The 115,343-nt window shown below is 54.1% G+C and carries 107 protein-coding genes and 1 other RNA gene (1 of these 108 running past the window's edge); 81 read left to right on the top strand and 27 right to left on the bottom strand.

All coding sequences use genetic code 11. The annotated features are described in order from the left end of the window. From C173_RS12765 to C173_RS12715, 11 genes are all read left to right on the top strand, one after another. Window positions 1-563, top strand: partial view of a radical SAM protein gene (locus tag C173_RS12765; protein WP_036725319.1) — the 3' end only. Its footprint begins 616 nt before the window's first position; the window shows 563 of its 1,179 coding nt (coding positions 617-1,179); its start codon lies beyond the left edge, outside the window; it ends in the stop codon at window positions 561-563. 29 nt (window positions 564-592) lie between these two features. After that, the gene (locus C173_RS12760) at window positions 593-1,450 is read left to right on the top strand and encodes a hypothetical protein (RefSeq protein WP_155991421.1); all 858 of its coding nucleotides are present in this window, start codon (window positions 593-595) and stop codon (window positions 1,448-1,450) included. Between the two features lie 2 nt (window positions 1,451-1,452). Then, the gene (locus tag C173_RS12755) at window positions 1,453-2,364 is read left to right on the top strand and encodes an FkbM family methyltransferase (protein WP_036725316.1); all 912 of its coding nucleotides are present in this window, start codon (window positions 1,453-1,455) and stop codon (window positions 2,362-2,364) included. A gap of 10 nt (window positions 2,365-2,374) precedes the next feature. Continuing rightward, window positions 2,375-3,358, top strand: coding sequence for an ABC transporter ATP-binding protein (locus C173_RS12750; RefSeq protein WP_036725315.1), 984 nt, complete (start codon window positions 2,375-2,377; stop codon window positions 3,356-3,358). After that, window positions 3,355-4,158: an ABC transporter permease gene (locus C173_RS12745; protein ID WP_036725314.1), complete on the top strand. Its 804-nt coding sequence runs from the start codon at window positions 3,355-3,357 to the stop codon at window positions 4,156-4,158. Before C173_RS12750 ends, C173_RS12745 begins: the two co-directional genes overlap by 4 nt. A gap of 9 nt (window positions 4,159-4,167) precedes the next feature. Then, window positions 4,168-4,971: an ABC transporter permease gene (locus C173_RS12740; protein ID WP_036725313.1), complete on the top strand. Its 804-nt coding sequence runs from the start codon at window positions 4,168-4,170 to the stop codon at window positions 4,969-4,971. A 27-nt stretch (window positions 4,972-4,998) separates the two neighbouring features. After that, window positions 4,999-6,057, top strand: coding sequence for a Gfo/Idh/MocA family protein (locus C173_RS12735; protein ID WP_051478012.1), 1,059 nt, complete (start codon window positions 4,999-5,001; stop codon window positions 6,055-6,057). Beyond that, window positions 6,050-6,301, top strand: coding sequence for an acyl carrier protein (locus C173_RS12730; protein ID WP_036725312.1), 252 nt, complete (start codon window positions 6,050-6,052; stop codon window positions 6,299-6,301). The genes C173_RS12735 and C173_RS12730 overlap by 8 nt, the downstream gene beginning before the upstream one ends. Then, entirely contained in the window at window positions 6,295-7,806 is a 1,512-nt protein-coding gene (locus C173_RS12725; RefSeq protein ID WP_036725310.1) for a discoidin domain-containing protein, read from the top strand. Before C173_RS12730 ends, C173_RS12725 begins: the two co-directional genes overlap by 7 nt. A gap of 96 nt (window positions 7,807-7,902) precedes the next feature. Continuing rightward, window positions 7,903-10,347, top strand: coding sequence for a glycoside hydrolase (locus tag C173_RS12720; RefSeq protein ID WP_036725308.1), 2,445 nt, complete (start codon window positions 7,903-7,905; stop codon window positions 10,345-10,347). Window positions 10,348-10,521: 174 nt separating this feature from the next. Beyond that, complete coding sequence (locus C173_RS12715) at window positions 10,522-12,075, top strand: response regulator transcription factor (protein WP_036725307.1); 1,554 nt, start codon at window positions 10,522-10,524, stop codon at window positions 12,073-12,075. A gap of 371 nt (window positions 12,076-12,446) precedes the next feature. Here the strand turns inward: C173_RS12715 and C173_RS12710 are convergent, their stop codons facing one another. From C173_RS12710 to C173_RS12700, 3 genes are all read right to left on the bottom strand, one after another. Next, window positions 12,447-13,400 (bottom strand): ROK family protein, encoded by a 954-nt coding sequence (locus C173_RS12710; RefSeq protein ID WP_051478011.1) that lies wholly within the window; start codon window positions 13,398-13,400, stop codon window positions 12,447-12,449. Then, window positions 13,390-15,216, bottom strand: coding sequence for a class I mannose-6-phosphate isomerase (locus C173_RS12705; RefSeq protein ID WP_036725306.1), 1,827 nt, complete (start codon window positions 15,214-15,216; stop codon window positions 13,390-13,392). The genes C173_RS12710 and C173_RS12705 overlap by 11 nt, the downstream gene beginning before the upstream one ends. A 108-nt stretch (window positions 15,217-15,324) precedes the next feature. After that, window positions 15,325-16,224 (bottom strand): AraC family transcriptional regulator, encoded by a 900-nt coding sequence (locus C173_RS12700; protein WP_036725305.1) that lies wholly within the window; start codon window positions 16,222-16,224, stop codon window positions 15,325-15,327. 81 nt (window positions 16,225-16,305) lie between these two features. Between C173_RS12700 and C173_RS12695 the strand changes: the two genes are divergently transcribed. The 7 genes from C173_RS12695 to C173_RS12665 all read left to right on the top strand — a co-directional run bounded on the left by C173_RS12695 (window position 16,306) and on the right by C173_RS12665 (window position 27,069). Then, on the top strand, window positions 16,306-17,838 hold the full coding sequence (locus C173_RS12695) for a helix-turn-helix domain-containing protein (protein WP_036725303.1): 1,533 nt from the start codon (window positions 16,306-16,308) through the stop codon (window positions 17,836-17,838). Between the two features lie 156 nt (window positions 17,839-17,994). Further along, on the top strand, window positions 17,995-19,692 hold the full coding sequence (locus C173_RS12690) for an extracellular solute-binding protein (protein WP_036725301.1): 1,698 nt from the start codon (window positions 17,995-17,997) through the stop codon (window positions 19,690-19,692). After that, window positions 19,689-20,579 carry an ABC transporter permease gene (locus C173_RS12685; RefSeq protein ID WP_036725300.1) on the top strand — a complete coding sequence of 297 codons (891 nt, stop codon included), beginning with the start codon at window positions 19,689-19,691 and terminating at the stop codon, window positions 20,577-20,579. Before C173_RS12690 ends, C173_RS12685 begins: the two co-directional genes overlap by 4 nt. A 15-nt stretch (window positions 20,580-20,594) precedes the next feature. Further along, window positions 20,595-21,476, top strand: coding sequence for a carbohydrate ABC transporter permease (locus tag C173_RS12680; RefSeq protein WP_036725298.1), 882 nt, complete (start codon window positions 20,595-20,597; stop codon window positions 21,474-21,476). Window positions 21,477-21,600: 124 nt separating this feature from the next. After that, entirely contained in the window at window positions 21,601-23,325 is a 1,725-nt protein-coding gene (locus C173_RS12675) for a sensor histidine kinase (RefSeq protein ID WP_162174690.1), read from the top strand. Between the two features lie 85 nt (window positions 23,326-23,410). Further along, window positions 23,411-26,527 (top strand): PAS domain S-box protein, encoded by a 3,117-nt coding sequence (locus C173_RS12670; protein WP_063830908.1) that lies wholly within the window; start codon window positions 23,411-23,413, stop codon window positions 26,525-26,527. Window positions 26,528-26,673: 146 nt separating this feature from the next. After that, complete coding sequence (locus C173_RS12665; RefSeq protein ID WP_036725293.1) at window positions 26,674-27,069, top strand: NusG domain II-containing protein; 396 nt, start codon at window positions 26,674-26,676, stop codon at window positions 27,067-27,069. On the opposite strand, the gene C173_RS12660 is transcribed toward C173_RS12665, so the two are convergent. Genes C173_RS12660 through C173_RS12650 form a run of 3 tightly spaced genes read right to left on the bottom strand, consistent with a single transcriptional unit; the run spans window position 27,070 to window position 30,026 of the window. Further along, window positions 27,070-27,927 carry a TIGR03943 family putative permease subunit gene (locus tag C173_RS12660; protein ID WP_036725291.1) on the bottom strand — a complete coding sequence of 286 codons (858 nt, stop codon included), beginning with the start codon at window positions 27,925-27,927 and terminating at the stop codon, window positions 27,070-27,072. Window positions 27,928-27,964: 37 nt separating this feature from the next. Continuing rightward, the gene (locus tag C173_RS12655; protein ID WP_036725289.1) at window positions 27,965-28,954 is read right to left on the bottom strand and encodes a permease; all 990 of its coding nucleotides are present in this window, start codon (window positions 28,952-28,954) and stop codon (window positions 27,965-27,967) included. Between the two features lie 31 nt (window positions 28,955-28,985). Then, the gene (locus C173_RS12650; RefSeq protein ID WP_036725288.1) at window positions 28,986-30,026 is read right to left on the bottom strand and encodes a CobW family GTP-binding protein; all 1,041 of its coding nucleotides are present in this window, start codon (window positions 30,024-30,026) and stop codon (window positions 28,986-28,988) included. Between the two features lie 215 nt (window positions 30,027-30,241). Between C173_RS12650 and rpmG the strand changes: the two genes are divergently transcribed. The 7 genes from rpmG to C173_RS12615 all read left to right on the top strand — a co-directional run bounded on the left by rpmG (window position 30,242) and on the right by C173_RS12615 (window position 36,259). Continuing rightward, a complete protein-coding gene (rpmG, locus tag C173_RS12645) occupies window positions 30,242-30,391 on the top strand; it encodes a 50S ribosomal protein L33 (RefSeq protein ID WP_036725285.1) in 150 nt (49 codons plus the stop codon). A 352-nt stretch (window positions 30,392-30,743) separates the two neighbouring features. Further along, window positions 30,744-31,952, top strand: coding sequence for a GTP-binding protein (locus tag C173_RS12640; protein ID WP_036725284.1), 1,209 nt, complete (start codon window positions 30,744-30,746; stop codon window positions 31,950-31,952). Window positions 31,953-32,453: 501 nt separating this feature from the next. Then, window positions 32,454-33,161: a metal ABC transporter ATP-binding protein gene (locus tag C173_RS12635; protein ID WP_036725282.1), complete on the top strand. Its 708-nt coding sequence runs from the start codon at window positions 32,454-32,456 to the stop codon at window positions 33,159-33,161. After that, window positions 33,107-33,970, top strand: coding sequence for a metal ABC transporter permease (locus tag C173_RS12630; protein ID WP_036725281.1), 864 nt, complete (start codon window positions 33,107-33,109; stop codon window positions 33,968-33,970). The genes C173_RS12635 and C173_RS12630 overlap by 55 nt, the downstream gene beginning before the upstream one ends. Then, entirely contained in the window at window positions 33,964-35,175 is a 1,212-nt protein-coding gene (locus C173_RS12625) for a metal ABC transporter substrate-binding protein (protein ID WP_081751143.1), read from the top strand. Before C173_RS12630 ends, C173_RS12625 begins: the two co-directional genes overlap by 7 nt. A gap of 20 nt (window positions 35,176-35,195) precedes the next feature. Continuing rightward, complete coding sequence (gene rpsN, locus C173_RS12620) at window positions 35,196-35,465, top strand: 30S ribosomal protein S14 (protein ID WP_036725280.1); 270 nt, start codon at window positions 35,196-35,198, stop codon at window positions 35,463-35,465. Window positions 35,466-35,635: 170 nt separating this feature from the next. Beyond that, complete coding sequence (locus C173_RS12615) at window positions 35,636-36,259, top strand: class I SAM-dependent methyltransferase (protein ID WP_036725278.1); 624 nt, start codon at window positions 35,636-35,638, stop codon at window positions 36,257-36,259. A gap of 116 nt (window positions 36,260-36,375) precedes the next feature. On the opposite strand, the gene C173_RS12610 is transcribed toward C173_RS12615, so the two are convergent. Further along, window positions 36,376-36,960: a helix-turn-helix domain-containing protein gene (locus C173_RS12610; RefSeq protein ID WP_036702276.1), complete on the bottom strand. Its 585-nt coding sequence runs from the start codon at window positions 36,958-36,960 to the stop codon at window positions 36,376-36,378. A 199-nt stretch (window positions 36,961-37,159) separates the two neighbouring features. Here C173_RS12610 and C173_RS12605 point away from each other — a divergent pair, with 199 nt between their 5' ends. The 17 genes from C173_RS12605 to C173_RS12525 all read left to right on the top strand — a co-directional run bounded on the left by C173_RS12605 (window position 37,160) and on the right by C173_RS12525 (window position 55,082). Further along, complete coding sequence (locus C173_RS12605; protein WP_036702274.1) at window positions 37,160-37,447, top strand: Dabb family protein; 288 nt, start codon at window positions 37,160-37,162, stop codon at window positions 37,445-37,447. Window positions 37,448-37,665: 218 nt separating this feature from the next. After that, window positions 37,666-38,106, top strand: coding sequence for a DUF86 domain-containing protein (locus C173_RS12600; RefSeq protein ID WP_036725274.1), 441 nt, complete (start codon window positions 37,666-37,668; stop codon window positions 38,104-38,106). Window positions 38,107-38,149: 43 nt separating this feature from the next. Further along, on the top strand, window positions 38,150-38,815 hold the full coding sequence (locus C173_RS12595; protein WP_036725272.1) for a helix-turn-helix transcriptional regulator: 666 nt from the start codon (window positions 38,150-38,152) through the stop codon (window positions 38,813-38,815). 101 nt (window positions 38,816-38,916) lie between these two features. Then, on the top strand, window positions 38,917-39,393 hold the full coding sequence (locus C173_RS32855) for a YtxH domain-containing protein (protein ID WP_051478008.1): 477 nt from the start codon (window positions 38,917-38,919) through the stop codon (window positions 39,391-39,393). 225 nt (window positions 39,394-39,618) lie between these two features. Then, complete coding sequence (racE, locus tag C173_RS12585) at window positions 39,619-40,425, top strand: glutamate racemase (protein ID WP_036725271.1); 807 nt, start codon at window positions 39,619-39,621, stop codon at window positions 40,423-40,425. Between the two features lie 168 nt (window positions 40,426-40,593). Continuing rightward, entirely contained in the window at window positions 40,594-41,802 is a 1,209-nt protein-coding gene (locus C173_RS12580) for a M14 family metallopeptidase (RefSeq protein ID WP_036725269.1), read from the top strand. A 474-nt stretch (window positions 41,803-42,276) separates the two neighbouring features. Then, window positions 42,277-43,653, top strand: coding sequence for an FAD-dependent oxidoreductase (locus C173_RS12575; RefSeq protein WP_036725266.1), 1,377 nt, complete (start codon window positions 42,277-42,279; stop codon window positions 43,651-43,653). Beyond that, window positions 43,650-44,588: a carbohydrate ABC transporter permease gene (locus C173_RS12570; RefSeq protein ID WP_036725265.1), complete on the top strand. Its 939-nt coding sequence runs from the start codon at window positions 43,650-43,652 to the stop codon at window positions 44,586-44,588. The genes C173_RS12575 and C173_RS12570 overlap by 4 nt, the downstream gene beginning before the upstream one ends. 25 nt (window positions 44,589-44,613) lie before the next feature. Continuing rightward, on the top strand, window positions 44,614-45,450 hold the full coding sequence (locus C173_RS12565) for a carbohydrate ABC transporter permease (RefSeq protein ID WP_036702263.1): 837 nt from the start codon (window positions 44,614-44,616) through the stop codon (window positions 45,448-45,450). A gap of 102 nt (window positions 45,451-45,552) precedes the next feature. Beyond that, window positions 45,553-46,917 (top strand): ABC transporter substrate-binding protein, encoded by a 1,365-nt coding sequence (locus C173_RS12560; protein WP_162174689.1) that lies wholly within the window; start codon window positions 45,553-45,555, stop codon window positions 46,915-46,917. Between the two features lie 82 nt (window positions 46,918-46,999). Then, complete coding sequence (locus C173_RS12555; protein WP_162174688.1) at window positions 47,000-48,754, top strand: sensor histidine kinase; 1,755 nt, start codon at window positions 47,000-47,002, stop codon at window positions 48,752-48,754. After that, window positions 48,729-50,351 (top strand): response regulator transcription factor, encoded by a 1,623-nt coding sequence (locus C173_RS12550; RefSeq protein ID WP_036725263.1) that lies wholly within the window; start codon window positions 48,729-48,731, stop codon window positions 50,349-50,351. The genes C173_RS12555 and C173_RS12550 overlap by 26 nt, the downstream gene beginning before the upstream one ends. Window positions 50,352-50,457: 106 nt before the next feature. Next, complete coding sequence (locus C173_RS12545; protein ID WP_036725260.1) at window positions 50,458-51,810, top strand: FAD-dependent oxidoreductase; 1,353 nt, start codon at window positions 50,458-50,460, stop codon at window positions 51,808-51,810. 23 nt (window positions 51,811-51,833) lie between these two features. After that, a complete protein-coding gene (locus C173_RS12540) occupies window positions 51,834-53,954 on the top strand; it encodes a family 16 glycoside hydrolase (protein ID WP_051478006.1) in 2,121 nt (706 codons plus the stop codon). A gap of 166 nt (window positions 53,955-54,120) precedes the next feature. Further along, window positions 54,121-54,372, top strand: a complete 252-nt coding sequence (locus C173_RS12535; protein WP_036725259.1) for a hypothetical protein — start codon at window positions 54,121-54,123, stop codon at window positions 54,370-54,372. Window positions 54,373-54,497: 125 nt separating this feature from the next. Next, window positions 54,498-54,800, top strand: a complete 303-nt coding sequence (locus C173_RS12530; protein WP_036702251.1) for a HesB/IscA family protein — start codon at window positions 54,498-54,500, stop codon at window positions 54,798-54,800. A gap of 42 nt (window positions 54,801-54,842) precedes the next feature. Then, entirely contained in the window at window positions 54,843-55,082 is a 240-nt protein-coding gene (locus C173_RS12525; RefSeq protein ID WP_036725257.1) for a DUF1450 domain-containing protein, read from the top strand. A 360-nt stretch (window positions 55,083-55,442) separates the two neighbouring features. Here the strand turns inward: C173_RS12525 and C173_RS12520 are convergent, their stop codons facing one another. Further along, a complete protein-coding gene (locus C173_RS12520; protein ID WP_036725255.1) occupies window positions 55,443-56,576 on the bottom strand; it encodes a THUMP domain-containing class I SAM-dependent RNA methyltransferase in 1,134 nt (377 codons plus the stop codon). A 170-nt stretch (window positions 56,577-56,746) separates the two neighbouring features. Between C173_RS12520 and C173_RS12515 the strand changes: the two genes are divergently transcribed. After that, window positions 56,747-57,376, top strand: a complete 630-nt coding sequence (locus C173_RS12515; protein ID WP_036725254.1) for an O-methyltransferase — start codon at window positions 56,747-56,749, stop codon at window positions 57,374-57,376. 52 nt (window positions 57,377-57,428) lie between these two features. Here C173_RS12515 and C173_RS12510 read toward each other — a convergent pair whose 3' ends face one another. Further along, entirely contained in the window at window positions 57,429-58,649 is a 1,221-nt protein-coding gene (locus C173_RS12510) for an MFS transporter (RefSeq protein WP_036725253.1), read from the bottom strand. 229 nt (window positions 58,650-58,878) lie between these two features. Between C173_RS12510 and hemE the strand changes: the two genes are divergently transcribed. The 10 genes from hemE to C173_RS12460 all read left to right on the top strand — a co-directional run bounded on the left by hemE (window position 58,879) and on the right by C173_RS12460 (window position 69,444). After that, window positions 58,879-59,940: a uroporphyrinogen decarboxylase gene (gene hemE, locus C173_RS12505; protein ID WP_036725252.1), complete on the top strand. Its 1,062-nt coding sequence runs from the start codon at window positions 58,879-58,881 to the stop codon at window positions 59,938-59,940. 88 nt (window positions 59,941-60,028) lie between these two features. Further along, window positions 60,029-60,973 carry a ferrochelatase gene (hemH, locus tag C173_RS12500; protein ID WP_036725250.1) on the top strand — a complete coding sequence of 315 codons (945 nt, stop codon included), beginning with the start codon at window positions 60,029-60,031 and terminating at the stop codon, window positions 60,971-60,973. Further along, window positions 60,970-62,430 (top strand): protoporphyrinogen oxidase, encoded by a 1,461-nt coding sequence (gene hemG, locus C173_RS12495; RefSeq protein ID WP_036725247.1) that lies wholly within the window; start codon window positions 60,970-60,972, stop codon window positions 62,428-62,430. The genes hemH and hemG overlap by 4 nt, the downstream gene beginning before the upstream one ends. 130 nt (window positions 62,431-62,560) lie before the next feature. Continuing rightward, on the top strand, window positions 62,561-63,961 hold the full coding sequence (locus C173_RS12490) for a CapA family protein (protein WP_036725244.1): 1,401 nt from the start codon (window positions 62,561-62,563) through the stop codon (window positions 63,959-63,961). 19 nt (window positions 63,962-63,980) lie between these two features. Further along, entirely contained in the window at window positions 63,981-64,712 is a 732-nt protein-coding gene (locus tag C173_RS12485) for a glycerophosphodiester phosphodiesterase (RefSeq protein WP_036725489.1), read from the top strand. Window positions 64,713-64,772: 60 nt separating this feature from the next. Then, the gene (locus tag C173_RS12480) at window positions 64,773-65,396 is read left to right on the top strand and encodes a fumarylacetoacetate hydrolase family protein (RefSeq protein ID WP_036725242.1); all 624 of its coding nucleotides are present in this window, start codon (window positions 64,773-64,775) and stop codon (window positions 65,394-65,396) included. Between the two features lie 25 nt (window positions 65,397-65,421). Continuing rightward, window positions 65,422-66,234: a DUF92 domain-containing protein gene (locus C173_RS12475; RefSeq protein ID WP_036725488.1), complete on the top strand. Its 813-nt coding sequence runs from the start codon at window positions 65,422-65,424 to the stop codon at window positions 66,232-66,234. Between the two features lie 76 nt (window positions 66,235-66,310). After that, window positions 66,311-66,922 carry a TetR/AcrR family transcriptional regulator gene (locus C173_RS12470; RefSeq protein ID WP_036725240.1) on the top strand — a complete coding sequence of 204 codons (612 nt, stop codon included), beginning with the start codon at window positions 66,311-66,313 and terminating at the stop codon, window positions 66,920-66,922. Between the two features lie 52 nt (window positions 66,923-66,974). Then, window positions 66,975-68,924: an ABC-F family ATP-binding cassette domain-containing protein gene (locus tag C173_RS12465; protein ID WP_036725238.1), complete on the top strand. Its 1,950-nt coding sequence runs from the start codon at window positions 66,975-66,977 to the stop codon at window positions 68,922-68,924. A 31-nt stretch (window positions 68,925-68,955) separates the two neighbouring features. Beyond that, a complete protein-coding gene (locus tag C173_RS12460; protein WP_036725487.1) occupies window positions 68,956-69,444 on the top strand; it encodes a tetratricopeptide repeat protein in 489 nt (162 codons plus the stop codon). A 402-nt stretch (window positions 69,445-69,846) separates the two neighbouring features. On the opposite strand, the gene C173_RS12455 is transcribed toward C173_RS12460, so the two are convergent. From C173_RS12455 to C173_RS12435, 5 genes are all read right to left on the bottom strand, one after another. After that, on the bottom strand, window positions 69,847-70,890 hold the full coding sequence (locus tag C173_RS12455; RefSeq protein WP_036725236.1) for a M42 family metallopeptidase: 1,044 nt from the start codon (window positions 70,888-70,890) through the stop codon (window positions 69,847-69,849). Between the two features lie 27 nt (window positions 70,891-70,917). Next, window positions 70,918-71,241 (bottom strand): LapA family protein, encoded by a 324-nt coding sequence (locus C173_RS12450; RefSeq protein WP_036725233.1) that lies wholly within the window; start codon window positions 71,239-71,241, stop codon window positions 70,918-70,920. A gap of 85 nt (window positions 71,242-71,326) precedes the next feature. Then, window positions 71,327-73,117, bottom strand: a complete 1,791-nt coding sequence (gene pepF / locus C173_RS12445) for an oligoendopeptidase F (RefSeq protein ID WP_036725485.1) — start codon at window positions 73,115-73,117, stop codon at window positions 71,327-71,329. A gap of 206 nt (window positions 73,118-73,323) precedes the next feature. Continuing rightward, complete coding sequence (locus tag C173_RS34660) at window positions 73,324-73,494, bottom strand: hypothetical protein (RefSeq protein WP_036725231.1); 171 nt, start codon at window positions 73,492-73,494, stop codon at window positions 73,324-73,326. A gap of 6 nt (window positions 73,495-73,500) precedes the next feature. Beyond that, window positions 73,501-73,734, bottom strand: coding sequence for a hypothetical protein (locus tag C173_RS12435; protein WP_036702226.1), 234 nt, complete (start codon window positions 73,732-73,734; stop codon window positions 73,501-73,503). A 172-nt stretch (window positions 73,735-73,906) separates the two neighbouring features. Here C173_RS12435 and C173_RS12430 point away from each other — a divergent pair, with 172 nt between their 5' ends. Both C173_RS12430 and C173_RS12425 read left to right on the top strand, forming a co-directional pair. Beyond that, window positions 73,907-74,104 carry a cold shock domain-containing protein gene (locus C173_RS12430; protein WP_036725228.1) on the top strand — a complete coding sequence of 66 codons (198 nt, stop codon included), beginning with the start codon at window positions 73,907-73,909 and terminating at the stop codon, window positions 74,102-74,104. Between the two features lie 212 nt (window positions 74,105-74,316). Beyond that, a complete protein-coding gene (locus C173_RS12425; RefSeq protein WP_036725226.1) occupies window positions 74,317-74,559 on the top strand; it encodes a hypothetical protein in 243 nt (80 codons plus the stop codon). 4 nt (window positions 74,560-74,563) lie between these two features. Here the strand turns inward: C173_RS12425 and C173_RS12420 are convergent, their stop codons facing one another. Then, on the bottom strand, window positions 74,564-75,802 hold the full coding sequence (locus tag C173_RS12420) for an MFS transporter (protein WP_051478005.1): 1,239 nt from the start codon (window positions 75,800-75,802) through the stop codon (window positions 74,564-74,566). 193 nt (window positions 75,803-75,995) lie between these two features. Here C173_RS12420 and C173_RS12415 point away from each other — a divergent pair, with 193 nt between their 5' ends. The 4 genes from C173_RS12415 (at window position 75,996) to C173_RS12400 (ending at window position 81,025) form a co-directional block, all read left to right on the top strand. Beyond that, window positions 75,996-77,078, top strand: a complete 1,083-nt coding sequence (locus C173_RS12415) for a tetraprenyl-beta-curcumene synthase family protein (protein ID WP_036725225.1) — start codon at window positions 75,996-75,998, stop codon at window positions 77,076-77,078. A 64-nt stretch (window positions 77,079-77,142) separates the two neighbouring features. Further along, entirely contained in the window at window positions 77,143-78,114 is a 972-nt protein-coding gene (pfkA, locus tag C173_RS12410; RefSeq protein ID WP_036725223.1) for a 6-phosphofructokinase, read from the top strand. 147 nt (window positions 78,115-78,261) lie between these two features. Continuing rightward, window positions 78,262-80,748, top strand: coding sequence for a CoA-disulfide reductase (locus C173_RS12405; protein WP_036725221.1), 2,487 nt, complete (start codon window positions 78,262-78,264; stop codon window positions 80,746-80,748). 16 nt (window positions 80,749-80,764) lie between these two features. Further along, on the top strand, window positions 80,765-81,025 hold the full coding sequence (locus C173_RS12400; RefSeq protein ID WP_036725219.1) for a metal-sensitive transcriptional regulator: 261 nt from the start codon (window positions 80,765-80,767) through the stop codon (window positions 81,023-81,025). Between the two features lie 95 nt (window positions 81,026-81,120). Here C173_RS12400 and C173_RS12395 read toward each other — a convergent pair whose 3' ends face one another. From C173_RS12395 to C173_RS12380, 4 genes are all read right to left on the bottom strand, one after another. Next, a complete protein-coding gene (locus C173_RS12395; RefSeq protein ID WP_036725483.1) occupies window positions 81,121-82,476 on the bottom strand; it encodes an MATE family efflux transporter in 1,356 nt (451 codons plus the stop codon). A 133-nt stretch (window positions 82,477-82,609) separates the two neighbouring features. Continuing rightward, window positions 82,610-83,839, bottom strand: a complete 1,230-nt coding sequence (locus C173_RS12390; protein ID WP_036725218.1) for a putative glycoside hydrolase — start codon at window positions 83,837-83,839, stop codon at window positions 82,610-82,612. 241 nt (window positions 83,840-84,080) lie between these two features. Next, window positions 84,081-84,269: a hypothetical protein gene (locus tag C173_RS12385; protein WP_171718441.1), complete on the bottom strand. Its 189-nt coding sequence runs from the start codon at window positions 84,267-84,269 to the stop codon at window positions 84,081-84,083. A 175-nt stretch (window positions 84,270-84,444) separates the two neighbouring features. Next, window positions 84,445-85,272, bottom strand: a complete 828-nt coding sequence (locus C173_RS12380) for a YitT family protein (RefSeq protein ID WP_036725214.1) — start codon at window positions 85,270-85,272, stop codon at window positions 84,445-84,447. 326 nt (window positions 85,273-85,598) lie between these two features. Between C173_RS12380 and C173_RS12375 the strand changes: the two genes are divergently transcribed. Next, window positions 85,599-87,266: a DEAD/DEAH box helicase gene (locus tag C173_RS12375; protein WP_036725212.1), complete on the top strand. Its 1,668-nt coding sequence runs from the start codon at window positions 85,599-85,601 to the stop codon at window positions 87,264-87,266. A gap of 74 nt (window positions 87,267-87,340) precedes the next feature. On the opposite strand, the gene C173_RS12370 is transcribed toward C173_RS12375, so the two are convergent. Beyond that, a complete protein-coding gene (locus C173_RS12370; protein WP_036702210.1) occupies window positions 87,341-87,436 on the bottom strand; it encodes a hypothetical protein in 96 nt (31 codons plus the stop codon). A gap of 179 nt (window positions 87,437-87,615) precedes the next feature. Here C173_RS12370 and C173_RS12365 point away from each other — a divergent pair, with 179 nt between their 5' ends. The 3 genes from C173_RS12365 (at window position 87,616) to C173_RS12360 (ending at window position 89,290) form a co-directional block, all read left to right on the top strand. Further along, window positions 87,616-88,455, top strand: a complete 840-nt coding sequence (locus C173_RS12365; protein ID WP_036725211.1) for a YesL family protein — start codon at window positions 87,616-87,618, stop codon at window positions 88,453-88,455. A 104-nt stretch (window positions 88,456-88,559) separates the two neighbouring features. Next, window positions 88,560-88,751: non-coding RNA, 6S RNA (ssrS, locus tag C173_RS33360), on the top strand. Between the two features lie 149 nt (window positions 88,752-88,900). Beyond that, the gene (locus tag C173_RS12360; protein ID WP_036725209.1) at window positions 88,901-89,290 is read left to right on the top strand and encodes a DUF1499 domain-containing protein; all 390 of its coding nucleotides are present in this window, start codon (window positions 88,901-88,903) and stop codon (window positions 89,288-89,290) included. A 195-nt stretch (window positions 89,291-89,485) separates the two neighbouring features. Here the strand turns inward: C173_RS12360 and tpx are convergent, their stop codons facing one another. After that, window positions 89,486-90,004 carry a thiol peroxidase gene (gene tpx / locus C173_RS12355; RefSeq protein WP_036725207.1) on the bottom strand — a complete coding sequence of 173 codons (519 nt, stop codon included), beginning with the start codon at window positions 90,002-90,004 and terminating at the stop codon, window positions 89,486-89,488. Between the two features lie 112 nt (window positions 90,005-90,116). On the opposite strand from tpx, the gene C173_RS12350 reads away from it, so the two are divergent. Both C173_RS12350 and C173_RS12345 read left to right on the top strand, forming a co-directional pair. Further along, on the top strand, window positions 90,117-90,743 hold the full coding sequence (locus C173_RS12350) for a rhomboid family intramembrane serine protease (RefSeq protein WP_036725206.1): 627 nt from the start codon (window positions 90,117-90,119) through the stop codon (window positions 90,741-90,743). A gap of 14 nt (window positions 90,744-90,757) precedes the next feature. Continuing rightward, window positions 90,758-91,675: a LysR family transcriptional regulator gene (locus C173_RS12345; RefSeq protein WP_036725203.1), complete on the top strand. Its 918-nt coding sequence runs from the start codon at window positions 90,758-90,760 to the stop codon at window positions 91,673-91,675. 35 nt (window positions 91,676-91,710) lie between these two features. Here the strand turns inward: C173_RS12345 and C173_RS12340 are convergent, their stop codons facing one another. Together C173_RS12340 and C173_RS12335 are read right to left on the bottom strand one after the other, a co-directional pair. After that, on the bottom strand, window positions 91,711-92,388 hold the full coding sequence (locus tag C173_RS12340; RefSeq protein WP_425355115.1) for a zinc metallopeptidase: 678 nt from the start codon (window positions 92,386-92,388) through the stop codon (window positions 91,711-91,713). Window positions 92,389-92,422: 34 nt separating this feature from the next. Then, a complete protein-coding gene (locus C173_RS12335; protein WP_036725200.1) occupies window positions 92,423-92,854 on the bottom strand; it encodes a MerR family transcriptional regulator in 432 nt (143 codons plus the stop codon). Between the two features lie 562 nt (window positions 92,855-93,416). Here C173_RS12335 and C173_RS12330 point away from each other — a divergent pair. The 4 genes from C173_RS12330 to C173_RS12315 all read left to right on the top strand — a co-directional run bounded on the left by C173_RS12330 (window position 93,417) and on the right by C173_RS12315 (window position 97,607). Further along, on the top strand, window positions 93,417-94,811 hold the full coding sequence (locus tag C173_RS12330; RefSeq protein WP_036725199.1) for an ammonium transporter: 1,395 nt from the start codon (window positions 93,417-93,419) through the stop codon (window positions 94,809-94,811). Between the two features lie 39 nt (window positions 94,812-94,850). Further along, window positions 94,851-95,924 carry a DUF294 nucleotidyltransferase-like domain-containing protein gene (locus C173_RS12325; protein WP_036725480.1) on the top strand — a complete coding sequence of 358 codons (1,074 nt, stop codon included), beginning with the start codon at window positions 94,851-94,853 and terminating at the stop codon, window positions 95,922-95,924. Next, window positions 95,921-96,670 carry an exonuclease domain-containing protein gene (locus C173_RS12320; RefSeq protein ID WP_036725197.1) on the top strand — a complete coding sequence of 250 codons (750 nt, stop codon included), beginning with the start codon at window positions 95,921-95,923 and terminating at the stop codon, window positions 96,668-96,670. The genes C173_RS12325 and C173_RS12320 overlap by 4 nt, the downstream gene beginning before the upstream one ends. A 376-nt stretch (window positions 96,671-97,046) precedes the next feature. Further along, window positions 97,047-97,607, top strand: a complete 561-nt coding sequence (locus C173_RS12315) for a TlpA family protein disulfide reductase (RefSeq protein ID WP_036725194.1) — start codon at window positions 97,047-97,049, stop codon at window positions 97,605-97,607. 95 nt (window positions 97,608-97,702) lie between these two features. Here C173_RS12315 and cimA read toward each other — a convergent pair whose 3' ends face one another. Further along, on the bottom strand, window positions 97,703-99,322 hold the full coding sequence (gene cimA / locus C173_RS12310; RefSeq protein ID WP_036725192.1) for a citramalate synthase: 1,620 nt from the start codon (window positions 99,320-99,322) through the stop codon (window positions 97,703-97,705). A gap of 195 nt (window positions 99,323-99,517) precedes the next feature. Between cimA and C173_RS12305 the strand changes: the two genes are divergently transcribed. The 3 genes from C173_RS12305 (at window position 99,518) to C173_RS12295 (ending at window position 102,778) form a co-directional block, all read left to right on the top strand. After that, complete coding sequence (locus tag C173_RS12305; RefSeq protein WP_036725190.1) at window positions 99,518-100,810, top strand: DNA polymerase IV; 1,293 nt, start codon at window positions 99,518-99,520, stop codon at window positions 100,808-100,810. 160 nt (window positions 100,811-100,970) lie between these two features. Further along, window positions 100,971-101,213 (top strand): ferredoxin, encoded by a 243-nt coding sequence (locus tag C173_RS12300; protein WP_036702186.1) that lies wholly within the window; start codon window positions 100,971-100,973, stop codon window positions 101,211-101,213. A 137-nt stretch (window positions 101,214-101,350) separates the two neighbouring features. Further along, a complete protein-coding gene (locus C173_RS12295) occupies window positions 101,351-102,778 on the top strand; it encodes a L,D-transpeptidase family protein (protein WP_036725188.1) in 1,428 nt (475 codons plus the stop codon). Here C173_RS12295 and C173_RS34655 read toward each other — a convergent pair. Further along, window positions 102,775-102,912 carry a hypothetical protein gene (locus C173_RS34655; RefSeq protein WP_200869536.1) on the bottom strand — a complete coding sequence of 46 codons (138 nt, stop codon included), beginning with the start codon at window positions 102,910-102,912 and terminating at the stop codon, window positions 102,775-102,777. The two genes, C173_RS12295 and C173_RS34655, sit on opposite strands and share 4 nt — an antisense overlap. Window positions 102,913-103,381: 469 nt before the next feature. On the opposite strand from C173_RS34655, the gene C173_RS12285 reads away from it, so the two are divergent. The 6 genes from C173_RS12285 (at window position 103,382) to C173_RS12260 (ending at window position 109,358) form a co-directional block, all read left to right on the top strand. Then, a complete protein-coding gene (locus tag C173_RS12285) occupies window positions 103,382-104,476 on the top strand; it encodes a quinone-dependent dihydroorotate dehydrogenase (protein WP_036725185.1) in 1,095 nt (364 codons plus the stop codon). A gap of 27 nt (window positions 104,477-104,503) precedes the next feature. Next, window positions 104,504-105,316: a GTP pyrophosphokinase gene (locus C173_RS12280; protein ID WP_036725183.1), complete on the top strand. Its 813-nt coding sequence runs from the start codon at window positions 104,504-104,506 to the stop codon at window positions 105,314-105,316. Next, a complete protein-coding gene (locus C173_RS12275) occupies window positions 105,282-105,770 on the top strand; it encodes a DUF309 domain-containing protein (RefSeq protein WP_327196449.1) in 489 nt (162 codons plus the stop codon). The genes C173_RS12280 and C173_RS12275 overlap by 35 nt, the downstream gene beginning before the upstream one ends. A 68-nt stretch (window positions 105,771-105,838) precedes the next feature. Beyond that, entirely contained in the window at window positions 105,839-107,455 is a 1,617-nt protein-coding gene (locus C173_RS12270; RefSeq protein ID WP_036725178.1) for an RsmB/NOP family class I SAM-dependent RNA methyltransferase, read from the top strand. 3 nt (window positions 107,456-107,458) lie between these two features. Further along, complete coding sequence (locus tag C173_RS12265; RefSeq protein ID WP_036725177.1) at window positions 107,459-108,208, top strand: pseudouridine synthase; 750 nt, start codon at window positions 107,459-107,461, stop codon at window positions 108,206-108,208. Window positions 108,209-108,560: 352 nt separating this feature from the next. Further along, the gene (locus C173_RS12260; RefSeq protein ID WP_036725175.1) at window positions 108,561-109,358 is read left to right on the top strand and encodes a Cof-type HAD-IIB family hydrolase; all 798 of its coding nucleotides are present in this window, start codon (window positions 108,561-108,563) and stop codon (window positions 109,356-109,358) included. A gap of 400 nt (window positions 109,359-109,758) precedes the next feature. Here C173_RS12260 and C173_RS34215 read toward each other — a convergent pair whose 3' ends face one another. Both C173_RS34215 and C173_RS12255 read right to left on the bottom strand, forming a co-directional pair. Continuing rightward, entirely contained in the window at window positions 109,759-109,848 is a 90-nt protein-coding gene (locus C173_RS34215) for a sporulation protein YjcZ (protein ID WP_143803672.1), read from the bottom strand. A gap of 118 nt (window positions 109,849-109,966) precedes the next feature. Next, window positions 109,967-111,373 (bottom strand): RsmB/NOP family class I SAM-dependent RNA methyltransferase, encoded by a 1,407-nt coding sequence (locus C173_RS12255; RefSeq protein ID WP_036725173.1) that lies wholly within the window; start codon window positions 111,371-111,373, stop codon window positions 109,967-109,969. A 210-nt stretch (window positions 111,374-111,583) separates the two neighbouring features. Here C173_RS12255 and C173_RS12250 point away from each other — a divergent pair, with 210 nt between their 5' ends. The 3 genes from C173_RS12250 to C173_RS12240 form a co-directional block, all read left to right on the top strand. Then, entirely contained in the window at window positions 111,584-112,720 is a 1,137-nt protein-coding gene (locus C173_RS12250; RefSeq protein ID WP_036725171.1) for a glycosyltransferase family 4 protein, read from the top strand. A gap of 4 nt (window positions 112,721-112,724) precedes the next feature. Continuing rightward, window positions 112,725-114,116: a metallophosphoesterase family protein gene (locus C173_RS12245; protein ID WP_051478003.1), complete on the top strand. Its 1,392-nt coding sequence runs from the start codon at window positions 112,725-112,727 to the stop codon at window positions 114,114-114,116. Further along, window positions 114,113-115,343 (top strand): AAA family ATPase (locus C173_RS12240; protein ID WP_036725169.1); only part of this gene is annotated, 1,231 nt, incomplete at its 3' end. The genes C173_RS12245 and C173_RS12240, both read left to right, overlap by 4 nt.

The following is a 115,343-nucleotide window of genomic DNA, read 5'->3' as shown; positions in this document are numbered from 1 at the left end:
TGATCGATAAGCTGTATGATTTTGTGGAGTTTTTTGAGAATAAGGGGATTGACTCGGTGTATATTACCTTCCCGTGGTATTTGCCGGATGAGGTATCGAATAATATGGACCGTTATTTCAACGAGCATTTCAAGTGGCTGGCGGATGATCTGGAGGAAGGGCACCGCAACAGCTGGCATTCGTTTAAATATAAAATTTCGCCCGACAGGATCGATCCGTTGCTTGCGCAGATGGAGAGAATTAACCAGCGAACCTGGAATTTAAGAACACGGTATCAGCCCGCGCTCGAACTGGATGAAGTACGGGACTTTGTACTCGGTTCAGAGAAGCCTGCCCAGAATAAAACGCAATGCTTGTCGATCCGCACCAGACTGGATGTGCTGGCTGACGGTGAAGTCAGTGCGTGCAAATTATTTCCGGAGTTCTCCCTGGGGAATCTGGCCGATCAGGATCTCAAAGAGATATGGGATGGCGACAATTTTGAAAGGGTCCGGGAAACCCTGCAATGCGGCCTGATGCCGGTATGCTCCAAATGCATTCTGCTGTATCTTCACGGAAAATAAGGATGGAAGCTATCACGAAGAATTCCGCTGTGAGCCGAAAACTGACGGATTGGACAGTTCCCTTTGGCCCTTATGATTGTTTGTTGAATGCGGTTACATTGTGGCTGTCTGTCCATCATGCCGATCCGAATCCGCTGTACAGGTATAATTTCTCCATTAATTATTATGCTGGCTATGACTGGTTCGACAGTTCGGTGCCGGTGAATGAGCTGTTTAGCTTCATCCTTCGTGCTTATGGGGTTGAATGCAAGCCTTGCCGTTTAGAATCGTTGGATAAGGGACGCACGTATCTGCTTCCGGTAGACGCTTTTTATGTGCCCTACATGAAGGAATTTTACGGGAAGGACCATATGCTGCATTATGTGCTTGCGGAAGCGGCAGACGACCAGAGCCTGAGAATAACAGATCCTTATTTTGCAACAAGCCTATTGGCCGACAGAACTTGCGTGGAGCAGGCCTGGCGCACCTTCAGTGAACCGGTTATCGAAATCAGCCCGCCTCTCAGCCTGAGGCCTGACCTGAACGCTATCCGGCCTTACTTAACTGCACAGCCCTATGAAGAGCTGCTCCCCCGCACCTTTGCCCGGATTTCGGAACGGATCATGGATGTTGGAGCCTATAGGCAGCCGGAGAATTTAATGGATGACCCTGTGTTCAAGCAACAGTTTGGCTGCATCCGCACGATTGCCCTATCGCGGTTAAGGCATTTCGGCACCTGCAGCACCATGGATGTTGCTCACCACGGCTCAGCCTGGAGGAAGCTTGAAGTGAGCTTTATGAAGATGACCCTGAATATGGACAGAGGGTTAACCGCTACCGTGAAGCAATTGAAGCAGATTGCGGAGGATGAGCTGGTTTATTTACATTCCTATGCAACAGGAGGATGATGATGCCGGAAGAAACCAGGTATGAGCAGATCCAACGGATGTTCTGGGAGAAGCGGGTGGAGGCGGTCCAATTGCTTAGACGGGCGCTTAAAGAGCAGGTGGAGCAGATTGAGATTCATAAGGATGAGACCCGGATCAGGCTTACAGATGGGAGACGGTTTCATTGGGATCTCGGACATGTGAACAGTCTCGGATTCCTGATGCGGGATGGATATGTCGAGCGGGAAGAGAGCCGGTTATTGTCTATTCTGATCCGTGAAGGATTTGAAGTATTGGATATCGGGGCGAATTATGGATGGTATTCCACGTTATTCGCACAAGCGGTGGGGCCGGGGGGCAGAGTTCATAGCTTTGAGCCGGTAAGCCCTACCTTCTCTGAACTGGCAAGAAACATCCAATTAAATAAGCTGCAGAATGTAGTGTTGAATCAGCTTGCGCTGTCGGACTATAACGGGGAAGCTGAGATCTATCTGCCTGTACAAAGCGGATCTGAGGATGCTGCGTTAATCATTGACCCGGCCTTGCAGCATGAAACCTACCATTGCCGGGTACAAACTCTGGATACGTACATTGAGCAGCAGCATATCAGCCATATTGACCTGGTCAAAATCGATATTGAAGGCGGCGAATTAAAAGCATTAAAGGGAATGGAACAGTATTTACAGCGGCATCATGAGAAGCCCCTGCTCATGCTGGAAGCGACGGAGGTTCTGGCTTTGCGGTTCGGGAATTCGATAAGTGATGTATTCCGGTTTTTGAAGCAGTATCAGTATCAGCTCTTTCAACTGTCCGCAGAGGAGCTTGTTGAGCTGGATAGCGCTGCGGAAGTGCAGGTACAGAATATATTTTGTCTGCAGCCGGAGCATATCCGGAGGTACAGCCCGTTCATCAGATTGATAACCATTGCAAAGTAGGGATGCCGGTATGGTCATTCATGTGGATCAATTGAGCAAGTCCTTTGACTACTACAAAAAAGAAACGGGAATCAGAAACTCCGTCAAGAATCTATTCCACAGGGAGAAATTAACCAAGGATGCTGTGAATAAGGTCTCGTTCGATATTAACGAAGGTGAGATGGTTGCATTTCTGGGTCCGAACGGAGCAGGCAAAACCACCACTTTGAAAATGCTCTCCGGCATCTTGTATCCGACTGGAGGCAGTGCGGAGGTGCTGGGCTACACGCCCTGGGAGAGGAAAAATGACTTCAAGAAGCAATTTTCCATAGTCATGGGCCAAAAAAACCAGCTATGGCTGGATCTGCCGGCAAGCGATTCCCTGTATTTGAACAAATGCATTTATGAAATCGGAGATCAGAAGTATAAGGAGACACTTGATGAATTAGTCACACTGATGGATGTGAAGCACCTGCTGCATGTACAGGTCCGAAGACTGTCCCTGGGTGAGCGGATGAAGATGGAGCTGATCGCTGCTTTGCTGCACCGGCCGAGAATTATTTTTCTAGATGAGCCGACGATAGGCCTGGATCTGGTCTCTCAGAAGAACATCCGCGAGTTCCTCAAGGCCTACAATCATGAATTCCGCACGACTCTGCTGCTTACGAGCCACTATATGAAGGATATTGAAGACCTCTGTAAGCGGACCATCGTAATCAATCAGGGCAAGCTGGTGTATGACGGGGAGATCCGCAAGATCAATGAGGTCATGAATGAGAAAAAACGAATGAAGCTGACGTTCTCGGCCATCGTCGAGCGGAAGGATCTGGCCGTTATGGGTTCTATCAAAGAATATAGCGGCTATGACGTCATTCTGGAAGTGGAGCGAGCGAAGTTCAAGGAGTATTCCAGAATGGCCATGGATCACTTTCCCGTCATTGATCTGAATCTGGAGGACATTCCTCTGGAGGAAGCCATTGCACGTTTATATGAACAGCCGGAGCCGCGCGGATGAACAATAAATTTGCCGTCAGCTTTTCGCTGGGAATCCAGAACTCCATGGAATACCGCTTTAACTTTTTTATGGGTTTTGCCAGTCTCTTCTTCCCGATCTTCATCCAGCTCTTCCTGTGGAAGGCGGTCTATAGCCATGCCTCTAATATGAACTTGTATGGCTATACTTACCAGCAGATGATCGTCTACACCATCGTAGCTGCCCTGATCTCGCGGCTGGTGGCTACGGGTCTGGAATATGACATTAACCATGATATCAAGAGCGGGGGGCTCAATAAATATCTGGTGCGGCCGATCGGTTATTTTCCTTATAAAATCTGTGTCTACCTTGGCGGGAAGGTCCTTTCGTTTGCCATTACGTTAATCCTGCTGCTGGGCGTGGTGCTGTTCATGGTTTATTACTTCAAAGCGCCAATCAGCGTATCGCGTATCCTGGTTTTTGGTGTCGTGCTTATGCTGGCGGTTGTGCTTAATTTCATGATCTCCTTCTCGGTCAGTGCGATTGCCTTCTGGTTAACCGATGTTTCTTATTTTTTTCATGTTACAGCGTTATTGATTCAGATTTTTAGCGGCGGGATTTTCCCGCTCGATATTTTTGGGGCGACATGGCTGGCCGTCTTCGACTACCTGCCGTTCAAGTATACGATCTACATGCCGGTGAATGTAATCAATGGCAAGCTGACCCTGCTCCAGGCGCTGCATGTGTTAGAGCTGCAACTGCTATGGATTGGACTCCTTCTGTTGCTTACGCGCTATATCTGGAAAGTGGCGATCAAGAAATATATTGCCGTAGGGGGTTAAGGGAACCCGATGCTTAGATCACTCCGGAAGTACGGTTTCATATACACCTTGTTCATCAAAAATTCCCTGATGTCCCAAATGGAATATAGAGTGAATTTCCTGATGGGCCTGCTGGTGGAGACCTCCTATCTGTTCGCCAAATTCCTGTATGTGATTATTGTCTATGAGGCGGGATTAACGCTGGATGGCGTGCCCATTGATGCGATATTGCTGTTTATTGGCACCTATACCTTGATGACGGGGCTATATTGGGGACTATTTGCCATCAACTTCGTGCAGATCCCGGAGCATGTAAGAACCGGGTCACTTGATATTTTGCTAACCAAGCCGATTTCCCTGCAATTTATGATGACCTTACGGAATGTTGACTTTGGGCTGGCGATTCCGAATGTGCTGGGCGGAGTGACCATGGTTGTGGTGGGCTGGAGAAGACTGGGGCTTCCGGCCGATGCCGCTTCAATAGGCGGATTCATCTTCTTCCTCGTGCTGGGACTGTTCGTAACCTACACCTTGTTCCTGATCCCGCAGTTATTATCGTTCTGGTTCATTCAGATTGCTGCTGTCAATGACATCTCAAACGGCCTGTTCGAGCTGAATAACATGCCAATGATGATCTACTCCAAATGGATTCAGCGTATAGGGATATTTATTATTCCGGTTCTATTGATTACTAACTTCTCACCCTTATTCGTGCTGGACCGGTTACATCCGGGCCTCTTCCTCTGGGCCATTCTGTCTCCCATCCTGTTGCTGGGAATCACGAGATGGATCTGGTCCAAAGCGATTCGTAATTACAACAGCTCAGGCGGCTAGATATCCGGAATCACAGGAGGTAAGGATATGAATATTCAGAAGCCATATCGTATTGGAATTTTGGGCTGCTCCACAATCGCTCCATTCTCGATCATTAACCCGGTCAGGGAGCTTGATCAATTTGTAACGTATGGTGTGGCGTCGCGTGATTTGGACCGGTCTACAGCCTATGCGCTGAAGCATCAGATTCCGCATGTGTTTGAAAGCTACGATAAGCTGCTGGCGTCGGCGGACATTGATGTGGTCTATATTCCGTTATCCAATTTCCTGCATAAGGAATGGACGCTGAGGGCGATTGAGGCTGGCAAGCATGTCTTGATTGAGAAACCGATGGCCTTGCATGCCGATGAGGTGCTGCTCATCAATGAACGGGCGAAGGAGCAGGGCGTGCATGTCCTTGAAGCGCTAATGGTCCAGCATCATTCCTGGCAGCAGGATATAACAGACATGATAGCAGCAGAAACCTATGGCAAACTGACAAAAATCAAAACCCGGATCTCCTTTGAAATTCTGCAAAGCAACTACAGCGCGGATAATTACCGGTTCAAGCCGGAGTACGGCGGCGGCTGCTTCATCGACGAATGCTCGTACTGGCTGCAGTTTATTCAAAAGGTCATCGGCTTGAAGCCGCAGACACTGGACGGATTCTCGACCTTCTCCGGTGTCAATCAATGTGATTGGACCTTTCATGCATCGTTGCAATATGAGGGGGGCGTCGAGGCAGAGTTCCTGGGTTCCTTTGAAATGCCGAACAATGCCACCCACTGGCTGGAGTTTGAGCGGGCCAGGGTAAGGATCAGCGGCTTTTTCAAGCCTTGCTATGGGGATTACAAGATCATCATTCAGGTTGAACATACGGAAGAGGGAACAACTGACAAGCTTGTATACTCTCCGCAGAATTACTATGTGAACCAGCTTAAGTTTTTGGCTGAGGTGCTTGGAGGCACTAGAGAGAATATCCCCTTATCCGAATCCTATGAACGAGTGGCAACCATGAACGCCATCTATGAGATTGCGAGGAACAAGCATGCTGGGCAGCCTACCCTGGAAGATAGACCGGACGGGGAGGCTGTGAATTATGGATGACCGGGAACAGGAGATTCGTAAGCTACTCGCTCAATTGCCCGGCGGTTCTCCCCGTCTGAAGAATGCAGGTATGGACGCGGATTTGCGAAGCTATGGCATGGATTCTTTGTTGTTTATTCATTTTGCGGTGGTCCTGGAAGAGCATTTCTCAATAGAGGTAAGCCCGGAATTTCTCGATATAGATAAACTATACAGTCTTCAGAAATGGAGAGAATATATTGATTCACAGGATCTCGTATGTTAGTAGCCCTGGAGATGGACTATTACAGCGAGGGCTACCGGACCATGCACTCCAATTGCGTGGATTTGCCCATGGCGGGTGCTGCAGGCTTTCATCAGTATGAGAATTATTTCTACTATACCTTCCTGTATGCCGTCATGATGAATTGGGGAGAGGCAGCGGACGGGGACTGGGTGGCCTCCAGACGCAGCATTCTTAACAAGCTCGGCTTGACCCTTAAGGTGACTGAGGTCCTGGATGCTGCTGGGCTGCTGTCTGCGATTCGCATGAACATTGATCAGCAGTGCCCGGTCGTGATGATTGCCAACTACAACGATCTGTTTTTTTTGAGCCAATACAGGACGGTCGTTGACGATCATGCCGTGTTAATCACGGAATATGATTCAGCCAGACGACTGATCGTGATCCGGGAGAATCAGCTGAACAAGGAGGTAACCCTGAATGTGATGAAGGGGGAGCCTTTTTTCAAGCTGCAGCTGACCGAGGAATTGATAGCGGATATCTGGAATAAATCCAATGCTTCTTTTAAGGAAATCAGGAATTATTGTTATAACAAGCTGTTCAGTGTAGCGAAAATAGGCGAACCGGAGGTTCACAGCTATCTGGAGCTGGTTGAGGATTTCGTGGAGTCCAATAAAAATCGTTCCAGTCATTTGATCGAAGCCGTGGAACGGTTCAATGATAATGTCTCTCTTATGGAGGGGCTTAATGACGCAAATGCCATTGCGGTTGAATTTGAAACCATGCGCAGGAGTTATCACGGCTCGGCTATCATCATGTTTGATATCTTCGAGAAGGCGTTGCCCTGGTTATCCTCTCATGAAGAATGGGGGCAGATATTCGGCGGGTTCCGGGACCGGTATATCAAATTCAGATACCATCTGATCTCTAGTTTCCATGCGGATACGCTGAGACGGAAGCTGCTGCCGCCGGATCGAATTCTTCAGCTTACAGTGGAGATTAGCCAACTGGATACGGAGCTGTTCTCTCTGCTCCGTAAGCTGCTCACCCATCACCATAAGGAGCGGGAATCTCACAATGCCGCACAGGCCTGGACGAATTATGCAGCTTGCGCTGAGGTGTCTGCGGACAGTGAGTATAGCCTTGACCCGGAGACTGTCTGTCAAGCCAGCCAGGCGGTGAACGGCAGATGGGAGAATTGGGTCACGGATTCCTGGCATTCGGACACCGCCCGGCCCGTCCATTGGTTGCTGCTGGATCTGCTGAAGCAGAGAGATATTCTGAGAGTTGTGATCAGGCATTCTCCTGCCCCCGGCTATATCACGATGGATTATGAGCTTCAGGGAAGCAACGACACAGAGCAGTGGGAGCAGATAGCGGCTGTACGGAATAATGAGTCTGTCTTAACCGTGCATGAGGCTGACGGCTGTTCATTCAGATACATCAGACTATATATTACTTATCCGGCCCAGAATGATTTTCAGGCGCGGATCTATGAGCTTGAAGTGTGGGGACTGCCTGATATCACTCAAGCCTCAAAAATCTGATATGATTCAAAAAAAAGTAGGATATCCTTCCATTTGGCCTGCTGGATATAATAAAAATGTAAAAAATAAAATGCCATATTGATTGGAGAATCAAACATGAACAACAAGAAAAAATGGACGATTTATGTGATTCATCATTCCCATACGGATATTGGCTACACCGAGCGGCAAGAGAAGATCGAGCAATATCACGTGGACTTTATCAGGCAGGCCATTGCGATCTGCGAGGCGGCTCAGACGGAAGACCGTAAGGAATGGGCGGGATTTAAATGGACCTGCGAAACCTTCTGGGCCGTGGAGAAATTCCTGGAGGAAGCCACGGAACAGGAAAAGGAACAATTTGCAGCCGCGCTCAGACGCGGGGATATTGAGCTGTCGGGCACCTACTTGAATATGACGGAACTGATCAATTTCGAGCTGCTCAGCAGTATGCTTGCAAGGGCGGGGAACTTCGCCCGGCCGCTGGGGCTTCAGGTGAAGTCGGCCATGACCGCGGATATTAACGGATACAGCTGGGGTTATGCACAGGCTCTGGCAGATGCAGGAGTCGAGAATTTGCTGTCCAGTATCCACACGCATCACGGGATGTTTGCCATCGGGCGCAAGCAATTCCCCTTTTATTGGGAGACACCCAAAGGCAACCGCCTGCTGGTATGGAGCGGCGAGCATTACATGATGGGGAATGATCTGGGGATCAATCCTGATGGGGCATTGTCTTATACCATCAAAGACGAAGACCCGGTATGGGGGATCTCTAAAGATCACTGGAAGCTGGCCGAGACCCGGATTGCCCGCTATCTGGATCAGCTGGAGAAGGAGCAGTATCCCTACGATTTTGTATTGGTGAATGTCATGGGGCTGCTGCGGGATAACTCGGCGCCGAACCCCGGAATCATAACCTTCATCAAGGAATGGAATGAGAAGCACGGGGACCGTGTTGAGCTTGAAATGACAACGCTTAACCGGTACTTCGACCTGTTGCGGCAGCAGGAGGCCGAGATTCCTGTCTATAGCGGGGACTGGCCGGACTGGTGGTCCGATGGCGTGGCATCAACCGCGATGCACACCCAGATCTTCAGGAATGCCCAGCGGACCCTGGACGTCGTCAAGCGGCTGGACCCGGAGCGCAAGCTGGCGGCGTCAAGCGATATTGCCCAGGCAGAGCAGCAATTAATAATGTATGCCGAGCATACCTGGGGATATCACTCCTCCATCTCGGAGCCCTGGCACATCATGGTGCAGGAGCTGGCCGTCCGCAAAGAGGCGTATGCCGCCAATGCCAGCAGACTGGTTCATACCTCGCTGGATGCGGTACTGAAGGCGCGGGGCGATGTGCTGCTGCGGGCTGACCGGGCATTCACCTATAAAGTAATCAATTCCTTCGATTCCCCCGTTGAGGATCTGGCTCATTTCTATCTCGAGGAGCAGTGGGAAGCGGATTATTTCCGGCAGGGGCTCGAGGTGGTCGATGAGCAGAGTGGAGAAGTGGTCCACCATCAGCAGGAGAAGGTAAGCAGAGGATACCAGATTGCGGTCATGGTCAAGCTGGGCGCAAAGGAAGAGAAGCGGTTCCGTATCCGGGAAGCCTCGAAGACCGTCCCGGTGACGACGAGCAGCACCCGCTTGCGGGGAGCCGACCGGATTCATGATATCCGGGATATCTTCCCTCCTGTGCAGGAGGAGACCCCCCGGCTGTTCATCACGGAGAATCATATTGAATCGCCTTACGTACGTATTGCGTGGAGAGCCGGAGAAGGCATCGTCTCCTGGATCGATAAGCAAACCGGCCGGGAATTCATTGATCCCCGTCAGGCTCACGGAGCCTTCACTCCGGTGTATGAAGTGACCCCCGGCGGCGGTGACGACCAGATGACCGTGCGTAGAATCATGGGCAGGAACCGCAAAGGTATGAATGTTCAGCGGTCGGAGGGGCTCCTCTCAGGCGTGAAGGAAATAACGAATGGCCCGGTGTATGGCATCATTGAATTGAAATATCAGGTTCAAGGGATGAGCCACTATTCATTATTCCTGAAGGTGTTCAAGGACCGGAAGAGAGTCGATGTCTCTGTCCGCATCCACAAGGATAGTGTGTGGGACCCGGAGAATGTGTACGTCGCCCTCCCCTTTAGTGCAGGCGGCAGCAGTGAGCTGTGGTTCGAGAAGGCCGGGGCTGTCCTAAGGCCGGGAGTAGATCAGATCCCAGGCACCTGTACGGATTTCTATTGTATTCAGGAAGGGCTTGCGGTTATATCCCCTCAAGGCGGGCTGTCCATTGCGGCCCCGGATACGCCGCTGATGCAGACCGGGCCTTTGGAATACGGCCCAAGACTCGTGCAGGGCCAACAGGAAGAGAACGGCCATACCTCGTTATACGCCTGGGTGCTGACCAATTACTGGGAGACGAACTTCAAGGCGACCCTCGGGGGATTCTACGAATTCCGGTATATGCTGCAATGGGGAAGCGAAGCGGATACGGCAGAACAAGCTATTCAGTTGTGCCACAGTGCCAATGCAGGCACGGTTGCATTCAGAACCACATAAATTCCGGCGGGCTTAAGAAGGGCTGAATCTTTTATAGAGAAGCCCTTTTTTTGGAATATAAGAAATTATATGTTTCACACCATAACTTATCCTTCTATTTCTGGCTGAAACGGTGCCGTCCCTAATAGGACGGCATAGCTGTTTCCACTTGTGTAAAAAAGGGAGGCGTGCGCTGTGTACCGTATTCTGATTGTGGATGACGAACGCATAGAGAGAGAGGGCATTCAGCAATTGATACAGGATCACCATCTGGAGCTGGAGACACTCCTTGCGGCGAATGGCGAGATTGCGCTGGAGATCCTCGGGAAGCACAGGATTGATATTCTGATTACAGATATCAAGATGCCTTTTATGGATGGACTGGAGTTGTCGGAGAAGGTTAGCAGCCTGGGTCTGGATATTGAAATGATCATCTTCAGCGCTTACCATGAGTTTGAATACGCGAGAAGAGCCTTGCGGACCAACATATCGAATTATTTGCTCAAGCCGGTTCATATCCCGGAGTTTCTCAGTGTGATTAACGAGGCGATCAGGGCCTGTGAAGACAAAGCGGCAGAGAAATTGCGGAACGAACAACTGGTGGAGGGATATAACCGGGGGCTGCTGTATGAGAAGGAGAAAATGCTGCTGGACTCCCTAAACGGTGTGAAAATCAATACAGAGGCCTGGATGTCCCCGGAACTGCTGGAATATGTCCAGCACAAGCATTGGCTGCATATGATTCTGGTGGATTGCCGCCGGAAGTTTTTTGATATTCACAATGATGAATTCATTAGGCTGTTACATGATAACCTCAGCTACGCCTTCGATTATGTGAACTTGAGCGAGCATCAAAGTATGCTGTTCGTCAAGCACCCCCGCCCCATCCCCAAAGAGACGCTGAGGCTGCTTGGAGATCAGATTATCCGCGCCGCCGCCGGGAGCCTGGAGCTGAATGTGGGTCTGGTGATCGGGAGAGCGGTGAATCAGCCGGAACAGTTGTATGATGCCTATACCGAGATGGAGCAGATGCTGGAATTCAAATTTTTCATGGATGAGTATACCCTTCTATTTGCCGATGAACCCTTTGAGCAAGCGGGCTTTGACGAGATCGAATTGAATCCGATTCTGGATAAGGTCTACCAGTGTCTGGAGTATAACGATTTTACCGGTGCGAAATACAGTATAGAGCTGCTGTTCACCTACCTGAGAACCAAAGGGCAATTCTCGTCCCTGTACACCAAGTTCATCTGTTCGGAAATTATGAAAAAGGTGGTGACGAGAGAGAAAAACCATGAGCCTGTGGAAATGAATCATTACTTGGACCAGATTCATAAGACCGTTTCCCTTCAGGATCTGAAGGATCACATGTTTGCGATCCTGTCCCTCATGGAAACCGTCAGCGGAGCGAGCCCCAAGAAGGCCGCCAATCTTAAGCTGATCCGGACCATTACAGATGTAATCGACAAGGAGTACGATCAGGATCTCTCTTTGGAGGGCATCGCGGAGAGGGTCTATTTGACCCCCAGTTATCTGAGTTATTTGTTCAAGAAGGAGACGGGTCAAAGTCTCATCCGGTACATCACGCAGGTGAGAATGGACAAAGCCGTCGAGCTGCTGAGTACAACGAATATGAAGATCGTCGATATTTATAAGAAGCTGGGCTACAGAAGCTCGACCTATTTTATCCAGACGTTTCGTAATTACCATGGAGTCACTCCGGCCAAGTTCAGGGAAGGCTCTCCGTAGGGTAGCGCCCTCACCATGATCCAACTATTTCTCGCTGGCACGATACCGGAAATAGTTGGATTTTGTACACTTACTGATGGACGATGGGAACCTGCGGCGGCAACAGTTGTATAAACAGCACTTAAATTCTCCGATTTCACCCCAAGCAGCGAAAACGCACAATAGCAGATGTAGTTTATCCACTTGCTTCCGTCCATCCCTCGGAAATGGTCAATTTAAGTTACGTATTTCCACTTGTGATCCTAAGCTGGACGGGTGCAACGACGAAGCGCATGGCGAAGCTAGCCGCGAAGCACACGGCAAAAGCACATGGTCAAGCTTGCGGCGAAGCTCGCCGCGAAGCTCATGACGAAGCAATGACGATGCCCCGCCTATCCCTCACTGAACATCCGGGCAATGCCCCGGAAGGTATACGCGAGTACATGCTCCGCCGTGCGGACCGTCAAGGCGGGGGAGCATGACCTCTGCAAGCGGTTCAGCAAGGCAGGGCCTAACAGATCATGGCTTTTGGAGATTTGCCCGCCCAGCATGATGAAGTCCGGCCGGTAACCGTCCACGTAAGGCTGGAGCAGCTCCCCGAGCCGGGCTCCGAATTCGGCGAATACCCCGCGCGCGGCAGCATTCCCCTCTCTGGCTTCATGGGCAAGCTCCTTCACATCCATGTTCGCTCCCGGAAGCCCAGCCTCCCCAATCCCCGCTTCACGGGCCAGCTTCAGGATGCCTCTCCTGGAGAACCAATCATCCGCCCTGCCGTCAAGATAAGGCTGGTCATACAGCCAGCCGTTCGGCGGGATGCCCGGCCCTGATTCCATGATCCGGGAGTTGTCGATGAAGGCGGAACCGAGGCCGGTTCCTAGCGTCAAGGCCATGAACCGCTTACGCGGGAATTCGGCGCTGACTCCCAGCGCAAACAGGCGGGCGTCATTCTCGAAGCGGATATCCATGTCCGGCAGCGTGCCGGCCTCCCGGGAGCTGCCAGCGTGCCAGCGTGCGCGTAAGGCTTGGCCCAGATTCAGCCCGTAGATCGCCTCGAATTTGCCAAGCCCCCGGATCAGACAGACGCCCTGCCTGTAATCGAACGGGCCGGGAAAAGCCATCCCGATATGATAGCGGCAGTCCGTTACAGCGTCCGGGTACCTATGCTGATACAGGTTGTACTGGGCCTGAAAGATAGACATGAAATGGTCAAGGATCGTTTCCCGGTCCAGGTCAGCCAGGGCGGGGAATTCCATGTCACTGCCTTGCAGCGGAAGGCCGTCCTCCAGCACGCAGGTCTTAATAAAGGTTCCGCCCACATCCAGCGCAAGTACGATATCACGGCTCAAGGAGACTCACATCCCATGCTGCGGAGACACCGGCCTTGATCAGCTTGCAGGGGCCGGAACCGGTATTGACGATGGTGTATTCCCCTAGTACAGCCGGGAGAATATACGATTCCGCATAATGCAGCTCCACAAATACCGCCTCGTCCGCAGCAGACACAATCCGCACAGACTCTCCTTCAACGAGGTTATACATGGTCATTTCGCCGCGCGTATCGTCTTTCCAGGTATCCTTCAGATGAACACGGTGGACATAGAACAGCAGATCGCTGCGCTGTCCCAGCACATACTCTTCATTCTCCCCTTGCTGCTGCAGAAGCACCGGCGAAGGCATGAGCTGCTCTTCAACCCGGGCGGTCTTCTGCGTGAAGTCAATATTGTCGAAGGCGAAGTCGATATTGATCGGCCGGGGTTTGCCGTCCAGGTCCTTGCGCAGAAAATCATAGATTTTGAAGGTGAACCACCAGGTGGTAGAGGAGATTTCCAGCACCAGATTGTCTTTGCCTGCGGAATGGACGGTTCCGGGCGGAATCAGGAACAGCTCGCCCTTCCGGGACTCATAACGGTTGACATAATCGGTCAGCGGCAGCGGGATGCCCGTCTCCTGAGCCTTCTGCACCTCATGGCGGAACTGCTCAGGTAGGCAGTCTTCAGTCAGTCCCAGATAGACCCCGGAATCCCCCTGCTGCTCCATGATGTAATACGATTCCTGCTGGGCCATGAATTCATTGAATTGGCTGCGGATATAGTCCTGGGTGGGGTGGACCTGGCAGGACAGATTGTCTCCGTCCATCGTGTCCAGATAGTTGAAGCGGATCGGGAAATAATCCCCGAATAAGCCGGTCAGACGTTCTCCCAGTATCGCTGGATGCTCCTGCTGCATGACCAGAAGAAACGGAATTTCCATCTCTTTGCCTTCGTACCCTACAAGGATGGAATTCTCCGGGGCAATCGGCTCGAAGCTCCAGGCGCAGTTCACCCAATCCTCCGGCAGATCAGCCAGCTGTTTGAGGAATTGTCCGCCCCACACCCCCGGTGCATAAAAAGGCTTCACCCGCAGCGGCGACCCGGCAATATCCGAGATCATCCGGCGCAGGGACGGCACGGCAGTCATGACCGGCTGCTTCGGCTGATTCAGGTCGAGGTAGTAGTCCATATGATCCAGGATTTGTTTGCGGTAGGTTTCGAGAATAGGCCATTCGACGAACAGGGCGATTTTATATTTCTCCACCGCATCCCGGTTCCAGTTGAGGCCGAAACTCAGCAGCTCCTGCCGGTGGCCGGCCTGCTGGTATTCACGCGAGACATCCAGATAGAAGGAAAGATCGAACCGCCCCTCTCCAAGCCAGTAAGCTCCCGGGCCAAAAACGATACAGAATGCAGCCAAGTCCGCACCCGGCTCCGCTTCATCCAGCCTGCGGGCGGCTTCTTCCCTGGCCCCGTCCCGGAAATAATCCTCTATACTTCCGTCAGTGAAATAGCCGAAGGCGCGGTTATCCGTAATATTGGCGGCAAAAAACTCCCGCAGCTCTTCGCCTGACTTGAGATAGCTGCCCGAGCCGATGAGGGACACTGAATGACCCGCTTGCTCAAGCGCATCCACTGCCCGCTGCAGAACGGTTTGAAACGGGGCGCCGTGGGTTCCGTCAAAAGCAACATACAGATTGCCGCTTCCCTTCTCACTGGCGAGCTGAAGCAGGGAAGCGGCAATCGCTGAATAGCCTTCCCGGAGCACTGCGGGAGGAGCAGCCAAGGGGATGTCGTCCTGCGGAACAGGAATGGGGCTGCGTACAAGGTTGACTGGTCGTTTAACAAACATGGGGAACTCACTCCTTCTAAGGGTCTACAACCATTGTAAGGAGTCCTTGCGGGATTATCTTTGAATACGGCGTCTGATTTTTTGTACAATCCGGACATTTGGTGATGATTAGCTCAGGTTCTGTCTTCCGTCTGTAAACTGCGATCTGCGGAACCGGGCGGGGGAGACACCAAGCTGCTTGGTGAATACGCGGGTGAAATAGTGCACAGACTCGAAGCCGCAGCGCTCGGCGATATCTTTGATAGGGTAGTCGGTGTGCAGCAGCCAATCCTTGGCTTGTTGGATTCTTCGTTCCTGAATATAATGGACGAAAGTCTGGCCCAGGCATGCCTGGAAGATCCTCGACAGATGGCGTGGAGAGATATCCAGTTCCAGGGCCACTTGGGCCATGTGCAGCGGGGAGGACAGATTGTCGCGGATATAGCGCTTGGCCCGTTCCAAATGGCGGTGTTCCCCGCTGTCCTCCTTCATTGCCCCGGCCTGCAGATGGGGTTCGGGGGAGAACGCCTGCGGGAACGAATGCAGCAGAGCAAGCGCCAGATGATTCATCGGCAGCCTGGACACCCCCGCTTCGCTCTCGGCCAGGCTGAAGAGGGTCCGCCAGATTCGGGCAGAGAGTGCGGCAGCTTCATGCGGGGCTATGGCCTGCCCTCCGGCGGCGAGTTCCTGAAACGGCTTGCGGCCGTCCGCAGAGCTTAAGGCTTCGTCGACTTCAAAGGCAATGAAGAACAGGACCAGCCCCTGCTCACTGCGGATCTGGTGCCAGATGCCCGGACGTGAGCAGAACAGGGTTCCCGGCTCCAGGGGGAAGAGCGCATCGTCATCCTGGTAGGAGCCGATGCCTTGCTGAACATAACAGACTTCAAAAAAAGAATGGCGGTGCAGGGAATTATTATAATGATTCGGCATGAAGCCCCAGTAATGAATATGAAATGAGGTTTGTCCGTCACTGATATTTGAGATATGCTGATTCAAAAGTGCATTGGCTTTGCGGTACGCCAGGCGCATGGCGGGACCTCCTCATGGTGTAGGCTTCAATGAAATGATAACGTTTGCTTATGATTCTATCAGACATCAGGAGGGAACTCTATGTTTACCATATTGATCGTGGATGATGAGAAAATTGAACGGGACGGCATCCGGGGGCTGATCGCTAACATGAATTACGAGCTGCGGGTTATCGAAGCGGAGAACGGGGAGAAGGCGCTGGAGTATGTTCGTCTGAACCCGGTGGACATCCTGCTGACAGATATTAAAATGCCCTTCATGGGCGGTCTGGAGCTGGCGGAGCAGGCAAGCCTGGCGCAGCCCTCCCTGGAAATTATTATCTACAGTGCTTACGGGGAATTTGACTATGCCCGCCGGGCGCTCTATACCAATGCTTCCAGCTATCTGCTGAAGCCGATTGATATTGAGGAGTTCGCCGGGGTGATGTCAGGCGTGATACAGAAATGCGCGGATAAGGCCACCCAGCAGCGCCGCACTGCCGAGATGATGCAGGGGTATCAAAAGGGCCTGGAGTATGAAAGGGAGAAGTGGCTGACCGATGTGCTGAACGGGGTTCAGGTGATCGCGGATGATGCCGCTCTGCCGTTTGGAGGGCAGCCGGCCGCTCTGCTGCTGATTGATTTCAAGGAGCGTTTCTTTGACCGCAGCTACGAGGCATTTGAACAAGCGGCAGAGCAGCTTACAGCCGGTGAATATGAGCTGCTGAACCTGAATGAATATCAAAGTGTGCTTATGGTCCCTTGCCCAGGCAGCGGCGGACAGAAGAGGATCAGGGAGATGAGTGAAGCGCTGGCGGATCGGATCGCGGATCGCTTTTACCGGCATTGCTGCATCGTATTCAGCCCCATGATCTCCGATTGGCAGGAGGTTTCAGCGTGTTATGAGCAGATGGAGCAGACGCTGGACTACAAATTCTTTTTTGAGGATACGGTGGTGCTGTTTGCTGGAGATGATCTGGCGGGCCGTGTCCCGGAATTCGTCAGCACCGAGACGCTGATGGCGGATATCAACCAATTCATTAACCATGGGGAATATGCAGGCGCAGCCAAAAGCATTGAGCTTCTGTTCAGCCACTTGAGCCGGAACGGCGGATCTTCTGCAATCTATGTCAAGTATCTCTGTTCGGACCTGGTGCGGAATGCGTTTGAACAATCAGCCCGCAGGCAGAAGGCGGATTTCCAGCAAACGGTAGAGCGTATCTTCAAAAGCGATTCGATTCTCGGGGTGAAGCAAGTGCTGCTGCAGGCGCTCTCGGAAATAGAACCGGACAACGGCGCTCCCGATGAGAGCAAACGCCATATTGTCCAGCAGGTCATCCGGATTGTGGAGAAGGATTTCAGGGAGGATATCAGTCTGGAGGTCATCGCCGGGCGCGTATCGCTTAATCCCAGCTACCTGAGCCATTTATTCAAGAAAGAAACCGGACAGAGCCTGATCAAATTCATTACTCAGCAGCGTCTGGAACAGGCACGGCATCTACTGGATAGCACCAATATGAAAATCGTCGATATCGCTGAACATGCCGGCTACTGGAGCTCCTCCTACTTCTGCCAGACCTTTAAAAAATATTACGGCATCAGTCCGCAAAAATATCGTGAAATACTGGACGAATAATAGTACGAATTATTGGAGAGCACCTGCGGGTGCTTTTTACTTCCAAATTAATTGACGCGTATCCAAAGAATTTGGGATTTCGCTACCTTCCAGGCTAATTTACAATTTAACTGTAAGCATGAAAGCGTTTTATAACAAAGTTTGGGAGGGGCATCTATGAGATTGAAGAAAATTCGTGTTATGGCCTTGCTGCTGTCCATGGTAATGGTGCTGGGAGTGCTGGCGGCCTGCGGCAGCAGTCCAAAGGAGGAGAAGGTTGCTGCGCCCGCCGGCAGTGAGTCCACGAATGCCGGAGGCAATGAACCATCCGCCACCGCCAAGGAGGACGATGGACCCTTCAGCAAATATGAAGAACCCGTTACCGTGTCTCTGGGGAGACAGGGCGTATCGGGGAATAACCTGCCGGCAGGAGATACGCTGGAGAATAACAAGTATCTGAAATATGTCGAGGACCGCCTGAATGTAAAGGTGAAATACGATTTCTCGGTAGAAGACCAGGATGCGTATAACCAGAAGGTTACCCTGGCGATCTCGAGCAATTCCCTGCCGGACATTCTGGTGGTGGATGAGCAGCAGTTCAAGAGAATGGCCAAAGCGGGTATGCTGGCCGATCTGACCGAGTTATACGATCAATATGCCTCGCCGCTGATTAAAGATTATTACAATTCCTACACAGGAGACCGGGTGCTGAACACCGGAAGAATCGACGGCAAGCTGATGGCGCTGCCCAATACCAACATCGACGGCAATTATCAGCTCCTGTGGATACGCCAGGACTGGCTGAACAAGCTGAAGCTTGAGACGCCCCGTACCATGGATGAAGTTAAGACTGTGATTAAGGCGTTCAAGGAGCAGGACCCTGACGGTAACGGGAAAGCGGATACCGTTGGTCTGCTTGGCGATAAAAGTGTGGTTGCAGACGGCGGCTTCTTCACCTTCGATCCGATCTTCAATGCCAATCATGCCTATCCGAAGAATTGGTTCAAGGATGAGGGAGGAAACATCATCTACGGCTCCACAACGCCAGAGACCAAGCAGGCGCTATCGGAGCTGAGAGAGATGTATGCGGACGGGTTGATTGACAAAGAGTTCTTGACCCGGAAATACGAGGATAATGCCGGGCTGGTATCAGGCGGCCGGGCCGGTATCCTGTTTGCCCCCTGGTTCGGAGGCTGGGCGTTGTCTGATGCGGTGAAGGCCAACCCGGAAGCGGATTGGGTGCCGCTGGCTGTGCCGCTGGACGGAGACGGCAAACGGAATATCGTACCATCCACTCCGTCGGGAACCTTCATGGTGGTGAACAAGAAGGCGGAGCACCCCGAAGCTGCCTTGAAAATGCTCAGCGTGGAGTATGAAGGCATCCGCCTGATTGATCCGGTTGCACAGGAGCTGTATAAGGATCTGGGTGTAGGCTGGCTAAATTATCCGATTAATGTGCAGCTGGATTATCAGGATTCCCTGGCACGCGATGTTCCTATCTATGAGAAGGTGATTAAGGATAAGAAGCTGGACGATCTGCCGGCCCGCATCCTGCCGAGAGTCAAGGCGGTCTTGAAGAATAATGAAAATCCGAAAAAGGATATTCCGGCTTATGCCGATTCACTGGCCTTCTATACTGCCGCCTCCATCACCGGAGCGAAAGAAATTGTGAAGGTGGAGCCTGTGTTCTACGGCAAGACGGAAGCGATGCTTAAAAAGGGAGCCAATCTGGAAAAACTCGAAAACGAGACCTTTTTGAAAATCATTACCGGCACTTCTCCCCTTGAAGAATTCGACAAGTTCGTGGAGACCTGGAAGAGCATCGGAGGGGAAGAAATCACCAAAGAGGTTGCTGAGGCAGTTGAGTCACCATGAGAAGCAGAGCTTCTATCTGGAATTACCACCTGATGCTGCTCCCCGGCATATTGCTGCTCATAGCATTCAGTGTAGTTCCGATGTTCGGAATCGTGATTGCCTTTCAGGACTTTCAGCCTACGCTGGGCATCTTCCACTCGGAATGGGTGGGCTGGGAGAATTTTGAGTATATGTTCAGCCTGCCGGACAGCAGGCTGATTCTCGGAAACACCCTGAGCATTGCACTGATGAAAATCATTGCCGGATTGACCGTTCCCTTTGTATTTGCACTGCTGTTCCATGAAGTGGCGAATATTAAATTCAAGCGTACCATCCAAACGATTGTGTACCTGCCCCATTTCATGTCCTGGGTCATTCTCTCAGGGGTGCTGATTAACCTGCTCAGTCTGGACGGCATTATCAATCAGATGATCCAGTGGTTCGGCGGCGATCCGATTATGTTCCTTCAGAGCAATCACTGGTTCCGCTTTGTGATCGTATCGAGCGATGTTTGGAAGGAATTCGGCTTCAATACGATCATCTATATCGCTGCCCTGACTTCCATTAACACCAATCTGTATGAAGCAGCCGCCATTGACGGAGCAAACCGGTTCCAGCGCTTAACCAATATTACGATTCCGGGTCTGATGACCACGGTGATTCTGCTGGCGACCTTAAGCCTCGGCAATGTGCTGAATGCGGGCTTCGAGCAGATTCTCAACCTGTATAATCCGATTGTCTATGAGTCGGGGGATATCATTGATACTTATGTATACCGTTCAGGATTGCTTGAAATCCAGTATGGACTGGCAACAGCGGTAGGCCTGCTCAAATCGGTCGTAAGCTTTGTGCTGATTGCCGCTTCCTATGGTCTGGCTGCCCGGTTTGCCAACTACCGTATTTTCTGACAGAGGTGATTTGCTGTGATCCGTGGAACCAGCCGGACTGTTGATATTGTGATTTATTGTATTCTAACCGTGATTGCTTTTCTCTCCTTGGCCCCCGTACTGAATACCTTGGCTATTTCGTTCAGCGGCAAGGTGGCGGCCATGTCGGGTCAGGTCTTCTTCTGGCCGGTTGATTTCAATCTGGAGGCCTATAAGTCGGTCATCAGTGACCGGAGCTTCTTCACTTCCTTTGGCGTATCTGTGAAAAGGGTGCTGCTCGGAGGAGTCATCAATCTGCTGGTTACGGTGCTGATGGCCTATCCTTTATCGAAATCGAACAAACATTTTCCGGGCAGAAATATCTATATGTGGTTCGTTATCTTCTGTATGCTGTTCAACGGTGGGCTGATCCCGTGGTATATGACGATCAATACGTACGGGCTGCTCGATTCCATCTGGGCGCTTGTGCTGCCTACCGCCGTTCCGGTATTTAATGTGATTCTGCTGATGAACTTCTTCAAGGGCGTTCCGAAGGAACTGGAGGAGGCTGCCGGGATGGACGGGGCGGGGGCGTGGAGAACGCTGGTGACGATTTATATCCCCATCTCCCTGCCCTCACTGGCGACAGTCACCCTGTTCTCGGTCGTCGGCCACTGGAATGCGTTTTTTGACGGGATGATCCTGATGAACCACAAGGAGAATTGGCCGCTGCAAACGTATATCCAGCAATTGATTATCAGCGTGAATTCGATCATGAACACCACCGATCCGGAAGAGATCAAGCGTCTGTCGAATATGTCGAGCCAACTGCTCAATGCGGCCAAGGTGATGGTCTCGATGATTCCAATCATGCTGATCTATCCGTTTCTGCAGCGGTATTTCGTCAGTGGAATCGTGCTCGGTGCCGTCAAAGAGTAAGCGTAAACTGCATGTAAGCGGGTGTCCCGTAAGCCGGAAACGGCTGGGGACACCCCTTTGTTGTTTCGGGGCAGGGCTCATGCGGCGGGCCGCCGCTTTTACAGATTGTTATTTGCCGGGGGCAATGCTACGTTATAAGGACAAGAGGCTTAAGACAGGAGGGGTAGATCTGGAGCGCCGAGGCCGGTTCATCAGGAATTTAAGAATTAAGCATAAGCTGTTTGTCTCTTATTTACTCGTTATCATTATTCCGCTCAGTGTGCTTGGCTGGTATTCGTATGATCAATCCAGGAGTCTGCTCGTTCAGCAGGCCCGGCTGACCTTAACCGACAATGTGTCGGAGATCGCCGCCAATCTGGATTATAAGTTCAGCAAGCTCAATGCCGCGCTGGACTCGTTCACCTTTAACTCCAGTGTAGTGTCCGTCTTCAACAATGATTACTCGGACAATTATTACTATATGTACAATGATCTGAACACCATCGTGGAGCCGCTGTTCAATACGCTTCTGTTCCTGAACGAAGAGATCCGCCAGCTGACGGTGTATACAGGGAACAACATCACGGAACGGAAGAATACGATTCTGCCGATTAGCACCGTATCCGGGAAGCCATGGTATGAAGCGGCGATGGCCAGCGGCCAGACGCATTGGATCAAGGAGGGTACTGCCTTGTCCGCAGTGCGTAGGATGGTGGGCGGCTCGGGAACGCAGTATGACAACCTGATCTACTTAGGCTTTGACAGCAAGGATATGTTTGCGGGTCTGACCAATGTGGTCTCCGGTGAGTACGGCGTCCTGGTCGAGAATGGAGCGGGGGAGCCTGTGTATGACTATCACAACGGGTTGCCGTCCTTTGAATCGGCTAAGGCAGCGGAAGAGCGCGCGAGCGATTTCATCGTCATCTCCCAGACGCTGGGCGTGACGGGCTGGAAGCTTGTCTTTTATATGCCCAAGAACTCGATCGGTGTCGATGCCAAGACGATTCTCCGCGCCACCATGCTCACGGTCGGGATTTGCCTGCTGATTCTGGTGCCTGCGGTCTGGCTGTTGTCGAATGCATTCGTGAGAAGGATCTACCGTCTGAACCGCACGATGAAAAGGGTGACCCGTGGGGACCTGCATGTGGATATTGTGGTCGATTCCAATGACGAGATCGGCGAGCTGACCTCGCGGTTCAAGGATATGCTGCAAAGTCTGAATGAGCTGTTCAATGAAGTCTACCGCAGCAAGGTTGTGCAGAAGGACGCGGAGCTGAAAGCGCTTCAGGCCCAGATCAATCCGCATTTCCTCTATAACTCCCTGTCGCTGATCAACTGGAAGGCTATAAGCATTAAAGCGTATGATATCAGTAAAATCACCACAACCCTCTCCAAATTTTACCGGACGACTCTGAACAGGGGGCAGGATGTCATTTGCGTTCATGATGAACTGGAGAATACGAAATCTTATATTGATCTGCAGCTGATTATGCATGACCACAGCTTCGATGTAGTCTACGAGGTGGACCCGGAGGTGCTGGGCTATCACATGATTAAGCTGATTATGCAGCCTATTGTAGAGAATGCGATTGAGCACGGCGTGGACAACAAGCGGGAGGGGCGCGGCAGAATCAGCCTGCGGGCTTGCTTCGAGGAAGATACGATTGTGTTTGGCATTGAAGACAACGGTCCGGGAATGACTCAGGAGACGATGGATACGGTATTAAGCAGGCAATCCAAATCGTATGGACTGTTCAACGCCCAGGAGAGAATCCGGATTTATTTTGGCGAGGCGTACGGGATCACGATCCACAGCGAAATCGGCCAGGGTACGACCGTGACGGTGAGAATTCCCAAGAGGACCACGTGAGAAGCGCTTGCCCTGTGTATCTTCATTAGCGGGACTTTAGGTCTGGAGCATAAATTCCGAAAAAAAGGTATAATGTTACTAAATTATGTCCCCCATTTTCTCAGAGGAGGCTCTAGCTTTGTCCGACACTCTATTTAAGCACTTGTACTTGCGGTCCTCAATAGGATATGCGGCAGTAGCCATTACGGATGGTACTATGCTCATGGCCAACCCTGCGCTTTGCGGGATGTTTGGATACACCGAGACCGAACTCAAGGAGCTGCGTTACCAGGATATCGTCTTTCCGGATGAAGGGTATACCCTGGATCACGGGCAGATTATGAATGCTTTAATAAACAGTCCTGATATGGCTGTAGATACCGACAAGCGGTTCGTACATAAGAATGGTGAGATGCTCTGGGTTGCCCTGCATCTTTTTCTGATCATTGATGAACAGACTGGAAGTCCCTCCCATTTGCTTGCGGAGATGACGGATATTACCGCGCGCAAGCTGGCGGAGAAGAAGATAGAGGAGGATCGCCAGCTCTTCGAGCTGATTACGGAGCACACCCCGGACATGATCTCATTCGCCGATCCCGATGGAACGCTGCGCTACGTCTCCCCGTCAGTCGAAACGCTGCTCGGCTACCCGGCAAGTGACATGATCGGCCGCAACAAAACGGATTATTACCATGAAGCGGATGCGCTGGAAATGACCGAGCCGGGGAAGCTCTACTCTGACAGTGACACCTTTACACGCAGGGTCAGGCATAAGGACGGCCATTACCTTTGGACCCAGAGCTCCTTTCAGGTGGTACGGAATCGTGAAGGCGAAGTGCGGCAAATCCTGACGATTGCCCATGACATCACCGAGCGGAAAAAGGTTGAAGATATGCTGGCTGCTGCGCAGGAGTTAGGACAAATGGGCTCCTGGGAGTGGAATTCTGTATATGAGCAGCTGATCGTCTCCAGCCAGCTGATGGCTATCTTTGAATTAGGCGGGAATTGCGGAAATCATACCGTGGTTCATTATACTCAGCTGTTTGACTGTGTAGTGCCGGAGGACCTGGACAGATTGCGCGAAGAGCTGCATTATACGCTGAAGTCTGGGGCTAAGGGCGAGGCGATTTTCAGGGTGAAGGGGAGTGAGGAACGTAAGTCTATCTACGCGCACTGGGAGGTGATCCTGGATGCCTCCGGTAAGGTTCAGCTGATCCGCGGTATGGTGCAGGATGTGACCGAGCGTGAGCGGATGGAGGAGCAGCTGCGTGAGAGCGAGAACCGGTATAAGTCGCTTTTCGAATATAACCCGTCTGCTATCAGTGCCATGGATCTGCAGGGATACATACAGTCAATGAATGCCAGTCTGGAGCAGCTGACAGGATACAGCAGGGAGACCCTGATGCATTCCAGTTACTGTGAGATTATTGAAGAGGATGAGCTGGAGCATGTGAATATGCGGTTTCTGGCGGCAGCCGGAGGCATGGCCCAGACCTTCGATACCCGGGTGATCCGTCACGACGGCGAGAGGGTGGAGGTAGGGATGATTTATGTCCCTATGCTCATTGATTCTGAAGTGGTCGGCGTATTCGCCATTACCAGTGATATTACAGAGCCTAAGCGGTATCTGGAGCAGATTGAGAAGCTTAGTTACGAGCATGCGCTGATCCTGAACTCTGTATCTGAGGGGATTTTTGGCATGAATCTGGAGGGGGAGACCGTATTTATCAATCCCGCTGCGTCGGTCATGCTCGGATATAACCCTGGGGAGCTGGCCGGCAATATCAAGCTGCATACGATAGCGCAGACCTGGATGGACGGCGAGCTGTATCCCGGAGGACACCGGACGCTGGCGGAGCTGCTGAAGACCAACCTCTCTTATGAGCAGGAGCAGGAAGGGATCTTCTGGCGTCAGGACGGCTCCAGCTTCCTGGTCAAATACCGGATGACGGCATTATATGATAACGGAGAGCACAAGGGGGCGGTGGTTGTTTTCCGGGATATTACCGAGGAGAAGGCTGTGGAGCGTGCCAAGGAATCTGCGGAGAAGGCTGACCGGGCCAAGTCTGAGTTCCTGGCGATTATGAGCCACGAGCTGCGTACGCCGATGAATGGAATTATCGGGATGGCTGATCTCCTGTCGGGAACAGAGCTTACGGAGGAACAGCAGTATTACACCCAGATTATCAATAAAAGCGGTGCCGCGCTGGTACATATTCTCAACGAGGTGCTGGATTTCAGCAAAATTGAATCCGGCATGATGACGCTGGATCTGCAGCCGGTCGATATCCGGCAGGTCGTTCAGAACGTCTGTGAGCTATTCTATCCGCGTATCCAGGAGAAAGGGCTGGTTCTGCGCAGCCATATTGAGCCCGATCTTCCGGCTGTTGTCATCACCGACGAAACCAGGCTGAGGCAGGTGCTGGTGAACCTCGTCGGCAATGCGGTCAAGTTCACGGAAGAAGGCGAGGTTAGCGTCTGTGTGAAGCTGGAGGCTGCCGGGGAGCCAGGCTCGCTGATTCTGAGGTTCTCGGTAACCGATACCGGTATAGGCATTCCGCAGGGCAGCCGGAACCTGTTATTCCAGTCCTTTTCCCAGCTGGACCCATCAATCAACCGCAAGTACGGCGGGACGGGACTGGGTCTGGCGATCAGCAAGAAGCTGGTGGAGCTGCTGGATGGCGCCATCGGTGTGAACAGCGTCGAAGGAGAAGGCTCGGAGTTCTACTTCACCATCGGCGTGATGTATTCGGTGGAGGAGCAGGGCCAAGCGCTGCTGGCAGGAGTTGCTGCCACTCAGGAGTATAAGGGTGGTGTTTTCAATCTGGATTATCCCGAAAGTCAATACGGGCCGTTGTCCATTCTTATCGCGGAGGATCATCCGGTGAATCAGCAGATCCTGCAGACTTTTCTCAAAAAGCGCGGCTACACCTCTGACCTGGCAGTGAACGGGGAACAGGCGGTAGAAGCTGTACGGTCCCGGCATTATGATCTGGTGTTCATGGATATTCAGATGCCGGGCATGGACGGGATTGAAGCCACCCGGCAGATCCGCGAGGCGATGGGGCTGTCCCCGGTGATTATTGCTGCCACTGCCTTTGCCCGTAAGGAAGATGAAGAGATGTGCCTCCGGGCAGGAATGCAGGACTTTATTCCCAAGCCGATCCGTGGAGATGAGCTGGACAGAGTGCTGAGGGAATGGTCCGGCAGCATCCGCAGATAGTTCTGTAATGTGAAAAGCCGGATAACCGGCAGGCAAAGCAAGCGCTATTCACGTTGACAGCTTTCCCTTGTCTGCATTACTATTATATAAATCGTAAATATTACGAATAAATAATGGCAAGCGAAAGGGTCAATAGAGTGAAAACGATGAAGCGCGGAGATTTCCTGCTGATTCTCATTGTATTGCTGGCCGCCGGTTCCATCTACGGCTACAAGTGGTTCTCTAACCACAATCATCCGTATAAGCAAGGGGAGCTGGAGGCTGTTATCACCGTGAACGGCAAAGCCTACAAGACTGTACAGCTGACCAAGGAAGAGCAGATTATTGATATCCGCACCCGATATGGCCATAACACGCTGAAGGTATACGATTATGGTATTCAGATGACCTATTCGGATGCTCCGCTGACCATTGCGCTGGACATGGGATTCATCTCCCGGCCGAAGCAGCAGATTATCTGCATTCCGGCCCGTCTCCTGGTGGAAATCTCGAACCCTGAGTCTTCGCTGGAGGATGACGACGCGCTGGATGCGGTCATCTAGTCAAGGCTGGAGCTCTGTCCATGCCGCTGCGGCATCGGCGTTCGTGTACACATAAGGTGTGGACGGTGCTGCCACTGCGGTTATGCTCTGCGGAGCGATCTGCAGAGTCTCCACTCCCTCATGGAGCGTCACATGAAGCTTGCCCCGAACCTCAATCCAGGTATCGGCGGGCAGGCTTATTTGTGTACCCGGCGCAAGAAGAATGCCGAAGGGGGTGGCATCTGCCGTACAGCATTGGACCAGGAAGCGGCTGACCGCGTAGCCGGATTGGCCGGACCCCTGCGGCTCACGGTACAGGAAGCCTGATACAGAGATCTCCTTACCCTCGAACTGCGATTTGTACAGATTAAGGGCGCCCAGCGTTTCCGAGAAAATCTCAGGGAATACAGGGATGACGGGCTGCCTGTAGAGCTGTCCTGCCAGCTCTGCAAATTCGGCCTCATAGGGGTTGGCCGGTGTGAAGCTAGCACCGCTGCCGGGCTCAATGGCAGTGTAAGACAGCGTAAGGCCCTTCTTGGCCGCTGCGGCACTGCCGAGTGCCCGGTCGGGCAGCAGGAACCCGAGCAGCAGCGGGAGCAGGAACAGGCTGTACAGCGCGGAGCTGCCCAGGAATGAACGGGGCAGGCGGTGCTCGCAGTCGCAGAGGGCGGAGCTTCGGCCAAGCACAGCCTGGAGCCCGAGGCTGAGCGCCATCAGGGAGAGCGGAACCGGGCATAACCGGATCCAGCGGGCCAGCTTAGGAGCAACATAATAATGGAGGGCGTCCTGCTGGACCAGATGTCCGATATAGAGGGCGAAGGCGAGCAGAATAACTGCCCTGAGTACATAGTGAAACCGGATGCTTCCGGAGCTATTCATACAGATCCTCCTTCAGATATTCGGAAATTCAGGGCAGCTACAGCCAGAATGAAGCCAGCACGGAGCTGGTGAAGACGGCCGTGGCAATGAGGAAGAACAGGTACAGGGCAAATCTGGTTTTGAACAGCGAGAGCAGCATCAGGGCGTTCTTGAAATCGAGCATCGGTCCCAGCACCATGAAGGCGAGCAGCGCCCCGGCCGGGAAGGTATGCAGGAAGGTGGACGCAACGAAGGCGTCGGAGGTGGAGCAGAGCGAGAGTGCGAAGGCCAGTCCCATCATGAACACGTAGGAGCCGAGCGGACGGTCTCCAATGGCGGACAGGCTGCTCTGATTCATGAAGGTCTGGATGCCCGCAGTCAGCAGACAGCCGATGATCAGGAATTTGCCCATCTCAAAAAAATCATCCGCCGTATGCACCAGGACCGCCGCCGCCCGGCCCCCGCGTAGTGTACCATGCGGCTCTTCGCTTCCCTCCCGGCGGATGGACAGGCGTAGCGGCGATCTGCGGACGGTGCCGTAGATGATCAGACCAATGCATGCCGCTACGGCAAAAGCCAGTCCCATCCGGGTGTAGGCCAGCTCCGGATGGGAGCGGAAGGCCGTCAGGGTCGCCCCGTAGACGACTGGATTGAGGATCGGGCCGGACAGAATGAAGACGATGGCCACGTAGAGCGGCATACCCTTGTGCATGAGGCGGCGGACCAGCGGAATCATCCCGCATTCACAGACGGGGAAGAGTATCCCGAGCAGGCAGCCGAAGAGAATAGCCGGAACTGCGCGGCGCGGTATCCAGCGTGAGATCAGCTCGTCCGGCACGAAGACGCGGAGCAGAGAGGAGAGCAGTGCGCCCAGCAGGACAAACGGCAAGGCCTCCAGCAGAATGCCGAGGAATGCGGTTTTGAACGTGTCGACATAGCCGTTGTCCAGCAGGCTTAGATGCCCGGGCAGCCACAGGCTGCCCGCTGTGAGCAGAAAAGCGGCGGAAAAGAGCAGCGGCAATATTTTAAACGGTGTAAGGGTTGTCAAGGGTGCATCGGCTCCTTCCCGCACAGGGTTCTTAGCTGAATAACGCTGACCAGCTGCGGCTGATTGCCTTCTCGTCCAGATTCAGACCGATGCAGACGATATAAGGCTGGCCCGGGTAGCTTGAAGCCTCCCAGGAGATACGGTTACCTGCAAGCTGCACCAGCTGCACGGAATCCCGGCCTGCAAGCCGCACATGGCCCTTGGCCCGGAGCAGACTGTAGCCCCATTGCCGCAAAAAATGCTCCAGCTCCTCCTGGCGGAGGCTTCCGGCCCATGCCGGGGGAACGGTTAACGTCACTGCTGCCACTTGGGAAAAAGAGCCGTCCGCCTCGGATTCAGGCTCATGTACTGCCGTTGCGCTGCCGCCGCTGCTGCTACTTCCCGTGCTCATCCGCTGGAGGACGTTGCCGCTGATATTGCCGGGGCCGCGCCGGGGAGCAGAGCCCTTAAATCCGCGGGCGGCGATGCCTGTCAGCAGCGGGGCGAGATTAATCTGGCTGTAGTGGGTGAAGACAATCTCTGATTCCGAATTTTGCTTGTAGACCATCTTTTCAATCTTCCAGAGGGTCTCCGGTTCTACCAGATCGCTTTTGTTGACGATGATGAGATCAGCGGTAGTGATCTGCTTGCGCAGGGTGCGGACGAGCTGCTTGTCGGACGAGAAGCGGCTGCTGTACTCCAGCACATTCTCGGCATCCAGCAGCGTAATGGCGTGGTGCAGCTGCAGCCGGTCTGCAAGCGCCGGCGCCAGCAGCGACTTCGCGATCTCGTCCGGATCAGCTACCCCTGTAAGCTCGATGTAGATGATATCCGGGCGGCGTACCAGCAGGGCGGTCAGGCTGCGCGGCAGCTCCTCCTTGCGGCTGCAGCAGATGCAGCCGTCCAGCAGCTTTTCCACACTTGTGCCGGTACTCTCCTGCAGGATATAGCCGTCCACATCTTTTGCGCCCAGCTCATTCATGATAACCCCCGGGTTCAGCCCTCTGCACTGGCTCTCCTTCAGCAGACTCAGCAGCAGGGTTGTCTTTCCGCTCCCCAGAAATCCGCTCAGTATAATCACAGGTATCTTCATGGCTCACTCTCCCGCTCCAATAGTACCGTCCCCATAAGAAGGCGGCCAAGCCGCTTCCGCTTGTAATTCCATCTATACGTCAAGCTTATTCAGGAAAGAACACTAATCTAAGAGAGCCCAAATGTTCCTGGACAGCTGTTGACAGCGGAGGGCGGGAGCGTGTAGAATGTGTAAATCGTAATAATTACGATTAAATAGAAGGGAGCTTGATTGAAATGAGAGTAATCGTTACTTTGGCCTGTACGGAGACGGGCGACCGCAACTATACCACCACGAAGAATAAGAGAACGACACCGGAACGCTTGGAGATGAGAAAATATTGCCCGCGCCTGAAGCGTGTCACACTGCACCGGGAGACCCGCTAAGCTGTGGAATGTCTTAGTAGCCCATCGGATTTCAATTCGCGAAAATCACTTCTAATCGCTGGCTGTGAGTTTGCCGCGCCCCGATTAGAGTGTAAGGGCTAGGCTTAATTGTAATCCGTACAACTAAATCGCCGGATGTGCCGCCGAATCTCTGTTTAACTGTAGTTCGTGCAATTAAAATGCCTCTATACCTGGATTTTCGCCCATTTGGGCTAATCTAGTTGTACAGAATACAGTTAGAAGAGGAAAGCCTTCCGTTTCACTGTTTTTAGTTGCACAGAATACACTTATCTCTGGTGGTTCGCTATGAACAGAATGCCTTTTTGAAAATATAATCTACAAGGAGAATACAATGGATAAAATTCCTGTAACAGTGCTAAGCGGATATCTTGGCTCCGGCAAGACTACACTGCTCAATCATATTCTGCATAATCGTGAGGGCCTGAAGGTGGCCGTGATCGTCAATGATATGAGTGAAGTGAATGTGGATGCGAATCTGGTGAAATCCGGCAGCAGCCTCTCCCGCACCGAGGAGAAGCTGGTCGAGATGTCCAATGGCTGCATCTGCTGCACCCTCCGCGATGACCTGCTGCGTGAAGTGAATCATCTTGCCTCGGAGGGGCGCTTCGATTACATTCTGATCGAATCCTCCGGGATCAGCGAGCCGGTCCCGGTGGCCCAGACCTTCACTTACCCGAACCCGGAGCTGGATATCGATCTAACGGAGCTGGCCCGGCTGGACACGATGGTTACGGTGGTCGATGCCAACCGCTTCTGGCAGGATTTCGCCTCGGGCGACAGTCTGCTGGACCGCAATATGACGGCGGGCGAAGATGACTTCCGGGATATCGTCGATCTGCTGATCGATCAGATCGAGACCTGTGATGTGCTGCTGCTCAACAAGTGCGATCTGGTGGAGGAGACGGAGCTGAACAAGCTGGAGGCCGTTCTGCGCAGACTTCAGCCGCGGGCGAAGATTATCCGTACGGTAAATGCACAAGTGGAGCTATCCGAGATTCTCAATACGGGATTATTCGATTTCGAACAGACCAGCCAGTCGTCCGGCTGGATCGCTGAGCTTGCCAAGGAGGAGCACACCCCGGAGACTGAGGAATACGGCATCACCTCCTTCGTCTACCGCCGGAGAACGCCGTTCCATCCGCAGCGGCTGAGCTTCTTCTTCAGTAACTGGCCATCCGAGGTCGTCCGGGCGAAGGGATTAGTCTGGCTGGCGGCCAGTGGTGATCTGGCAGCGACCATCAGCCAGGCAGGGCCGTCGATCCAGTTCGGTCCTGCCGGTTATTGGCTGGCTACCCTGCCGGAGGAGCAGCAGCAGGAGGTGCTGGCTGCGGAACCGGATGTGCTGGCGAAGTGGGACGAGCAGTGGGGAGACCGGCTGAATGAGATCGTCTTCATCGGAGTTCAGATGAACCGAGAGGATATCGAAGCCCGCCTGGACCGCTGCCTGCTGACCGCAGAGGAGATGAACCAGGACTGGACGGCATTCAACAACCCGCTTCCTTGGCATGTAGAGGAGCTGCTTGCGGCGGGGCAGGAATAACTTCTTCTGTAAATGATAGTCTGGAAAGCCGGAATCCTTTGTGTGGATTCCGGCTTTGTGCTGTATAACAGCTAGGTGCCTTGAGGGTATGTGGGGCAAATGTGAATGTATGCGGAAAACCGAACACATTGCACTGTTGCGAGGGGCGCGGGCCAAATGTAATCAAAAAACCGGACACATTATGTGGTCGCGGAGCCGCAGGGGCCATTTGCCTGGATTAGGCGAGGTTAATCAGTGTGATTACGATTAATTTGTTGTTTTGGGTTTACAAATCGTAATGATTACGATAATATCAATGAAGTCGAAACATAATCGTAAATATTACGAATAATAATCAATACTTAGTTTGTTTAATCCATGGAACATACTTGAGCCAACTCAACAAGTGCCCAACAGCAGACGCGGCAGTAACTACGGCAGCAGCCGTAGGACCCAGCACGGAATCAAGCACGGGAGCGTGATGGCAGCGTCACGGGGGGCCGAAAGAAAGGGGGAGGAACGATGATTTTGTCATCCATCAGGGATGTGGTGTTCGGTTACGGGGATGAGCCGGTGATTGACCGCTTGTCGCTGGATCTGGAGGCTGGACAGTTCATTGGAATTACCGGACCGAACGGGGCAGCGAAGACCACGCTGCTGAAGCTGATGTTGGGCCTGCTGAAGCCCTGGAGCGGAACGGTTACTCTGAACCGGGAAATTACCGGAGGGGGCAGGCTTACGGTCGGGTATGTGCCGCAGCAGGTAGCCTCCTTCAATGCCGGATTTCCGAGCAAGGTGATTGAGCTGGTCCGTTCCGGCTGTTATTCAGGGCTGGGATTGTTCCGCCGCTTCACTAAGGAACAGGAGGCGCTCGTCGAGAGCAGCCTGCGGCAGGTGGAGATGTGGGAGTACCGTAACCGGAGAATCGGTGAGCTGTCCGGCGGGCAGAAGCAGCGGATCTGCATCGCCCGCGCGCTGGCCCAGCAGCCGCAGGTGCTGGTACTGGATGAGCCGGTAACGGGGATGGATGCTGCCAGCCGCACCGGGTTCTATGAGCTGATGCGGCATTATGTCAGCCGGCATGGCCGGACCGTCATCATGGTTACACACGGCCTGGAAGAGACGAGTTCCTATCTGGATACCGTGATTACGCTGGAACGCAAGGAGCAGGAGGGCTGGACATGCTTGGTTACGAATTCATGCAACGCGCATTTTGGGCAGGAGGCCTGATCGGGCTGATCGGACCCTTGCTGGGAGTCTATCTGATGCTCCGCAGGCAGGTGCTGATGGCCGATACGCTGTCTCATGTCTCCCTTGCCGGAGTAGCACTGGGTTCCGTACTGGGATGGAATCCTGCTCTAAGCGGCTTCGCTGTAGCTATAGCAGGAGGGCTGATTATTGAACAGCTGCGCCGCTCTTACCGTACCTACAGCGAGCTTCCGGTTGCTATTATTATGACCTCCGGCCTGGCGCTGGCCGTCGTGCTGATGAGCCTGAAGCAGAATCTGACCAAGAGCTTCAGCTCCTATCTGTTCGGCTCCATTGTTGCCGTAAGTGATACTCAGCTTAAACTGATCGCCGTGGTGGCTGCAGCCGGTCTTCTCTATTTCATTATTCTGCGCCGCCCATTGTACAGCCTAACCTTCGACGAAGAGACGGCCGCTATCAGCGGTGTCCGTACCGGGTGGTTGTCCTTCTCGTTCGCCGTCCTAACCGGTATGACCGTTGCCGCAGCTATGCCGGTGGTGGGTGTGCTGCTCGTATCCGCTCTGATTGTGCTGCCCGCTTCTATAGCGCTGCGGATTGCATCGGGCTTCACGGCAGCCATAATGATCTCCGTCAGTGTGGGGCTGACCGGTGTGTTCAGCGGGCTTACAGCCTCCTACTATATCAACACGCCTCCAGGAGGCACGATTGCACTCATTCTGCTGGTATTTTTGCTGATAGCCATTGCAGTACAGAAGCTGATCAGGCTGCGCAGCCGCAGCCAGTATTCATCTCAAGCCAATGAAGAAAAGGGGGCTCACAACATATGTTGAAATTCAAATCCATAGCAATATCCAATTCAAGCGCACAGTCCACATTCACATTCAGAATCCGTCAGCTTGCCGCCTTGTCCCTGACCGCCATGCTGGTGATCTCCGGCTGCGGCAACAACACTGCGACGAAAGCCGCTTCAACCAGCAGTCCGGCGGCTTCACCATCGGCTGCGGCCGAAGCTTCATCTGTACCCGCAGCGGATAAATTGAACATTAAGGTTAGCTTTTACCCGATGTACGAATTCACGAAAAGCATTACCGGCGACCTTGCCAATGTGGAGGTGCTGGTCCCGCCCGGAGTCGAGCCGCATGACTGGGAACCGACTGCTAAGGATATGGCTGATATTTCGGATGCAGATGTGCTTGTCTATAATGGCGCAGGCATGGAGGGCTGGGCGCAGCAGATTGTGGACGGTGCTGCCGGAAGTGATCTGATTACGATAGAGGCGAGTAAAGGACTCCAGATTAATGAAGGGACAGAGCACGAACACGAACATGAACACGAACATGAACACGAACATGAACACGAACACAGCCATGAAGAGGAAGCTGCGGCTGAAGCAGACCACGATCACGGCCATGACCATCAACATGATGAGTCCGCAACTGAAGGAAGCGGTCACGACCATTCCCATAATGATACAGCTGTCAGTGAAGCAGACCATGACCACGACCACGGCGGGCTTGATCCTCATGTATGGCTGGACCCGGTGATGGCTATCCGGGAGGTTAAGACCATTGAAGCAGCACTCTCCGCAGCATTTCCCGGAAATGCTGCTGCCTTCCACGCTAACAGCGATGCTTATATCGCCAAGCTGGAGAAGCTGGATCAGGATTTCAGAGCCGGGCTTCAGAACACGAAGCGTAAGGACTTTATTACCCAGCATGCCGCCTTTGGTTATCTAGCAAAGCAATATGGCTTGACTCAGGTGCCGATTGCCGGATTGTCGCCGGAGCAGGAGCCGTCTGCTGCACAGATGGCCAAGATTGTGGAGTTCGCTAAGGCGAATAAGGTGACTACGATCTTTTTCGAGACCTTGGTCTCCTCCAGTGTCGCTGATACTATTGCCCAGGAAATAGGAGCCAAGACTGCCGTGCTGAATCCAATCGAAGGATTAACAGAGGAAGACGCTGCCCATAATCTGGATTACCTGAGTCTGATGCAGCAGAATCTTGAAGCGCTGATCCAGGCGCTGAACGAATAAGAACGAAGGAGTGATCTATAGTGGCCAAGAAATCTAAGGTTGTGAAGGAACAGAAACGGCAGGTGCTGGTGGCGAAGTACGCTGACAAGCGCAGAGAGCTGAAGGCGGCGGGCGATGTGATGGCACTGCAGAAGCTGCCCCGGGATTCCTCAGCCACCCGCCAAAAGAACAGATGCAGCGTGTCCGGCAGACCGCGTGGCTATCTGAGTACATTCAAGATATCCCGGATCGTTTTCCGCGAGCTGGCGCATAAGGGACAAATTCCGGGCGTTACCAAGTCCAGCTGGTAGGCTGTTAACTTCATAGATGCTATAACGGCAAGACGGCTGATCTCTCTGTGTTACAGGAGCCAGCCGTTTTGCTGTGTCCATAGACTTTGCCGGATCTGGCAGAGTGGACTATGATAGAGAAGAGGGACAGCTATATAGATACATAATCTCAACAGGAAAGAAGGAGCTGCATGACTGAGTATTGGAGTAAAAGATTTGCGCAGGAGGGGATGATCTGGGGGAGTGAGCCAAGCCCGTCGGCAGAATGGGCGAAGCGGAAATTCCAGGAGGCAGGTGTCTCCTCCGTTCTTGTTCCGGGTGCCGGGTATGGGCGGAATACCAAAGTATTCTCTGCTGATTTTAAAGTATACGGCATAGAATTAAGTGAACCGGCGCTTGAGCTGGCCGCAGCATGGGACCCGGGAACTAGCTTTATTGCAGGCTCGGCGCTGGAGCCGCAGCTTAGGCAGTCTGTAGATGCCGTATACTGCTATGATGTTCTGCATTTATTCCTCGCCGGGGACCGCCGCAGGCTGATTGAAGCGAGTCTCCGTCAGGTCAGGACTGGAGGACTGCTCTACTTCACCAGCTTCTCCGACGAAGATCCCCATAACGGCTGCGGGAGAGAGCTGGAGCCGGGCACCTTTGAATATAAAGAGGATAAATATGCCCACTTCTTCAGCGATGCCGATTTGCGGGAGCATTTTGCCGGGACCGAGATTCTGGAGACAGGTTCATTTACCGAGTCGTTGCAGAACCCGCAGGGCGGGACTCATGAATACATACTAAGAACGATCCTTGCGCTCAAACGGTAACTGCCATCTGCGAAAGTAACGTCAACATGGCCCCTCCCTGCGGCGAGAAGGACCCTACTGTGAACCTGATGCTGTGCGTGCTCCTACTTCTTCCTGCGGCTTCCTATTAATGAAGGTTAATGCAGCTCGCAGTCGGCGAACAGGATATGCCGCGGAATGCGGAAGAAATTCTCGGCCTTCTCCTGCAGGGCCAGGGTAGGCAGATGGCAGTGGTGCAGCCACTTGCGGAAGGTGCCGGGATGGACGCCGATCCAGATGCTGACATCGGTTACCGAGAAATCATATACCATGCAGAGTCCGGTCAGAATCGCGTTGTGCTGCGGTGAATGGGCGAGCGTTCTTTTCATGAAACGGGATGGGGTCGGCTGGCACACAATCGGACTTTGCCGCAGAAGAGCTTCATTGAACAGGATATGGGGCGGATAGCCTAAATGGCGGCAGACCTTGTCCAGATTGGTTCTGGAGGGAATGCGTCCTTCATATACCCATGCGCTTACGCTGCGTGAGGAGACGGAGAGCTCTTCTGCGAGACGGGAGAGCTTCATGTCCTTGGCCATCAGGATGGCCAGCAGAACGCGGTTGCGGATCTGGCTGCGTTTGGGGCGGCGAAATCTTTTGACCCGTACGCCTTGTCCAAGATATTTGCGGTTGATCAGAGACCAGGCCTGAATTTTATGTGTTTCTTGCTGATTTTTAGCCATAATACCTCCGGGTGTACTGATTTAATGAAGTGACGGATCATCTAGTTTAGCTGTTATGACTTTACCATTTCATCACGGCATTCGTCCAGAGTGCAAAGCTCCTGTTTTGGTCATGAACCAAGATTGTTTCAGTAATGCTGCAGTTTATGATATATTTTGAGTAATCAATTTCACATTAATCAGACTGGGAGCGGGATAGATGATCAAGCATATTGTTTTCTTCAAATTAAAGGACCGGTCCCCGGACAAGGTCGCAGAGACTGTTGCAGTCCTCCGTAATATGGAAGGAAGAATTCCCCAGCTGCTGTCCATTGAAGTCGGGGCCGATTTGATTCACTCGGAGCGTTCGTTCGATATCGCCCTGGTCACGGTTGTTGCCTCGATGGAGGATCTGCAGGCGTATCAGGTGCATCCGGCTCACAAGGAAGTCATTGCCCATATCAACGAGGTCAAGGAGCTGTCGGTAGCGGTCGATTACGAGATCTGAGACTGCACGACTTGTAAGGCTGGAACCCATTAAGCACGGAAAGCGGTGAGCGGAATGCGTGAGCTTGAGTATCCGATGGAAGCATTGACGTATCTGATTGTTTTTATGGCGGCGTGTGTCGTGATGGTGTTCTGGCTGAAGCGCCGGGGCAGGCGGGGGAAATAACGGCAGTTCATGTTAAGGAAGGTCACTAAATACCGCAGGGTGGAGGGTCAGCTGTGTATTATGTCAACCGGAAGCAAATAGAAGTTATTCTTGAACAGATCCCTGATCTTAATGAAGGTCTAGCACATGCAGCTTCTTCCTGGGACGGCAGTACGCTGCTGGGTCTGGTGCAGGAACGGTGCTTACATCTGGCCGTTGAAGTCGTGACGGATGTGGGCAGCTGTCTGATTGACGGGTTCATTATGCGTGATGCCGGAAGCTACGAGGATATTATATCTATTATCCATGAGGAAAAGGTGCTGGGAGACAGCGGGATCTACGAGGATCTGACTTCGCTTGTAGCCTTGCGTAAGCCGCTGGTTCAGGATTATTTCGTATGGGAACGCAGAGAGCTGCACCCCATGACCCGGACGCTGCCGGATATTCTGGAGAAGTTCGCCTGCGAGGTGCGCAGGTATCTGGATCAGGAGCTGGGCAGCGGGGTCACGGGTTAGCTGAGCCGGGGCTGTGTGCATACAGACAGAAAGGAGGTCCTTTATGGCGAAGAAGGGTCAGGAGAGCGGTTCAACCCGGCGGATGATTATGACGCTGCTGAAGATGAGAGGTCCACTGACGATCAGCGCTCTTGCCGAGGAATTGGGAATTACCGAGATGGGTGTCCGCCGTCATGTGCTTCAGCTGGAGCAGGAGTCGCTTGCCAAGACCAAGGTTGTGCGCCAGGCCATGGGACGTCCGATGCATGTATATTCGCTTACCGAGCGGGCGGAGGATCATTTTCCCAAAAGCTATCACAATCTGGCGCTGGAGCTGCTGCGGGAGCTGGACCACGGGAGCGGGGCGGATGCGGTCAATATACTGTTTGAAGGCCGCAAGCGGCGGATGCTTGCCCAGTACAGTTCGATGATGAAGAGCCGTGATCTGGAGGAGCGGGTGGCGGAGCTGTCAACCATTCAGAATGCCGGGGGCTATATGGCGGAGTGGAGCAAGGAAGAGGACGGCTCATACACACTGAGGGAGTATAATTGTCCCATTCGTCAGGTGGCTACCCAGTACCGCAAGGCCTGCCAGTGCGAGCAGCATTTGTTCGAGGAGCTGCTGGAGGCGAAGGTGACACGCAGTGAATGTATGGCGGAGGGCGGCCAATGCTGCCGGTATGCTATCACGCCGAACCCCGAGCAGAAAACTTCCGAAATCAGGGGCTGAACAGTCACAGGACATCCTCTCTATGCTTATGATATAGCAGAAATAGGCGATCGCCCGGGTGGCCGGGCAGAGGCACTTAGAATCCAAAGGAGAGATTGATGATGAAAAAAGATAACAAAAGCTTGCTCTGGGGCGTACTCGCCGGCAGTATTGTGGGATCGGTGACAGCGCTGCTGTTCGCCCCTAAGCCGGGTAAGGAGCTGCGCAAGGATATTGCCGAAGGCACAACGGAAGCTGTGGATAAGGTCCAGGTTATTGCCGGCCAGGCCGGCGAGAAGACCACTGAGATCTACGGTAAGGCCAAAGAAGCTGTAGTCTCGGTGGTAAGCGAAGTCAAGGAATGGAGCAAATCCGTCAAGGATGCGGTGGAAGAAGCAGATGTAGCTACTGTAAGCGGCATTGCGGAGCAGGCTGTGGAAGTTACCGATGCAGTGGAAGCCGTGCGTGACGAGGTGGCTGCATATGAGGCTGCTGAAGAAGCGGCAGTGGTGGAGGCTGAGATCGAAGCTGTCACCGGTACAGATGCTGCTGTAGCGGAAGCTATCGAGGATGGCAAAACCGCAGGGAAGCTGTCCTAAGCTTGATATAAAAGGTATGGAGCCGTTTTCCGCTGCACAGGCGGGAGACGGCTTTTGCGTGTGGCGGTATGCTTCGGGTGGGTCTGCATTATGGCTCCGCTATCTTCCCTACTTGAACTGAACCGGCAAATGGGGTAATATCTGCAATTGGGGCTGAAATCCTGGTACACATTATTCCAGCCTTACATAAGCTACACAAAACGAGTTAAAGGATGCGGTGTGTTCGTGCAGCAGGCAATAGCAATATTAGACTCAGGCGTAGGAGGATTGACCGTAGTCAAGGAAGTGATGCGACAGCTCCCTCGGGAGAAAATCATCTATTTCGGCGACACGGCAAGAGCCCCGTACGGACCCCGTTCCACTGAGGAAGTGAAATTGTTCACTGAACAAATCGTGGACTATTTAATTCAATTTAATCCTAAAATGATCGTCATTGCTTGCAATACAGCAACGGCAGCAGCGCTTGATTATATCTCCGCCAAGGTAGCCATTCCTGTGATCGGAGTCATTCACCCCGGTGCCCGCGCCGCCATCAGCGCATCCAAGAGCGGACAGGTCGGCGTGATCGGCACCATCGGCACGATTACAAGCGGTGCCTATACGGCGGCGCTGAAGCAGTTGTCTCCCTTTGTTCAGGTGGTCAGCCAAGCCTGCCCGGCGCTTGTGCCCTACGTAGAGCAGGGGTTATTCCGCTCGGAGGAGAGCCATCTGGCGGTGGCCGAATCACTGAACGGCATCAAGTACGAGCCGATCGATACGCTGATTCTCGGCTGCACCCATTATCCGTTCCTGGTGGAGCCAATCGGCAGGGTGATGGGACCCGGCGTCAAGCTGATCAGCTCGGCGGATGAGACGGCGCGGGAGATCAGCACCATCCTCTACGATAAAGGCCAGCTGGCGCGCGGGGATGAGAGTCCGATTCACCAGTTCTTCTGCAGCGGAGATGCGGAAATCTTCCAGCGGATTGCCCGGGACTGGCTGGGAGAGCAGATCAGCCGGACGCCGGTAGTATGGCAAGTATCAACTCTGTAGGATGAGAGCATTGCAGCGGCGAACTGAATAGGGACAAACCCCCGAGTTGCTACATTTCCACATGACCCGCTGCTGCTGCTCATATACTAGGCATGAGGGCCGGGTCCCGCATGTCATCACGGAGGATGTTAGGGACGCCGGCACAAGAGGGCCGGGAGGATGAGACCTATGCAGCAATACATTGCCCGCAGGGGAGATACCGTAAGCCGTATCGCCGCAAGACACGGATTGACACCGGAGCATGTCATACAGGGGAATCCATGGGCTGGCAGCCAGCCGTATTTATATCCGGGGCAGGTGCTGTTCCTGCCGTCTGCCCCGCGCAAGCGGTATGCAGTGCAGGCGGGGGACGATGCGCAGAGCATCGCGTCCTTGTTCGGGGTTGGCATAGATGAGCTGGAGATGCTGAATCCCGGGGTAAGCTCGGGACGTATCTGCCTGCCGGGCAAGGTGCTGGTGATTCCGGCGGCCACCCGGGGGACAGAGGTTTATCTGCACGGGGAATACGGACCGGCTGAGATTGAGGCGGATGCTGCAAGACTTGCGGACCGCTATCCTTTTGTCAGCAGCGAGGTTATAGGCCACAGTGTGCTCGGCAAGCCGCTCCGTCTGCTGCGGATCGGCAGCGGCCCGCGCCACCTGCATGTGAATGCCGCGCTGCATGCCAACGAATGGTTGACGTCCCCGTGTCTGATGAGCTTTCTTGAAGAATATGCGGCTGCTTATGAATCAGGTGCGGACTGGCACGGGCGTCAGCCTGTGGACTGGCACCGGGACTGGACACTCTGGGCCGTGCCGATGGCGAATCCCGACGGTGTCGAGCTGGTGCAGGAAGGGGCGATGCCGGACCATCCTCATTATGCAGAGCTGATGAGGTGGAACTGCGGCAGGCGCAGCTTCCGGCACTGGAAGGCGAACATCCGCGGTGTCGATCTTGGAGACCAGTTCCCCGCACACTGGGAGGAGGAACGCGACCGGCGGCAGGTGCCCGGCCCGGCGCCGCGCGATTACAGCGGCCCGGCGCCGCTCAGTGAGCCGGAGGCGGCGGCACTGGCGGCGCTGGCCGAGCGGGTTCCGGGCGATGCCGCCGTATCCCTGCACAGCCAGGGGGCAGAGATCTACTGGAACTACCGGGGCTATGAGCCGCCAGAGAGTAAGCAGTGGGCAGCGGCGCTTGCGGCGGTGAGCGGCTACAGGGCGGTGGAGCTGACCGGCAGCGATGCCGGCTACAAGGACTGGTTCATCGAGCGCTTCCGCAAGCCGGGCTTCACCGTAGAGCTGGGAGTGGGCAAGAATCCGCTGCCCGTGGCTGATTTTGAGGATATGGCCCTGGACACCGGCCTGATTCTAAGTGCGATTCTGTCGAATTTGAAATAAAAATGAAACAATCTCTGCAAATTTGCGTAAGATAACAGCAAAGGGCACGGCCGCAATCCTGACTAAATGATGCTTTGCGGCTGTATCCTTTTTTTGCGTGGGGATGAAGAGCATAAGTGCCCCTGATTTCAGCAAAAGTTGGCTGGGTGAGCCAATGAGGTGCAAAAGTGCCCCTGATTCGCGGGATGCTGCCACTGCCACCAGTCACCACATACCTGACCTAAGAAACTGTTCTTTCATAGAGTTGGAGGGAGACCTCCTACTTCTGTAAGAACGGTTTCTTTAGTATGCTAACGCCTATCTGCGCTTGTTAGCGCAGGCGCTTAGGGCTAAAAATGAGAGTCAAAATAATACACATTAACGCGTATGAAAGCTATACCGTATCCGCCAAAGTCTCTTGCTAAAATTAGCGTATAGAAGAGCGGCGGAGGGCTTCACGGAAAGAGGACTACCCGCCGGGAAAGTGAGAGCCAAATGGAGAACGTTACGTATACGCTGAAAAGTAAACCAATCCCACTGAACGCCTCCTACGACGTAATTGTAGTCGGAGGCGGGCCGGCGGGCTGCACCGCCGCAGCGGCGGCGGCCAGGGAAGGGGCGCGGACACTACTGGTCGAAGCGACCGGGAGCCTTGGAGGAATGGGAACCTCCGGCCTGGTACCGGCCTGGTGCCCATTCTCGGACAAAGAGAAGATGGTCTACCGTGGTCTCGCGGCCAAGGTGTTCAATACCTTAAAGGCTCAAATGCCGCATGTGCCGGAGGATGCGATGGACTGGGTGCCGATCGAACCGGAGAAGCTCAAGCGGGTCTATGACGATCTCGTAACGGAGTCGGGTGCCCACATCCTGTTCCTGACCTCGCTTGCGGATGTGGATAGAGACGACCACGGCAACATCACCACACTCCTCCTTCTCAATAAAAGCGGCCTGCAGGCCTTCCGGGCAGCCGTGTATATCGATTGCACAGGAGATGGCGATGTTGCTGCATGGGCAGGTGCCGAGTACCAAATGGGGGACGAAGCGACCGGCGAGCTTCAGCCCGCGACCCATTGCTTCATACTGGGCAACGTGGATGATTATGCTTATGTGAATGGGCCGAAGCTCCATGCGGAGAACCCGCACAGCCCGATCCATGAGGTGGTCCGCTCAGGAGAATATCCGGGCATTCCGGATACGCATCTGTGCAACAATATGGTAGCTCCGCGTGCCGTAGGCTTCAATGCCGGACATCTCTGGGGAATTGACAACACGAATGCCTTCTCCGTATCCGGGGCGCTGGTAGAGGGACGCAAGATGGCGGCCGCCTACCGGGACATGCTTGCCGCTGTACACCCTGCGGCCTTCGGCAATGCGGTAGTGATGAGCACAGGCACACTGATCGGCACGCGGGAATCCCGGCGGATTACCGGCGATTATGTCCTGACTGCGGAGGATTACATCTCCCGCAGAAGCTTCGATGATGAGATCTGCCGCAACAGCTACTTCATTGATGTGCATGGCACACAGAAGGAGCAGCAGAGCGGCGCCGGATCCAGCCAGTCCATCACGCTCTACGGGCCTGGTGAATCGCACGGCATTCCGTACCGCTGCCTTACGCCGCGCGGACTACGCAACGTTCTGGTCGCCGGACGGTCTATCTCCTGTGACCGCAGGGTGCTCGGCAGCGTGCGTGTGATGCCGGTCTGCCTGGCGATGGGCGAAGCTGCCGGACTTGCTGCGGCACTGGCTGCCACTCAGACCGGAGGCGATGTCCATGCCGTAGATGTCCCCCTCCTTCGCGCCCGTCTCCGGGAAGAAGGCGGCTATCTGCCGGACAACCAAGCTGAAACTGCAAGGGAGAGAATGCAATGAGTGAATCTGCGATTACCCGGAAGACAGCCGGGACTGAGCCCAAAACCTATTGGACGCGCAAGAGACGGGAGCAGCTCGCCGGATGGCTGTTCATTGCGCCAGAGGTCATCGGGATGCTCGTCATCGCAGTGTTCCCGCTGCTGTTCAGCCTGTTCCTCAGTCTGACGGAGTGGAACCTGGTCGGCGGCTTGTCGGCGATTAACTTTGTCGGTCTTGATAACTTTATCGAGCTGTTCAGGGACAACCGCTTCCTGCTGGCCCTGAAGAATAATGTGCTGTTCACGGTCGGCACAGTGCCGGTCACGATGCTGCTGGGAGTAGTTCTCTCGGCGCTGATTCATAAGAAGCTGTATGCCAAGACCTTTTTCAAGGTAGCCTTCTTTGTACCTTATATCTGTTCCACGGTAGCCATCGCCGCAGTCTGGCAAGCGCTCTACCATCCGTCCAAGGGGCCGGTCAATCAGATTCTGATGCAGCTTGGAGTATCCGAACCGCCGCGCTGGCTGGTCGATACCAGCTTCTCGCTGATTGCGATTATGATTATCTATGTCTGGCAGCTGCTGGGCTACCAGATGATTATATTCCTGGCGGGGATGACGAATATTCCCGAGGAGCTGTATGAGGCGGCGACGATAGACGGAGCGAGCGGGATCGGACAGTTCCGGCGGATTACGCTGCCGCTGCTGGGGCCGACTACCTTTTTCCTGGCGATAACGAGCACGATCTCTTCCTTCAAAATCTTCGACATGATCAAGTTCCTGACCAGCGGTGGTCCCAACTATTCCAGTACCGTTATCGTCTACCAGATCTATGAAGAAGGATTCGAGCGCTTCAAAATGGGCTACGCCTCAGCGATGTCCTGGGTGCTGTTCCTGATCATTATGCTGGTGACCTCCATTACCTGGATAACCCAGAACCGTAAGGTCCATTACTAGTCCAAGGCGAAAGGAACGAAAGGCAATGACAATGAAAAAACTTAAGCCCGGCAATCTGATCTTCACGGTCCTGTTCGCCCTGTGCTCGGTATTCTTCCTGATGCCGCTGGTCTGGATGCTGTCGGCTGCCTCCAAGACGGAGAAGGAGGTCTGGACCTTCCCGATTCAATGGATTCCCACCGACTGGAATCTGATCGCTAACTTCAAGGCGGTGTGGATGGGTGATGTGGCATTCGGATTATTCTATATGAACTCGCTCAAAATCGCCCTGATCTCCACGCTGGCTACGATTGTCATCTCGGCGATGGCCGGGTATGCGCTCGCCAAGCTGGATTTCAAGGGCAGAGCGCTGATCTTCACCCTGATGCTGGCGTTCATGATGATTCCCGAGCAGGCCACGCTTGTTCCGCGCTATATTATGATTAAGGAGCTGGGACTCTATGATTCCCATGCCGCGCTGATCCTGATGGGGATGTTCTCCAGCTACTTCACCTTCCTGCTGCGCCAGTTCATGATCGGCATTCATAATGATATGCTGGAAGCGGCGGAGCTGGACGGCGCCGGGTTCTTACGCATCTTCTGGAGTGTCGTGCTGCCGCTGAGCCGCCCGATTCTGGCGACCGTAGGGATCATCAAGTTCATCTGGACCTGGAATGATTACCAGGGGCCGCTGATCATGCTGAATTCGACCAAGCTGTATACGATTCCGCTCGGGATGCAATTTTTCAAGGAGGAATTCGGTACACAGATCTCCGTCATGATGATGGCCTCCGTGGCCGCGATTCTGCCGCTGCTGGTGCTGTTCCTGATCCTCCAGAAGCAGGTCATTAACGGGATTGCCATCGGAGGAGTCAAAGGGTAAAGGTCAAAAAAGTGTACGCGCACACCGCATAGCTGTACACGGTGTGCGCAAAGCTTAGATTGTATAATGAGCCTGCAGACAACAAATCAAGGGGGAATTGCTTTGAAAAAACTACCATTCATGCTTGCCAGTATGCTCCTCATGCTCTCCGTCACCGCCTGCGGCGGGAATGGGGGCAACACCTCAGCAGCAACCGATGCGCCAGCCTCGGCTGATCCGTCTGCCGGAACCACCGGCACAGCCCAGCCTGCAGGCAAAGCTAAGATCAAATTCTACACCTTCAAGGCCGATAAGCCGGAAGAGCCCATCTACCAGGCCGTTCAGGCGTATAACGAAGCTCAGGATAAAGTGGAAGTGGAGTATGAATCTCTGGTCCAGAATAGCGACAGCACAGATTTCATGAAGAAGCTGGATATTCTGGTCGCAGGCGGCGAAGTGGTCGATGTGTTCATGACCGGGAACGAGGATGAGCTGCTGGAGCGTGCTTCGCGGGGTGTTGTGGAACCGCTTAACTCCTTTTTTGAACAGGAGAGTATCAAACCCGAGGATGAATATTCCAAGCTGCTGAAGCTGGAGGATAAGGTATACGGCATTCTGCCCAGCTCGACGCAGTGGCTGACGGTCTTCAACAAGGATCATCTGGAAGCTGCAGGGCTGTCCCTGCCTGAGATGGGCTGGACCTGGGATGATTTCCGCGATTATGCCAAGAAGCTGACGACACCCGAGCACTTCGGAACGTACTTCCACACTTGGGGAGAATATCCGAACATTATCGCATACACCGAGAAGCCGCATCCGCAGCTTAGCGCAGACTTGAAGCCGATTTTTGACGATCCGTCCTTCGAATACTTCTTCAACCTCCGCCGCACGATGGAGAAGGAAGATAAGAGCGCTGAGCCGTATGCGGATGTGCTTGCCTCGAACTATCATGTGCTGCAGCAGTTTTTTGCCGGAAATGCCAGTATGCTGGCTGTGCCAAGCTATGCTGTCCGGGCAGCGCTGAACCTGGAGAAATTCCCGCATGAATTCCAGAGCATGTACGCCCCGCTGCCGCGTTCGGTGGACAGTAAGGAACTGGGCATGACGAATATCTCCGGCGGCGGCCTGGCCATGGGCGCGAAATCAGCGAATAAGGAAGCCTCGTATGACTTCATCCGCTGGATGTCCAAGGAAGCCTACAAGTTCACCAAGGAGATTCCTTCGTTCAAGGGTGTGGACGGAGCGGAGCTGATCAATAGCTTTTTCGGGGAAAATACAGATCTGATCGATACCGCCTCCCTCTCCAAGACGCTGTTCGATCCGAATATTAAAATGCCGGACACCTTCAGCGTGCCGTACGGCAGCGAACTGAAAGCGATTGTGGAGAACGGCTTCGCCAGCTTCATCCTGGATAACCGCAGCTTCGATGAGGTCAAGAGTGAGATGACAGCGGAAGTCGAGAAGGTAGTTTCTGCCAATCAGAAATAACGGATGAAGTGCAAAGGCAGCAGTGATTATGGATTATAATAGGGACGTTGAAGCTTTCATTACAGTGCGGGGTGGAATTCTTATGAAATGGTTAAGCCGTTTTTCCTTCCATCGCAGACTGCAATACACGTTCCTGATCCTGATCCTGCTGCCTTTTGTTGTCGTTACCTTCTGGTCGTATACCTCTGTGCGGGAGAATGTGAGTGAGAAGATCGCCCGTTCGAATGAGGAGACCCTGAAGGTAATCGGCAGTCAAATGGAAAAAACGGTGGACAGCATCTCGTTTGTCTCGGTGTATTTCTCTGAGGCTTATGATCCGGCCGTGCTGGAGAGTCTGCGTTATCTCAAAAATACGGGAAGCTTCGGTAATTACGGAGTGTATACCCATTACAACAAGCTCAAGACTACGGCCAATATCCTGTCGGTGCAGTCGCTGGATGCTGATCTGCAGATCATGCTGGTCAACCGGGAGAACCGGATACTGATTGGCAACCAGAATATTCCGGTGTTCTCTGTGCTGCCTGAGAATCTTCTTAAGGAGAGCAGCAGGCTGGATGAGCGGGAAAAAGTGTCGCTGCAATGGTTCCCCTACGGTGGCACCCCCGCTGCACCGGATTATTATTATGCGGTACGCTTCATTACCGACCCGCTGAACCAGGACAAGCTGGCCACGCTGTACGTAGGCATTCCGAGCCACTACTTCCGTAGCCTGCTCGATACGGGCAATGCGGTAAGCAGGCTCACGCTGGTTGACCAGAAGGGGAGAAGCATTGCTGTCACCGGAGAAGCCGCTCCTGCGGATGAAGGTCCGCTGCTGGCCAGTGAGGTCCGTATTCCCAAGGTCGGCTGGCTGCTTACCAGCAAGACGCCCCGCAGCTCCATCGACAGTCATATCAACCGGGAGTTTCTGGTCTCCATCTCGCTGATCGGACTGTTCTTCCTGGCGTTTCTGGTCCTGTCCATGCTGTGGGCCGGATATATGAACAAGCCGATTAGCCTGCTGCGGGCCAGCGTCAAGCAGTATGTCGGCGGCAACCGCGCGGTGCGGATACCCGTCAAGGGCAAGGATGAGGTGGCGGTGCTGTCGGCGGCCTTCAATCAGATGCTGGAGGATATGAACGGGCTGCTGCAGCAGGTGGAGAGCGAGCAGGAGGAGAAAAGGCGGCTGGAGCTTCAGGCGCTGGCGGCGCAGATCCGGCCTCATTTTCTGCTGAATACGCTCAATTCGATCAAGGTGGACCTGCTGCTGAGCGGGGACCCGGCGCATGGCGCTATGATCGATGCGCTGATGAAGCTGCTGCGTGTGTATGTGCATGTGGATAAGCCGCTGGAGCTGGCGGAGGAGTGCAGGGTGCTGGGCAGCTATGTGCAGGTGATGCAGATCCGCAACCGTCTGGATATCGTCTGGGAATGCAAGGTGGGCGAGGAAGAAGGTGCGGTGATGCTGCCCCGGCTGCTGCTTCAGCCCATTGTCGAGAATGCCATCAGCCACGGCTTCTCCGCCCGTCCGGACCATCCGTCGATCCGGCTCGAAGCGGCGTTCGAGTCCGATCTGCTGCGGATCAGCATCAGCGATAACGGCCGCGGGATGCCGGAGGATAAGCTCCAGCGCCTGAACCGGCGTCTGCAAGGAAGTGAAGATACTGCGCTCTGGCCGGAAAAAGGGGTCGGGCTGGTCAACACAGCACGCCGTCTGCAGGTATTGTACGGATATCGCGCACGGCTGAGCGCGCAGGCAAAAGAAGACGAGGAAGGCATGACGTTCACCCTATATATCCCCGTGACCCGGGAGAAGGAGGCGGTTCCCCTTGATGACCCTGATGCTGATAGACGATGATGTCCCGATGCTGGAATACGTGGAATATCTGCTCGGGCCCTTGGGGCTGGATCTGCAGCTGGTGGCTTCGGCGTATAGCAGTGAGGATGCGCTGGAGCAGTTCCATGCAGCACTGCCGGATATTGTGATTGTGGACATCGGTCTGCCGGGGATGGACGGGCTGGAGCTGGCGGATGCCTTCCGGATCACGAAGCCGGAGGTTCGCCTGATTTTCCTGACCTGCTATGAGGATTTCCACTACTCAAAGCGGGCGATCCAGCTGGAGGCGGATAATTATCTGATCAAGGATGAGCTATCCCCTGAGCAGCTTAAGAGCAGTCTCGCCAAAGCGATGAGCCGCTTCAAGAGCCGTGAGGAACTGCTGGAGCGCTACTCCTTCCGCCAGGCGATTGAGCGTAATAAGGAAGTGCTGAAGCAGAGCTTCCTGAAGCAGCTGTTGTCGGGTGCGGCGGGCCAGGAGAACACCCTGGAGTTCGGTGAACGGCTGGGCATCTCCTGGAAGCACCCCTTTCTGCGTCATGGATTCCTTCATATGGATGCCGCATCGGTTACCGAGCGTTACCGGTACAAGGATATTCCGCTGATCCATTCAGCCGTGAACAATATTGCGCTGGAGCTGTCTGCGGCAGAGGCTTCCATCACACCGATTATGAGCAGGGACGCGGATATTTATCTGGTCTGGAATGTGGAGGACCCCGGCGTCACAGAGAACAAGCTGGCTGAATTCATGCAGGCGGTACAGGATAAGGTGGAGCAGTATCTGAAGATTAGCCTGCGGGGGTTCTATTCGGAGTCCTGTGCACCGGTCCGCAGCTTCGGTGTGTTATACAAGACTCTCACCGATTGCCGGGAAAATAACTTCTATCAATCAGTGAAGCCTGTGTCTCTGCTTGAGGAGCACGCGGATTTCGGGCAGATGTTAGAACGGCGCGGGGAAAAGGAACGCGGTATGCTGTCGTTGGCGCTTGCAGACCAGCATGCCGCCTGGATTGATCTGGCCGTGAATCAGTGGACGCAGCTGGCATCGGCGGAGCGGCTGCTGCCCCGGCTGGTGAAGGAGACCTGCGGGAATCTCGTGCGCCAGCTGGCCTTCGAAGCCGGCGGGCTGGCTGAGGAGGACTTCTTCACGCAACTCGAGCAGACGGTTCATATCGAGGAGGCGGCCAGCCTGACTAAGCGGGAGCTGAGGCATCTGTGGCGGCAGTTTGCACTAGCCCCCGCAGCCGCTGAGGAGAAGGATGTCCGGCTTCAGGCGGTGGATGAGTTTTTGGAGGAGCATGTGGACCGGATGGTCACCTCTACCGACATGGCCGAGCATCTGCATCTGAATGCCAGCTACTTCTCCCGCTATTTCAAGAAGCTGTCCGGCGTGAACTTCACCGATTACGTCAACCAGTACAAGATGAATATGGCCATCACGATGCTGGCCCGCCCGCATGAGACCGTCGAGAATGTCGCGTATACCCTGGGCTTCTCCGACCGGGCGTACTTCTCCAAGGTATTCAAGAAATACAGCGGCCGGAATCCCAGCGAATTCAAGGCAGGTCCGCCGGAAGAGCAGGGCAGAGAACCATCCACGGATGATGCCAAGCCATAAAGGTCAAAACTGTCCACTGTAACAAGCAATCAGTCTGCACGCTGTTGCAGCCTCCGCCTTCTTATAATGGTGAGGAGTCTAAGTATAGCTTCAAGGAGGAACAACGATGAATCGAACTGTATTTACCTTGCCTGCGGAGGAGATCACGGTATCCCGCGAGGTGGATGTGCTGGTTGCAGGCGGCGGGCCTGCGGGCGTCGCAGCGGCAATAGCTGCGGCCCGCAGCGGGGCTCGGACGATGCTGATTGAGCAGCGCGGCTTCCTGGGCGGCATGGGCACCGTTGCCCTGGTGCCAGCCTTCTGTCCTTACAGTGACGGGGAGAAGGCTGTCGTGCGGGGAATCGGCCTGGAACTGCTGGAGCGGATGAAGGCCGGGTGTGAGCCGGAGTTCCGCGAGCGCTTCGGGGCAGAGCTGGACTGGGTGCCCATCGACCCGGAGGTGCTGAAGCGTGTATACGACGAGGCTGCCACCGAGAGCGGAGCGGAAGTGCTGCTCCATACCGTGGCAAGCCAGACGGTGATGGATGAGACCGGCCGAAGCATTGAGGGCGTGGTAATCGTCAACAAGTCAGGCCGGAGTCTGGTCCGCGCCCGGACTGTCATTGATACGACCGGGGACGCCGATCTGGCCGCCCTGGCGGGAGCGCCGTTCCATAAGGGCGGAGATTCCGGCGAGCTTCAAGCCGCGACTATGTGCTACCTGCTGGCGAATGTGGACCGGCAGCGTTTTGAAGAATACCGGAATGAAAGCGGTGACACGGATCAGATCCATCAGGCCGTCCAGCAGGCGCAGGTTGACGGGAAGCTGCCGCAGGGCCGGGACTCCGTCTCGGGCCTAGCTTGGATTGCCGATTATCTGGTCGGTGTGAATTTTGGGCATGTGTTCGGCGTCGACGGTTCCAGGGCGGAGGACTTGACCCGGGGGGCAATAGAGGGACGTCGGCTAGTCCACCGCCAGCTGGAATTCTTCAGGGCTTATGTGCCCGGATTCGAACAGGCCCATCTGGTGTCCACCGGCGAGCAGATCGGTATCCGCGAGACGCGGCGGATTGTGGGCGATTACGTGCTGACCCAGGAGGATTTCATGAATATGGCTTCCTTTCCGGATGATATTGCCCGCAACAGCTACTTCATCGATATTCATATGGCCCGCAGCAGCGGGGCGATGCATATCCACCATCTTCCGCCCGGGAAGTCGCATGGTGTCCCTTACCGCTGCATGCTGCCGGTGGGACTGGACAATGTATGGGTGGCGGGGCGCGCCGCCTCCTCGGACCGTGTCGTGCAAGGCTCACTGCGGGTGATGCCGAACTGCTTCGCCATGGGGCAGGCGGCGGGTATGGCGGCGGCGATGGCGGCCGGAGCGGAGGGACAGAGCCGGAAGGTGAATCTCGCCAAGCTTCAGAACGGGCTTGTGCAGCAGGGAGCGTGGCTGGGTGAGGCGATCACAGCGTTATAACTAATTGCGGGAGAGTGATTAGAATGACAAGTAACCATGTGAAACATAATCCAAGGCAAGGCAGGCCGCGCAGATTCACCATGCTGGGCATGATCATATTTTTACTGTTCAGTCTCCTATCCGGCTGGTCAGGTCCGGTTGCAGAGGCGGCAGGCACTACCTATTACGTCGATGCTGCCCAAGGCAGCGACAGCAATTCCGGCACCAGTGAGGCGGCGGCCTGGAAGACGCTGGGCAAAGTGAACAGCGTCACCTTCAGCCCGGGGGACCGGATTCTTTTGAAGGCAGGCAGCGTATGGAATGATCAGTATCTCGATCTTAAAGGCTCCGGGACGGAGGGGAATCCGATTACCGTGGACCGCTACGGGAGCGGAGCCAAGCCGCTGATTGATTTCGGCAATACCGCCGCGGGCGGGGAGGGCTTCGGCGTCCGGCTGCGCAATGTCTCCTACTGGGAGATCAACAATCTGGAGATTACAAGCGGACAGCAGCCTACAGATATGCGCAGAAACGGTGTGCTGGTCGTAGGCGAAGGAGCAGGGGCGGGGAACTTCCGGCATATCTATATCCGCAATCTCGACATCCACGATATCTTCGGCACAGACCGCCGCACAGGCGGCATCAACTTTCATGCCCGAGGAGCCAATACAGCACTTGAGAGCACCTGGGAAGATATTCTGATCGAGAACAATACAGTCATTAACGTGGCGGATACAGGGATTCAGACGATGACGGATGCTTTTTTCAACAGTGCCTGGACACATAAATTCGACGCCTTCCGGGGTGTGGTCATCCGGGGCAATGTGGTGGAGAAGATCCACCGGGACGGCATCCTGGTCAGAGCCGGCGCTTCGCCGCTGATCGAATACAACAAGACGAAGTCCATAGGAGAAGCCTGCGATGTGAACACATCCATCGTCAATTACCTTGAGGATATCACTGTCGTTGCGGCGCAGTGGGCTTATTATACCAAAGGTGCTGTTTTTCAATATAATGAGGCCTCCGATACCCGGATGCTGGGTGGAGACGGCCAGCCCTGGGACTTCGACATCGAGGTGCACGACAGCATCTACCAGTACAATTTCAGCTATGACAATGAGGGCGGTACCCTGCTGGTTATGAATAACACGAACAATAATATTTTCCGCTATAATATCAGCCAGAACGATAAGGACGCTAACGGGGTGTTCCATCTGGTGAACGGCGGGGGCAATCTCTATGTCTACAACAACATCATCTACCGTTCGGGAACGCAGAATAAGGCGCTGACCCATGCGAGCAATACAGGAATGGCCTATTACACGAACAATATCTTTTATAATGGTGCCAGCGGACAATACACGAACAGCCCCAGAATGACGTATGATCACAACAGCTTCTACGGGCTGAACTCAAATGTTCCGAGCGATCCTAACAAAATTACCGGCAATCCCGGATTCATCAGTCCCGGCACGGCCACAGGACTCGATTCGGCAGACGGATATAAGCTTGCGCTCTCCTCTCCGCTGATCAATGCCGGGGCGGCGGTTGCAGGCAACGGAGGACAGGACTTCTTCGGGAATCCGCTGTATAACGGCGTGCCGGATATCGGAGCATTTGAATTCCAGGGTACGATCACACCGCCGGTTACGCTGTTCCAGGATGATTTTGAGGATGGCAATTCCAGCGGATGGACGACTTCTGGCGGAGCCTGGAGTGTGGAGGATGACGGCACGAAGGCTCTATCACAGAACTCCGGGACAGGAGAAGCGCTTGCCTATACAGGTGACGCCTCCTGGAGGGATTACACGTATTCGGCCAGAGTCAAGCTGCTGAATACCTTCGCCAACGCCGGCCTGCTGTTCCGGTATGCGGATGCTTCCAATTATTACATGTTCCGGCTGAATGATTCCGGTGACAAGGCGGAGCTGTTCAAAAAAACAGCCGGAACGCTCACGATGGTCAGCAGCGTAAGCTTTGCCGTCACGCCCGGCCAGTGGACTGAGCTGAAGGTGACGGTAAGCGGCAGTACGATTACGGCATCTGCGGGCGGTACCCAACTGATCCAGTGGACCGATACGGCGGCGCAGCCGGCCGGAGGGAAGATCGGACTGCGGATGCATTCCAGCACCGCACGGATCGACGATGTTAAGGTGACGGAGTGAATGTTGGTCCGGCTCGGGAGAATTCGATGAAATTCTACTTAAAAGCGAAACGAAACCTGCGCATTCGCGTAAGATAACAGCAAAGGGCACAGCCGCAATCCTTTTACAGGTGCTTAGCGGCGGTGTCCTTTGCTGCTTACACAGATTACACAGGGAGGCATAACTCATGAAATTCAGAAAACTGTTGTCACTCAAACAATGGTCTCATATATTCCGCAGCTCCTGGCATTATATCGTTTCGCCTAATGTGGCTATGGCCGACAAGCTGCTGTTCACTATTCCGGCGCTGCTGTACTGGGTGCTGCCCGATTTCATGCCGTTTATACCGATTGACGATATTGGCGTAACGATGCTGCTGATGGGCTGGTTCACAGCGCGGATGGACCGTAAATACGCGGCGCTGCACAGCGGAAGATGACATTTTAGCGACGATTGTACCTTTAAGTGTGGATGTCCATCTCCTAATGGTTGCTTTATCCTCCCATATTCCTTAAAATGAATTATTGAGTATTTAAAATATAGAGGCCTGGGAGATGGAATCGAATGAACGTCAAAATTACCCGCAACGCGGCTAAAGTGATAAAGAAAACCATGGAACTTGAAGGCAACAGTGAGCTTAAGCTTCGTGTAGCAATTACACATGCCCATGGCGACCATGCCCACTACGGACTGGATCTGGACACGCCTAAGGAGAACGATGTTGTAGTCTCCACTGACAAGGATATCGATGTCATTCTTGATCCGAACCAGCCCCTGCTGGACGGAGTGAAGATTGATTATCTCTACTTGCCCGAAGAAGGTTTTGTGATTACTAATCCGTCTAAAGGAAATCATGGCGATCACTAGTTGATCCGCCCGTATTTTACGGACATAAAGAAGGGTTGCTTCATGGCTAACGATATAAGATTATGTGACGAGTGCAATCATATCAAAATGAAAAGCATCGTGCCCAAGCTGCTGAAGATGGCACCGGATGCCGAGATCAAGACAGGCTGCATCTCCTATTGCGGACCGTGCGGCAAACGCCCGTTTGTCTACATCAACGGCCGCTATATCAGCGGACCGACGGAAGACGAGGTGCTGGCCAAAGCGGAAGCCTTCGTCAAACGGCCAGTGGAGAAGAAGTAATTCAGATCTGCTGCGCCTGCAGCATCGTACAGCCCCCGCGTTATTTGCGGGGGCTGTTTTGGTGTGCGCGGGTGTAGTCGGAAAACCGAACACAATAGGCGGGTGAGAGGGTGCGTGGGCCGGATGTATGCCGAAAACAACATACAGTGTGTAGCTGCGAGGGTGAGTGGAGCAAATGTATGTGGAAAACATTATACAATGTATAGTTTCGGGGTGAACGGGGGCAACTGTGTACGAAATTGATGCAGCATCAGCGGCTGAATGAGAACAAAAAGCCTTAAGTCCATAGCACAGAGTGCTTCATGGGACTTAAGGCTTCTTAGAGATCATTACTTAACTGCTTAACCCGCACTGTTCCTGCTATTTCCGCGGAGGCAGCGGCCCCAGGTATTGATAGTATTGGCATTCGATCCGGCCGTTGTAGAGCTTGCGGCGCTTGTCCGCCTTGCGTCCGTAGTATTGCTCGAACTCCTTGTACGGGCTGATGGCGAAGAACGACCAGGTCGGCAGGTAGAGCATCATCTCGCCGAACTGGCGGGTCAGCTTCTCCACTTCCTTGTCATTGCTGATCCGCTCGCCGTAAGGCGGGTTGGTGATGATGCAGCCGTATTCGCCTTCCGGCCGGGCCTTCGCAGCGGCCATATGCTTAAACGTAATCTCACCGGAGAGTCCGGCGCTCTTCGCCGCCGCCTCGGCGATCTCAATTGCTGCCGGATCGATATCCGTTCCGGTCAGCTGCAGCGGGTAATCGTCACGCACCGCATCGAAGGCTTCTTCGCGGGCTTCCTCCCACAGGCGCTGCGGAATCTCCGGCCAGTGCTCGGATGGGAAGGAGCGGCGCAGGCCTGGCGCGATATTCCAGGCGATCATCGCAGCCTCGATCAGAATCGTGCCTGATCCGCAGCAAGGATCATAGAGCGGACGATGGCCGTTCCAGCGGCTGAGCTGGATCAGAGCCGCAGCCATCGTCTCCTTCAGCGGCGCTTCCGTAGCCTGGCGGCGGTAGCCGCGCTTGTGCAGGGCCGGGCCGGTGGTATCCAGGGTGATCAGCGCGATATCATTCAGCAGAATCACTTCTACCACATACCGTGGGCCGTTCTCGGGGAACCATTCAGTGCGGTACGACAGCTTCAGCTTCTCGACAATGGCCTTCTTAACGATCCCTTGGCAGGCAGGTACGCTGGTCAGCTGAGATTTATGCGAACGGCCCTCTACCGGGAATTCGCCGTTCTCGGGAATCCAGTCCTCCCAATTTATCGCCTTCACTCCTTCGAACAGCTCATCGAAGGTCCGGGCCGGGAACTGGCCCATCTTAACCAGTACACGGTCCGAGGTACGCAGCCACAGATTACAGCGGCAGATGTCGATGTAATCCCCGCTGAACAGGACCCGTCCGTTCTCGACCGTGGTCTCATAACCCAGCTCGTTTAATTCGCGTGCTACTACAGCCTCCAGCCCCATGGGGGCGGTGGCGATCAATTGTAATTTGCCCAAGTGCGCTCAACTCCGTTTAACTTGTGGATAAATACGTATAGCCAGTACAATAAGAGTAACTGGTTTATCATCTGAACCTGTAGAACGTTCAGCTTACAGTATAGGGTAAGGAAGAGTTCTGCACAATGCCTGTCCGCAGGCACACACACCCATTCAAGAGGAGAATACATATGCAGAATCAGGAAGAGTACAGCGAACAGCTATATACAGAAGATGAATTATTGCTCCAAGTCAAAGCAGCCATCGCGGCCAAAGGCATGCCGGAGGTGTCCATTGCCCCGGGCTACGGCAGACTGCTGACGATGCTTGTGACCCTCTCCCGCTCAGCAAACCTGCTGGAGATCGGGGCGCTTGGCGGCTACAGCGGAATCTGTCTGTGCCGGGGACTCACGCAGGAAGGCCGTCTCACCTCTTTGGAGCTTAAGGCTGAATATGCAGAGCTGGCACAGAGCCATCTGCAGCAGGCGGGCTTCGGCGACCGGGTGGAATACCGGACCGGCCCTGCACTGGACAGCCTGAAGCTGCTCGAAGCACAGGGGAACAGGTATGATTTCTTCTTCATCGATGCCGATAAGGAGAACTATCCGAATTATCTGGAATATGCGATCCGGCTTGCTTCGCCGGGGGCGATTATTGCCGGGGATAATATTTTTCTGCGCGGCCGCACGCTTAATACGGAGAAGAACGGACCGGCCGTCCAGGCTATGCGCCGCTTCAATGAGATGATAGCGGGCGATCCCCGCCTGACCAGCACACTGCTGCCTGCCTATGACGGCCTGGCGCTGGCGATGGTGAAATAACTTGTGCTACACCAGCCATACCAGTTATACCGCCCATAAGAGAAGCAGCCTGTTAACGGAATAGCCGGGGTTCAGTCTTCTTGTAAAGCTTGATCCGCACCCAGACCGTATTGATCAGCAGGAATGCACCGGAGACAATGAACAGGCCTTCAATCCCGATATAACCGGACAGGAATCCGCCGATTACCGCACCGAGCATATTGCCGAGCGCGAGCGTACTGCTGTTGAAGCCAAACGCCCGGCTCTCCTTGCCGTCAGGCGTATAGGAGCGGATCAGGGCGTTGACGCTAGGCAGCAGGCCGCCCATGAAGACGCCCATCAGGAAGCGGACGAGAATCAGCTGCCAGACACTGGTCACGAACGCCTGCGGGATCAGGAACAGAGCGGCGCCGATCAGCGCAAAGGTCAGTATCCGGTGCGCCCCTACCTTGTCGCTGAGCTTGCCGAGCAGCGGCGAAGCGAGCATATTCGAGATACCGGTCACTGCACTGACCATACCTGCCCAGAAGGCAAGGTCCACGGTGGTGCCGTGCAGCTTCTCAACATAGAGCGGCAGCAGCGACATGGGACTGACCATGGCGAACTGCAACAGGAAGGTCACGCCGAACAAGGCGGGAAGCTGCGGTACCTTCGCCAGTTCCTTTAAGCCTTCCAGCACGGATACCTGAGGCACCTGTGCTGCTTCTGCCCGGTCGAATTTCTCTTTGACCAGGAATAACGCCAGCAATGAAGCAACGAACAGTAGCGCGCCGACCACATAGAAAATCGGTCGGAACCCGATCCAGTCCGCCAGTAAGCCCCCCATTAGCGGCCCCAGAATCGTTCCGGCTACCGCGCCGGACTGCATCAGGCCCATCGCGAAGCCCATCTTCGGTTTCGGTGTGGTGCCTGAGACCAGCGCGACAGAGGCGGGGTTGAAGCCGGAGATGGTTCCGTTCAGCAGCCGGAGCAGCAGCAGCTGCATCGGGGACTGGGCGAAGCCCATCAGCACAATAACAATCGCCATGCCGAAGCTGGAGCGCAGGAGCATAATTTTGCGTCCGTATTTGTCGGCAAGCTTGCCCCAGAGCGGCTGGAAGATGAACGAGGTCAAGAAGTTGGCGGCAAAAATAAGCCCGGCCCACATCCCGATTGCGCGGTCGCCGGTCACCCCCAGATCTTTGGCGAGATAAAGCGACAGAAACGGGGTAATCATAGTCATGCCTGCATTCACCAGAAACTGGCCGAACCAAAGCACCATGAGGTTGACTTTCCAGGTCTCCCAATTCTTCAAAGTGCTTTCACTTCCTTTCAGGGGATTCATTGATACAGAGTTCACGAAAAATTGACATTATATCAGTATATCATAGATTTTCAGCCGGACAATGCAACACATGTCATAGTAATGTCATGGGATTGTCATTCCCTTTCGGTTGAGGCGGTTGTTAGCCGCTTACAAAAGGGGCATAATAATGATATGTGTTTTTTCACAGTATTCTATCAAATCTAATGGAGATCTTATCATGACCTACAACGACACTTTTATCCGTGCCTGCAGACAGCAGAACACGGAGTACACCCCCGTATGGTACATGCGGCAGGCTGGCCGGTATGATCCCGACTACCGTACGATCAAGGAGAAATATTCGCTGCTTGAGATCTGCAGGCAGCCTGAGCTTGCGGCTGAGGTGACACTGATGCCTGTGCGCAAGCTGGGCGTGGACGCGGCGATTCTGTATTCTGACATCATGAATCCGGTGGCCTCCCTCGGTGTGGATTTTGACATTGTGAAGAACATCGGACCGGTTATCGAGAATCCGATCCGCTCCGCAAGTGATGTGGACCGGCTGAAGCCGATTGATGTGGAAGGCGACCTGGCCCATATACTGGAGACCATCGCCATACTGGACAAGGAGCTGGACGTTCCGCTGATCACCTTCGCCGGGGCTCCGTTCACCATCGCCAGTTATCTGATCGAAGGCAGACCGTCCAAGACCTATCACCGCACCAAGGAGCTGATGTTCAGCCAGCCTCAGGTGTGGGAGAAGCTGATGGAGAAGCTGGGCGATATGGTTATCACCTATCTGCGCGCCCATGTCGCCAGCGGCGGGAAGGCGTTCCAGCTGTTCGACAGCTGGGTCGGGGCGCTCGCTCCACGTGATTTCGGGCAGTATGTGCTGCCGACGATCACCCGGATTTTTGCCGAGTTGTCTGATCTGGAGGTTCCGAAGATCTACTTCCCGGGTGTCAGCTCAGGGGAGCTGCTCCCCAGCCTGACCAAGCTGCAGGCCGATGTGATCGGGCTGGACTGGCGGGTAAGCATCACCGAAGGACGGCGGAGATTGGGCGGGGGCTATGCGGTTCAAGGCAATCTGGATCCATATCTGCTGACCGCGCCGATGGATATGCTCAAAGCCCGGGCCAAGGAACTGATCGATGAAGGCATCACGCAGCCGGGGTATATTTTCAACCTGGGACATGGATTATTCCCTGAAGCCTCACTCGATACGCTCAAGGAACTAACGGATTATGTGCATGAGTATTCGGCAGCAGCAATGAAACAGGCGGCACCGCCGCTGGCCTAGTTGAAGAAATAGCATCAAGATGGCAGCAGCCTTTGCTGCTCTCTTTGCTGTATAGGACGTTAATTAATTCATAAAGGGGATGGAAACCGTGGCCAACAAAATTGGAGTACTCGTGATGTCGTACGGCACGCCTGAGAGTCTTGAGGATGTAGAGGCTTATTATACGCATATCCGCCGGGGGAACGCTCCCTCTGCTGAGCAGCTTAAAGAGCTGACTGACCGCTACAAGGCGATTGTCGGCGGGGTTTTTCCGCTTAGAGAAAATACCGACCGTCAGGTGGAAGCCTTGCAGGCCAAGCTGAACAGCGGGCAGATCCAGTATGTTTGCTACCAGGGTCTCAAGCATGCCAGACCGTTCATCGAGGATGGTGTCGAGGCTATGGTCCGGGACGGAATCAAGCAGGCGATAGGCATCGTGCTGGCTCCGCATTACTCCGTGATGAGTGTAGGAACCTATATCAAGCGCGCCAAGGAAAAAGCCGAAGCCTGCGGTATTCATATGGAGTTCGTTGAGAGCTACCACATGCACCCCGAACTGATCGATGTGCTCAGCCGGAGAGTGACTGCCAAGCTGGACGAGTTCGAAGAAACGGGCGCTTCGCGCGAGGAAGTGCGCGTGTTGTTCAGTGCACACAGTCTTCCTGAACGCATTTTGGCGATGGGCGATCCGTACCGTGACCAGCTGCTGGAGACCTCTCAGGCCATTGCCGCTCAGGCGGGGGTGGAATCCTGGCAGTTCACTTGGCAGAGTGCGGGCCGGACAGCGGAGCCTTGGCTGGGCCCGGATATTCTCGATACGCTGCGTGAGCTGGCCGAGAGCCAGGTGAAATACGTGCTGTCAGCCCCGATCGGCTTCGTCTCCGACCATTTGGAGGTGCTGTACGATCTGGATATTGAAGCGCAGCAGCTTGCCTCCGAGCTGGATATGCGTCTTCTGCGGATTGACTCGCTGAACAGTGATCCGGCCTATATGTCGGTGCTCAGCGATGTGGTGCGTACGAAGGCGAACCAGTTGAAGGTGAATCTGCCATGACGGCATCACCCCGCAAGGTAGTTATTATCGGCGGAGGCCTTAGCGGGCTCAGCGCCGCGTTCTATATCCGCAAGTTCTACCGTGAGGCGGCAGTACAGCCGGAGATTACCTTAATCGAGAAGGACAAGGTCCTTGGCGGCAAAATCGAGACAATGCACCGTGACGGCTTCGTGATTGAGAAGGGCCCGGATTCCTTCCTGGCCCGTAAGACGGCGATGGTCGATCTGGCCAGGGAGCTGGAGCTGGACCACGAGCTGGTAAGCACGAATCCTAATGCCAAGAAGACCTACATTCTGCAGCGGGGCAAGCTTCATCCGATGCCTGCCGGTCTTGTGCTGGGCATTCCGACAGAGCTGAAGCCCTTCCTGAAGAGCGGTCTTGTCTCCTTCGGCGGCAAAATGCGGGCGATGATGGATTTCGTCCTCCCGCCCCGCCGCAGTGCGGAGGATGAGTCGCTAGGCGATCTGATTGAGCGCCGTCTTGGTACAGAGGTGCTGGAGAATATGACGGAGCCGCTGCTGGCAGGGATCTATGCAGGGGATATGCGCAAGATCAGTCTTCAGGCGACCTTTCCGCAGTTCGGTGAGGTCGAGCGCCAGTACGGCAGCCTGATCCGTGGAATGACGACCGGCAGGAAGCCGGTGGAGACCCATACGGGAACGAAGAAAAGCGCCTTCCTCACCTTCCGGCAAGGGCTGCAAAGTCTCGTGCATGCGCTCATCCATGAGCTGCAGGATGTCCGGCAGATCACGGGGACAGGAGCGAAATCCATCCGTGTTCTGGGAGGTGCCGGTTCTTCCGGCGCTGCCCGTTATGAGGTGGAGCTTGAGGGCGGTGAGTTGCTGGAAGCAGACGACATCTATATTACGGTGCAGAACTTTGCAGCCGCAGAGCTGCTGCGTCCCCATGTGGATGTATCGGCGCTGGATGCAGTGAACTATGTATCAGTAGCTAATGTGGTTCTGGCGTTCACCCGGCAAGATATCGTTACCGAATACGACGGATCAGGCTTCCTTGTTCCGCGTAAGGAAGGGCGGAACATCACAGCCTGCACCTGGACCTCTACCAAATGGCTGCATACCAGCCCTGACGATAAGGTGCTGCTGCGCTGCTACGTGGGACGGTCGGGGGATGAACAGAATGTGGAGCTTCCCGATGACGCGCTGGCAGAGCTGGTCCGCAAGGACCTGAAGGAGATCATGGGGATCACCGCAGCGCCGCTGTTCACAGAGATTACCCGGCTGAGGTCATCCATGCCGCAGTATCCGGTCGGCCATCCCGGCCGGATTGCCGGCCTGCGCAGCGAGCTGGCGCAGAAGCTGCCCGGCGTCTATGCTTTTGGCGCAGGCTATGACGGCATCGGGATGCCGGACTGCATCAAGCAGGCGAAGCTTACGGCTGAGACTGCCGCAGCCAGCCTCACGAAGCTGCCGGAGCCGGCGGGAGCTACAATCTAAAAGCAACGGTGGAGCGGAGCAGTGGCGCTCCACCTTTTTTTATGAGAGGCTCCGTTCACGGCTTGGAGCGGCAGCTGATAGATATGCTATAATAGAAACACTTTAAGGGTAAAGGAGATTACTTGGACTCATGTATCCGCCGAGATCAGGCAATAGACAAGGCAAGAGACAACATAGCAGGCGACGGCGCAGAAGGGTCTGGGCGTGGGTCAATGTGGCGCTGCTGCTGATGATTACCGCAGCGCTCGCTTATTCATTCATGGATGACAAGGACCCGCAGGGCTCTGCTGCTCCGCCAGCGGCGCTTGTCACCTCCCCTTCACCAGAAGCTGATGCAACGGCGGCCGTCCCTACAGAAGCCGTACCTACAGCGGCAGAGACTGGGACGGAGGCTACAGCCACTGCTGAGCCTGCTCCGGAGGAGACACCGGAGGCTTCTCCAGTGCCTGCGGCGACCACGGAAGCTTCGGCTACGCCTGCACCGTCACCAACGGATCAGGCAACCCCTACGGATGCACCGCGGGCCACAACGGGAAGCAGCAGCGGGCTGGTCGCAGGCTTGCCGGAGAATACCTCCGGCGGGACGGTGAAGCTGAGCTTTGCCGGAGATATCATCTTCAGCGGAAAAGCAGGCGCACTGCTGGAGCAGAAGGGCTACGATTATTCCTACAGCGCGCTGGATGGAATGTTCAAGAAGGATGACCTCACGGTAGTCAATTTGGAAACGCCGATTACTACACGCGGGGTTGGGGCCAAGAACAAGCAGTTTGTGTTCAAGGGCCCGCCGAAAGCACTGGACGCGCTCAAAGCCGCCGGTGTGGATGCCGTCAATCTGGCTAACAACCACACGCTGGATCAGGGGGAGGAAGGTCTGCTGGACACCCTGAAGCATTTGGGCGAACGCGGAATCCCTCATGTGGGGGCAGGGCGGAATAGCCAGGAGGCCTATTCGGCGCAGTATTTTGAACGTAATGGAATTAAGATTGCCCTGCTGGGCTTCACCCGGGTGATGCCGGTGATTGAATGGAAGGCGGAAGCGGGCAAGCCTGGCCTTGCCTCGGTGTATGACAGTGCGGAAGCGCTCAAGGCGATTGCCGCAGCCAAGCAAAAGGCCGATGTTGTCGTTGTCGTCGTCCATTGGGGACGGGAGCGGATGGAGCAGTATGACAAGACCCAACAGGCGCTTGGGCATAGCTTCATTGATGCCGGAGCCGATCTCGTGATGGGCGGCCATCCGCATGTGCTGCAGGGAATTGAGCCGTACAAAGGCAAATGGATTGCCTACAGCACAGGCAACTTTATTTTCACACGCGGCTCTATTCCGGCGACTTGGGAGACGGCGGTATTCCAGGCGGAATGCAGCAAGCAGGGGCAATGCGCTCTTAAGCTGAAGCCGATGGATGCCGAGCTGGCGCAGCCGGTGCCGATGAATGAAGCCGACGGGCAGCTGCTGCTGCACAGAATACAATCTATTTCTTCCGGCCTGATCAAGGTCCGCAATGACGGTACCGTAACCCAAGCGGTGAAATAGCCGGAGGTGCGTATCAATGATGAACAATATGTGTGTAGCCCACCGTGGTTTTTCCGGTAAAGCTCCTGAGAACACATTGGCTGCCGTGCGGATGGCGATTGCGCTGCCTTTTGTACGCTGGATGGAGATTGATGTGCAGCTGACGAAGGACGGGGTGCCTGTGGTCATCCATGATTATTCCCTGGACCGCACGACTAATGGACACGGCAAGGTGAAAAATATGGATTATGAACACATGCGGCGGCTGGATGCCGGTAGCTGGAAAGGGCGTGCTTTTCGCGGAGAGCGGGTGCCTTCCCTGGAGGAGGTGCTCGCTCTGGCGTCAGGCCGGCTGCGGCTGAATATTGAACTGAAGACGGTGGGGGACATGTATCCCGGTCTTGCGCAGGCGGTCATTGATCTGGTGAATGCCAGGGGAATGCGTGAGGAAGTGGTGCTGACCTCGTTCGATGCCGGCGTGTTACGGCGGATCAAGGAACTGGACGCGCGGTTCCATACAGGGCTGATCTATGACTCCAGATCCGGTAATCCTGCGGGTAAGCTTGATGAGCTGGGCTGCTCCTTCTTATCCATCAGCTATGACCGGCTTAGCCCGGTTCTGGCCAGATCCCTGATTGGACGCGGGGTGCAGGTGATGGCCTGGACCTTGAACAAGGGCAAGGAAATGCGCCGCCTGTCGGAGATTCATTCCGATATTATGATCTGTACGAACCGTCCGGATATTTGGGGCGAACTCTTTTTGAAGGCCTAATAAGGATTGCAGCATTGCAGTATGAATTCCAATTCATAGAGGAAGAGAGCTGACGGAACAATGAGCAGTGCGATCAATAATGTATACTGTGTAGGACGCAACTATCAATTACATGCGGAGGAGCTGGGCAACAAGGTGCCTGCCGAGCCGCTGATCTTCCTGAAGCCGTCTCATGCTGTCGTGGCCCTGGATAAAGCGATCATCCATCTGCCTAAGGACGCCGGACTGATTCATTACGAGGGGGAGCTGGTGCTGCGCATTGCACGTGATTACGTGCCGGGGATGAGTGTGCAGGAGCTGGTGGATGTGATGGCGCTGGGCCTCGACTTCACGCTCCGTGATGTGCATAATGATCTGCAGCGCAAGGGGCTGCCGTGGACGGCTGCCAAGGGCTTCAAGAACGCAGCTCCGCTGACCCCGTACATGGCATTGCCTGAGGAAGAGGAACTGGAGGCCACCGACTTTACCGTCCGCAAGAACGGGATTGAGGTTCAGCGCGGGAACGTGAAGAACATGATTTTCTCCCTGCAAAAAATCGTTGAATTCATTGCCGCCCGCTACGGGCTGGGCAAAGACGATATTATCTTCACCGGAACTCCCGCCGGGGTAGGTCCTGTAGTGGCGGGCGATTCGTTCGAGCTGTTCTGGGGCGATACCCTCATGGGCACCTGCCTGATCGGTTAAGGCGATGCTCTCAGGACTTGAAGTGCTGCAATGGCTGATCGGGGCCTGCGGTGCGCTGCTGGTTGCCGGGGCCGCTTACTGGAAGCAGTCGCTTAGCTTCTCAGGAATGGTGGCGGCAGTGGTTATGGGGACGATCTATTTCGGCGCGGGGAATCTGTTCTGGTTCGGTATCCTGCTCGTGTTCTTCATCTCTTCAACCCTGCTGTCGAAGCTGCATCATGAGAATAAGGCAGAGCTGGAGGCCACGTATGACAAAACCGGACGCCGCGACGCGGGCCAGGTCTTCGCCAACGGCGGACTCGGGATGCTGGCCGTTCTGCTGAACGCGGTCTATCCGCTGGAGCTTTGGGGCTTCCTGTTCATCGGGGTGATGGCTACCGTGACCTCGGATACATGGGCGACAGAGATCGGCACGCTGGCCCGGAAGCCTCCCCGGTCGGTGCTGACCGGGAAGGTGCTCCAGGCAGGCACCTCCGGCGGCGTATCCCTGCCCGGGACGCTGGCTGCTGCGGCGGGAGGAGCGCTCATCGGCGCGGCCTCCTGGCTGCTGCGGGCGGCCTCCGGCATGACGCCCCATGCCTTCTGGCTGCTGGTGCTGGCCGGACTGCTGGGCGGGCTTGCGGGAGCTTTTGCCGACTCGGTTCTGGGTGCTACCGTGCAACGGATGAACCGCTGCACGGTCTGCGGCCGCGAGGTCGAGGCCTCCAAGCACTGCGGGAAGCCTACGGTATACGCCAGGGGCTGGCGCTGGATGGACAATGATACTGTAAATGCTGTAAGTTCTATAATAGGCGGTGCTGTAGCGCTGCTGGTCAGTTATATCAGTTACATAGGATAAGGACGGACCTGAGGATTAAGCCGGCCGTTGCGTTATCCGGTAACATACAGGATTCTATGGGTTGGGAGGTGAACCGTTGAGCAGTGCATCCGTAGACAAACATGCAGCTATTCTGGATGCCGCTTATGAGCTTTTCGGTTCAGGCGGCTTTTATGAGACCAAGATGTCGGAAGTGGCCGAACGTGCAGGCATTGCCAAGGGTACGGTCTATTTATATTTTAAAAGCAAAGAGGAGCTCTTCATGGCGGTTACCCGCCGCGATTGTGAAGGCTTCCTTGAGCAGCTTGAGGGTAAGCTGAGGGCCTGCTCCGCAATGACAGACAAGCTCTCCGTGATTGCAGAGCATCATCTGTTCTATTACTATGAGCGCAAGCAGCATACGAAGCTGTTCTTCCGTGCGCCTAACAATAACCCTGAGCTGGTGGCGTATATGGCACAGTTCATGGAAGCCTATATGCAGGCTGTGGTGAAGGTGCTGCTGGAAGGCGGGGCTACCGAGCCGGAGCTGATGGCACAGTCGTACATCGGGATTCTGGACCGTCTGAAGATGGATATCCTGTTCGACCCTGAGTTTGCCGAGGCAGATGCGGATAAGAGGGCGAAGTTTGCGGCCAGGCTCTTTATCAATGGGGCACTGGGCAGCCTGGATTCGGCGCTGGGCGACTTCCCTGCTGAAGCTGAATCTTAAGAGAGTACAGCTAAGTTCCGGTTTCAAAATATAAGGCAAGCGAGGACAACTGATGAATATTATGACGGTGGAACACCTCTCCAAGAGCTACGGGGAGAAAACCTTGTTCCGTGATGCCTCCTTTGGCATGGACGACAGGGATAAGATAGGCGTAATTGGCGTCAACGGCACGGGAAAATCAACCTTTCTGAAGATTATCGCCGGGCTCGATACAGCAGATGAAGGGCAGATTAGCATCGGCAATGATGTGCGGGTGCAGTTTCTGGCCCAGAATCCGCCTTATGAGCCTGGAAATACGGTCCTGCAGCAGGTATTTGCCGGAGAGGACCCGGAGCTTGCGACGATGCGGGAATACATGGAGGTGATGTCTCTTCTGGAGCAGAATCCGGGAGACTCAGGGCTGGAGAGCAGGCTTGTCCGGATTGGTCAGGCCATCGACGCCGCCGGCACCTGGCAGCTGGAGAGTGAGGCCAAGACGGTTCTCACGAAGCTGGGGATTACCCGGTTCGATGCCCGGATGGAGAGCCTGTCGGGCGGACAGCGCAAGCGCGTAGCGCTGGCGGCGGCACTGATTACACCGTCGGAGCTGTTGATTCTGGATGAGCCTACCAACCATATTGATACGGATTCCGTAGCCTGGCTGGAGCAGTATCTGCAGAAGCGGCGCGGGGCGCTACTGATGGTCACGCATGACCGTTATTTCCTGGAACGGGTAGCCAGTGTAATGCTTGAGCTGGACGGCGGGAATCTGTACCGGTATGAAGCGAACTATTCACGGTTCCTGGAGCTGAAGGCAGACCGTGAAGAACGGGAGGCTTCGGCCGAGCAGAAGCGCAAGAATCTGCTGCGCACCGAGCTGGCCTGGATTCGCCGCGGGGCTAAGGCACGCTCCACAAAGCAGAAGGCGCGGATCGACCGCTTCGAGAAGCTCAAGGAGAGCACGGGAGGCGCATCGGCATCATCTATGGATATCTCTGTAGCGTCCACCAGACTGGGCCGCAAAATCATTGAGATTCAGGATCTCACCAAATCGCTGGATGGCCGGACCTTAATCAAGGATCTGAATTATATTGCTGTGCCGCAGGACCGCGTGGGGATTGTCGGCAAGAACGGCAGCGGCAAGTCCACGCTGCTTAACCTGATTGCCGGTAAGCTTACCCCGGACAGCGGTGAGGTGCAGCTCGGAACAACCGTGAAGCTGGGCTATTTCACCCAGGAGCATCAGGACATGGATCTCAGCCTGCGGGCGATCGAGTATGTGAAGGAAGAAGCCGAGATCATCAAGACCGCAGACGGCAGTGTCATCACCGCCGGGCAAATGCTGGAGCGCTTCCTGTTCCCTCCCGCGATGCAGTGGACGCCAATCTCCAAGCTGTCCGGCGGCGAGAAAAGACGTCTCTACCTGCTGCGCGTCCTCATGGGAGCCCCGAACGTGCTGCTGCTCGATGAGCCGACGAATGATCTGGACATCGGCACACTCGCTGTACTGGAGGATTACCTCGATGAATTCCCCGGCGTAGTCTTCACCGTATCGCATGACCGCTACTTCCTGGACCGTACCGTGGATAAGCTGATTGCCTTCGAGGATGGGGGCATCCGCCTGCATGTCGGCGACTATAGCGAATATGAAGAGTGGCTGGCGAAGAACGTCCCATCCGGCAGCGGGAACGCCGGCAAGGCAGACGGCGGCTCCGGCCGCAGTGCCAGCGGGGCTGGTGCCGCTGCTGAGCAGGGCGGGAATGCTCAGGCCGGGTCAGCGCCGCGCGAGAAGCTGAAATTCACCTTCAAGGAGCAGCGCGAGTATGAGGGGATCGACGAGGCCATTGAACAGGCAGAACAGCATCTGACAGACATCTCGGCCCAGATGGAAGCGGCCTTCGCCGACTCCGGCAGGCTGCAGGAGCTGGTGGAGAAGCAGCGGCAGGCCGAGGCAGAGTTGGAGCGTCTGATGGAACGCTGGACGTATCTGAATGAATTGGCGGAGAAGATCGCGGGTAAATAACACCGCGGTGCAGAAGGAGGGAACAGTGGCTGTGACTCATACGATAGAAGCTGCTGTGCAGCTCCGGTCCTCTGGCCGGGCAGAAGAAGCAAGGACCATGCTGCTAGAGCTACTGTCAGCAGACGGGAGCAATGCCGAGCTGCATTATCAGCTGGCATGGACGCATGATGTGCTGGGCTTGGAGCGTGAGGCGGTGTCCTATTACGAGCAGAGTCTTGCCCTGGGGCTTCCAGATGCGGAGCAGAAGGCAGGCGCGATGCTGGGCCTGGGCAGTACCTACCGGACGCTCGGGCAGTATGCGGAGTCCCGTGTGGTGCTGGAGCAGGGAGCGCTTGAATTCCCGCAGCGTGCGGAATTTAAGGCTTTTCTGGCCATGACGCTGCATAATCTCGGTGCTCACACCGAGGCCATGGAACTGCTGCTTACCTTGCTTGCGGATACATCCGCCGATCCTGGTATCCAGGATTACCGCAAGGCCATTAAGTACTATGCGGACAAGCTGGAGCAGGTATGGCCTTAACCGGGGGATGCAACATCTCACGCGTGAACACAGCCCTAATCCTCAAAGTCAGAGGGTATGCGGAAATCCTGCCCAAAATGCAACATCTCTCTCGTTATCTCAGCTCTAATCCGCAAATGTTGCCCAAAATGCAGGATTATTCCTCACCGGAGCCGGTGGGCAGGGGAATTGTTGCAATTTGTGCAGGAATCCCTGCAAATATTCAATTATGGGCGGGCCAGGTTGCAATAGTTGCAACATTTCGGCCGTGTAAAGTAATATTTGTCTAATTACTATATCAACAAGGTTAACTAAAAAGGCAGCACCAGCTATTGAAGTGAGCTGGTGCTGCCTTTTGTACTTTTTTACTAATATCCAGGTCGTGTTGCTATAGAAAGTGACCCGCCGTGGCGAGCAGCCCGATCAGTTCGCCCCAACATAAGCCGCCAGCAGCTTAGCCGTATTAAGCACAGCCTGCTTGTGGGTACGCTCCATGGAGTGCGAGGCGTGTACGCCCGGTCCGATCAGTGCGGCCCGGATGTTATTTCCGCCGCGCAGTGCAGCAGAAGCGTCGGAGCCGTATTGCGGATAGATATCCACCGCGAATGGAATAGCCAGACCGTTCGCCAGCTCGATCATGCGGCTGGTCATGGCATAGTCATACGGGCCGGAGGAGTCCTTGGCACAGATGGAGACATCCGTCTCTTTGCAGCTGAGGTCATCGCCCATCGCGCCCATGTCCACAGCGATCATCTCATTGATCTCCCCTGGAATCCAGGCAGCGCCGTGACCTACCTCTTCATAGTTGGAGATGAGCAGGGACAGGTTATGCAGCGGCTTCCAGCCTTCGCGCCGGATGCTCTCCAGCAGCCCGAATAAGGCGGCTACACTGGCTTTGTCGTCCAGATGGCGGGATTTGATATATCCGCTGGGGGTAAGCACCGCCCTTGCATCGAACGAAATGAAGTCACCTACCGAAATCCCCAGCTTCAGCACATCATCCTTGGTGGAGACCAGCTCATCAATCCGGATTTCCATGTTCTCTTCCGCGCGCTTGAAATCACGGGCATCGGCATACACATGCACAGAAGGATGACTGGTCAGGATCGTACCGGTATAAGTTAAGCCGCTGCGGGTATGGATGATGCAATATTCATTCTCAATGCTGTTCATGCTGAATCCGCCTACAGAGGTTAAACGGAGGGTACCGTTAGACTTAATAGAGCGGACCATGGCACCGAGCGTATCCACATGGGCGCTGATGCCGATCGTGCGCGAAGGATCAAGTCCGGGTACGGTGAGCATCGCGCCGCCTTTTTCATTCCAGGTGAGCGGAATATTGAGCGCCGCCGCTTCTTCAGCCACGAGTGCCATCACCTGGGCGGTGAAGCCGCTGGGGCTTGGGGTGTCGAGCAGTTTTTTGAGCAGATTCAGAATATATTCTTCATTGGGCTGGATGGTAAGCAAGGATAGTTCCTCCTATTCGTCTATGGGTTACAGCCGGGATGATCCTTCTGGCGTAAAGGGGTCACTCTCAGCAGGGATAGGTTCCATGTTGATACTATTAGCGTCACGCAGCTTGGCAAGCTCGGCATTCAGGCTCTTAATCTGCTTCTGCAGCTTATACTGGCGGAAAATTCCGTACGAACCGACCACAACACCGCCGATCAGCGCACAGCCAAGAATAACGAGGATAAGCGGAATGCTGACAAAGTCAAACCCGAAATTAACGGGCACCGTATCCACATTCATTACTGCGAAAACTGCAGTCAGCAGAGCGAAAAATAAACCTAATATAAGTGACCATTGAAATTTCATATAGCTTCCTCCTCAGGATGATCTGACAATACAAATCCCCTGCCATCAAAGGGCAAGGGATTACTGTAATACTAAGCCTTCTGTCTTACTTGGTCAACTGCTCCATCTGTTCGATCACGCTCTCGAATACGCTCATGGCTTCGCGGATCGGTTCAGGAGACGACATATCAACCCCGGCTTTGCTCAGGATGTTAATGGAATAATCGCTGCCGCCGCTCTTCAGGAAGCCGAGGTAACGGTCAACCGCCGGTTTGCCTTCCTCCAGAATCTGTTTGGCGAAGCTCGTCGCCGCCGAGAAGCCGGTAGCATATTTATAGACGTAGAAGCTGTTATAGAAATGCGGAATCCGTGCCCATTCCATCTCAATATCCTGATCAATCACCATATCCTTGCCGTAATACTTGACATTCAGGTCATAGTAGATAGCCGAGAGATCCTGCGGTGTGAGCGACTCGCCTTCTTCAGCACGCTGGTGAATGATTTTTTCGAATTCAGCGAACATCGTCTGCCGGAATACCGTCGTGCGGAACTGGTCGGCATAATAGGTGAGCAGGTACATTTTTTCCTTCGGATCTGTGGATTTGTTCAGCAGGTAATCCATCAGCAGCGCCTCATTGGTAGTAGAAGCAACCTCCGCCAGGAAAATAGTGTACTGCGCGTCCCGGTATTTCAGCGCTGTGTCCGAATAGTAGGAGTGCAGGGCGTGACCCATCTCATGTGCCAGTGTGAACATGCTGTTCAGATTGTCATTATGGTTCAGCAGCACAAAAGGATGGGTGCCGTAAGCTCCCCAGCTGTATGCGCCGGAGCGTTTGTTCTCGTTCTCGTAGACATCGATCCAGCCTTTGTCATAGCCTTCCTGCAGAACACTCAGGTAGTCCTCGCCAAGCGGCTTCAGGCCTTCCTTGGTAATCTTCTTGGCCTCGTCAAACGTAATATCCAGCTTATATTCGTCCACCAGCGGAGCGAACAAGTCATACATATGTAGCTCATCTACCCCAAGCAGCTTTTGGCGCAGCTTCATATAACGGTGCATCAGCGGCAGACTCTCGTGAATCGTATCGATCAGATTCGTGTAGACTTCCTTCGGAATATTGTCGCCGTACAAGGACATTTCCAGTACGGAAGGATATTTGCGCACACGGGAGTAGAAGACATTCTTATTCACATTCGCGCTCAGCGTGGCAGCAATCGTGTTCTTTTGCTTGCCGTAAGTTTCATAGACCGCTTTGAAGGCGTTCTTGCGTACCTCACGGTCCGGGCTTTCGAGGAATTGAATATAGCTTCCGTGGGTCAGCTCAACTTCCTTGCCTTCTTCGTTCTTAATCTTAGGGAACTTCAGATCCGCATTATTCAGCATGCTGAATACAGTTTGCGGGGCCTGGGCGATCGTGCTGACCTGAGCCAGCAGCGCTTCTTCCGCCTTGGACAGGACATGGGCCTTCTCACGCTTCATTTCAGTCAAGGTGAAGGTGTAGTCGGAGAGCGAAGGGTCAGCGATGAACTGGTCCAGTGTCGCGTCAGGCAGGGCCAGAATCTCAGGTGTGACAAAAGAAAGAGCTTCACCCGCTTCAACGCCAAGCTTCTTGGCCTTGGAGGAGAGAGCCTGGTACTTCGGAGCCGCTGTATCCTCGTCCTGGCGCATATGCGCATAGACATAGAGGCGTTCAGTCAGCAGGGACAGCTTATCGTCCAGCTCGAAGCACTTCTTCAGGGCATCCGGAGAATCCAGCTTCCCCTGGAAGGAGGCAGCGCTTGTAATCAGCGCCTTCACTTCCTTATATTCGGCATCCCATTGCTCCTCTGAAGCAAACATATCTTCAAGCTTCCAGCGGTTCTCGGCGGGCACTTCACTTCTCTTAGGTAATTGTTCCATAGAAATCCTCCTCGGTAGATGGGATGCGGCTGGGCTGCTCTCCGCCTGCGGGAGCGCTGAGGACAGATTTCCCTGCAGCAGGCTGAGCGCAAGCAGGAGCGGGAGTGATTTGGCGGTAACGGACATGACGGCAGCCTCCTGATTCTCAAAGTCTGCTTAGTATGCCCTGCCAATTCATGTTTATTAAATCTTGCTTACAGATGAAGTTATGTGAGCAGGCTATAAATAATGAAGACAAAAGCCAGCGCAATCATAATGACTGCGGTCAATGCCATCCCGCGCTTCAAGCGCGAGGGCATTTTGTCCTTGCTCATAATCAGTACGGCACCCAGGCACAGGACGACAATGACATAAATGACAAGACTCTCATTATCCATGCCGGACTATACCTGTTTGAAGGCTGCGATGATATTCTTGTACTCTTCTTCATTATCCTTGTAGGATTCTTTATTGAAGCGGTTGTTCACCCACTGCATCATAGCCGGACGGCTCATGAAGGTATGCGTTTCTTCTCCCCATTGGTCGGAGATTTCACGAAGGATAATATAACGTCCCTGAACCTCCACCGTCATCATGTTCCACTTGTCTGTTTTGTATATTTCATGTTTTTTGATCATTATCATTACCACCCTGGCGATTTTTGGCTTTTGGGTCAATGATAACGCACCGGAGAAGGGAAAAGCAAATTAAATCATGAAATCAGGGAAAAGATGGATTGCTTTACAAGTATAGAAAGAGTATAATGTAAGCATACGCCATATATGGCGGTATTTTTAGGAGGTTGTTCATTTGAAAGGTACAGTAAAATGGTTTAACGCAGAAAAAGGTTATGGTTTCCTTCAAGTTGAAGGCGGCGAAGATGTATTCGTTCACTTCTCAGCGATTCAAGGCGACGGATTCAAGACTTTGGACGAAGGCCAAGCGGTAGAATTCGATGTTACTGACGGTAACCGTGGTCCACAGGCAGCGAACGTAGTTAAATTATAAAATACGGCCAAGGCAGAGCTTCTGTCAGCCGCAATATATATATTTGATCTAGCACGCACTGGCATAAGTAGCATCAGGCAGCTTGAGCAGCACAGTTCCTTCGGGGGCTGTGTTTTTTTATTGGTTAGGAAATTATGATTTACGTCCGATGTGGATAAGTTACGCATCAAGTTAATAGGAATGACTTCGCTGATTTCAGCGAACAGCAGGATATGGTCGAAAAACCGACTACATCCGGTACGGAAGGGGCGAGTGGGCGGGATGTGGTCGAAAAACCGACCACATTCGGTGCGGCAGAGGGGCAAGGGCCGGATATGGTCGAAAAACCGACCATATTCGGTGCGGAAGAGGCGAGTGGGCGGGATATGGTCGGAAAACCGACCACAATGGGGATGCCGGAGCATTTTGTTATGCTGCGGCGTGCCTGGTGGTGCTATATCCTTCCCCGCCCATAATCAGTCAGAGCGGGGTCTTGTTCCTTAGCGGGCGGTCCGTGCCGCCCCCGAGGTCCATCAGATGCTTGGACAGGAAGCCGATGAAGGCCAGAACCGAGAAGCCGGTAGCAACCAGATAGAATACAATCCGGCCGGCATCCTGGTAGATCAGTCCGCCGAAGGTGCCGCTGAGCAGACCTGCGCCGCTGGACCATACGACGGTGAAGAGTGCCATTCCGGTTGCCCGCAGGTGATCAGGGATGATCCGTGTGATGTAGCGGACCGCAGTTACATAATAAATGCCGAACGAAATGCTATGCATGGCCTGAATGGCAACCACGGTACCCGGCTCCCGGGCCAGCGACATGAACAGAAAGCGCAGCGTGAACATCAGGCTGGCAAAAGCAAGCAGCGGCAGCTCCTTGAACTTGTCGCCATATCTGCTGAGCAGGAAGAAGATGGGGATCTCACTGAGCGCTGAAGCCAGCAGCGCCCAGCCGACAACTTCATCTCCTGCATTCATGCCCTTGAGGCTGATCGTCAGGAAGGCCTCGTTCATCCGGTAGCCGATGGCGAGCAGGAATACAGAACCGAAGAACCACAGCACTTCCTTTTGCAGGAGAATCTCGCGGAGTCCGGCGCCCTTCAGCGGTCTGTCCGTAGACTCCTTGTCTACAGAGAGCGGAGCCGCCTCGGTTCGCTTCACATCCTTCAGCCCAATCGTAATCAGCAGCGCGGTTACGACAATCACAATACAAATCGCTACGCTGTACTGAGGTCCCAGCGTTCTGAGTACATAGCCGATTGTAAGGGCGAAGAAGGAGTATCCGAGCGAGCCGAATACACGGATGGCAATGAAATTCCGCCCGTGACGCTGGGCAATTTTAATTGCCATCGTATCTGCCAGTGGAAAGACAGGGTAATAGAAGAAATAGAAAAAGGATAAAATAAGCATGACACTCGAGAAATCGGTGGCTCTGGCCAGAATAATGGCGGTGATCAGCTGACCTCCAAGCAGGAGAGCCATAATCTTACGGACGGTACCCAGCCGGTCGCTCATCATACTCCAGAACAGATTAGAGAGAATCGAGATCAACGGGCCTACCGAGTAGAGCAGACCCATTTGCGGACTGCTGAAGCCTAAGTGGGCATAAAATAACGGGAAATAAGAAACAACCAGCACACTGGTGCCGTACAGCGTAAACATAAAGGATCGCAGCCAGTTTTGATCACTGTATTGGCCGCCGCTCCGCCTCGCATTCATGATTGTGCACTCCTTCGGGATATAGAAAAGTATAGTATAGCATAAAGCGGAGAGGCCGGGGGATTCGTATAATATCGATTTTCTGAATCTTTCAAGAGTTTGCGAAAGTGATTTTGTTGTTTGTACAAATCCGCTCTGCATATTATAATAATCATGATTTGGATAAGGAGACAACAATGTGGAGGCACTGTCATTGAATGAATTTGAGCAAGGCCGTAACCGTAGTCCGCGCGGTCCTATTGGACTCATGAAGAGGGTCTATAAGTACGTGCTGCCGGAAGTGCGATCATGTCTCGATTCCTGGCGCAAGGATGCAGAAGGAATTCCCGATCCCGAGCTCCGTAAGCAAGCGCTTGCCAGCATTGAAACGAAGCAGTTTCATTGCGAAGGCGGCGGAATCTATGCCGCCGGCAATTTGTCGATGAGACATATACTGATTCCGCTAATTGTTGCTTATCAGACGATCAGTGATTATTTGGACAACCTGTGTGACCGCAGTACTTCGCTTGATCCGGCCGATTTCCGGTTGCTGCATAAGTCCATGCTGGATGCTGTTACCCCCGGCGCGGAGCCTGTGAACTATTACGCGCTGCGCACGGAACAGAATGACGGCGGATACCTGCACAGACTGGTCCGCAAATGCCAGGAGATGACCTCCCGGCTACCCGGCTACGGTGCTGCTGCTGAAGAGGTCTATAATCTGGCTGTATTGTACACTGATCTTCAGGTCTATAAGCACATTCACCCGGAGCTTAGAGAAGCTGCCCTCAAGGAATGGTGGGAGAAGGAGGGGGAACGCGCGCCTCATCTCCAGTGGAATGAATTTGCTGCCGCAACCGGTTCAACCCTGGGCGTATTCATGCTTTTTCTGGCGTCCTGTGATCCTAAGCTAAGCACAGTGGCATCATCATCCATTCGTGCTGCTTATTTTCCGCATGTGTGCGGTCTGCATATCATGCTGGATTATCTGATTGACCAGGATGAAGACCGGGCCGGCGGTGATCTCAATTTCTGCAATTATTATGAGAATACGGATATGATGCTGAACCGGATCGCTTCCATTGTGGAGTGGGCCCGTAAGGATGTCCGGAGTCTTCCTGAGAACTCCATGCACCGTATGATCATCGAAGGACTGCTGGCCCTGTATTTATCCGATCCCAAGGTTAGTGAGCAACGCGAGGTCCGCTCGGTATCCCGGAGGCTGATGAAGAATAGTCCGCTGACCAGACTCTTCTTCTTCGTCAACAGCCGCTGGATACGCAAACACATGTATTAGATGCTGCCGGATCTTCTCCGGGTAAGGGGAGAAACTGGCACAAATTTAAGGAGGAACTAACAGAATGTCAAACGTAAAAAAAATCGCAGTATTAACCAGTGGAGGAGACTCCCAGGGGATGAACGCCGCAGTGCGTGCGGTTGTCCGCAGCGCGATCTACTTCGGAATTGAAGTATTCGGCATTCAGCGCGGGTATCAGGGCCTGCTGAACCGCGACATTTTCCCGATGGATCTGCGCAGTGTCGGAGATATCATCCAGCGCGGAGGTACGGTTCTGCAGTCTGCACGCTGTCTGGAGTTCATGAAGCCGGAAGGCCAGCAGAAAGGTGCTGACATTCTGAATGAGCTCGGCATCGACGGTCTGGTTGTTATCGGCGGAGACGGCTCTTACCATGGCGCCAACAAGCTCAGCAAGCTTGGAATCAAGACGATGGCTCTGCCGGGTACCATTGATAATGATATATCGTTCACAGACTACACTATCGGATTCGATACTGCCGTTGGCGTGGTAGTGGATGCGATCAATAAATTGCGCGACACCATGTCATCCCATGAGCGTTCCTCCATCGTAGAGGTTATGGGGCGTCACTGCGGAGATATCGCTCTGCATGCAGGCCTTGCTTCCGGGGCGGAGACGATTCTGGTGCCGGAAATGCCTTATGACCTGAATGAGGTAGCTGACCGGATGAAGGATAATTTCGCACGCGGCAAACGTCACAGTATCGTCATTGTAGCTGAAGGCGTCGGCAAGGGTGAGGATGTTGCTCAGGCACTCAAAGACCGCCATGCTTCCCTGGATGCCCGTGTTACGGTGCTGGGACACATTCAGCGCGGAGGTACTCCAACACCAGGAGACCGTAACCTCGCCAGCCGTCTGGCTGATTTCGCGGTCCGTAAGCTGATCGAAGGCGAATCGGACAAGGCATGCGGAATTATTAAAGGGGAATTGACCCTGACCGATATCGATAAGGTAGTGAATACGAAGAAGGATTTCAATATTGAGCTGTATGAGCTGGCTTCCCGTTTGTCCCAGTAAGAGCAGCAGAATTTATAGGATCTTCAAATTTCACCGGAGCAGCAAGCCTTCCATCACCGGAAGGGGCTGCTCTTTTTTGACTTGACAGTATACCCCCACCCGTATATATTAATACCCATAGGGGTATACAATTAGGAGGGAATAAGCATGAGTAGAACTATAGTCATTATCGGCGGTGTTGCCGGAGGGGCATCCGCTGCGGCACGCCTAAGAAGACTGAACGAAGAAGACAACATTATCATGATTGAGCGGGGAGAGCATGTTTCTTTTGCCAATTGCGGGCTGCCTTATTATATTGGGGAGAGTATTGATTCCCGGGACAAGCTGTTTCTGCAAACACCGGCTGGAATTAGGGCACGCTTCAATATTGATGTGAGAATCTTTACCGAGGCGACAGAGATTGACCGTGAACATAAGCAGGTACACTGCCGCAATGTTACAACAGGCGAGAGACTGCAGATTCCATATGATATCTTAGTACTCTCACCGGGAGCGAAGCCGATAGTTCCCCCGATTCCGGGTATTTCAGAGGCTGAGAACCTGTTTACCTTAAGGAATATTCCTGATACAGACCGTATCAAGGCCTATGTGGACAGCCGTCACCCCCGGCATGCCACTGTAATTGGTGCAGGTTTTATTGGTCTTGAGATGGCGGAGAACCTGCGGGAGCGGGGGCTTGATGTCACTGTGATTGACCGGGGGCAGCAGATTCTGAACCCGCTTGATCTCGAGATGGTTCGTCCGCTGGAAGAGCATATGCGTATGCACGGGGTGGAACTGCGGATGAATGAGGGGGTAGAGGCTATTGAACAGCAAGGCAGCCTGCTCCGTCTCTCCTCCGGCGGGGAGCTTAGAACGGATATGGTTATCTTGGCGATTGGGGTCAGTCCTGAGAATGACCTGGCACGGAGCTGCGGGCTGGAGCTGGGCATCCGGGGATCGGTTAAGGTCAATGCCTCGCTACAGACCAGTGATCCGGCCATCTATGCCGTAGGGGATGTCATTGAAGTGAAGGACCGCGTTCAAGGGTTCGATACCATGGTCTCTCTGGCCTGGGGAGCGAACCGGCAGGGGCGTCTGGCCGCCGATCATATCAACGGCCGGGAAGCCTCTTACACTGGGGCATTAGGTACTGCGATTATCAAAATTTTCGATATGACTGCTGCGCTGACCGGGAACAACGAGAAGACGCTTAAGTCGCTTGGGGTACCTTATGAAGCTGTGCATATCCATCCGAATTCTCATGCCGGTTACTACCCCGGTGCTGCACCGATAGCGCTTAAGCTGCTGTTCAACCCGCAGACAGGAGAGATTTATGGAGCACAAGCGGCCGGAAGTGCCGGAGTGGACAAAAGAATAGATGTCATTGCCACCGCGATCCGCAGCAGGCTTAAGGCAGATGAGCTGGCCGATCTGGAGCTGGCGTATGCGCCGCCGTATTCCTCGGCCAAAGATCCGGTCAATATGGCGGGCTATGTTGCCTCCAATCTGATGGAGGGACTCGTCCGTAATCTGCAATGGCATGAAGTGGACGAATTCACACGTAGTGGCGGCCTCATCATTGATGTCAGAGACGAAGCAGAGCGTTTAGCCGGGTTCATTCCGGGTTCCATCAACATTCCGCTGGCTGGGCTGAGAGACCGGCTCACAGAGATTCCTGGGGATCGGGAGATCGCCGTGTCCTGCCAGGTAGGGCTGCGCGGCTACATTGCTGCCCGCATGTTAATCCAATACGGATATGCAGTACGAAATGTTGACGGAGGGTACAAAACATACGCAGCGATGGCAAGGGGGAATAACACTGATGATTCCGGCAAAAGAGAGACGCCGGCTTTAAAAGTGAATGCCCCGTCTCCCGCCAGTATAGTCCATAGCCACGAAAAGCTCAGCCCTAAGCCGCAGCTCCTGCTGGATGCTTGCGGATTACAGTGCCCCGGCCCTATACTCAAAGTATATGAGACTATAAGCTCAATGGAGGAAGGCCAGCGGGTTGAGATCACTGCAACGGATTTCGGTTTTGCCGCTGATATCAGGCAGTGGTGCAGCAAGACAAGGAACACACTGGAATCAGTGGATGTATCCGGGGGCAAGGTTCAGGCGTTGGTACGGAAGGGAGTAGACCCGGCAGACAGAACCGTAGTTCCGGCGGAACAGTCAGCGGTCTCTGAAGGTACAACGATGATTGTTTTCAGCGGTGATCTTGATAAAACTATCGCTTCCTTCATTATTGCAACAGGCGCCGCAGCAATGGGCAAGCAGGTAACCATGTTCTTTACCTTCTGGGGGCTTAATGTTCTGCGCCGGGGGCAGTCTCCGCAGGTGAAGAAGAATGCTCTAGACCGGATGTTTGGCATGATGATGCCGAAGGGAACGCGGAAGCTTCCCTTATCCCGCATGAACATGGGCGGGCTTGGGTCGAAGCTGATCCGCTATACTATGGGTCGCAAGAATGTGGAATCCCTGGAGAATCTGATGCAAGGCGCACTGAATGCCGGAGTTAAGCTGATGGCCTGCACGATGAGCATGGACATCATGGGCATCAAGCAGGAGGAATTAATTGAAGGTGTAGACTTCGGCGGTGTTGCCAGCTATCTTGGAGCTGCCGAGGATTCCGGCGTGAACTTATTCATCTAGAGGGGGCCAAGGGACAGTGGAGTATGATAAAGCTATTAGCAACCGGTTGAAGCGTATCGAAGGTCAGGTGAGGGGAGTACTCGGGATGCTGGAGGAAGGCAAAGATTGCCGCGAGATCGTGACTCAGCTGACAGCGATCCGAACAGCCGTAGACCGCTCTATTGGTGCAGTGATCGGAGACAATCTGGAGCACTGTATTCAGGAAGAGCTTGCGAAGGGGAACTCCCCTGATCAAGTGATTAAGGAAGCAGTAGATTTGCTTGTAAAGAGCCGTTAATGAAGAACAGCCACTGACGAAGGGTGAAATCTCCCGGATGTCTGTGGCTGTTTTTGTTATAAGACAAGAACTTTTTTGTGGAGCTCCGTGCTATTTCATGCCTTCTCCGGGGCGAATCTGCGCTGCACCCTGACGAGCCGGCCCAGGAGCAGAATTGCGCCGATTCCAAGGCCGGTAATGAGTCCGATCCAGTAGCCGTAAGCCCCAAGCTCAGTATAAGTGGCGAGCAGGTAGCCGACGGGCAGGCCGATCACCCAATAGGCAATGAAGCAGATGACGAACGCAGGATTAACATCCTTATATCCCCGCAGTACGCCTTGAGTCGGGGTTGCGATGGCATCGGAGATCTGGAAGAAGATCGCGTAGATCAGGAAATGCTGGATCAGCGAGATCACCTCATGGTCATCCGAATACAGTCCGGCGACATGATTCCCGGCGAAGAGCAGCACCAGCGCTGTGAGCAGGGAGAGGACAGCCGCCGTACCAATGCCCATAATGCCATACTGGCGCGCATCCCTCAGCCGGCCGGAGCCGCTCTCGAAGCCGACGAGAATCGTCAGACTCATGCAGATGCTCAGCGGAATCATATAAAGGGTGGAAGCGAAGTTAATGGCGGCCTGATGGGCAGCGATTGTAATGGTATCGAAGCGGCTCATCAGCAGGGTTACAGCCGAGAACACCGCCGTCTCGAAAAAGATCGAAAAGCCGATAGGCACACCAATCTTCAGCAGCTCCTTGAGACTTACCAGGGACACCGCGTGAAATTTACGGAAAATTTGCAGATTGCGGAAAGGCTCAGCTCGGTAGACGAAGATTAGGGCAATCAGAAAAATGACCCAATACGTGATCGCAGAGGCTACGCCTGCGCCTACTCCGCCAAGGCGGGGGAAGCCGAAGTTACCGAAGATCAGCAGATAGTTAAGCCCCACATTGACCGGCAGGGCAATCAGGGTGATGAACATGGAGACACGGGTCTGACCCAGGGCATCAATACAGCTGCGGACAACGGTATAGCCGAACAGCGGGATAATGCCGAAGGAGATGGCACCGAGGAAGCGGAAGGCAATATCTCGTACCGCAGGCTCCAGATTCATGAAATTCAGGATCGGTGTGAGAGCGAGGCTGCCAAGAATCAGCACGAGCACGGATACGATCAGGGAGAGCCAAATGCCCTGCATCACCTGGTTAGCCACATCCTTACCCCGCTTGCTGCCGAGGAGATGAGACACAATGGGTGTAATCCCCATAAGAATACCGCTAAGGCCTGTCTGGATCGGAATCCACAGGCTTGTGCCGATGGCTACGCCGGCCAGATCATTCGTGCCGAATTTGCCGGACATATTGGTGTCGAAGAAGGTAATGGCCGACAATGCAATCTGAGTAATCAGAATCGGAAGCAATATATGCAGGAATTGCCCGGCCTTTTGTTTAATGGAAGTTGTCTGTTTCATAATGATCAATGCCCCGTTATCTTTATTTTGAATACTTATTTTCCCAGTGTAAATATTCCCAGTAAAAAGCCCGGCAGCTGCCGGGCTCTGGATATCATGCGGCTATGGATACATCCGGATAATTGCAGAAAGCTTATTGGTCATACTTCACATCGGCGGTGTAGCGGTTGTTGGCATTCCATAGCAGGAATTCGTCAATATTCTGATCCTTCAAGGCACGGATCTGATCTTCAACCTGCTTCTTGCCGTATTTGACATAATGCCCGCTGCCCAGCCAGCTGGCGGTGAAATCCTGAATCCATGGGCGGATGACCGGCTTGTAGCTGCCTAGAGGATTCAGCTTCTTGTGTGTATCGACCATTGAGCCCTTAATGGTAGCATAAGGGTCTTTGTCCGGGTCCTTCACATCGAACCAGCCGGTGGAGTAATGGCTCGGATAGACCATCGGGCTGATAACATCGACATTCTTGGAGATCTTCACGAAGTCCTGTCCGATGCCTTCTGCGGCAGGTACCGAGGCGGCATATCCGAAGATATCTACAGAGATCCGAACTCCCAGCGGAGCGAGCTCAGCTTTGGCATACTTGACAAAGTCGGCGATGATTTCCACGCGCGGTCTGTCACTCTTCGTGTATTTCAGAGTGTCCGCACGCTTCTCGAAGCCTTCAGGGAAGCGTACATAGTCAAACTGGATTTCCTTGAACCCGAGCTTAACGGCTTCCTTGGCAATATCTACGTTATACTTCCACACATTTTCATTATAAGGATTGACGAAGCTGTCTCCGCCCTTGTTGGCCCAGACAGAGCCGTCTTTGTTGACGAAGGATAATTCCTTGTTCTTCTTGGCGAGCACTGAATCCTTGAATACTACGATCCGCGCAATCGGGTAGACATCATGCTCCTTCAGGCGGGTCATCAGCTTGTTGATATCCCCTATGAACGGCTGGGGATGCCCCATTTGCTGAAGCTCAGCATTGTCCGTCTTGTAGGTGATATATCCGGCATCATCCTTAATATCGATGACCATGGAGTTGAGCTCAGTCTTGTCCAGCAGGGCAAGCAGGGTCTCCATCCGTGCGCCACCGGCGCTGTAGGCAGTCACGTATATCCCTTTAACCTTGGGAGCATCCGGCTGCGGATCGGCAAGAAGTGCTGTCTCCGGCGATGCGCCTGGTGAAGGTGCAGGAGAGGCAGTGCCGCCTCCGTTCGGTGATGCTGCTGCGTCCGGATTGGTGGTGTGTTCTGCGACGATGGGGGGATTCATGGCGCTCTGCAGGGCTGCTGCCACATCGGCTTCATGTCCTTGATTCGGAACACCTACGCCTCCCAGGGCCATCATCAGTAAAGCCCAGGTGATATTCATTTCTTATTCGCTCCCTTTATGTACATTCCTTATAAAGTATAAGGTAACGGATGCACCCAAAAAGAACAGACTTGTAACAATACCCGTAATTTTTTGAGGTCATATTTCCGCTCTTGTTGTTTATAAACGGGATGTACAGATTTTGAACCGCTGATTATAAAAGTAAATGCCGCCCCGGACTGGCACGAAGGCCAATGACCAGGACGGCAACTATTACAACTTGCTCTTTAGGGCAGCTTGCTTAATGAAGATACGCAGAATTCTGATGCTCGCAAATGCTGTAATGGATGATATCCATGGCATCTGCCGGTTCCAGAATACTCAGACCGTCACGCAGTACGATTACAGAATTGAGTTCGTCCTGCTTCAGGAACGGTATCATATCCGGATACCACCTCATGACGATTGCTGACAGTTTTACCGTTTCCATTTCCACAAAAATCACCCTTTCCTTTTTCGAATCGAACTGAATCAGAATTCAGGGTCCACCCGGAAAAACGAAGTGCCTGGAAAAAAGAGGGTAAATCACAATCTTCATGAAATTGTTAAGGTCCTGCGTAGCTATAATATAACATAATTTGAACGGATAAGCATTTTCTTATAAATTACCGTTTGCGGAAAGAGCCCATCACACCGACAGTTTCAACGATATTTACAAAAGCCTGCGGATCGCTTGTTTTAATAATACGTTTCAGTTCTGCAAGCTCATACCGTGTGGTCACTGTCATTAGCATGTCCCGTTCTACATGAGAATAAGCACCTTCTGTCTTAAATTTTGTAACGCCGCGCTGAAGGCCCAGCAATTGCTGCAGCAGCTCGTCAGTCCGGTTGGTGATAATGTACACGGTAACTTTGATGTGGCTGATATGAATCAGGTCGACCACCTTGCCGGTGACGTAAATGGAGACCATCGAGGCAAGCGCCAGATTCCAGTTGTCGTCAAAATAAGCCGCAGCAAGAATGACGAGACCATTGAGACCGACCAGCACACTGCCTACCGGGAAATCCCGGTACCGTGTTATAATGGAGCCCAGAATATCGAAGCCGCCCGAGGAGCCTCCTACCCGGAAGGAGATGCCCGCACCGGCACCCACAAGCACCCCGCCGAAGACAGAGGCAAGCAGCATATCCGAGGATACTTGAAAGACCGGTACCACCGTCATCAGCCAGGTGGTAGCCCCTACAGAGACCATGCTGAGAATAATAAACCGGCGGCCCAGCTGAAACCATCCGGTTGCAAGCAGCGGGATATTGAAGAGTAAATAGAGTAAGCTGATGTTAAAAGGAGTGAAATAACCGGCCAGCATGGCGAGGCCGGATACGCCTCCGCTGAGCAGTCTGTGGGGGATCAGGAACAGATTAAAGCCGCTTGCGATCATCGCTGAACCGAAGAGAACGGCAAGAAAGCTCCCGAATAATCTTAGTTTAACCAAGCAAATTCACCTCTGAGTGTAGTGTGAGTGTCATGTAAGTAATGAAAGTAAGGAATACACTGGTATTCCTGATTGGGTTTGTGATATAATGTATAGGATATTCTTGAGTAGGACGTTACAATGGTATTTTTGCATTGCTTAGAATGCGAAGCTACAATTGTCAGGTGTATGTAGTGGCCTGATCATAGGACAGTTGTTTGTCCCAATACGCGCTAAACCATGCAGAAAATCCGGCATGATTGGACAGCCTATAAATGTGTTTACCGCTACTTAAGAATACAGACAAGCATGTGGAATGTCCACTGTATAGAAGGAGCATGAATAATTTGAAAACATTCGCAGAATTCGGCTTGGAGCCAAAAGTACTTCAAGCAATCACAGAGCTAGGATTTGAGGAAGCAACACCAATCCAGGAGCAGGCTATCCCGCTTGCTATGGCCGGATCGGATCTTATCGGACAGGCACAGACGGGTACAGGTAAGACCGCAGCCTTCGGGATTCCCCTCATCTCCAAGATCGCAAGAGAAGAAGAGAAGATTCTGGCACTGGTAATGACGCCAACACGTGAGCTGGCCATCCAGGTCGCTGAAGAAATCGGTAAGTTGACCCGCTTCAAAGGACTTCGTTCACTGGCTATCTACGGCGGGCAGGATATCGGCCGCCAGATCCGCGGACTGAAGAGAAAACCACAGATTATTATTGGTACACCAGGACGCCTCCTGGACCATATCAACCGCAAGACCATCCGCCTGGATGATGTTCAGACGATCGTACTGGATGAAGCCGATGAAATGCTAGATATGGGCTTCATGGAGGATATCCAGACCATCCTCAAGCTCGTTCCTGAAGAACGTCAGACCATGCTCTTCTCGGCTACTATGCCTCCTAACATTCAACGCCTTGCCCAGCAGTTCTTGAAGAACCCGCAGCATGTATCCGTAATTCCTAAACAGATTAGCGCACCGCTTATCGACCAGGCTTATGTTGAAGTGCCTGAACGCCAGAAATTCGAAGCGCTTAGCCGCTTAATTGACATGGAATCGCCAGATCTGGCAATTGTATTCGGCCGCACGAAGCGCCGGGTAGACGAGCTTGCAGAAGGCTTGCAGAAGCGCGGATATTCCGCTGACGGCCTGCATGGCGACTTGTCGCAGAACCAGCGGGATGCTGTAATGCGCAAATTCCGCGACGGCAGCATTGATGTACTGGTTGCTACAGACGTAGCTGCACGCGGCCTGGACGTATCCGGCGTAACGCATGTAATTAACTTCGACCTTCCGCAGGACCCGGAGAGCTATGTACACCGTATCGGCCGTACAGGCCGCGCCGGCAAGGAAGGAACAGCCTGGTCCTTCGTAACTCCGCGCGAAATGGATCACCTGCACCTGATCGAACGCGTGACCCGTCACCGCATTACCCGCAAACCGCTTCCTACGATGGCCGAGGCTATTGAAGGCAAACAACGCATTACAGCAGAACGTCTGCTTGCAATGGTAGAGGTTGGCGAACTGAACGAATACAAAGGCATTGCCATTCAATTGCTGGAGCAATATGATTCTGTACAGCTGCTGTCCGCAGCTATGAAGCTTCTTACCGGCGATAACAAGGATGCGCAAATTGAGTTGACTCCTGAAGATCCGATCCGTGCCAAGCGCCGCGGCGGCAAGAACGACATCCGTAGCGGGCGTAAGCCTAACGGCGGCTATGGCGGCAACCGTTCCGGTTCCGGTTCTAGCTCCGGTGGCGGCTATCGCGGCAACCGAGACAATGCAAGCGGCGGCGGCTATCGCGGAAATCGTGACAACGCCAGCAGCGGCGGAAGCACCCGTGGCGGCTACAGCAGCGGCTATGGCGGTAACAGCGGAAGCGGCAGCAGCTATGGCGGCGGCTACAAAGGCAACCGTGATGGAGCGAGCCGTAACACAGACGGAAGACCGTCCTCGCGTCCGAGCAGCACAAGCACCCGCCCGGCCAAGCAGGATTTTGACGCTTAAGCTATAACAGAACACCTTGAAGAAGACGAGCAACCGTTACCGGTTCCCGTCTTCTTTTTTTGCTGTGGATTCACTTAGATGAAGGTACGGCTGATGATGACCAGCAGGATGAAGAGCACGAGAATTGTTCCGGTGGAAGTCCAGGGATTGCAGCAGCCAGGTGCGGACATGAGGTCAACCTCCTTTGAGCATGGGGGATTTGTTGTGGTTACAATGTAATATATGGACGTATTGCAGAGCTTGCTTAGACACTTACCTAGAACTTGTAAACTTGGGCGCTGGAAAAGTCCTGTACAAACAGGTATAGTTAAGATACGCAGTATGCACAAGATAGACAGGAGGAAGGGAATTGGAGTTTAAAGGAGCAATGGGCGGTATATACCGCATCACGGAATGGATCTCACGCATCGCCTTCAGCAATATTTTATGGGCATTGTGTTCGATACCGTTTCTGTTCGCAGGAATTATGAAGATCCTCATGCTGGGTTCAGGAGCAGGCGGACCGAATGAGCAGATTATGCTGAACTGGGTACTTGGTGTATTCGCGCCATTCACTGTATTTCCGGCTACGTCGGCGTTATTTACAGTGGTGCGCAAATGGGTAATGGGCAATACCGATGTAAGTACATTCCGCACTTTTTTTCAGGGATACAAAGAGAATTATCTGAAAAGCATGCTGGGAGGGCTTATCTACACCCTGCTGTTTGTCGTGATGTACGTTGATGTGACCGTATACATGACGCAAATGCCGAATTTCAAGATTGTCGGTATCCTGATGCTGGTGCTGATGATTATTTTGTTCGTATCGATGTTTAACTTCTTCTCCATCGTGGTTCACTACCAGATGACGTTCAAGGAAGTGGTAACCAATTCGATTCTGCTCACGATCGCCCGGCCGATCCGTGTGTTCTCGACGTTGATTGGTTCAGGCGTTCTTCTTTATATAGGTCTGCGGTATCCGGTGCTCTATGTGCTGTGTATTCCTACGCTGATTGCTATGCTCGCCTTCTTTAATTTCTTCGCTACATACAATAAGCTGCAACTACAGGTGGAGAAGAAGAAGCTGGCTGAAGAACAGGCCGCGCTGGAAGCAGCTGAGAATGAAGGTCTGCCGGCCGATGATGATGACGAAGACGAGGATGAAGACGACAGAGATAAGGACACCGGTAAGGATTTTAAGCGGACTTAACATTCTCTTGATCATCCGGGCAGTAATGTCAACGGAAAATGATCCCGGCGTTAAATAAAGCGCATACAGGTTTACTTTTTCGTCAAAACGCAATATAATGGTTATAAATCCTGCGATGTACGTTATGGTTGCTCGTTGTTTTGAACCAATGATAATGTCTTGGGAGATCTACATGAAGCGCGGCTGAACAGCCCTGTCTATATGACCTGGGGAATTCAAAAACGACTTCTGCGGTCACCCACCTGCTCTAGCAGGTTCAGAAGACACTGCAGCCGGACGGCATAGGCGGGTTTTCTAATGGAATTGACAAGGCATCCTGTTACCTGCTCACTAGCGGGTAGAGGGTGCCTTTTTCAAGGTTAAAGTGAGCAATGCCCTTTTGTTCCGCGGACAAGAGTGTTACACTTAGGGTAGTGAACTTGGGATTTGAAGAGGGGGAAGAATTTTGTCGTTGAAAAGAACCTTGGTCGGTTTATTTCGCAGTCATGACGGAACAAGCGACCGTGCCAAAGATCCGGCATTGAAAACGCGTTATTACAATCTTTCAAGAGACAAGGCGTGGGATGAAGTATCCGCAACGCTGAAGAAAATTCCTGGTTATAAGGTCTTGCATGAAGTGCAGTCTGTAGGGGAGATTACCCTGGAGAAAAGAACGGCGTTAGGCCGCTCGCTGGATATTACCGTATCTGTGTTAAGCACCACGCCCGTACGCTGTGCCGTAGATATATATTCAGCATCCAGAGGGTCGCTTGGCGATCTGGGTGCCAATTACCGTGTTATTCAGCGTTTGTACCAGTCTTTGGATAAGAAGCTGGGCAAATATAAGGTGGATTAAGGACAGCATTCGGGCATGTATTGCCGGGATTGTATGCGGTTTCCGGGAGTGGGACAGCCTGTTCCGGGCACGGCTATTCCTTATTGATCATCATACGCAAAAAGCGGAGAAGGATGACCTTCTGCCGCTTTTTTTCAAAAATGTACATTTATAGTCTTGGATGCTGTATAACATATCAGTGCTGTCCGTTTAAGCCTAGAGGAGAGCTTTAACTGCGGAAATCGCCGCTTCGTAGTCCGGGTGCTCAGCCATTTCACCGAGATACTCGACATAAGCCAAAGTGTCGTTCTTGTCTACAACGAAGATGGAGCGCATGTCGAGGCGGAATTCCTTGATCAGGACGCCATAGGCTTGTCCGAAGGAAGTCTCTTTGTGGTCGGACAGGGTGATTACACTGTCGATGCCTGCGGCGCCGCACCAGCGGGCCTGGGCGAAAGGAAGATCTGTGCTGATGGTGAGAATCACTACATCATCGCCAAGACCGGCAGCCTCACTGTTGAAGCGGCGGGTCTGCGCATCGCACACACCGGTATCCAGGGAAGGTACAACACTGATCAGCTTGATTTTGCCAGCGTAATCTGTAAGTGTAACATCTTCCAGGAGATTCTTGCTTACCGTGAATTGCGGCGCGGAATCTCCGGCTTTCAGCTGCGGGCCTACCAGAGTAATGGGGTTGCCCTTAAAAGTGGCTACGCCTGTTCTTTCTTGCGTCATGTCCTTGTTTCCTCCTTGAATTGCATTATTGGCATGTACCTGCCAGAATAAATTATAATCTTTTTAGAAGCTGGATGTCGAGCTGGACAACATACATAAAAGGATGGGTGTTATGATTTTTATAAGGTATGAGAAGTGGAGAAGCTATCTCCGGTATTATCCTGTAACCTGTGCGCTGATTCTGGCCAATGTGGTTATGTTCATCGTGCTGTCCCTGAATGGCGGCTCCACCAACCTGTATACACTTGTGGAATACGGGGCTACGGTCAATGTGGGTGCTGAAACGGATGAGTTGTGGCGCTGCGTGACGGCGATGTTCCTTCACAACGGCTTCGCTCATTTGTTCTTCAACAGCTTCTCGCTGCTTGTTTTCGCCCCGCCGCTGGAGCGGTTGATGGGCTGGTGGCGTTATGCACTGCTGTATCTGGGCGGCGGCTTCATTGCTAATCTGCTGTGGGTTCTTATAAGCAGCCGAGGGAATGTAGAGATTGGAATTGTCTCTGTAGGGGCCTCGGGGGCGATCTACGCCGTCTATGGCGCATTCCTCTATATTGCGGTGTTCCAAAGGGCAATGATGGATGAGGGCTCGCGCAAGACGCTTTACGGACTTCTGGTGATGGGGATTATCATGTCCTTTGCCGCTCCAAATATAAATTATATGGCTCATATCGGCGGCCTGATCGCCGGATTCTTCATCTATGGGCTAATCATCCGTGTATTCAAACGAAAACGGCGATAAGGAAGGGTGTAATCGTGGAGCTTAGACAGCTGCAGTATTTTCTGAAGGTTGCCCAGAAGGAACATGTCACCAGAGCGGCGGAGGAGCTGCATGTCGCACAATCTGCGGTAAGCCGCCAGATTCATCAGCTGGAGCAGGAGCTGGGAGTGGATCTGTTCATGCAGAAGGGGAGGAATCTGCAGCTTACGCCTGTCGGGCAGCTCTTTTGCAAAAGAGTGGAGTCGGTCCTGAATGAACTCGACCGGTCGGTGGCGGAGGTGCATGAATTCCTTGACCCGGAGCGCGGCGAGATCCGCATCGGCTTCCCGCATAGCCTCGGGACCCATCTGATTCCTTCCATTGTGGCGGAGTTCCGCAGCCATTATCCCCATGTGAAATTCCGCTTCAAGCAGGGGGCCTATCCATCCTTAATCAAGGATGTTATCTCTGGAGAGGTGGATCTGGCATTCATCTCGCCGTTCCCGGAGAATGCCCCGCATGTGGCCGGAGATATCGTAATGACCGAGGAGCTGTTCGCCATTCTGCCGCAGAATCATCCGCTTGCAAGCAGGGAAGTGATCCGGCTGGAACAACTGCGGGACGAGAAGTTTGTATTGTTCAGCCAAGGCTACTCGCTGCGGCCGATTGTGTGGCAGGCCTGCCTTGCGGCGGGGTTCAAGCCGCAGATTGCTTTTGAAGGCGGGGAGACCGATACAATCCGCGGTCTGGTAGCCGCCGGGATGGGGGTAAGCTTGCTGCCGGAGATGGCGCTCTACCAGACCAACCCCATGCAGCCTGCACAGGTCCGGGTGGTGGAGCCTACGATTACCAGAACCGTCGGGCTGATTCACCGGGCAGAAGGCAAGCTGCCGCTGGTCGCCCAGTCCTTCCGTAACTTCCTGCTTACCTATTTCAAAGACAGGCAGACAGACAATACCCCGGTCGGCTCGTAGCCTACCGGGGTATTGTCTGTGCAGTGATATAGATCTTAATCGCGGTTACCGAGGAACATCAGGATCAGGCGGATCAGCTCGATCAGAGATACCAGCGCTGCTGCCACATAGGTGAGCGCTGCGGCGTTCAGGACCTTGGCTACGCCGCGCTCTTCATCATTACGGATGAAGCCCTGCTGTACCATAATCCGGCGCGCGCGGCTGCTGGCGTTGAATTCAACGGGCAGCGTGACGAGCTGGAAGGCTACTGCGGCAGAGAAGAAGATAATGCCGAGCCCGATAAGGTTGAACGAGCTGAAGATAAAGCCTGCAAGCAGCATGAAGGGAGCGACCCCGGAGGCGAAGTTTACGACCGGGAACATCCGGTGGCGCAGCGCCAGCATCGGATAATGCTCCTTGTGCTGAATCGCATGGCCGATCTCGTGACAAGCGACGGAGACCGCTGCGATGGAGCTTTCATAATATACAGGCTCCGACAGCCGTACAACACGGTTAATCGGGTCGTAGTGGTCTGTAAGGGTTCCCTGAACCGGTTCAATGGGAACATCGTAGAGTCCGTTGGCATCCAGCATACGCCGGGCAGCTTCATAACCCGTTAAGCCGTTCATGTTCGGCACCTTGGCCCATTTCTTGAAATTGCCCTTGACCCTGAACTGGGCCCATACAGAAAAGATAAAAGCGACAGCTAACAACAGATACATTAGTGGCATCATATGTGCTCATTCCTCCATTATAAATTACAAGCTGTTACATTGGCGGTCCCTGGGTCAGCAGAAGCCGGATCGCTTCCATACAGGCGACACCCTGAGGAATCAGGGCTGCCAGTGCCCGGTTGGCCTGGCCAGGCTTCAAACCGCTTATCACGGGCTCCAGGGCCTTCACTTCCCGTTCTAGCTGCTGCATCTGAAGCTCGAGCTGGACCAGCTTGCCGGAGACCTCAGCCTCAGGTGTGGCTGCATTCCACTTGCCCATCAGGGATTTGATTTCTTCCAATGTATATTTCTCTTGCTTAAGCTGATTAATACGTTGAAGAACGACTAAGGTTTCATGACTATAGAGCCGGTAATTCTTCATGCTCCTGGATTCCGGTGTAATCAGTCCAAGCTTCGTATAATAATCAATGGTACGTTCACTGATGCCGGCCGCCTTGGCCAGCTCTCCGATCCGGTAAAGGGTCATATCTCCAAGTTATCTCACCTCGCTATTTCCTGCGTAAAATAATCATATCAAATTGGAAACCGTACAGTCAAACGTGACGCTTACTTTAAAGTATATGCTGACTTTTCATAAAGATGCTGGGGAGGCAATCGAAGCGGGAATATTCCTTAGAGGAGAAGAATCCATGTAAAACATGACATGACGTGTTATATGATTGAGCGCCCAGCTCATCTGGAAATCATCAGGATCACGGTGAGCGGAGGGTACGGTTTGGTGTGATCAAGGGATAATAAAAGGCATGTTTACTAATAGACATTAATAAAAATACAGTATGAAACTTAGGAAAAAGCTCTGTTGACTGTATACGTTTGCATAACTGGTACGTAAGGAAGCGCGCTACTCGTGCCGGGTTACCGGTAATCATGCTCGGGAATAGTCCTTGAGTGAAGAAAAGCGCAGCTTCCAAAATTAAATTAAAGCATTCAAAAAAATAGTCTTGTCAATTTACCTGACTTCTGATTATAATGACATTAAGAGTTTCACGCTTTGTTAGAAAATATAACATTGGGGAGTGGGGTACACTATGAAAAAAAAGATGTTGATGATGTTCCTGGGTATGATTACACTAATGATCTATCCGGTCAGCGCCTTCGCGGCTGAGGGTCCAGCAGCACCGGATCTGCAGATTGGACTCGACACTGCATTTACGTTCCTGGCATTTATCCTTGTATTCTTCATGCAATCAGGATTCGCATTACTTGAGGCTGGTTCGGTCCGGATGAAGAATGCCGGTCACGTGGCCGGTAAGACGGTACTGACACTGGCGATTGCAAGCTTGTGCTTCTGGGCACTGGGCTTTGGCCTTGGCTTCGGTAACGGCAACAGCTTCTTCGGAACTACAGGCTTCTTCTACGGCGGAGATTCTACAGCCTCCGCATTTGAATCCCTGGCCTTCTCCGATGTTACACTAAATACGAAATTCCTGTTCCAAATGGCATTTGCGGCAGTCTCCCTGGCGATTGTATCCGGCGGTATGGCTGAACGTGCTAAGCTTAGCGTATATATTATCTTCGGAATTCTCTTCTCGGTTGTGATTTATCCGGTTGTAGCTCACTGGGTATGGGGCGGCGGCTGGCTGGCAGAGCTGAGCATGCAGGATTATGCAGGCTCTACAGTAGTCCATCTTACAGGGGCAACGGCGGCTGTAGTGGCGACCATTCTCCTCAAGCCCCGTCTTGGCAAATTCAACAAAGAAGGCAAGCCGGTTATTATTCCGGGTCATAACCAGGTCTTCACTGTACTTGGTGTTATCATTCTCTGGTTCGGCTGGTTCGGCTTCAACCCCGGCAGCGCGTTGTCCCCTATGGGCGGATTCTTCGGACACGTAGCGCTGACTACGAACATTGCAGCGGCGGCAGGCGGTCTGGCAGCACTGGCAGCTTCCTGGCTGTACTTCGGCAAATCCGATATTCCGGCCATGCTTAACGGCGTACTGGCAGCTCTGGTTGCCATCACCGGTGCCTGTGCCTTCGTAGAGCCTTGGGCAGCCATCATTATCGGTCTCATTGCCGGTGCCTTTACCTTCATGACCTCGCAGTGGCTGGAACGTGCAGGATTGGATGATCCGATCTATGCTTTCTCTGTACATGGTATCGCCGGTATGTGGGGGGCGTTGTCTACAGGCCTCTTCGCAGCACCTGATCTGATTGAACAAGGCGCACTTGTAGGTAAAGCAGGTCTGTTCTACGGCGGCGGCTTCCATCAGCTCGGTGTGCAGGCACTGGGTGTAGTCGGAACCTTCGTGTTCGTAGCTGTGATGTCCTTCGTCATCCTGTATGTAATGAAGATGGTTATGGGTATCCGTGTAACGGAAGAAGAAGAATTGATGGGTCTGGATATCAGTGAGCATGGTACGTACGGTTATCCTGAGCAAATGAAGCTGATTAGTGAATCAGAATCCAAAACCCTCAAACACTAATATTTATACTCAGGCAGGGAGGCGGACCGAGTGGCTTCGATGGAGGCAGCAGATTGGAACGAAGAAGAAAGTTACTTGTCCATCGTAACAGCCGGTTCGCCGGAGGAGCTTAAGGCGAGGCGTACCGCTTGTCAACAAGTGCTGCTGGAGCAGCTTGGCGTGATTCCCGTTCAGGTATGGATGCACCGGGTCAATGCGATGCATGACCAGCTTGCCGGGACGGCGGTACGCATATGTGAGGCGCAGATGAAGGAGGCGGGCTACGGCCTGCCTCCCTGCGCCTATTCCTTTATTGTATTCGGCAGTGCGGGCCGGCAGGAGGCTACGCTGTGGAGCGATCAGGATAACGGCTTAATTGTAGAGGAAGCGCTGGAGGGTGAGCGGAAAAGGTATTTCGAAGCTTTTGGCAGCATGCTGTCGGATGTGCTTGAGGCGATTGGCTATGAGAAATGCGAGGGCAGGGTCATGTGCTCTGAGCCGCTCTGGCGGAAGTCACTGGCAGACTGGAAGCGCCAGCTGTCTGACTGGATGGAGCAGCTCGAATGGGAGCCTGTCCGGTACCTGATTATAGCTTCGGATATGCGTCATGTAGCGGGAAGTGAGGCACTGTCTGCGCAGTGGCGGGAAGCCCTGCATGCCGGATTCACAGATAACAGCAAATTGACGATGGCGGTACTGCGCAATACGGTGCGCCATAAAGCGACGCTGAATCTGCTGGGGCAGGTGCTCACGGAACGGTTCGGTGATAATGCCGGCGGCTTCGATGTCAAATATGGCCTCTACATTCCGCTTGTCAATATTGTCAGGCATTTGTCGCTGCTGCACGGAATCGAAGCATCTTCGACATTGAAGCGGCTTGATGAGCTGGCTAAGCTGGAGCAGTATCAGCATCTGGAAGAGATCAGGCGCGCTTGTCTGACGGCGCTCAGGATGCGGGTGAACACGCCGTTTACGGTGACGGATGGCCTGCTCGTGAGCAGCGATTATTATGCCGAGTATGATCTGAAGAATAAGCAGCTCCGGGCGGAGCTGCGGGAAAGCCTGCTGCTGATCAGACGCCTGCATAAGGCGCTGCAGCGGCAGCTCCGGTCAGCGGAAAGGAGACAGCTATGAAGGAGCCGAGCAAGGGCGGAGGATTCTGGAATAATCTGCGGCAAGGCGGAATGCCCTCCGCCATCGCTTCCATGAGAGGCGGGGAATCGGCGCAGCAGACAGCCCAGCAAATGGCCTTTATCCGTTCTCTGATGCGCGAGAAACGGCGTCCCGAGGTGCTGCATACTCCGCTGTCTGAACTGGAGACGGTGATATTCGATCTGGAGACTACGGGCTTCTCCCACCAGGGCGGGGATGAGATTATGTCCATCGGGGCGATCCGGGTGGTCGGGGAAGAGATCAAGGCAGAGGAATGCTTCTATACACTGGTGAACTGCGGGGCAACGATTCCGGACAATATTACGAGACTGACCGGAATCTCAGCAGAGATGACCTCCTCTGCTCCGCCGCTGATGGACGGCTTGCATAACTTCATGTCCTTCGTCGGGCAGCGGGTGCTGGTGGCGCACGGAAGTGCCCATGATAAGGCGTTCCTGAATGCCGCCCTATGGAAGACCTCCAAGGTCCAGTTAACCCACCGGGTGCTGGATACGATGATGCTGGCCCGCTGGCTGGAGCCGCACCGCAGCAATTACACGCTGGATGAGCTGCTGGCGGTTCATGAGATTCCCATTGAGGGCCGCCATCATGCGCTGGAGGATGCCAAGATGACGGCGAAGCTGTGGGTAGCTTACATCCGCCAGATCTTACAAAAGAATCAGGTAGATACATTAGGCGACTTGTATGCCTATCTAAGCAGGACATGAGGGCTATTGTGTAAGACTAGCCGGATTGCAGTGCAAAGCGGGGACTAATTAAGGTATATCAGGAAGGCGGCGGGTCAGGCGCTACGTTGCGTATCGGCCTTAGGCCAATACACATGCCACCCGCTGCGGCAGCGCCAGCAGCTGTCCGCAGGTCTCCTGCGGCAGCCGGGCAGCAGAAGCTTCCCCAGCCTCTGCTGTACGGATGAGTCCGGTCTGAACAGCCGGGGGCTTCCCTGGGCCGCTGTCAGCTTTACCCCTCTCTCTTCATGGGATTTCGTCTTTGACGGAATCCTCTTTTTTATGTAAATTACGTTTGAAACTGGAGCAAGTGGGGGTACAATAGAGAAAAATCCTCCATGTAAAGGATCTGAACTCTATGAAAGCAGTCCATAAACGGAATGTAACGATTCTGGCCTTGATTGTTTTTCTGGCCGTTCTTGCCATAGAACATAAAGTGAAATCGGAGCCTAAGGCGGTTGCGGTCCTGCAGCAGACGGCGGAACCGGAGACTGGTGCATCTGCCGGACTCAAAGCGCCTCCTTTTACAGTGCAGGAAGGGGATAAGCAATATGGCGTCGACGGGGCAAGGGAGAAGCCGGTGATTCTTAACTTCTGGGCCTCCTGGTGCGATCCTTGCCGGCAGGAGGCTCCTGAGCTGAATAAGCTGGCTATGAAATACAGCAAGGTGCTGGATGTATACGGAATTAACGTGACCAGCCAGGATTACAAGCCTAATGCGGAACGCTTCGTCAAGAAGTACATGCTGACCTTTCCGGTAATGTATGATCTAAAGGGCCAGATCTTCGACAAGTATAACGGGGCGGTGTTCCCGACCAATGTATTGATTGATAAGAACGGAGTCATCAGCGAGATTATTCTGGGGGTCCTGAGCGCAGAGGAATTGGAGAAAAAGATTATTGCGCTGACTGGCTCTTAGCACCGGCGATCAGCCGCATAGTGAAAAGCCCTCCTGCGCGGAGAAAGTTCCGCAGCGGAGGGCTTTTTGGAGTGCATAGAGCGAAGCCAAGGAGGTCAGTGATTGACCAGACCTCTCGGTTCATTGCTGGTCTGGATGTCCTGCTCCAGTGAGATCTGTCCCAGAAGGGCATATCTCATAGAATCGACCAGGGCCTCCCAGCTCGCTTCGATCACATTGCTGGACACGCCTACCGTGTTCCAGGTGTCGCTATAGTCTTTGGATTCAATCAGCACGCGCACCTTCGCGGCAGTCTGGTCCTGTTCATCCAGCACACGTACCTTATAGTCGGAGAGGTGCATATCCTTAAGCTGAGGGAAGTAGGTCTGCAGCGCCTTGCGCAGTGCGTTATCCAGCGCGTTGACTGGTCCGTTGCCTTCGGCGGCGGTGTACAGGCTCTCGCCGCCGACCTTCAGCTTGACGAAGGCCTCGGAGACGACCGGGCGGCCGGCGGTCTTCTCAACCAGCATCTTGAACGACTCGAAGGTGAACAGCTCATTCATCTCGCCGGTCGCTTCCCGGAGCAGCAATTCAAGCGAAGCATCCGCGCCTTCGAACTGATACCCCTGGTGTTCAAGATTCTTGATCTTGTCAATCACCTTGCGCGCCTGCTCGCTGCTTGGATCAAGGCTGAGTCCCATCTCCTGCGCCTTGGACAGCACGTTGCTCTGTCCGGCAAGCTCGGAGACCAGAACACGCTGCTTATTGCCGACCAGCTCAGGGGCGATATGCTCGTACGTCCGTGAATCGCGCAAAATGGCAGATACGTGGATGCCGCCCTTGTGGGCGAATGCGGCTGTGCCGACATAAGGCTGATTCACCGGCATATTCACATTGGCAACCTCACTGATGAACCGGGCCGTGTTGGTTAACTGCGGCAGGGAATCGCCAGGGATGCAGTGATAGCCCATCTTAAGCTGAAGTGTTGGAATGATGGAACACAGATTGGCATTGCCGCAGCGCTCGCCATAGCCGTTAATGGTCCCCTGAACCTGCCGGGCACCGGCACCGATTGCGCTCAGGGTGTTGGCAACCGCAAGCTCACAATCGTTGTGTGTATGAATACCGAGCGATGCTTCCGGGAGCAGCACGCCGATGCTTGTCACAATATCATGAATCTCCTGCGGCAGGGTGCCGCCGTTCGTATCGCACATCACCAGCCAGTCTGCTCCTGCCTCGCGGGCACGGGTGAGAACAGCAGCGGCGTATTCAGGGTTGTTCTTGAAGCCGTCGAAGAAATGCTCTGCATCGAAGATGACCTCAAGCCCCTTACGCTTCAAATAGGAGATGGAGTCGAAGGTCATGGCCAGGTTCTCTTCCAGGGTGGTCTGCAGGGCAGTATGAACATGGAAATCCCACGATTTTCCTACCAGGGTAGCCGCCGGAACGCCAGCGTTAATTATCCGCTGCAGCCCCTCGTCCTGCTCGGTTACAGTGTTTTTACGCCGGGTGCTTCCGAATGCGGTAATCTTGGCATTCAGATGAAGCTCCTGGACTCTTTTGAAAAATTCGATGTCCTTGTTGTTGCTTCCCGGATTGCCGCCTTCGATATAATGGACACCCAGATCGTCGAGTTTCCTGGCAATCTTCAGCTTGTCATCCGCCGACAGACTGATCCCCTCGCCTTGTGTTCCGTCGCGCAGGGTAGTATCGAAGATGGAGATAGACTTAGACATGAGTGTCCTCCTAAAAAGTGTTATTAGCCTTCGCATAGGAAATTAATTTTTATATTATAGCATTTTTACGCGGGAAAGTAACAAAGAACTTTTCACCCCGCTGTCACAAGCGCCTCTCTGGCAAGTTGACCTTCCGCCGGGGTAGAGGTATGCTGACAATAACAATGGAACCCGGAAGATAAGAAGGTGGATGCCATGCAGAGTGTGGATCAATATTATCCGGCAAGCGGCAGGGTTATTCTGCATGTGGACATGAATGCCTTCTACTGCTCTGTGCATGAGGCGGAAGATCCGGAGCAATATAAAGGCAAGGCGACAGCGGTGGCGGGCAGCGTGGAGGCTAGAAGGGGAATTATCGTCACCTGCTCCTACGCCGCGCGCAGGCTGGGCATCTCCACGGGCATGCAGGTGCAGAGGGCGCTGCGGATTTGTCCGTCTTTAATGCTTATTAAGCCGGATTTTCATCTATACCGCAAGTACTCCAATGCATTCATGCAGATTGCCTACAGCTATACTCCGCTGCTCGAAGCCGTCTCCATAGACGAATGCTATCTCGATATCACCGGCTCCCGCCAATTTGGAACGCCGCCGGAGATTGCCGAGGCGCTGCAGCGGCGGATTATGGAGGAGCTGGGTCTGCCTTGCTCCATCGGGATTGCCCCCAACAAGCTGCTGGCGAAGATTGCTTCTGATCTGAAGAAGCCCAGCGGCATCTCCGTGCTGCGGCTGCGCGATGTACCGTCCGTGCTGTGGGACAAGCCGTGCAATGAGATGTTCGGCATTGGCGGCAAGACGGCCGAGAAGCTGCGCAAGCTGGGCATCTACAGCATCGGACAGCTGGCAGCCGCGGACGAGGCGATGCTGGTCGGCCATTTCGGTGTCATGGGCGCCTGGCTGAAGCGGGCGGGGAACGGGATTGATCACGGGATCGTGAATCCTGAGCGGGAGCAGAGCAAATCCATCGGCCATACAACCACGCTGCCGCATGATGTGGTAGGGCTGGCTGAGGCGCGCCCGATTCTGCTGAACCTGAGCGATCAGGTTGCGCGGAGGCTGAGGAAGCAGGGGCTGGTTGCAGCGGGGGTACAGCTGACGATCCGCACGCCGGATATGAAGACGATCACCCGCTCCCGGCAGCTTGAGGCTCCCACCGAGAGCGCCGAGGACATTTATAAGGTAGCATGCGACCAGTTCGCGCGCCACTGGAAGGGCGACAAGCCGGTGCGGCTGCTGGGGGTAACGCTCCAAGGGCTGATGCCCAAAGAGGAGTCGGCTATTCAGCTGGACCTGTTCGACTACGAGCGGCAGCCGAAGAAGGAGTCGCTTAATAAGGCGATGGACATGCTGCGTAACAAGTTCGGCGAGAATGCGGTGCTGACCGCAGGGATGCTGAGCGACAGCCACTCGGCGCGGCTGCGTAACCATAAGGAGCGGGGCACCTCGCTGCAGAAGGACAATCTGGGCGGCGCAGACAAGGAGATAGAGTGAATTAAGGCCCGGGATCAGCTGCTTGGAGCATCCCTGAGAATGAGGCAATAATGTCAACACATTGAAAATTCATTGAAATTGTATCCTATTTATATTAATATGAGAAAAATAACAGGCTGCGACTGCAGGCTGTATAGTTAAGCGGGAGGCAGAGAAAAAAATGGCTAAGTACACTTGGGTCGAGAAGGACACATGCATCGCTTGTGGTGCTTGTGGCGCGACGGCCCCTGATATTTTTGATTATGATGACGAAGGTTTGGCAGAAGTGATCTATGAGAACGACGGCAACCACGGTAATGTTGTGATTCCGGACGACTTGTTCGATGACCTGCAGGATTCAGCTGACGGATGCCCTACAGATTCCATTAAGATTGCAGATGCACCTTTCAACAAAGAGGGCTAAGCTTCTGCCGTCTCCATAAAAGACATCTCAGGACCGCGATAAATGCGGCTTGAGGTGTCTTTTTTTGCATTCCCTGCCGATATACAATAGAAGATACATACGAATACATAACCATACCACCAATAGTGGAGGCCAACATGAAGAATGCTCAGCATCTAAAAGCCTATGTACAGATGCATCCGGATAATAAGATGGCATGGTACTTGCTTGGTAAGGAATACTATAAGAACGGGCAGTATGGAAAAGCGAATTACTGCTATAATCAGGCCGGGGAAGTGTATGAGGCATTTGAACGCAGCAAGGTGCCCGCGGAAATGCTGCAGCAGTACGAGGAAGGGCTGCTGGAATCGGCCCGGGAACGGCAGACCGCGAGGCTCAGGAAGCGCCGGGTGCTGCTGGCTCTAATGCTGCTGCTGCTCATGCTTATTCCGGCTGCCGTCGCACCGGGGATTCTGCCGGACAGTAAGGGTGCAGCTGCCCCGGTCGAAGCGGTCTCAGCCGTGCTGCCGGAGACAGCCGCAGAGACGCAGGGAAGTCCGCAAGAACCGGCAAGTCTGGATTTCACGGCGGTAGCGGCGGATGCTGCTGCGGGGGGCGGGGGCCTGGCAGCCATCCTGAAGTCGGCGAAGACGCCTTCCGCCACCGCACTGCTCGGTATGAAGCGCTCGGGCAAATGGCTGCTGTGGAAGAAAGGGCTGCCGCTGGAGGCTACTCTTGCCAAGAGCGGAGAAGGGCGTATAGTCTATCAGTCCTATAATCCGGCAGCGTGCGCATGCCAGCCGCCGGATTCGGCGGAGCTTAAGCAGCAGGGGCTGGGCTGGCAGAAGCAGCAGGAGGAGCTGGCTGTGCTCTGGAGTGCGCTGCGTGCGTACAAGAGCAGCAAGGGAGCATATCCCGAAGCGGTGCAGGAATTAGTGAAGCCGTTCCCGGCGAACGTGCTGGGCGGCATCACCCCGCTGATGAAGGAAGCCTTCGCACCTCTGCGCAGAGCCGCACGGGGAGAGGCGCCGCTGTTCTCAGCATCACCGCAGCCGTCCGGCGGACAAGATGCAGGTATTCCGGGGCAAGAGCAGACGGGCGGCGGAGGTCCGGCGGAGGGGCCGGGGGAGAAGCTTTTTTTCAAAGAACCGCTTGCTATTATTGTAGATAAGCAAAACCACCGTCTGGCGGTCACCAGCGGCAATGTGATTTTACGGAATTATGCCGTAGGACTCGGCGGAGATAAGACCCCTGAAGGGGAGTTCTTCATTAAGGAAAAGGTCGTGAACCCGAACGGGCGCGATAACGGGGAGTTCGGCAGCCGCGGTATGCAGCTCTCGGACAGTAATTATGCGATTCACGGGACGAATGAGCCGGATAGCATCGGCAAGGATGAGTCGCTGGGGTGTATCCGGATGAGCCGGAAGGATGTGGAGGAATTGTTCGCCATGGTGCCGATGGGCACGAAGGTTCAAATCAGTCAAGGGGTTCTGCCTGAGGAGCTTGTCGTACCGGAGGAACGTTTCCCTTCGGATTCGCCCCGTAATCAGACCAACCCCCATAAAGTGTACCATTGGCTGAACTAATTCCCGACAAAGACAAATAAAACGGCGATAAGCGCAATCAGCAGTACCAGACTGGCGCTGATCCACAGAATGGCTTTGCGGTTCACTTCTTCTTTTTTCTGCTGGAGTGTGGGAGGCTTGCGTTTCGTTGACATTTGGTCACCCTTCTTTCTCTCTTAGTCTGTGATAACCCTTACATATGAGGATTGGTGGTGGTGCATGGAACTTGTACCCGCTCCTCTATTCTAGTCTGGATGAAAAGACAAGTCTAGCTGCAATCTCTTACGGTAGGGACTGGCTGGCGGAAGTCTTGGTCTATACAGAGGAATACCGGCTGGAGTATCATAAGGAAGGTTTTATGCTGGAGCGTGAAGAACACAGAAGCAGGAGAGAGGCTGTTTATTTATGATGCTGGGCAAGGAATCATCTGCGTACTGCGGACGGAATTGAAATTACGGGGAATCAGTGAGAATTGGCGGCGGCGTGAAGCAAGTGCGGCAGGGAGGGGACAATCGCTGCGGCAAAAAACTTTTCTTTTCCCCCGGAAACGGATAAAATTAAGAAGAAACCTATAGATACGGGAGTCGTTATGTCAATTGTGGTTCCCTTAAAGGAGCGAGAACGGTGCTGTATCGACATTTTGGTAAACCGATTTTCTTTAAAATGGACCCGGAGACGGCGCATCATCTCGTCATCGGCGGACTGAATAAAGCAGATCTGGTTCCCGGCGGGAGCGCGGCTATGCGCCTCATGTACGGGGTTCCTGAGACAGCTGACCTTGCGGTGGATCTGTTCGGGGTACATTTCCCGACCCCAGTGGGCTTAGCGGCAGGACTGGATAAGAATGCAGAAGCGGTAGGAGGATTCTCTTCGATCGGCTTCGGATTTATGGAGGTAGGCACGGTAACTCCGGTAGGCCAGCCCGGCAATGACAGTCCCCGGCTGTTCCGGCTGCTGCCCGACAAGGCGCTCATTAACCGGATGGGCTTCAATAATGAAGGCGCGGAGGCCATGGCTGAACGCCTCAAGAGGCTGAAGAAGCGCAGAATTCCGGTGGCGGTCAATATCGGACGCAACAAGGCCACCCCGAATGAATTGGCACATGAGGATTACCGCAAGTGTATCCGTACGCTGTATCCGTACGGTGATTTTTTTGTGGTCAATATCAGCTCGCCGAATACCCCGGATCTCCGGAGTCTTCAGCATGGCAGCGAGCTCTCGAACCTGCTTAGCGAGGTTAAGGAAGAGATGGAGCTGCAGCGGGCGAAGACGGGCGCCGCGAAGGGGCTGCTGGTCAAGATTGCTCCCGATGTCAGTGACGCTGAGCTGGAATATATGGTACATACCATCACGGAAGCCGGAATGGACGGTATCATTGCCACCAATACGACCCTCTCCCGTGAAGGGCTGCAGAGCGACAAAGCCTGTGAGACGGGCGGGCTGAGCGGCCAGCCGCTGCGCGAACGTTCTACAGAGATTATCCGCAGAATCTATAGCCAGACGGGCGGCAAGCTGCCGATTATCGGGTCGGGAGGGATTTTTACAGCCCAGGATGCTTACGATAAGATACGGGCAGGCGCCAGTCTGGTCGAAATTTATACAGCACTCATCTATGAAGGGCCGGAGGTTAACCGCAGAGTGCATGCCGGACTACGGCAGCTGCTGCGGCGGGACGGCTTCGAGAGGCTCCTTGATGCGGTAGGCGCTGATCATCACTGAAGGATGAATGGACAGGAGGACAAGGCGATGGACGTCAGGGACTGGGGAACTTTTCTGCTTCCTTATGAACAAACGGTGGAGGAATTGAAGGTTAAATTCAAGACGATGCGCTCTGAACTCAAGAAAAGGGAAGAATATACGCCGATTGAATTCGTTACCGGCCGTGTGAAGCGGCTGTCTAGCATACTTGAGAAGGCCAAACGGTTAAATGTAAAAATGGAGGATCTGGAAACGGGCATCGAGGATATCGCCGGCATTCGCATTATGTGCCAGTTCGTCGAGGATATCCGCAGAGTGGCGGAATACATCCGTGCCCGCAAGGATCTTGAAGTGTTATATGAGAAGGACTACATTACCAACTATAAGGAAAGCGGCTACCGCAGCTTCCATATGATCATCCGGTATCCGGTACAGACTGCGCTTGGTCAAAAGATTGTGCTGGCTGAAATCCAAATCCGTACACTGGCGATGAACTTCTGGGCAACCATTGAGCATTCGCTGAATTATAAATACCGGGAGAGCCTGCCCGATGAAATGCGGGTGCGCCTGAAGACGGCAGCAGAAGCGGCTTCCATTCTGGACAGCGAGATGTCGAGTATCCGGGAAGAGATTCTGGAAGCGCAGAAGACCTTCGAGGAGAACTCGAACATGACGACCCAACTGCTGAAGGCTATTCATCAGCTGTATTTCTATCATCTTGTGAATGAAGCGATTGAAAGCCAGGAACGGTTCAATGCGATCTGGCAGGCTCAGGATATGGATGCGATGAAGGAACTGCTGGACCATGTGCGCGAGCTGCTCTCGAATGCCAAGAAGGGCAGCGAGCCGGATGGCTTATGAGCCGTTGTATCTGGCCTACCTCATCTACTTCAACCGGGACAGGGATTATTTCGAATGTCATGAGGTGCTTGAGGAATTATGGCTGGAAAAGCAGCGTGATCCGTTATACAAAGCTCTGCTGCAGGTGGCAGTCGGGCTGTACCATTTCCGTAATGCCAATGTGCGCGGGGGCTTGATTCTGCTGAAGCAGTCTCATGAAGTACTGGGCAGATATCCGGCGGTGACGCTTGGTATTGATCTGGAGAAGCTGGTCCGGGAAGCGGGAGCGTATGTTGCCCGTCTGGAAGCTTACGAAGATCAGCCCTTTGATTATTATGATCTCACCATCTGCATCGTAGATCCCGTGCTGAAGGAAGAGGTCAGGCTGGCGGCAGAGTCCATTCAGCCTGTGGTGCCCCAGCGGCGCGGGCCGCAGCAGCCGGACAGACCGAGGAACAGGCCGGATGGCGCTTGACCATAGTAAGGCTACAACAGGAGCACCCGCAGGGGTGTTCCTGATTATTTGAGCGGGAGGAAGGCATCATGACGGCACAACTGCCCGGAGCTTTCGCGCAGCGTATGAAAGAGCTGCTGGGACCGGAATATGAGCAATTTACAGATACCTATCAGCAGTCACCCTACGGGGGAATCCGTGTCAATACACTGAAAATAACGGTGGACGGGCTGCGGGGGCGTTCCCCCTTCACCCTGGAGCCGATTGCCTGGTGCCCTTCGGGCTTCTATACCGGAGAGGGAGCCAGACCCGGCAAACATCCCTATTATCATGCCGGGCTGTACTACATTCAGGAGCCGAGTGCCATGGCCCCGGTTGAACTGCTGGACGTTCAGCCGGGGGACCGTGTGCTCGATCTGTGCGCAGCCCCGGGCGGTAAATCTACCCAGATTGCCGCCAAGCTGCAAGGAGAAGGCCTGCTGGTCTCGAATGACCTGCATCCTGAACGGACGAAGGCACTGGCCAAGAATCTGGAACTGTACGGGGTACGGAACGGTATTGTCCTGAATGAGCGCCCGGAGCGGATTGCGGCGGCCTTTCCCCGCTTCTTCGACCGGATTCTGATCGACGCGCCGTGTTCGGGTGAAGGCATGTTCCGCAAGGACGAGGATATGGTCAGACAGTGGGAGCCGGGAACCCCGGACAAATATGCGGAGATGCAGCGGGAGATTCTGCAGGCCGCAGCTTCAGCGCTAAAGCCCGGCGGTACTATGGTGTACTCCACCTGCACGTTCGCTCTGGAGGAGAACGAGGAGATGATTGCCGGATTCCTGTCCGGGCATCCGCAGTTCTCGCTGGTTCCCGTAGGCGGAACCGGCCCGTTCGCTGCCGGACTCGGCCCATTGCCGGGTGCGGCGCGGCTGTGGCCGCATAAGGTCAAGGGGGAAGGGCATTTCATGGCTGTATTGCGCCATGACGGAAGTGGCGGACCTGCGAGCGAGGCATTTGAGGCCGGGGCAGCAGAGAATGGAGCTACGGTGGCAGACACTTTAGAGAAGGTAAAAGCACGAAATGATAAGAGAGAGAGAAGTCTGTCTGCCGCGCCCCGGAGCAAGGCTGCGAAAACAGACTTTCACAGTAAGGCAGTTCCCGGCAGGGCAGATCAAGGCCGGGGCGGCAAGGGAGGACGCGGATCTGGACACGGCTCCGGCTCTGGTAGAGCCGGAACGGGTCCAGGTCCGCAGTCACAGCGAACTGGCGGTGAAGCGCTAGGGTTCGCGGTCTATGCGGACTTTATTCAAGAGCTGCTGGGGACACAGCCGCCCGGACATGCCATATGGTTCGGCGATCATCTATATCTCTCCCCGTTGCCGCGTGAAGCGCTGGACGGTCTGAAGACGGTTCGGCCGGGCTGGTATGTGGGGCAGATCAAGAGCGGCAGATTTATTCCCGGTCATCCGCTCGCTACAGCACTGCGTCCTGAGGAATGCAGCCGCTCGGTATCGCTATCCAGCACCAGCGGGGAAGCGGTGTCCTATCTGAAGGGGGAGACCCTGTCGATCCCCGCAGAGCGTCTGTCCGTTAAGGAAGGACATGCTTACAAAGGCTATACCCTCGTCTGCATCGACGGCTTCAGCGCAGGCTGGGGCAAATGGCAGGACGGGCTGCTGAAGAACGAATATCCCGCAGGCTGGAGGTGGACTTAGAGTATGGCTACAGGAGAAAATGCAAATAAGAAGCAACGGATTGACAAGGTGCTGTCCCACATGGGGATCGGCTCGCGCAGCGATATCCGCAAGCAGGCCAAGCAGGGCCTGATCACAGTAAATGGAGCTGTCGTCAAAGACAGCGGGTTCCATGTAGACCCGCAGCAGGACCGCATAGAGGTTGGCGGGGAGCCGGTCCTCTACCGGGAATTCATCTATCTGATGATGAATAAACCCCCGGGCGTGTTATCCGCCACCGAGGATAAACGGGACCGCACGGTTCTGGACCTGCTGAAGCAGGAGCATGCGCTGTTCGAGCCTTTCCCGGTCGGGCGGCTGGATAAGGATACCGTGGGTCTGCTGCTGCTTACCAATGACGGCAAGCTGGCACATGAACTGCTGTCCCCGCGTAAGCATGTCCCCAAGACCTACGAGGCCACCGTCGAGGGTGAGGTCGATGCGGCGGATGTGGCTGCTTTTGCCGAGGGTGTTACGCTTGAGGATGGTTATGTGACCCTGCCCGCGCAGCTTAGCATTCTGAGCAGAGAACGGGGCAGCCGCGTGCTGTCGTATATCTCACTCACCATTACAGAAGGCAAATTCCATCAGGTGAAGCGGATGTTCATAGCTGTCGGGAAGAAGGTAGTGTTCCTGAAGCGGGTGTCGATGGGCGAATTGAAGCTGGACGAGACTCTGCCCGAGGGAGCTTGCCGGGAGCTCACGGCCCGTGAGCTGGAGCTGCTGAAGCGTTAGATGATACACCTCTGACAGCCTGATAGCCTAACTGCCTGACTGCCGGTAACGGACTCAACTGCGCTTATTTCGGCAAAAAGGCTGATTTTCACCTGTTCACGGACTCCACGGCCTTTATTGGCAGCTATTTGGCGTAATTTCAACCACTGGTGAGGAGATAAGTACACTCGGGTCCGTTAGACGCTTAAAATAACCGTTTGTGCCGAATTAGCGTCTTTGGAGTCCGTTAAACGGAAACTTAGTTTATAGGGATTAGGTACGCCGGGAGCAGCTTGATCTCAATGAGCTTCCAATGAATGGTGAAGCAGGAAAATGCCTGGCGGTATACTATACAGAGATAGGATGATGGGGTATGAAATACAAACTGATTGCACTGGATGTAGACGGAACACTGCTGAATGATGATCATCAGCTCAGCGAAGAGAACAAAGCGGCGGTTGCTGAGGTCACGCGTCAGGGCGGGCAGATTGTACTATGCACAGGGCGCAGTCCGCAGAATTCGATTCCTTTTATGGAGGAGATGGGCTTGTCGGGGTATGTGCTGGGCCATAACGGAGCGGCTACGGTGAGTGTCAAGGACCGTAAGGTACTGCACCAGTACGGGCTGGACGCCAGAGGGCTGGACCCGTATATCGCCTATTGCCGCGAGCGTGATATCCATTTTGATGTGAATACGGCATTTGAGATGTATGTGGATAATGTGGAGAACCTGACGAAGGAAGCCCACTTTATGTATGAGCATTTCCGGATTATGCCTGCATCCCTTCCAGCCTGGGAGGAGTTCCGCGAACCGATTGTCAAATTCACTGTGTTCACACAGTCCGATATTCTGGATGAAGCGCAGCGGGAGTGGGCTACTTGGGGAGAGCAATACAATATTCTGCGCAGCGGAGAGTTCTTCGTTGATCTCATGCACCCGGAATCCTCCAAAGGCAATGCCCTGAAGCATCTGGCAGCTGAGCTTGGCATTCCGCAAGAGCAGGTGCTGTCGATCGGCAACTATTATAATGATATCTCCATGCTGACGTATGCCGGTCTGGGCGTGGCGATGGATAACTCTCCGGTAGAGGTCAAAGCAGCCGCAGATGTGATCACCGGTACCAATAATGCCAACGGTGTGCGCGATGCGCTGGTGAAATATTGTTTGTAAAAACACTAACTATTTATGGAGCATATGATTGATTTGGCTCTTACTGATCCACTGCGTTCGTAGCGAAAAAACAGGATAAGTGTATTCTGTGCAACTAGAAACAGTGAAACGGAAGTCCTCCCTCTTCTAATTGTAGTCTGTACAACTAAATTTGCCCTAAAGGGCGAAAATCCAGGTATGGAGGACTTTTAGTTGTACGAAATACAGCTAAACTGAGATTTGGCGGCATATCAGACGATTTAGTTGTATGAATTACAATTAAGCCTACCCCTTGCACCCTAATCAAGGCGCGGTAAACCCTCTGCAAGCAATATTTGTTGAATAGTGATGAAAAAGCAGCCTGCCCCCTTAAAGGGGGCGGGCTGCTTGAGGTCCGTGTGCTGTGCTGCTTATAGCGGAATTAGACGAACAACGAACGGGAAATGATTACGAGCAATATGAAGAGTACCAAGATCGCACCGGTCGAAGTGAAGCCTACACCTGCACCCATGTCTGATTCCTCCCTTGATTCATGTCTGTTCCCACTTGCCGCCTTAATTAAGTCCTGCGGACTGCCATGGGATAATGACATCATATGCGTAGGGAGGCTTCATGAACTGGTCAACTGCCTAAACCTCGTCAAGATGGGCTTTTAGAATCCGCAGACCCTTGGGCAAATGATTCTTGAGCTGGCCGGAGCTGGCTTTGCCCCAGCCTACAGGCAAGCCGTCTACGGTTACCAGCGTCCAGCCATGCAGGCTTGGCGGAACCGGCAGACTCTCGCCGCGCAGCCAGGCCTGAATCTCCGTGCCGTCCGCAGGCATATCATAGCTGCGCGCCGCCTGATCCGGCCGGAGTGCCATAGCCAGAGCGTGGGCGGGCTCGATCCGGTTTTTCTTAAGATGGGCAATATGCAGTCCGGCACGCGGCACCTTGAGCCCGTCCAGTATCCCGGTGTGCAGCCGCCCACTGAATGCCTCAGGCAGCAGATACAGGGATTCGCCGAAGAGAAGCGGGACGCCGCGATCGGCGAATCCGGGAAGCTCTGCCGCCGCCCAGCTCATGAACTGTTGATAGGCCTCCCTAAGCGTAGCACTTGTCTTCGGACCGTCACTGCCGCGTTCACCGCGCTTGCCCCGGCTCTTGCGCGGAGCGGAATCCGCCGGGTCTGCTGAAGCCGCCTTGTGCAGCAAGGCCACGAAATGCCCTTCGCCCCGCTCCAGATGCGGCCACAGCCGCTTCGTAACGATCAGCTCCATATCGGGATAGGTCTGCACGAAGCGCTCCATCGTCTCCTCATTCTCCTGGCGGTTGAAGGTACAGGTCGAATAGACCATATGGCCGCCAGGCTTCAGCATCAGATACGCATCCTGCAGAATATCCCACTGTCTGGCTACACAGATCTCCACATGCTTCGGGGACCATTCGTCTATCGCCGCAGGGTCTTTGCGGAACATTCCTTCACCGGAGCAAGGCGCGTCCAGCATAATGCGGTCGAACACCTCAGGGAATCTTTTGGAGAGATCACCAGGGGCTGCGGAGGTAACCAGCGTGTTGCTTATACCGAGCCGCTCGACGTTTTCGGCCAGGATTTTGGCCCGCTCCGGGTGAATTTCATTGGAGATGAGCAGCCCTTCCCCTTGCATCAGTGCGGCGATATGGGTGGTTTTGCCGCCGGGAGCAGCCGCGAGGTCGAGAACGATCTCTCCGGGAAGCGGCTTAAGCAGCTCGGCTGCGGACATTGCGGAGGGCTCCTGAATATAATATAGTCCGGCGGTATGATACGGATGTCTCCCCGGGCGAGCGGGGTCTTCGTAATAGAAGCCTGACGGACACCATGTTACCTGTGACAGGCCGAATTGTGAGATTGCCTGCTCCGCTGCGGTGCGGCCGGAAGGTACACTGCTTTTTAAAGTATTGAACCGCAGACCCTGGGTCCGCGCAGCAAGATAGCTCTTCAGAAAAGCGTCCGCCGAATCCCCCAGCATCTCTCTAATATTGGCGGTGTAAGCGGCAGGCAGTCGTTCTTCATTCATAAATCACTCTCCTCTAGTCCAAGTTCAAGATAAGTAAAGCTGTCATCTTAGTTGCTGTTTCTGGTGGATACCGATAAAATTAAGATATGGAACCTTAGCGTGCCTATACCTGTAGCAGTACCCGAAATTGTAATTGTACATATACACAACTATATCATAATTGCCGGGCTTCACCGTAAATAGGGCAATTGTAAAGGGAGATGTACCTATATGAACTTGCTGCAAGCGCTATTCTTCCCGCCGGAGCAGCCCGGTGGTGTATCTTCTATGATCCCTTATCTGCAGGAACGCTTCCGGTCCAGCCGCTGGGAGATGGATTTGTTCTGGCTGCCCAAGCGCATCCGGGGCAAGGGGCGCGAAGACATCGTCTTCGAGACCTTCGACTGGACACTGTACGGCGAAAGTCAGGTTGTGCAAAAATACATTCAGACCTACCGGGATTACATCTGGTGGACCAAGCTGCGTATGAGCAAAAATTATGATCTGATCCATGCCCATCATCCGATTGCAGGGCTGGCGATGAAGAGAATTTATCCTGATGTTCCCTTGATTCAGACGCTGCACTCCAGCTATGAGCGTGAATTGATTCTGAACGGGTTGATCCGGGAGGGGGGGCTTGAGCATCAGTTCCTGGTCGCGATTTACCGGGAGCTGGAGCAGGTGAGTGACCGGCTGATGACGGTTTCGCGTGCTTTTGCCGATTATGTGACTCCTTATATTGACCAGCCTGACAGCATTGGAGTCATTCCCAACGGATTCGATGAGAAGCGGTTCAAGCCTGTCCCGCATGAGAATGACATTCCGCAGCTGGTCACAGTTACCCGTCTCGTACCGGCCAAAGGCATAGATATTCTGTTCAAGGCCTGTGCCGAGCTGAAGAAGCGGGGGCATGAATATGTGCTGCATATCATCGGGGACGGACCGAGCCGGGCGGAGCTGGAGCAGCTTGCGCAGAAGCTGGGCATCTATAATGAGACTATTTTTTACGGCTATACGCTGCATCCTGAGGAATTCATGCCGTTCTTCGATATCTTCGTATTGCCTTCGCGGGCGGAGGCGTTCGGTTCGGTGTTTGCCGAGGCTGCGCTGAGCTGTCTGGCGCTGGTCGGGACGAATGTGGGCGGTATTCCCGAGCAGATTGAGGACGGGGTGAACGGGCTGCTGGTGAATCCGGATGATGAGCTGGGACTGGCAGATGCCCTGGAAAAAGTAATCACGGACCCCGGCTACCGCTATGAGCTGTCGCGTTCGGCCTGGGATAAAGCAAAGAGCCTCTACTCCCTGACCCGTGTAGCCAATGAGCTGAAGAAAACCTATCTGCAGTTCCAGCCGGGAATGAAGGGGTGAGGCTATGATTCCTTTTCGTTTCCTGCATGCGGCGGATCTGCATCTGGACAGCCGGTTCGCCGGTCTGTCCCATCTCCCCCAGGATATCCGCTCCTATCTCCGGGAGTCTACCTTCGCCGCCCTCGGGCGGCTTGTTGGCGTAGCCACTCTGCAAAAGGTGGATTTCGTGGTCATTAGCGGCGACGTCTACGATGTCGCGGATGCCTCGCTTCAGGGGCAGCTCCGGTTCCGGGAGGCCCTGGAGGAACTTGGACGCCACGGGATTCAGGTATTCCTGATCCATGGTAACCATGATCCGCTGGACGGCCCGCGCCTTAGCTCGGCACCGCCTGCCCATGTTACGGTATTCGGCGGCAGTGAGCCGGAGCGCGTTACCGCCCGCCGCCGGGAAGACGGGCGGGAGGTAGCTGTGATCAGCGGCATCTCCTACCCGACCTCCAAAGTAACAGAGAATACAGCTCTGCGCTTCAGCCGACAGCCGGGCAGCAGCCTGTTCCATATCGCCCTGCTGCATGGCAATGTGGACGGAGATCTGCAGCATGAGACATACTCCCCGTGCACCCGGAAGGATCTGATCGGCAGGGGCTATGACTATTGGGCGCTGGGGCATATTCATAAGCGGAGTATTCTGCATGAGCATCCACCTATCGTCTATCCGGGCAATATTCAAGGAAGAAGCATTAAGGAGACCGGGCCCAAGGGCTGCTATACGGTTGATGTCAGTGCAGAAGGGGGAGTCCGGCTGGATTTCCATGAACTGGACAGTGTGCGCTGGCAGGTCCGCGAGCTCTCTATAGATGGGCTCACTGACGAGGCCGAGTGGACCCTCGCTGTAGAGAATGCAGTGGAGGATATCCGCAGCGAGACCCCGCAGATGATGTCTGTGGTCAGGTTCCGTCTGACGGGGCGGGGCGATATACATAAGGTGCTGGCTGAGAAGGGGGCGGCCGATGATCTGCTCACCGAGCTGCAGCGGCGGGAAACGGTGCGCGCGGTGCGCAAGGAATATGCGGGCTTGGTCTGGACGGAAGGCTTCTCCATCGAAACGGGACTTGCGGTTGACCGTGAGCACTTGCTTCTGGAGGACAGCTTCCTGGGTGAAATGCTGCGGCTTGCCGGGCGCAGTAGCGGGAATGCCGCAGAATTGGACGAGCTGGTCGCTACTGCGCTGAGACCGATGATGGAGAATCAGGAGCTGCGCAGACTGCTATTATCCGTAGGCGCCGAAGAGAAGCAGGAATGGCTGAGAGGTGCAGCAGAGCTGGGAATCACATTGCTGAGCGGACTGGAAGAGTCCGGCGGGACGCCGCTGAATGCTGCGGAAGAAGGCAAGGCGTATTCTGCTGGGGATGCAGGAGATGGCGATGGACAGCAAGGCCGGGAGGTAGAGGAATGAAGATCGATTCATTGCGGATAGACGGCTACGGAAGGCTGGCTCAGCGGGAGATCGGACTGAATGAAGGGGTCACGGTTCTGTTCGGACGCAACGAGGCGGGTAAAAGCACGACCCTGCAGTTCATCCGTGCTATGCTGTACGGCATCCCCGGCCGGGGGAATCCGGCTGAACGGTACGAGCCGCTGCAAGGGGGAACGCACGGCGGGGTGCTCGAAGCAAGGGATGAGTCCGGCGCATTATGGACTATCCGCAGGTATGCATCCGGCGGCGCGGGGCCGGGCAGAGCAGAGAAGCTGCATATTGCACTCAGCCATCCGGATGGCCGTACGGAGGAGCTGAGTCAGGCGGAGCTGGAGCGGCGTCTGCTTGGCGGCATCTCCCGGAGTATGTTCCGCCAGCTGTTCGCTGTCTCGCTTGACGAGCTGCAGGAGCTGGGTGCCTTGCAGTCCGGGGAAATGAGCAGCTACCTGTTCCATGCCGGGATGGGCGGCGGCGGAGAGATTATGCGGGCAGAGAAGCGTCTGGTTCAGGAGGCCGAGAAGCTCTACAAGCCGCGCGGCAAGGTCCAGGAGGCGGCCAGGATTCTGCAGTCTATCGGGAAGCTGGAGCAGGAGGTAGCGGAGAGCCGCTCCTATCTGCCGAGATATAACGGGAACACCCTGGCTCTGGAAGCTGCGGAGCAGCAGCTGGAGCAGATGAAGCTGGACCGCGAGCTCGCTGGAGCAAGGCTGATGAAGCTGCGTAAGGCGCAGGACATCCGGGAGCTGTGGCTGAAATGGAGCGAAGGCCGGCTGGAGCTGGAGGAGCTTCCCGTGATCGCGTCGTTCCCGGATAACGGGGCGGAGCGCTGGAGGTCACTTACAGCCGATCTGCGCAGCTTTCAGGGCGCCGCGTTCCGGCTGGAGCGGCTGACGGCGGAGCTGACCGCAGAGCTTGCGGCGAATCCTCCTGATCCTCTGCTTGCGGAGCAGGGGCCTGAGCTCGAAGCGCTGGACCGCAGCCGCAGCAGCTATGAGGACAAGCGGGCGGAGCAGCAGCGGCTTACCGCGGAGCTGACGTCTCTGCGGGAGCAGCTGGAACGCCTGCTGCGCAGCATTGGCGCAGGCTGGGATCCCGCAGAGCTTGCGGGCTTCACCCCCGCCGCCGCGGACCGGGAGGCCGCGCGGCGTTATGCCGCCTCATTTGCCGGGTATGACCGGCAAATGGAGACCCGGGGCGCGGAGCTGC

Source organism: Paenibacillus sp. FSL R7-277 (genome assembly GCF_000517965.1).
GTDB classification, from domain to species: Bacteria; Bacillota; Bacilli; order Paenibacillales; family Paenibacillaceae; genus Paenibacillus_AQ; species Paenibacillus_AQ silagei.
The sequence above is the reverse complement of the archived record's forward strand: the minus strand, read 5'-3'. Positions and strand labels throughout refer to the sequence as shown.

Excerpts from the sequence above, each read along its gene's own strand:
- C173_RS12575 (WP_036725266.1), top strand. The coding sequence starts at position 42,277 with ATGGAGAACGTTACGTATACGCTGAAAAGTAAACCAATCCCACTGAAC.
- C173_RS12605 (WP_036702274.1), top strand. The coding sequence starts at position 37,160 with ATGATCAAGCATATTGTTTTCTTCAAATTAAAGGACCGGTCCCCGGAC.
- pepF (WP_036725485.1), bottom strand. The coding sequence starts at position 73,117 with ATGGAACAATTACCTAAGAGAAGTGAAGTGCCCGCCGAGAACCGCTGG.
- C173_RS12540 (WP_051478006.1), top strand. The coding sequence starts at position 51,834 with ATGACAAGTAACCATGTGAAACATAATCCAAGGCAAGGCAGGCCGCGC.
- C173_RS12615 (WP_036725278.1), top strand. The coding sequence starts at position 35,636 with ATGACTGAGTATTGGAGTAAAAGATTTGCGCAGGAGGGGATGATCTGG.
- C173_RS12720 (WP_036725308.1), top strand. The coding sequence starts at position 7,903 with ATGAACAACAAGAAAAAATGGACGATTTATGTGATTCATCATTCCCAT.
- C173_RS12695 (WP_036725303.1), top strand. The coding sequence starts at position 16,306 with ATGTTTACCATATTGATCGTGGATGATGAGAAAATTGAACGGGACGGC.
- C173_RS12700 (WP_036725305.1), bottom strand. The coding sequence starts at position 16,224 with ATGCGCCTGGCGTACCGCAAAGCCAATGCACTTTTGAATCAGCATATC.
- C173_RS12725 (WP_036725310.1), top strand. The coding sequence starts at position 6,295 with ATGTTAGTAGCCCTGGAGATGGACTATTACAGCGAGGGCTACCGGACC.
- C173_RS12390 (WP_036725218.1), bottom strand. The coding sequence starts at position 83,839 with ATGAATATCACCTGGGCTTTACTGATGATGGCCCTGGGAGGCGTAGGT.
- tpx (WP_036725207.1), bottom strand. The coding sequence starts at position 90,004 with ATGACGCAAGAAAGAACAGGCGTAGCCACTTTTAAGGGCAACCCCATT.
- C173_RS12555 (WP_162174688.1), top strand. The coding sequence starts at position 47,000 with ATGAAATGGTTAAGCCGTTTTTCCTTCCATCGCAGACTGCAATACACG.
- C173_RS12395 (WP_036725483.1), bottom strand. The coding sequence starts at position 82,476 with ATGAAACAGACAACTTCCATTAAACAAAAGGCCGGGCAATTCCTGCAT.
- hemG (WP_036725247.1), top strand. The coding sequence starts at position 60,970 with ATGACGGCATCACCCCGCAAGGTAGTTATTATCGGCGGAGGCCTTAGC.
- C173_RS12330 (WP_036725199.1), top strand. The coding sequence starts at position 93,417 with ATGAAAAAAAAGATGTTGATGATGTTCCTGGGTATGATTACACTAATG.
- C173_RS12340 (WP_425355115.1), bottom strand. The coding sequence starts at position 92,388 with ATGATGCCACTAATGTATCTGTTGTTAGCTGTCGCTTTTATCTTTTCT.
- C173_RS12525 (WP_036725257.1), top strand. The coding sequence starts at position 54,843 with ATGGCTAACGATATAAGATTATGTGACGAGTGCAATCATATCAAAATG.
- C173_RS12580 (WP_036725269.1), top strand. The coding sequence starts at position 40,594 with ATGCAGCAATACATTGCCCGCAGGGGAGATACCGTAAGCCGTATCGCC.
- C173_RS12610 (WP_036702276.1), bottom strand. The coding sequence starts at position 36,960 with ATGGCTAAAAATCAGCAAGAAACACATAAAATTCAGGCCTGGTCTCTG.
- C173_RS12640 (WP_036725284.1), top strand. The coding sequence starts at position 30,744 with ATGGATAAAATTCCTGTAACAGTGCTAAGCGGATATCTTGGCTCCGGC.
- C173_RS12755 (WP_036725316.1), top strand. The coding sequence starts at position 1,453 with ATGCCGGAAGAAACCAGGTATGAGCAGATCCAACGGATGTTCTGGGAG.
- C173_RS12595 (WP_036725272.1), top strand. The coding sequence starts at position 38,150 with ATGGCGAAGAAGGGTCAGGAGAGCGGTTCAACCCGGCGGATGATTATG.
- C173_RS12545 (WP_036725260.1), top strand. The coding sequence starts at position 50,458 with ATGAATCGAACTGTATTTACCTTGCCTGCGGAGGAGATCACGGTATCC.
- C173_RS12280 (WP_036725183.1), top strand. The coding sequence starts at position 104,504 with ATGGACGTCAGGGACTGGGGAACTTTTCTGCTTCCTTATGAACAAACG.
- C173_RS12250 (WP_036725171.1), top strand. The coding sequence starts at position 111,584 with ATGAACTTGCTGCAAGCGCTATTCTTCCCGCCGGAGCAGCCCGGTGGT.
- C173_RS12370 (WP_036702210.1), bottom strand. The coding sequence starts at position 87,436 with ATGTCCGCACCTGGCTGCTGCAATCCCTGGACTTCCACCGGAACAATT.
- C173_RS12480 (WP_036725242.1), top strand. The coding sequence starts at position 64,773 with ATGAGCAGTGCGATCAATAATGTATACTGTGTAGGACGCAACTATCAA.
- C173_RS12735 (WP_051478012.1), top strand. The coding sequence starts at position 4,999 with ATGAATATTCAGAAGCCATATCGTATTGGAATTTTGGGCTGCTCCACA.
- C173_RS32855 (WP_051478008.1), top strand. The coding sequence starts at position 38,917 with ATGAAAAAAGATAACAAAAGCTTGCTCTGGGGCGTACTCGCCGGCAGT.
- C173_RS12565 (WP_036702263.1), top strand. The coding sequence starts at position 44,614 with ATGACAATGAAAAAACTTAAGCCCGGCAATCTGATCTTCACGGTCCTG.
- C173_RS12535 (WP_036725259.1), top strand. The coding sequence starts at position 54,121 with ATGAAATTCAGAAAACTGTTGTCACTCAAACAATGGTCTCATATATTC.
- C173_RS12625 (WP_081751143.1), top strand. The coding sequence starts at position 33,964 with ATGTTGAAATTCAAATCCATAGCAATATCCAATTCAAGCGCACAGTCC.
- C173_RS12295 (WP_036725188.1), top strand. The coding sequence starts at position 101,351 with ATGAAGAATGCTCAGCATCTAAAAGCCTATGTACAGATGCATCCGGAT.
- C173_RS12255 (WP_036725173.1), bottom strand. The coding sequence starts at position 111,373 with ATGAATGAAGAACGACTGCCTGCCGCTTACACCGCCAATATTAGAGAG.
- C173_RS12740 (WP_036725313.1), top strand. The coding sequence starts at position 4,168 with ATGCTTAGATCACTCCGGAAGTACGGTTTCATATACACCTTGTTCATC.
- C173_RS12730 (WP_036725312.1), top strand. The coding sequence starts at position 6,050 with ATGGATGACCGGGAACAGGAGATTCGTAAGCTACTCGCTCAATTGCCC.
- C173_RS12550 (WP_036725263.1), top strand. The coding sequence starts at position 48,729 with ATGACCCTGATGCTGATAGACGATGATGTCCCGATGCTGGAATACGTG.
- C173_RS12485 (WP_036725489.1), top strand. The coding sequence starts at position 63,981 with ATGAACAATATGTGTGTAGCCCACCGTGGTTTTTCCGGTAAAGCTCCT.
- C173_RS12675 (WP_162174690.1), top strand. The coding sequence starts at position 21,601 with ATGCTACGTTATAAGGACAAGAGGCTTAAGACAGGAGGGGTAGATCTG.
- C173_RS12650 (WP_036725288.1), bottom strand. The coding sequence starts at position 30,026 with ATGAAGATACCTGTGATTATACTGAGCGGATTTCTGGGGAGCGGAAAG.
- C173_RS12635 (WP_036725282.1), top strand. The coding sequence starts at position 32,454 with ATGATTTTGTCATCCATCAGGGATGTGGTGTTCGGTTACGGGGATGAG.
- C173_RS12405 (WP_036725221.1), top strand. The coding sequence starts at position 78,262 with ATGAGTAGAACTATAGTCATTATCGGCGGTGTTGCCGGAGGGGCATCC.
- C173_RS12305 (WP_036725190.1), top strand. The coding sequence starts at position 99,518 with ATGCAGAGTGTGGATCAATATTATCCGGCAAGCGGCAGGGTTATTCTG.
- C173_RS12690 (WP_036725301.1), top strand. The coding sequence starts at position 17,995 with ATGAGATTGAAGAAAATTCGTGTTATGGCCTTGCTGCTGTCCATGGTA.
- cimA (WP_036725192.1), bottom strand. The coding sequence starts at position 99,322 with ATGTCTAAGTCTATCTCCATCTTCGATACTACCCTGCGCGACGGAACA.
- C173_RS12270 (WP_036725178.1), top strand. The coding sequence starts at position 105,839 with ATGACGGCACAACTGCCCGGAGCTTTCGCGCAGCGTATGAAAGAGCTG.
- pfkA (WP_036725223.1), top strand. The coding sequence starts at position 77,143 with ATGTCAAACGTAAAAAAAATCGCAGTATTAACCAGTGGAGGAGACTCC.
- C173_RS12660 (WP_036725291.1), bottom strand. The coding sequence starts at position 27,927 with ATGAATAGCTCCGGAAGCATCCGGTTTCACTATGTACTCAGGGCAGTT.
- C173_RS12570 (WP_036725265.1), top strand. The coding sequence starts at position 43,650 with ATGAGTGAATCTGCGATTACCCGGAAGACAGCCGGGACTGAGCCCAAA.
- C173_RS12670 (WP_063830908.1), top strand. The coding sequence starts at position 23,411 with ATGTCCCCCATTTTCTCAGAGGAGGCTCTAGCTTTGTCCGACACTCTA.
- C173_RS12335 (WP_036725200.1), bottom strand. The coding sequence starts at position 92,854 with ATGACCCTTTACCGGATCGGAGAGCTGGCCAAGGCGGCCGGCATCAGT.
- C173_RS12300 (WP_036702186.1), top strand. The coding sequence starts at position 100,971 with ATGGCTAAGTACACTTGGGTCGAGAAGGACACATGCATCGCTTGTGGT.
- C173_RS12450 (WP_036725233.1), bottom strand. The coding sequence starts at position 71,241 with ATGAAATTTCAATGGTCACTTATATTAGGTTTATTTTTCGCTCTGCTG.
- C173_RS12685 (WP_036725300.1), top strand. The coding sequence starts at position 19,689 with ATGAGAAGCAGAGCTTCTATCTGGAATTACCACCTGATGCTGCTCCCC.
- C173_RS12260 (WP_036725175.1), top strand. The coding sequence starts at position 108,561 with ATGAAATACAAACTGATTGCACTGGATGTAGACGGAACACTGCTGAAT.
- C173_RS12530 (WP_036702251.1), top strand. The coding sequence starts at position 54,498 with ATGAACGTCAAAATTACCCGCAACGCGGCTAAAGTGATAAAGAAAACC.
- C173_RS12350 (WP_036725206.1), top strand. The coding sequence starts at position 90,117 with ATGATTTTTATAAGGTATGAGAAGTGGAGAAGCTATCTCCGGTATTAT.
- C173_RS12425 (WP_036725226.1), top strand. The coding sequence starts at position 74,317 with ATGGTCGAAAAACCGACTACATCCGGTACGGAAGGGGCGAGTGGGCGG.
- C173_RS12320 (WP_036725197.1), top strand. The coding sequence starts at position 95,921 with ATGAAGGAGCCGAGCAAGGGCGGAGGATTCTGGAATAATCTGCGGCAA.
- C173_RS34215 (WP_143803672.1), bottom strand. The coding sequence starts at position 109,848 with ATGGGTGCAGGTGTAGGCTTCACTTCGACCGGTGCGATCTTGGTACTC.
- C173_RS12465 (WP_036725238.1), top strand. The coding sequence starts at position 66,975 with ATGAATATTATGACGGTGGAACACCTCTCCAAGAGCTACGGGGAGAAA.
- C173_RS12245 (WP_051478003.1), top strand. The coding sequence starts at position 112,725 with ATGATTCCTTTTCGTTTCCTGCATGCGGCGGATCTGCATCTGGACAGC.
- C173_RS12275 (WP_327196449.1), top strand. The coding sequence starts at position 105,282 with ATGCCAAGAAGGGCAGCGAGCCGGATGGCTTATGAGCCGTTGTATCTG.
- C173_RS12265 (WP_036725177.1), top strand. The coding sequence starts at position 107,459 with ATGGCTACAGGAGAAAATGCAAATAAGAAGCAACGGATTGACAAGGTG.
- C173_RS12705 (WP_036725306.1), bottom strand. The coding sequence starts at position 15,216 with ATGTTTGTTAAACGACCAGTCAACCTTGTACGCAGCCCCATTCCTGTT.
- C173_RS12420 (WP_051478005.1), bottom strand. The coding sequence starts at position 75,802 with ATGAATGCGAGGCGGAGCGGCGGCCAATACAGTGATCAAAACTGGCTG.
- hemE (WP_036725252.1), top strand. The coding sequence starts at position 58,879 with ATGACCTACAACGACACTTTTATCCGTGCCTGCAGACAGCAGAACACG.
- C173_RS34655 (WP_200869536.1), bottom strand. The coding sequence starts at position 102,912 with ATGTCAACGAAACGCAAGCCTCCCACACTCCAGCAGAAAAAAGAAGAA.
- C173_RS34660 (WP_036725231.1), bottom strand. The coding sequence starts at position 73,494 with ATGGATAATGAGAGTCTTGTCATTTATGTCATTGTCGTCCTGTGCCTG.
- C173_RS12515 (WP_036725254.1), top strand. The coding sequence starts at position 56,747 with ATGCAGAATCAGGAAGAGTACAGCGAACAGCTATATACAGAAGATGAA.
- C173_RS12435 (WP_036702226.1), bottom strand. The coding sequence starts at position 73,734 with ATGATCAAAAAACATGAAATATACAAAACAGACAAGTGGAACATGATG.
- C173_RS12745 (WP_036725314.1), top strand. The coding sequence starts at position 3,355 with ATGAACAATAAATTTGCCGTCAGCTTTTCGCTGGGAATCCAGAACTCC.
- rpmG (WP_036725285.1), top strand. The coding sequence starts at position 30,242 with ATGAGAGTAATCGTTACTTTGGCCTGTACGGAGACGGGCGACCGCAAC.
- C173_RS12750 (WP_036725315.1), top strand. The coding sequence starts at position 2,375 with ATGGTCATTCATGTGGATCAATTGAGCAAGTCCTTTGACTACTACAAA.
- C173_RS12490 (WP_036725244.1), top strand. The coding sequence starts at position 62,561 with ATGTATCCGCCGAGATCAGGCAATAGACAAGGCAAGAGACAACATAGC.
- C173_RS12665 (WP_036725293.1), top strand. The coding sequence starts at position 26,674 with ATGAAGCGCGGAGATTTCCTGCTGATTCTCATTGTATTGCTGGCCGCC.
- C173_RS12325 (WP_036725480.1), top strand. The coding sequence starts at position 94,851 with ATGGAGGCAGCAGATTGGAACGAAGAAGAAAGTTACTTGTCCATCGTA.
- C173_RS12315 (WP_036725194.1), top strand. The coding sequence starts at position 97,047 with ATGAAAGCAGTCCATAAACGGAATGTAACGATTCTGGCCTTGATTGTT.
- C173_RS12385 (WP_171718441.1), bottom strand. The coding sequence starts at position 84,269 with ATGGAAACGGTAAAACTGTCAGCAATCGTCATGAGGTGGTATCCGGAT.